The organism is Methylobacterium sp. GC_Met_3, from assembly GCF_026540775.1.
Taxonomy (GTDB): Bacteria; Pseudomonadota; Alphaproteobacteria; order Rhizobiales; family Beijerinckiaceae; genus Methylobacterium.
Genome location: NZ_JALNUL010000022.1, coordinates 1 through 81,176 on the forward strand (window position 1 = coordinate 1; position 81,176 = coordinate 81,176).

At 66.8% G+C, this 81,176-nt stretch carries 68 protein-coding genes and 4 pseudogenes; 37 read left to right on the forward strand and 35 right to left on the reverse strand.

Annotated elements, in window-relative coordinates:
* Window positions 1-212: 212 nt before the first annotated feature.
* Window positions 213-1,289 (reverse strand): catalase family protein, encoded by a 1,077-nt coding sequence (locus tag OXS27_RS21235; RefSeq protein ID WP_267358559.1) that lies wholly within the window; start codon window positions 1,287-1,289, stop codon window positions 213-215.
* A 224-nt stretch (window positions 1,290-1,513) separates the two neighbouring features.
* Here OXS27_RS21235 and OXS27_RS21240 point away from each other — a divergent pair, with 224 nt between their 5' ends.
* Together OXS27_RS21240 and OXS27_RS21245 are read left to right on the forward strand one after the other, a co-directional pair.
* The gene (locus tag OXS27_RS21240) at window positions 1,514-2,596 is read left to right on the forward strand and encodes a catalase family protein (RefSeq protein ID WP_267358560.1); all 1,083 of its coding nucleotides are present in this window, start codon (window positions 1,514-1,516) and stop codon (window positions 2,594-2,596) included.
* A 38-nt stretch (window positions 2,597-2,634) separates the two neighbouring features.
* The gene (locus OXS27_RS21245; protein WP_267358561.1) at window positions 2,635-3,204 is read left to right on the forward strand and encodes a type 1 glutamine amidotransferase domain-containing protein; all 570 of its coding nucleotides are present in this window, start codon (window positions 2,635-2,637) and stop codon (window positions 3,202-3,204) included.
* Window positions 3,205-3,579: 375 nt separating this feature from the next.
* On the opposite strand, the gene dps is transcribed toward OXS27_RS21245, so the two are convergent.
* Window positions 3,580-4,116 carry a DNA starvation/stationary phase protection protein Dps gene (gene dps, locus OXS27_RS21250; RefSeq protein WP_267358562.1) on the reverse strand — a complete coding sequence of 179 codons (537 nt, stop codon included), beginning with the start codon at window positions 4,114-4,116 and terminating at the stop codon, window positions 3,580-3,582.
* A gap of 269 nt (window positions 4,117-4,385) precedes the next feature.
* Between dps and OXS27_RS21255 the strand changes: the two genes are divergently transcribed.
* Window positions 4,386-4,595 (forward strand): hypothetical protein, encoded by a 210-nt coding sequence (locus tag OXS27_RS21255; protein ID WP_267358563.1) that lies wholly within the window; start codon window positions 4,386-4,388, stop codon window positions 4,593-4,595.
* Between the two features lie 115 nt (window positions 4,596-4,710).
* Here OXS27_RS21255 and OXS27_RS21260 read toward each other — a convergent pair whose 3' ends face one another.
* Window positions 4,711-5,169 carry a response regulator gene (locus tag OXS27_RS21260; RefSeq protein WP_267358564.1) on the reverse strand — a complete coding sequence of 153 codons (459 nt, stop codon included), beginning with the start codon at window positions 5,167-5,169 and terminating at the stop codon, window positions 4,711-4,713.
* Window positions 5,166-6,284, reverse strand: a complete 1,119-nt coding sequence (locus OXS27_RS21265) for an HWE histidine kinase domain-containing protein (RefSeq protein ID WP_267358624.1) — start codon at window positions 6,282-6,284, stop codon at window positions 5,166-5,168. The genes OXS27_RS21260 and OXS27_RS21265 overlap by 4 nt, the downstream gene beginning before the upstream one ends.
* A 613-nt stretch (window positions 6,285-6,897) precedes the next feature.
* Here OXS27_RS21265 and OXS27_RS21270 point away from each other — a divergent pair.
* A pseudogene (locus tag OXS27_RS21270) lies at window positions 6,898-7,194 on the forward strand (response regulator); the annotation flags it as partial.
* 45 nt (window positions 7,195-7,239) lie between these two features.
* Here OXS27_RS21270 and OXS27_RS21275 read toward each other — a convergent pair.
* The 7 genes from OXS27_RS21275 to OXS27_RS21305 form a co-directional block, all read right to left on the reverse strand.
* Window positions 7,240-9,027: a PAS domain-containing hybrid sensor histidine kinase/response regulator gene (locus OXS27_RS21275; protein WP_267358565.1), complete on the reverse strand. Its 1,788-nt coding sequence runs from the start codon at window positions 9,025-9,027 to the stop codon at window positions 7,240-7,242.
* A complete protein-coding gene (locus OXS27_RS21280; protein ID WP_267358566.1) occupies window positions 9,017-9,304 on the reverse strand; it encodes a circadian clock KaiB family protein in 288 nt (95 codons plus the stop codon). The genes OXS27_RS21275 and OXS27_RS21280 overlap by 11 nt, the downstream gene beginning before the upstream one ends.
* Window positions 9,305-9,348: 44 nt before the next feature.
* Entirely contained in the window at window positions 9,349-9,681 is a 333-nt protein-coding gene (locus tag OXS27_RS21285; protein ID WP_267358625.1) for a circadian clock KaiB family protein, read from the reverse strand.
* Between the two features lie 8 nt (window positions 9,682-9,689).
* Window positions 9,690-11,381, reverse strand: a complete 1,692-nt coding sequence (kaiC, locus tag OXS27_RS21290; RefSeq protein WP_267358567.1) for a circadian clock protein KaiC — start codon at window positions 11,379-11,381, stop codon at window positions 9,690-9,692.
* Window positions 11,378-11,560 (reverse strand): hypothetical protein, encoded by a 183-nt coding sequence (locus tag OXS27_RS21295; protein WP_267358568.1) that lies wholly within the window; start codon window positions 11,558-11,560, stop codon window positions 11,378-11,380. The genes kaiC and OXS27_RS21295 overlap by 4 nt, the downstream gene beginning before the upstream one ends.
* A 434-nt stretch (window positions 11,561-11,994) precedes the next feature.
* A complete protein-coding gene (locus OXS27_RS21300) occupies window positions 11,995-13,221 on the reverse strand; it encodes a sodium:proton antiporter (protein WP_267358569.1) in 1,227 nt (408 codons plus the stop codon).
* A gap of 77 nt (window positions 13,222-13,298) precedes the next feature.
* Window positions 13,299-13,532 (reverse strand): hypothetical protein, encoded by a 234-nt coding sequence (locus OXS27_RS21305; RefSeq protein WP_267358570.1) that lies wholly within the window; start codon window positions 13,530-13,532, stop codon window positions 13,299-13,301.
* Window positions 13,533-13,793: 261 nt separating this feature from the next.
* Here OXS27_RS21305 and OXS27_RS21310 point away from each other — a divergent pair, with 261 nt between their 5' ends.
* The 6 genes and pseudogenes from OXS27_RS21310 (at window position 13,794) to OXS27_RS21335 (ending at window position 20,132) form a co-directional block, all read left to right on the forward strand.
* Window positions 13,794-14,753, forward strand: a complete 960-nt coding sequence (locus tag OXS27_RS21310; RefSeq protein ID WP_267358571.1) for a mechanosensitive ion channel family protein — start codon at window positions 13,794-13,796, stop codon at window positions 14,751-14,753.
* Window positions 14,750-16,054, forward strand: a pseudogene (locus OXS27_RS21315) (DUF2254 domain-containing protein). Before OXS27_RS21310 ends, OXS27_RS21315 begins: the two are co-directional and overlap by 4 nt.
* 105 nt (window positions 16,055-16,159) lie before the next feature.
* Window positions 16,160-16,906, forward strand: coding sequence for a glutaredoxin (locus tag OXS27_RS21320; RefSeq protein ID WP_267358572.1), 747 nt, complete (start codon window positions 16,160-16,162; stop codon window positions 16,904-16,906).
* Window positions 16,907-17,047: 141 nt separating this feature from the next.
* Window positions 17,048-18,571, forward strand: coding sequence for a carbohydrate porin (locus tag OXS27_RS21325; protein ID WP_267358573.1), 1,524 nt, complete (start codon window positions 17,048-17,050; stop codon window positions 18,569-18,571).
* Between the two features lie 102 nt (window positions 18,572-18,673).
* Window positions 18,674-18,883, forward strand: a complete 210-nt coding sequence (locus tag OXS27_RS21330) for a hypothetical protein (RefSeq protein ID WP_267358574.1) — start codon at window positions 18,674-18,676, stop codon at window positions 18,881-18,883.
* 343 nt (window positions 18,884-19,226) lie between these two features.
* On the forward strand, window positions 19,227-20,132 hold the full coding sequence (locus OXS27_RS21335; protein WP_267358575.1) for an SDR family oxidoreductase: 906 nt from the start codon (window positions 19,227-19,229) through the stop codon (window positions 20,130-20,132).
* A gap of 316 nt (window positions 20,133-20,448) precedes the next feature.
* On the opposite strand, the gene OXS27_RS21340 is transcribed toward OXS27_RS21335, so the two are convergent.
* From OXS27_RS21340 to OXS27_RS21355, 4 genes are all read right to left on the reverse strand, one after another.
* Window positions 20,449-23,187, reverse strand: coding sequence for a PAS domain-containing protein (locus tag OXS27_RS21340; RefSeq protein WP_267358576.1), 2,739 nt, complete (start codon window positions 23,185-23,187; stop codon window positions 20,449-20,451).
* 170 nt (window positions 23,188-23,357) lie between these two features.
* Window positions 23,358-25,100, reverse strand: coding sequence for an HWE histidine kinase domain-containing protein (locus OXS27_RS21345; RefSeq protein WP_267358577.1), 1,743 nt, complete (start codon window positions 25,098-25,100; stop codon window positions 23,358-23,360).
* Window positions 25,101-25,238: 138 nt separating this feature from the next.
* Window positions 25,239-28,448 carry a PAS domain S-box protein gene (locus OXS27_RS21350; RefSeq protein ID WP_267358578.1) on the reverse strand — a complete coding sequence of 1,070 codons (3,210 nt, stop codon included), beginning with the start codon at window positions 28,446-28,448 and terminating at the stop codon, window positions 25,239-25,241.
* Window positions 28,449-28,723: 275 nt separating this feature from the next.
* Window positions 28,724-29,620, reverse strand: a complete 897-nt coding sequence (locus OXS27_RS21355; protein WP_267358579.1) for a LysR family transcriptional regulator — start codon at window positions 29,618-29,620, stop codon at window positions 28,724-28,726.
* A gap of 100 nt (window positions 29,621-29,720) precedes the next feature.
* Here OXS27_RS21355 and OXS27_RS21360 point away from each other — a divergent pair, with 100 nt between their 5' ends.
* The gene (locus OXS27_RS21360; protein WP_267358626.1) at window positions 29,721-30,821 is read left to right on the forward strand and encodes an NADH:flavin oxidoreductase; all 1,101 of its coding nucleotides are present in this window, start codon (window positions 29,721-29,723) and stop codon (window positions 30,819-30,821) included.
* Window positions 30,822-30,888: 67 nt separating this feature from the next.
* Here the strand turns inward: OXS27_RS21360 and actP are convergent, their stop codons facing one another.
* From actP to OXS27_RS21380, 4 genes are all read right to left on the reverse strand, one after another.
* Window positions 30,889-32,523 carry a cation/acetate symporter ActP gene (gene actP, locus OXS27_RS21365; protein WP_267358580.1) on the reverse strand — a complete coding sequence of 545 codons (1,635 nt, stop codon included), beginning with the start codon at window positions 32,521-32,523 and terminating at the stop codon, window positions 30,889-30,891.
* Window positions 32,520-32,789 carry a DUF485 domain-containing protein gene (locus tag OXS27_RS21370; protein ID WP_346732998.1) on the reverse strand — a complete coding sequence of 90 codons (270 nt, stop codon included), beginning with the start codon at window positions 32,787-32,789 and terminating at the stop codon, window positions 32,520-32,522. The genes actP and OXS27_RS21370 overlap by 4 nt, the downstream gene beginning before the upstream one ends.
* 161 nt (window positions 32,790-32,950) lie before the next feature.
* Window positions 32,951-33,340 (reverse strand): tautomerase family protein, encoded by a 390-nt coding sequence (locus OXS27_RS21375; RefSeq protein ID WP_267358581.1) that lies wholly within the window; start codon window positions 33,338-33,340, stop codon window positions 32,951-32,953.
* Window positions 33,341-33,377: 37 nt separating this feature from the next.
* Entirely contained in the window at window positions 33,378-34,361 is a 984-nt protein-coding gene (locus OXS27_RS21380) for a nitronate monooxygenase (protein WP_267358582.1), read from the reverse strand.
* A 121-nt stretch (window positions 34,362-34,482) separates the two neighbouring features.
* Here OXS27_RS21380 and OXS27_RS21385 point away from each other — a divergent pair, with 121 nt between their 5' ends.
* Entirely contained in the window at window positions 34,483-35,424 is a 942-nt protein-coding gene (locus tag OXS27_RS21385) for a LysR substrate-binding domain-containing protein (RefSeq protein WP_267358583.1), read from the forward strand.
* 210 nt (window positions 35,425-35,634) lie between these two features.
* Here OXS27_RS21385 and OXS27_RS21390 read toward each other — a convergent pair whose 3' ends face one another.
* The 4 genes from OXS27_RS21390 to OXS27_RS21405 all read right to left on the reverse strand — a co-directional run bounded on the left by OXS27_RS21390 (window position 35,635) and on the right by OXS27_RS21405 (window position 42,331).
* Entirely contained in the window at window positions 35,635-36,612 is a 978-nt protein-coding gene (locus tag OXS27_RS21390) for a sensor histidine kinase (RefSeq protein ID WP_267358584.1), read from the reverse strand.
* 250 nt (window positions 36,613-36,862) lie between these two features.
* On the reverse strand, window positions 36,863-39,406 hold the full coding sequence (locus tag OXS27_RS21395) for an HWE histidine kinase domain-containing protein (RefSeq protein ID WP_267358585.1): 2,544 nt from the start codon (window positions 39,404-39,406) through the stop codon (window positions 36,863-36,865).
* Window positions 39,407-39,540: 134 nt separating this feature from the next.
* Complete coding sequence (locus OXS27_RS21400) at window positions 39,541-42,114, reverse strand: PAS domain-containing protein (RefSeq protein WP_267358586.1); 2,574 nt, start codon at window positions 42,112-42,114, stop codon at window positions 39,541-39,543.
* 1 nt (window position 42,115) lies between these two features.
* Window positions 42,116-42,331: a type II toxin-antitoxin system ParD family antitoxin gene (locus OXS27_RS21405; RefSeq protein WP_267358587.1), complete on the reverse strand. Its 216-nt coding sequence runs from the start codon at window positions 42,329-42,331 to the stop codon at window positions 42,116-42,118.
* A gap of 241 nt (window positions 42,332-42,572) precedes the next feature.
* Here OXS27_RS21405 and OXS27_RS21410 point away from each other — a divergent pair, with 241 nt between their 5' ends.
* Window positions 42,573-44,528, forward strand: coding sequence for an AI-2E family transporter (locus OXS27_RS21410; protein WP_267358588.1), 1,956 nt, complete (start codon window positions 42,573-42,575; stop codon window positions 44,526-44,528).
* Between the two features lie 121 nt (window positions 44,529-44,649).
* Here the strand turns inward: OXS27_RS21410 and OXS27_RS21415 are convergent, their stop codons facing one another.
* Window positions 44,650-46,650 (reverse strand): PAS domain S-box protein, encoded by a 2,001-nt coding sequence (locus OXS27_RS21415; RefSeq protein ID WP_267358589.1) that lies wholly within the window; start codon window positions 46,648-46,650, stop codon window positions 44,650-44,652.
* Window positions 46,643-47,448 (reverse strand): annotated as a pseudogene (locus OXS27_RS21420) (alpha/beta hydrolase). The gene OXS27_RS21415 and the pseudogene OXS27_RS21420 overlap by 8 nt, the downstream one beginning before the upstream one ends.
* Window positions 47,449-47,721: 273 nt before the next feature.
* On the opposite strand from OXS27_RS21420, the gene OXS27_RS21425 reads away from it, so the two are divergent.
* Entirely contained in the window at window positions 47,722-49,812 is a 2,091-nt protein-coding gene (locus OXS27_RS21425) for an ATP-binding protein (RefSeq protein WP_267358590.1), read from the forward strand.
* A gap of 230 nt (window positions 49,813-50,042) precedes the next feature.
* On the forward strand, window positions 50,043-51,125 hold the full coding sequence (locus OXS27_RS21430) for a catalase family protein (protein ID WP_267358591.1): 1,083 nt from the start codon (window positions 50,043-50,045) through the stop codon (window positions 51,123-51,125).
* 144 nt (window positions 51,126-51,269) lie between these two features.
* Here the strand turns inward: OXS27_RS21430 and OXS27_RS21435 are convergent, their stop codons facing one another.
* The 3 genes from OXS27_RS21435 to OXS27_RS21445 form a co-directional block, all read right to left on the reverse strand.
* Window positions 51,270-52,004: a glutathione S-transferase family protein gene (locus tag OXS27_RS21435; RefSeq protein WP_267358592.1), complete on the reverse strand. Its 735-nt coding sequence runs from the start codon at window positions 52,002-52,004 to the stop codon at window positions 51,270-51,272.
* An 82-nt stretch (window positions 52,005-52,086) separates the two neighbouring features.
* Window positions 52,087-52,887, reverse strand: coding sequence for a pentapeptide repeat-containing protein (locus OXS27_RS21440; protein WP_267358593.1), 801 nt, complete (start codon window positions 52,885-52,887; stop codon window positions 52,087-52,089).
* A 200-nt stretch (window positions 52,888-53,087) separates the two neighbouring features.
* Window positions 53,088-53,318: a hypothetical protein gene (locus tag OXS27_RS21445; protein WP_267358594.1), complete on the reverse strand. Its 231-nt coding sequence runs from the start codon at window positions 53,316-53,318 to the stop codon at window positions 53,088-53,090.
* Window positions 53,319-53,674: 356 nt separating this feature from the next.
* Between OXS27_RS21445 and OXS27_RS21450 the strand changes: the two are divergent.
* Window positions 53,675-53,977, forward strand: a pseudogene (locus OXS27_RS21450) (SDR family oxidoreductase); the annotation flags it as partial.
* Window positions 53,978-54,012: 35 nt separating this feature from the next.
* Here OXS27_RS21450 and msrA read toward each other — a convergent pair.
* Window positions 54,013-54,531 carry a peptide-methionine (S)-S-oxide reductase MsrA gene (gene msrA / locus OXS27_RS21455; protein ID WP_267358596.1) on the reverse strand — a complete coding sequence of 173 codons (519 nt, stop codon included), beginning with the start codon at window positions 54,529-54,531 and terminating at the stop codon, window positions 54,013-54,015.
* Window positions 54,532-55,095: 564 nt separating this feature from the next.
* Between msrA and OXS27_RS21460 the strand changes: the two genes are divergently transcribed.
* The 9 genes from OXS27_RS21460 to OXS27_RS21500 all read left to right on the forward strand — a co-directional run bounded on the left by OXS27_RS21460 (window position 55,096) and on the right by OXS27_RS21500 (window position 64,813).
* Window positions 55,096-56,046, forward strand: coding sequence for an SMP-30/gluconolactonase/LRE family protein (locus OXS27_RS21460; RefSeq protein WP_267358597.1), 951 nt, complete (start codon window positions 55,096-55,098; stop codon window positions 56,044-56,046).
* Between the two features lie 175 nt (window positions 56,047-56,221).
* Window positions 56,222-58,009: a thiamine pyrophosphate-requiring protein gene (locus OXS27_RS21465; protein ID WP_267358598.1), complete on the forward strand. Its 1,788-nt coding sequence runs from the start codon at window positions 56,222-56,224 to the stop codon at window positions 58,007-58,009.
* Between the two features lie 16 nt (window positions 58,010-58,025).
* Complete coding sequence (locus OXS27_RS21470; RefSeq protein WP_267358599.1) at window positions 58,026-59,120, forward strand: enolase C-terminal domain-like protein; 1,095 nt, start codon at window positions 58,026-58,028, stop codon at window positions 59,118-59,120.
* A gap of 58 nt (window positions 59,121-59,178) precedes the next feature.
* Window positions 59,179-60,144 (forward strand): hypothetical protein, encoded by a 966-nt coding sequence (locus OXS27_RS21475; protein ID WP_267358600.1) that lies wholly within the window; start codon window positions 59,179-59,181, stop codon window positions 60,142-60,144.
* 14 nt (window positions 60,145-60,158) lie between these two features.
* Entirely contained in the window at window positions 60,159-60,818 is a 660-nt protein-coding gene (locus OXS27_RS21480) for a gluconate 2-dehydrogenase subunit 3 family protein (protein WP_267358601.1), read from the forward strand.
* 12 nt (window positions 60,819-60,830) lie between these two features.
* A complete protein-coding gene (locus OXS27_RS21485) occupies window positions 60,831-62,528 on the forward strand; it encodes a GMC family oxidoreductase (RefSeq protein WP_267358602.1) in 1,698 nt (565 codons plus the stop codon).
* Between the two features lie 96 nt (window positions 62,529-62,624).
* Window positions 62,625-62,783, forward strand: a complete 159-nt coding sequence (locus OXS27_RS21490) for a hypothetical protein (protein WP_267358603.1) — start codon at window positions 62,625-62,627, stop codon at window positions 62,781-62,783.
* Window positions 62,784-63,437: 654 nt separating this feature from the next.
* Window positions 63,438-63,983, forward strand: a complete 546-nt coding sequence (locus OXS27_RS21495) for a hypothetical protein (RefSeq protein ID WP_267358604.1) — start codon at window positions 63,438-63,440, stop codon at window positions 63,981-63,983.
* 20 nt (window positions 63,984-64,003) lie between these two features.
* The gene (locus tag OXS27_RS21500; RefSeq protein ID WP_267358605.1) at window positions 64,004-64,813 is read left to right on the forward strand and encodes a DUF3658 domain-containing protein; all 810 of its coding nucleotides are present in this window, start codon (window positions 64,004-64,006) and stop codon (window positions 64,811-64,813) included.
* A 9-nt stretch (window positions 64,814-64,822) separates the two neighbouring features.
* On the opposite strand, the gene OXS27_RS21505 is transcribed toward OXS27_RS21500, so the two are convergent.
* Complete coding sequence (locus OXS27_RS21505) at window positions 64,823-65,110, reverse strand: hypothetical protein (protein ID WP_267358606.1); 288 nt, start codon at window positions 65,108-65,110, stop codon at window positions 64,823-64,825.
* A 553-nt stretch (window positions 65,111-65,663) separates the two neighbouring features.
* On the opposite strand from OXS27_RS21505, the gene OXS27_RS21510 reads away from it, so the two are divergent.
* Window positions 65,664-66,089 carry a hypothetical protein gene (locus OXS27_RS21510; protein ID WP_267358607.1) on the forward strand — a complete coding sequence of 142 codons (426 nt, stop codon included), beginning with the start codon at window positions 65,664-65,666 and terminating at the stop codon, window positions 66,087-66,089.
* A 197-nt stretch (window positions 66,090-66,286) separates the two neighbouring features.
* The gene (locus OXS27_RS21515) at window positions 66,287-66,571 is read left to right on the forward strand and encodes a hypothetical protein (protein WP_267358608.1); all 285 of its coding nucleotides are present in this window, start codon (window positions 66,287-66,289) and stop codon (window positions 66,569-66,571) included.
* A gap of 156 nt (window positions 66,572-66,727) precedes the next feature.
* Here the strand turns inward: OXS27_RS21515 and OXS27_RS21520 are convergent, their stop codons facing one another.
* The gene (locus OXS27_RS21520; protein ID WP_267358609.1) at window positions 66,728-67,333 is read right to left on the reverse strand and encodes a hypothetical protein; all 606 of its coding nucleotides are present in this window, start codon (window positions 67,331-67,333) and stop codon (window positions 66,728-66,730) included.
* Window positions 67,334-67,724: 391 nt separating this feature from the next.
* Here OXS27_RS21520 and OXS27_RS21525 point away from each other — a divergent pair, with 391 nt between their 5' ends.
* The 7 genes from OXS27_RS21525 (at window position 67,725) to OXS27_RS21555 (ending at window position 72,473) form a co-directional block, all read left to right on the forward strand.
* Entirely contained in the window at window positions 67,725-67,901 is a 177-nt protein-coding gene (locus OXS27_RS21525) for a hypothetical protein (RefSeq protein WP_267358610.1), read from the forward strand.
* Window positions 67,902-68,298: 397 nt separating this feature from the next.
* Complete coding sequence (locus tag OXS27_RS21530; protein WP_267358611.1) at window positions 68,299-68,706, forward strand: hypothetical protein; 408 nt, start codon at window positions 68,299-68,301, stop codon at window positions 68,704-68,706.
* Entirely contained in the window at window positions 68,703-69,554 is an 852-nt protein-coding gene (locus OXS27_RS21535) for an HIRAN domain-containing protein (protein ID WP_267358612.1), read from the forward strand. Before OXS27_RS21530 ends, OXS27_RS21535 begins: the two co-directional genes overlap by 4 nt.
* Complete coding sequence (locus OXS27_RS21540) at window positions 69,551-69,871, forward strand: hypothetical protein (protein WP_267358613.1); 321 nt, start codon at window positions 69,551-69,553, stop codon at window positions 69,869-69,871. Before OXS27_RS21535 ends, OXS27_RS21540 begins: the two co-directional genes overlap by 4 nt.
* The gene (locus tag OXS27_RS21545; protein ID WP_267358614.1) at window positions 69,868-70,179 is read left to right on the forward strand and encodes a hypothetical protein; all 312 of its coding nucleotides are present in this window, start codon (window positions 69,868-69,870) and stop codon (window positions 70,177-70,179) included. Before OXS27_RS21540 ends, OXS27_RS21545 begins: the two co-directional genes overlap by 4 nt.
* Before the next feature lie 661 nt (window positions 70,180-70,840).
* A complete protein-coding gene (locus OXS27_RS21550) occupies window positions 70,841-71,386 on the forward strand; it encodes a hypothetical protein (RefSeq protein WP_267358615.1) in 546 nt (181 codons plus the stop codon).
* Between the two features lie 118 nt (window positions 71,387-71,504).
* A complete protein-coding gene (locus OXS27_RS21555; protein WP_267358616.1) occupies window positions 71,505-72,473 on the forward strand; it encodes an IS1595 family transposase in 969 nt (322 codons plus the stop codon).
* On the opposite strand, the gene OXS27_RS21560 is transcribed toward OXS27_RS21555, so the two are convergent.
* On the reverse strand, window positions 72,462-73,232 hold the full coding sequence (locus OXS27_RS21560) for a hypothetical protein (protein ID WP_267358617.1): 771 nt from the start codon (window positions 73,230-73,232) through the stop codon (window positions 72,462-72,464). The genes OXS27_RS21555 and OXS27_RS21560 overlap by 12 nt on opposite strands.
* 1,330 nt (window positions 73,233-74,562) lie before the next feature.
* Here OXS27_RS21560 and OXS27_RS21565 point away from each other — a divergent pair.
* Window positions 74,563-74,751 carry a hypothetical protein gene (locus tag OXS27_RS21565; protein ID WP_267358618.1) on the forward strand — a complete coding sequence of 63 codons (189 nt, stop codon included), beginning with the start codon at window positions 74,563-74,565 and terminating at the stop codon, window positions 74,749-74,751.
* A 7-nt stretch (window positions 74,752-74,758) separates the two neighbouring features.
* Here the strand turns inward: OXS27_RS21565 and OXS27_RS21570 are convergent, their stop codons facing one another.
* Window positions 74,759-75,478 (reverse strand): hypothetical protein, encoded by a 720-nt coding sequence (locus OXS27_RS21570; protein ID WP_267358619.1) that lies wholly within the window; start codon window positions 75,476-75,478, stop codon window positions 74,759-74,761.
* A 102-nt stretch (window positions 75,479-75,580) separates the two neighbouring features.
* On the opposite strand from OXS27_RS21570, the gene OXS27_RS21575 reads away from it, so the two are divergent.
* Window positions 75,581-76,066: a hypothetical protein gene (locus tag OXS27_RS21575; protein WP_267358620.1), complete on the forward strand. Its 486-nt coding sequence runs from the start codon at window positions 75,581-75,583 to the stop codon at window positions 76,064-76,066.
* Here OXS27_RS21575 and OXS27_RS21580 read toward each other — a convergent pair.
* Both OXS27_RS21580 and OXS27_RS21585 read right to left on the reverse strand, forming a co-directional pair.
* On the reverse strand, window positions 76,063-76,641 hold the full coding sequence (locus OXS27_RS21580; protein ID WP_267358621.1) for a metallophosphoesterase: 579 nt from the start codon (window positions 76,639-76,641) through the stop codon (window positions 76,063-76,065). The two genes, OXS27_RS21575 and OXS27_RS21580, sit on opposite strands and share 4 nt — an antisense overlap.
* 618 nt (window positions 76,642-77,259) lie before the next feature.
* Window positions 77,260-78,762 (reverse strand): hypothetical protein, encoded by a 1,503-nt coding sequence (locus OXS27_RS21585; RefSeq protein WP_267358622.1) that lies wholly within the window; start codon window positions 78,760-78,762, stop codon window positions 77,260-77,262.
* A gap of 815 nt (window positions 78,763-79,577) precedes the next feature.
* Here OXS27_RS21585 and OXS27_RS21590 point away from each other — a divergent pair.
* On the forward strand, window positions 79,578-81,176 hold a 1,599-nt coding region (locus tag OXS27_RS21590), incomplete at its 3' end, for a DUF6538 domain-containing protein (protein ID WP_267358623.1).

Here is an 81,176-nt window from a genome sequence, read left to right on the forward strand (position 1 = left end):
ACCAGTCCGTTCAGGCGACGACAGGCCCTAGACGTCGAGGACCTTCAAACCGGCATCATGTTCCCGCAGACGGCACGCTGACGTTCTTCCGGGGCGCTCGTCAGGTCCGGGCCGCCTGACGGCGTCGACGGATAACCGAAGAGTTCGAAGGTTCCCTCCCGAACCGGGTCACCGGTCGCGCTGACGGGAAGGCATCCCTGGATAGACGCACGTTACCGCGCGGCAGCGGGCTCATGGATCGGGCAGCCGTTGAAGCGCTCCCTGAACTCCGCCGAGTGCCTGTATGGTGCGTTGCGCGCGCGGTTGACGTTGCCGAGCGGCCGGTGGGCCGCGAGCCCGGTCCAGACCGCGAACCGCATTCGCTCGTTCACGGCGTCGACGCGGCCCGCGTCCCAACTGTCCTGGGGCCGCACGGTGATAGTGGCGACCCGCTGGAACGGCGCCTCCTCTTCGTCCCACGGCACCGTCGGGTCCTCGACTGGCTGGCGTTCGAGGTTGCGGCAGAGCTGCACCCGGAACTCCCAGACGCCCTCGATGCCGGCCATCTCCGACCGTACGGTCTCACGGATCGCGTCGGGGCGGCCCGAGGCGTCGATCTCGGTGCCGGTGAGCGCGGTCAGCGCCGGGGCGACGGGCGCCACCAGGAACTTGGCGATGTGGTCGCCGTACCTGAACGGGGTGACGCTGTAGTAGGTCTCCCCGAGCGGGTCGACGTTCGGCTCGCCGCCGAGCGAGCCCAGGGTCGGGCTCTCGATGCCGACCGCCGTGAGCGCCTTGTTCACCCCGCGCAGCACGGTGGAGGCGGCGACCTTTACGCCCTCGATCCGGTCGGTGGTCTTGGCCAGCAGCTTGAGGCTGCCCAGGAACTTCTCGGCGTTCGGCGCCTGGAAGACGGGGCCGTTGACCATGACGAAGTCCTGGGTCGTCCCTTCCGCGTCCGGCAGGCGCTCGCCGGCCACGTCCAGGACCTTCAGGGCGAGGCCGCGGGGCAGCGAGACCGCGTCGGGCAGGATGTCGCCCGCATTGGTCGACATCCGCATGTAGACCTTGTGCTCGCCTGGCGTCGCGAACAGTCCTTGCGCGAGCTCGGGGGGAAGCCCCGCGTCGATTGCCAGCGTGCCCTCAAGGATGCCGTGCGACTTGGCGTGGACCGAGCGGACGGCATGGCCGGAGTCGTCAGCGACCGTCTTCAGGATGGTGTCGAACGTCTCATTGAGCTGCTCGATGGTCCGGCCCTCGTCGGGCAGCACGTGCTCGACGTCGGGGCTGTAGCGGACGGCTGCTTGCAAGGTCCGGTATCCTTCGTTGGTCTTGGACAGAACCGGTCGAAACGGCCGACGTTCCGGATTGCGCCCCATTCAATCGGCCGTGAACGATATTAGGAACGCCGCGTTGCCGGCATGCTTGTACCGAGGCGGGCCTGGCTGGGTTCGCTGTCCCGAGCCCTTGGGTCGGGGCGGGAACAGAACGCATTCGGCTCACCCGGTGGCCGAGGCGCACGGGAGAGACCGGCATGACCTACCTTCGCTACGCCCCCGACATCGAGCGGCCCGCCCAGGACGAGCAGGCGACTATCGACGGCATCATCCAGGGCATGACGCAGCAGTCGCAGACCGTGGAGAAGCGCGAGCACCATGCGGTCCGCGCTAGCCACGCCAAGTGCACCGCTTGCGTCACGGGCGAGTTGACGGTCGCCGTCGGCCTGCCGCCCGAGCTGGCCCAGGGCCTGTTCGCCACACCTGGGACATACCCGGTTGCGGTACGCTTCGCGCAAGGGCCGGGCGAGACCCTGGGCGACAGGGTCTCAACCCACCGGGGCATGTCCATCAAGGTCTTCGGCGTAAGCGGCGAGAAGCTGCCCGGGCACGCGGTCGACACCCAGGATTTCGTGCTCGCGACCGGCACGACCTTTCCATCGGGCACGGCGGCCGGTTTCCTTCGCGACGGCACAGTCATCGGGAAGTCGACGGGCCTGCCGGAGGGCATCAAGAGCGCCGTCTCCGCCACTGCCCGCAACCTCAACAAGGTGCTGCACGCCTTCGGCACGGAGAGCGCGATGGCCGACTTCTTCGGACATCCCTACAGCCACCCGCTCGCTGACAGCTACTTCAGCCAGGCGCCCGTGCGCTTCGGCGACTACGTGGCCAAGCTCGGGGCCGTGCCGGCGACCGATGTCCAGCGCTCGCTCGCCGAATGGCGCCTTGACCCGCGCCAGGACGAGGATGGCTTCCGGCACGCCGCGCTCGCCTTCTTCCGCGAGAACGACGTGGTGTTCGAGCTCAAGGCGCAGCTCTGGGCAGACGCCGAGAAACAGCCCATCGAGGACGCCTCGGTCGACTGGCCGGTCTCGGTCAGTCCCTACCGCACGGTGGCCATGGTCCGCCTGCCACGCCAGGACGCCTATTCGCCGGAGCGCGTGCGCTACTTCGACGAGGTGATGACCTTCCGCCCCGCGCACAGCCTCGCGGCGCACCGACCCCTCGGTTCGGTCATGCGGGCGCGCCTCCAGGTCTACCGGGCGCTGAGCGATTTCCGGCACCGGGAGAACGGCGTGACCGCCGAGGACATCGCCTCGCCCGAGAGCATCCCCGCCTGAGCCGGTCCATTCCCACATCACGCAGAGAGGAAGAACCCATGACCCTCCAGGGGAAGACCATCGCCATCCTGATCGCCCCCCGGGGAACGGAGGAGCCGGAATTCATCATGCCGCGGGATGCGCTGCTCGCGGCGGGTGCGACTGTCACCGTGGTCGGGCTTGAAGCGGGCGAGGCCGAGACAGTCAACAACGACCTCGACCCCGCCGGTAAGTACCCGGTCGATAAGGCCATCGACGGCGTGTCCGCCTCGGACTTCGACGGTCTCGTCATCCCCGGCGGCAGCGTCGGGGCCGACAAGCTCCGCGGCAGCGAGGCCGTGGTCAAGTTCGTGCGGGACTTCTTCCGCCAGGCCAAGCCGGTCGGCGTCATCTGCCATGGGCCCTGGACCCTGGTCGAAGCCAACGTCGTGAAGGGGCGCAAGCTGACATCGTTCCCGACCGTGAAGACCGACATCCGCAACGCGGGCGGGGAATGGGTCGACGCGGAGGTGGTTGTCGACAAGGGCCTCGTCACCAGTCGCAACCCAAAGGACCTGCCGGCCTTCTGCACGAAGATCGTCGAGGAGTTCGCGGAAGGGTGCCATCCGGACCAGGCCCGCAGCGCCTGAGGACGTCTTTCGTCCAGGGTCGGGACGGTCGCCCGACGCTCGATTTCGGTCATCGGGAAGCTCGGGTTGCAGCTCCGTCTCCGGGCCATCCGTCGCGGCGGCCCAAACGGGTTGACCCGGGCGTGTGACCGGAGATGGTAAGCGGAAGCCGACTTCCCGGAGCGCAATCGGTAGCCGAGGCCTGACACCGGCAAGCTAGACCAACCGGTGCTCGGTTGGGTGTAGGAACCGGCGCCCGTCGCCTGTCGACTTCAGCTCGTCGCTCTCGGATGGAGCTCGTGGTTGCCTGAGCGGCTTTGGCCGCCACGACCACTGAGAGGGACGCCACTAATGGCGCCCCTCCGTCCGGGTAGGTACGGATGTGCAGACCAATCCCTACTTGCGGGCGTCGCCATCCCGCATCTGGCCCGTTGGCTCCTGGACGTGGGCTTCGAGGAACCAGAGCTGCTTGTCGACGGCGCGGGACACCTCGGTGAATAGGTCCGCCGTGCCGGGGTCGCCCGCCTCGTCCGTCTGGTCGATATTCTCACGCACGGCGTTGGCGTAGGCGGCATAGCTGTCGATCAGCGCGGCGACGTGGTCGGCAATGGCGTAGATGCCGGTCGGGTAGGCGGGCAGCTTGGTCGATCCCGCCACGACCTGCGCCGTTCCCAGGGCAGTGCCGCCGAGCTGAACCGCCCGCTCGGCCACTTTGTCGTTGAGGTCGCTGATCTCGGCGCGGAAACCGTCCAGCATCAAGTGGATGCCGATGAACTGCGGCCCCTTAAGGTTCCAATGGGCCTGCTTGATCGCCAGCGCGAGGTCGATGCCGTCGGCCAGACGCGCGTTCAGGGCCTCTATGGACACCCTCTTGGCGTTGGAATTGGTGTCGTTCCGGGTCTGGTGAGTACGCGGGGTGCCGCTCGTAGCCATGCTTGTGCTCCACTCTGTCGGGGCGGCAATGGTGGGGCAGTGGGGAGGTTCCCTCCGTTGGATTACGACTGGAGGTCCCTGGCCTTCCCAGCCCATCCGGCGAGGCACGGATACGCGGTGGGGTCCTTGCGGCCTCGCTGAGCCGCGTGATCTTCGGCAGGTCGCAGCCGAGCCAGCGCCGCCGGCCGGGCGACCGCGGACGCAGGAACCGACGCCGGCAGCCGGGGCTTCCCACCGACCCGGGCTCATTACCGGGCAAAGGAAACGTCATGTCCACGGATATCGAGAAGCACCGCGACTTGCTCGTCGCCTTGAGGGATGCCCAGGGGAAGGGCGACGGCAGCTTCGAGAAGGCGGTCACCGCTGCTTTCGAGCACGTCTTCGAGCACCTGGGCCGCTTGAACGACTACGTTTCGCCCGGCGGTCCCGATGGCGGCGACCGACACTTGCAGCCAGGCGAGTCCCCGACGCTTCGGTAAGCCGGCACGCGGCCGGACGTCCTCAAGGAAGGACCCGGCCGGCGCCTCGGTCACGCTCCTTCGCGACAGCGGCCGAAGGCGTCAACCTGTGGGGGCACCACCTTCTTGTGCGCCCTCAGCGAACCTGATCGGCGCGGAACCGATTGCCGCCAGCCTGCGTGTCCTGGCACCGGCATGGCGGCGGCAGGTCCCGGCCACCTTCGCGCAGGGGCATCCCATCGGTCAGCAGGCGGACCAACACGTGCTCCAGCGGCCCGGCCTGGTAGGGCTTCTGCAGAACCGGGACGCCCCGGTAGTTCCCCTCAAGTCCCTGCTGGCCGTAGCCGGTCGCGAATAGAAACGGGGTGCCACCCTCGAAGAGTAGGTCGGCGACCGGATAGCTCCGCGCGTCGCCCAGGTTCACGTCCAGCACGGCCAAGTCGAAGGCCTCGGACCGGACTAGGTCGAGCGCCTTGCCGAGCCGCATGGCGACAGCCACCTCGCAGCCGAGGTCGAGCAGCATGTCCTCCGCGAGCATAGCGACGAGGCTCTCGTCCTCGACCAGCAGCACGCGGCGTCCGGCCAGCACCGTCATGGAGCGTGCACCCCCTCGACGGTTTCCTGGCCGACCCACCCCAACGTGGTCAGCGGGATCTCGAGCCGGCAGGTGACGCCGGATGGGGCGTAGGTGATCACGGCGCTGCCGTCGAACTCCATGGGCAACTGCCGCTCGATTAGGCGGGAACCGAACCCCTTGCGGGTCGGCGGCGTGACCTGCGGTCCGCCGCACTCTTCCCACGACAGGTCGAGCTGCTGCCGGCCCTCGTCTATATCCCGCAGGGACCACGTCACCGCGACCTGCCCCTCGGGAACCGAGAGGGCCCCGTACTTGGCGGCGTTGGTCATCAACTCGTGCAGCGCCATCGCCAACGTCACCGCCACCTTGGGATGCAATCGCGCGTCCGGCCCTTCTAGCCGGAAACGGTTAACGTCGACCTCCGCCAATAGGTGGGGGGCGAGCGCCCGCTCGATCACCTGCAGCAGGCTGGCGCCCTCCCAGTTGTCCTCGACCAGCACGTTGTGGGCGTTCGACAGGGCGGCCATGCGGGCGTCGAACACGGACCGCACTGCCTGGTCCGTCTGCCCGCGGAATGTCTGCGCGGCGATCGATTGCACCGTGGCCAGGGTATTCTTCACCCGGTGGTTCAGTTCATTGATCAGCAGGCGCTGGCGCTCGGCGGCCGCCTTCTCCTCGCTGATGTCCCGCACCTCGATGATCGTGCCGATGATGTTGGCCTCGTCGTCGCGGATCGGGCTGGCGGTGAAGCCGACCGGAAAGAAATGCCCGTCCCGGTGGACGAACATCTCCTCGCCCCGCTCCTGGTTGTTCTCGGGGAAGGCGCGGTCGATGGCGCATTCCTCCAGGGGGAACGGCCGGCCGTCCGGGTAGGTGTGATGCACGATGTCGTGCAGCGGGCAGTCGCGGGCCAGGACCTCGGGGAGCATCCAGCCGGTGAGCGCCTCGGCGGCCCGGTTCATGTAGATGCAATGCTGCCGGTCATCCATCAGGAAGATCGAAACGGAGGCGTTGTTCAGGACCGCATTGAGGCGGCGCTCGGTTTCGAAGAGCTGCCCGCTCCCGCGCCGCAGGCTTACCAGGGGCGTGTTGGCCGCAGCCTTCGACTGCAGCGGCTGCCGGGAGTTCGGCACGGGCACGACCTTTCGCGCGGATCGGGCCGGCACCGTGCGTGCGAGCCTGGGGAACTTGCGGGCCCGGGCACGCCGGCGGGTATCGGCGTCTGGTGCGCCCGACACGGCGGGTCCAATGCACCTTATCGACCGGGAGTTCCACCCCTGGGCGATGTGGTCCGACCCTGCCGAGGTTCGCGCCGGGCTATTCCGGCCTGCGGCCTTGTGGCTATCGGGGAGAGCATTGTGCGTCTATTTACCTGTACTCTGAGCTCCGAAGCAAACAAGCCGCTTTCGGCTCGCTTCTGCCGCACGCCGGACGTCCGCTTATTTGTTTTCTGCACCCGGAAGCAGACAGGCTGAAAACCACCCAACCCGGTCGCGGAGCCTTATTGCGAGGCGCCTGCGACGCCGGCGAGGGGAACGCGCTCGGGGGACTTGAGACGCTCAAGCAAACTCGACGTGGTCTTTAAACACTGGCCCGACAAGGTCTTCCAACTCAACGCGCCCCACCCCGATCGTAAACGCCGCACCGCCAAGGTGAGTGCGTTCACAGCGTTCTGCTCGGCGTTGCTGACCGGGCGTGAGGGTCTCTTTCAGACGGCAGCCTTGCCGACCGACGCACCCCCATCTCTGGGCCGCGAATGCCGAGGAGGCGCTGGTCGAACTCGCGAAGGACGCCGACCGCTTCGACGTGGTGTTCTCGGACATCGTCATGCCCGGCATGAACGGCATCGACCTCGCCCACCGCATCCGCGAGACGCATCACGACCTGCCGGTACTCCTCGCCGCCGGATACAGCCACGTGCTCGCGCAGAACGGCACCTATGGCTTCGAGCTCCTGCACAAGCTGTACTCGGTCGAGCAGCTCTCGCGGCTCCTGCGCAAGGTCGCGACCTGGCAGCGTCGCAGGCGCGTCATAGGCCGATAGCGATCCCTATGCCGGCCTTGTGACGTTCGCAGGGATACCGGCCCGTCAGGCAACAATATCGCCGACCTGCGGCGACTGGGCCGCCTCCCCGGATTGCTCCCCGAGCACCTTGCGGAGCACGCTTGAGAGGTCCTCAACCGCATAGGGCTTGCGCAACAGCTCGAAGCCGTGGCGCCCGTCCTCGGCGAGGACGTGGCTGTATCCGCTGGTCAGTATCACCGGCAGGGACGGTCGACGGGTACGGATGATCCGCCCGAGCTCGACGCCGTTCATGCCTGGCATGATCACGTCCGAGAACACCACGTCGAAGCCATTGGGATCCGCTTCGAGGGCGGCCAGCGCTTCCTCGGCGTTCATAGCCCAGGTCGTCTGGTAACCGAGGTCACGGAGGAGTTGCGTGGAGAACGCCCCGACGTCTGCGTTGTCCTCGACGACGAGGACCCGCCGCCCGCCGCCCGCGTCCGACGCCATGCTGACGGGACCTCTGTCTCCGTCACGGCCTTCGGACGCCTCCGACGCCACGTGTGGCAGGTAGAGGGTGAAGGTGGTTCCGCAACCCACCTCGCTCACCACGTCGACGTTGCCGCCCGACTGCTTGGCGAACCCAAAGACCTGCGACAGTCCCAGCCCGGTCCCCTTGCCGACCTCCTTGGTGGTGAAGAAGGGCTCGAAGATGTGGCCGATGCGGTCCGAGGGGATGCCGCAACCCGTATCGGAGATTGAGACCGCGACGAACGCCCCGGCATCGGCGGCATGGGCGCGGATCCCTGGCATCGAAGAGCCGCAATGCACGCGCAGCCCGAGCGTTCCCTCGCCGTCCATGGCATCGCGGGCGTTCACCGCCAGGTTCACCAACGCGGTCTCGAACTGGCTGATGTCGGCTTCGGCGCAGCAAGGTTCGTCGAGGCCGGCGTGCTCGATCCGGATGCGGCCGCCGACGATGGTGCCGAGCATATCGATGATGCGGGCCACCCGCCGGTTCACGTCGAAGACCTCGGGTTTGAGGGACTGGCGACGGGCGAAGGCGAGGAGTTGCCCCGTGAGCTTTGCGGCCCGGTCGACGGTGTCGGCGATTGCGTCGACGTACCTGTGACGGCGGTCCTCGGCCAAATCCGGTCGGCGAAGCAGGTCGGTCGACGACTTGATGATGGTCAGGAGGTTGTTGAAGTCGTGCGCGATCCCGCCCGTGAGCTGGCCGACCGCCTCCATCTTCTGGGCCTGGCGCAGGGCTTCCTCGATGCGCTGGCGCTCGACGCCTTCGGTCCGGAGGCGGTCGCTCGCGTCGGCGAGGTCGCGCAGGTAGAGGCGCTGCTCGCTCAAGTCGGTGAGCACGCCGCAGAGGAGCGGCGTCTCGCCGTCGCGGTGAAGCGGGCTCAGGGACAGGTTCACCGGGAGGCCGGAGGCCTCGGTGGTGTTCATGGTCAACTCTCCCCGCACGACGCCGCGGGTCGCACCGTCGAGGAGGCGCATGAAGCCAGGGACCTCCGCGGCGATCATGAACGATTGCAGGGAGATCCCGATGAGGCGTTCCTGGGGGACGCCGAGCATGTCGGCCAGGCGCAGGTTGCAGTAGAGCACCGTGCCATCGGTCCCGAGGGTGAAGGCGCCTTCCTGGATGCGCTCGATCAGGACGCGGTAGGGCCGGTCGGCATCCTCAAGGGTGTAGATGTAGCGCCGTCCCTCCGGGTCCTCGACCACGACGGCGTCGAAGTCGCCGCGTCGGATCGCGGCGACCGTCTCCTCGGCCTCCTCCAGCTTGCCTTGCGTTGCACGCAGGAGCGCCCGGCACTCGGCGAGGGCCTTGTCGCGTTCGTCTTCCGACTCAGGAACCATCGGCCTCGCCATCGTCTCCGACCGGCATACCGAGGCCGCTCAGGACCCTAGCCCCGTCGGTGAGGTCGCCGATGAGACGACGTTCGGGCAGCGGTTTTAACCGAAGCAGGGTGGGAGCCGCCACGACCTGATAACGTTCCGCGAGGTGGGGCTGCTGGTAGATGTCGATGGTTTCCAGGTCGACCTGTCCCGCGAGGGGCCCGTCGCAGATCCGCCGCAGGTTCTCGATGGCCCGACGCGAGCGCGGGGTCATGCCAGCCACGAACAGCCGAAGCACGTAGCGCTCCGCTGGTGGGGACGGTTCCTGGCGGGGGACCTCGCTCAAGCGTCTTTGGCCTTGGGCCGGATATCGAGGCCGACCAGCACCTTCTCGGTGTTCGACAGGTCGCCGATGATCCGCTTCAGCGGCTCGGGGATACGGCGGACGAGGGTCGGGATGGCCAGGATCTGGTCGCCCGCCGCGAGTTGCGGGTTCTTCATCAGGTCAACGACCTCGATGTCGTACCGGCCGGGCAGGTGCTCCTCGCAGATGCGCTTCAGGTTCGCCAACGCGGCCATCGACTTGGCGGTGTGTCCGGCCACGTACAGGCGCATGTGATAGGAGCCGCCGTCGGCCTCGTCATCGGGGGATACGGGAACGGCCGGGTCGATCATGTCCTGACTCATTCCGCGGCACTCCGACGTAGGGTGATGGCCTGACGTTCGGTCACCAGCAGGGCCTCGCGGCTCTCGTCCTCTCCGAGCAGGACGGCTTCCTCCTCCTCGGCGACCTCCAGGCTGGCACGCAGCTCGGCCATCTGACGCTCGATGGCGTGGCGGCGACGGACGACCTCGCGCCTCCGGCGCTCGCTTTCCTGGCTCCGACGCAACGTCTCGGACTCCTCACGCGCCTCCTGGACGAGGCGGGCGGTCCCGGTCAGGACGCCGGCCGGCCCGACATAGGCGTCGACGAGCCTCACGCCGGTCGCCGACATCTGGAACTCGCGCACCTGGTTCGAGTGGCTCATGCCCCGGGCCTTGATGACATACAGGGTGCGCGAGCGCTCGCCGTTGGCCTCGACGTCCGTCAGCTTGATCCATGCATCCATCAACGACGACAGGCCGAGGTCGCCGCGCTCGTCGAAGCCGCCATCGGTGCGCAGGCTGGTGAACACCGCGGTGATGCCGCGGCTCTTGAGCATGTCGACCATGCGCAGGAGCGTGGCCTGCAACTCCGTCGCCGGTCCCCGCAGGGCCGAGACGGGATCGATCACCACGAGGCTCGGCTTGAACCGCTCGATGTCGCGGTGCATCCGGGCGAGATGGGTCTCAAGCCCGTAGAGGGTCGGGCGGGCGGCCTCGAACCGCAGGAGTCCGGCATCGACGTGGCGTGAAAGGTCCAGGCCGACCGAGCGGGCGTTTCGGCAGATCTGCTCGCCGCTCTCCTCGAACACGAACGACATCGCCCGCTCGCCGCGCGCACAGGCGTCGTCGACCATGTAGGAGCTGATGGTGGTCTTGCCGGTGCCGGCGACGCCCGAGATCAGGATGCTCGACCCGCGATAGAATCCGCCCGGGCTGAGCATCGCATCGAGTCCCGCGATCCCGGTCGGGACGATGTCGTCCGAGGTCTCGTGATCGAGGTCGGCCGAGGTGACGGGCAGGACGCTGATGCCGTCCTGGTCGATCAGGAAGGGATACTCGTTCGTGCCGTGCGCCGAACCGCGGTACTTCACCACGCGTAAGCGGCGGGTGGTGACCTGATCCTCGACCCGGTTGTCGAGCAGGATCACGCAGTCCGAGACGTACTCCTCCAGACCCTGCCGTGTCAGGCCGCCGTCGCCGCGCTCGCCGGTGATGACCGTGGTGAGGCCACGGTCCTTGAGCCAGCCGAACAGGCGACGCAGCTCGGCGCGCAGGATGGATGCGTCGGACAGGCCGGCGAACAGCGTCTCGATGGTGTCGAGCACCACGCGCTTGGCGCCGATGGTGTCGACGGCGTACCCGAGCCTGATGAACAGGCCTTCGAGGTCGTACTCGCCGGTCTCCTCGATCTCGCTGCGCTCGACCCGAACGTGGTCGATGGCGATCCTGCCGTCCGCGACCAGCCCGTCGAGGTGGTATCCAAGGGAGGCGACGTTGGCCGAAAGGTCCTCGGCCCGCTCCTCGAAGCTCATGAAGACGCCGGGCTCCCCGAACCGGGTGGCGCCGTTGACGAGGAAGGTCACGGCGAACAGCGTCTTGCCACATCCGGCGCCGCCGCAGACGAGGCTGGGACGGCCGACGGGAAGGCCGCCGAAGGTGACGTCGTCGAACCCTGAGATGCCGGTCGGCGCCTTCGGCAGGGATTTCGGGATGGATGCCTCGGACGTCACGCCTTCTGTCCTTTCCTCGCCGCAACCGACGGCTCCGCACCGCTCCCGCCCATCTCCTCGACGCGTCGCCGTAGGGCGGTCTCGATGAAGTTGGTGAGCGTGCGATTGTCGCGACGGGCGCAGTCCCGGGTCGCCGCCAGGAGGTCCGCATCGATCCGGATGGCGAGGGGCTTCTTCAATCCGCAATCCCGCCGACCGTGAGCGTCTCGCCTAAGCGTACGCCCTGCGGAAGGCAATACAAATCGACGAGGATCTAAACCGGCCGGGAAAGCCCCTCGGTGCGGCCGCCCGGGGCCGATGCCAGGCATCAGACATCCAGCTGCAGGGGTCGGCATTCGTCACCGGTGGCACGGCGCGGAACGTGTCGATGTCCGTAGGCAACGTCAAATCACGGTTCGTGACGAGGGCGATACGGCCGGACGGGCGGGGAAGACGAGCCCAGGGACAACCTGTCGATCCGCATCCTCAGACGATACGTCGGAGCGGCGCCGTTGGGCGTCTGGCTCGACCTCGCCACCCCGGACGCGACCCTGATGGTCGGGGAGGTCCCGCACAGGAAATGACGGTCGGCCCGTGCGGCCCGCCCATGGGAGGGTGCCGGGTCCGATCCGGGTCAGCCCTGGCGCAGCGTCCGCCGAGCGACCATGCCGAGAGTGGAGCCCTGCACGACGATGGTGAACAGCACCACCGCGTAGGTCGCCGCAAGGATGCCAGGCTTGGCCGCGCTCTGCGGGATCGACAGGGCAAGGGCGACCGAGATGCCGCCGCGCACGCCCGCCCACGTCAGGAACGGCACGTTGCCGAGGCAGAGGCTGCCGCCCCAGCGGAACAGCAGGACCGGCGCCGACACCGCGACGAGGCGGGCGGCCAGGACGATGGGGACGGCGCAGGTGGCGAGCAGCAGGCCGTGCGCCTCGAACCCGAGCATCAACACCTCCAGGCCGATCAGCAGGAACAGCACCGAGTTGAGCACCTCGTCGATCAGCGTCCATAGCGCGGAGACATAGCCCTGGGTCGTCTCGCTCATCGCGTCGCGCGGCGCCCGGTCACCGACCAGGAGGCCCGCGGCGACCACGGCGAGCGGGCCGCTGGCCCCGAGCCTCTGGGCCAGGGCGTAGGTCCCGGCGACCAGCGCCAGGGTGATCAGCACCTCCACCGGGAAGTCGTCGATCTCGCGCATCGCCCGGTAGGCGACGTAGCCGGTGACGACGCCAAGCGCGAGGCCGCCCCCGGCCTCCCGCACGAGCAGCTTGGCGATGCCGCCCGCACTGGTCGCCTCGCCGCCGGAACCGGCCGCGAAAGCGACCAGCACGGTGAACAGCACGATGCCGATGCCGTCGTTGAACAGGGCCTCGCCCTGCATCTCGACCTCCAGGGCCTCGGGCACCTTCACGTTCTTGAGGGTGGCCAGCACCGCCACCGGATCGGTCGGACTGATGAGGGCGCCGAACACGAGTGCCCATGGGAGCGGCACCGGCCGGCCGAGGGCCTCGGCCGCCGCCCAGAAGGCGCCACCGACAATGGCCGTCGAGATCAGGGTGCCGAGGAGCGCCAGCGTCGCCACCGCCCAGGCCCGGTCGCGCAGCGCCCGCAGGTCGAGGCTCATGGCGCCGGCGAACAGCAGGAAGGCCAGCATGCCGTTCATCACCACCTCGGTGAAGTCGACCTGCCCGAGCACCCGCGTGAGATCCTCGTAGAGGTGCTGTCCGGGAAGGGCGAGGTCGAGCCCGACGAGCGCCAACGAGGCCAGCAGGCCCATGACCAGCAGGCCGATGGTGTGCGGCATGTGCAGCAGTCGGCGGTTAAACCAGCCGAACAGGGCCGAGAGCGTCAGCAGCAATGCCGCGAGATCGAGGATCGAGATGCCGGAGCCTCCGTCAGGGCGGGGGGGCGCCGATGCGGTCCCGCCGATATCGCCTAACCTTGGTCGCCGGACGTGGCCCCATCGGCTCGACCGGCGGCCGCGACCGGCTCGGGATATGTCTCGGACGGTCCGCTGGCCGAAGGCATACCGTCGGTGCCCAGGACGGTGGCCGCGGTCAGCCCCGTCGACGGCGCCGGGCCGACCGGGGCTCCGACCCGGTAGGCGGTGCCGATCAACAGGAGCGTGCAGACGGCCATCGCCGCAAGGACAGTCGTGAGGAACCTCATGACCGCATCAATCAACGGTCAAGTTCGGAGGTTCCGCATGGTCGGCAGGGCAAGCCGGCCCGGACCCGGTCGTATCCGGAGGCGCCCGTCCCGTGCGGGAATCGTTTTTCCCGAACGATTCATGCACGGGCACGTTCTGCCCTCGCCGTTGACGTAGCTGAACCAATACCGCGGGAGCGCGATGCCCTCGTAGGTCGCCGACCAAGCGCCGCCGAATGGCCCACCCGCCTCCGGCGGCTTTCCCATGAATGCGGGTACCCCATGATCTTCTCGGAAGCGCTCGGGCGTCTGGAGGGGCTCGGCCGCTCGGCCGCGGCCCTCCTGCCGGGTCTCGCCATCGCCCTGGTGCTGTTCGGCATCGGACTGCTGATCGCCCGCGGCGTGCGCGCCGCCGTGCGCCGGGCGGCCTCGCTGCGGGACGCGTCCCCCGGATCGGCCTCGGTGCTCGGGCGGATCGCCGGCGGCGTCACCGTCCTGATCTCGTTCCTGGTGGCGGCCTCGGTGGCCTTCCCATCCGTGTCGGCCGCCGACCTGTTCAACCTGCTCGGCATCGGTGGCGTCGCCATCGGCTTCGCCTTTCGCGACGTGCTGCAGAACCTGCTCGCCGGCATCCTGATCCTGCTGACACGGCCGTTCGTCATCGGTGACCAGATCAGGGCGGGCTCGCACGAGGGTACGGTCGAGGACGTCTGGGTGCGGGCGACCGTCCTGCGCACCTACGACAACCAGCGCGTGCTGATCCCGAACGCCACGCTGTTCGTCGACAAGATCACGGTCATCACGGCGCACGACAAGCGCCGGCTCGCCTTCCCGGTGACCATCGGCAACGGGGACGACGTCGGGCAGGCGCGCCGGGTCATCGTCGAGGCGCTCCGGGGGACCGAGGGCGTGCTCGCCGACCCGCCGCCGGAGGCGCTGGTCACGGGCCTTGGGGCGGCCGGCGTCGATATGACCGCCCGGCTGTGGATCGACCCGCCCCGGCGCCGCGACGCGGTCGACGCCCTCGACCACGCCATCACGAACGTCAAGGACGCGCTGACCGCCGCCGGCATCGACCTGCCGTATCCCACGAGCCAGGTCCTTTTCCACGACCAAACCGAGGAAACGGACGGCGACCGCACGCGCCAGCGCGAGGGCTGGCCTGCCGGTAAGAGCCCGCCACGCGCCCGCTGGCGGATGGTCCGCGACGACGAGGGTCCGCGCGGGAGGGATCAGGCATGAGGGCGCGCCTGTCCGCCTGGATCGAGTACCGGGGGGACCTTTTCTGGCTGCGGCCGGCCCTGATCGTGCTCGGCTGCATCGTCCTGGCCCAGGTTCGGCGTTTGGCTGGAGACGGCCCACGTCGCGGGCTACGACGCGTCCTCGCCCGACAAGAACTGGGGGTACTCCGGCGGCGCCGAGGGGGCGCGGGCGCTGCTCAGTGCGGTGGCATCCTCGACCATCGGGGTCGCCGGCACGACCTTTTCCTTCACCATCGCCGCCCTGACGCTGGCCTCCGGGCAGATGGGTCCGCGGCTGCTGCGCAATTTCACCCGCGACGCCGGCAACCAGGTCGTGCTCGGCATCTTCCTCGGGACCTTCGCCTACGCCTTGATGGTGCTGCGGACCGTGCGCACGTTGCAGGAGAGCCCGTTCGTCCCGCACCTCGCCATCACCGGGGCCATGGCGCTCGCGCTCCTGTCGCTGGCGACCCTGGTCTGGTTCGTCCACCACATCGCCGCCAGCATCACGTCGAGACGGTGGTCGACGCGGTCCACCGCGACCTGTGCAAGGCGGTGGAGGCGCGCACCCGCGACGCGGCGGATGCGACGCGTCCGTCCGAGCCTCCCTCCGGAAGCGGGGTCGCCGGGACGGGCGGAGGCTACCTCCAGGCGGTGGATGCGGAAGGCCTGGCCGATTGGGCCGACGGGCACGACGTCACCGTCGCCCTGCGGGTCCGGCCCGGCGATTACGTGCCGGGCGGTTTCCCGGTGGCGTTCCTGTCCGCGGGGGTCGAGGGCGCCGAGGCGGCCATCCGGAGGGTGCTGACCTTCGGGCGGCGGCCGGCCGCGCTCCAGGACCTGGAATACTCGATCCGGCAACTCGTCGAGATCGCGGTCCGGGCGCTCTCGCCCGGCATCGACGACCCGTTCACGGCCGGCAGCGTCGTCGACCATCTCGGCGACGCCCTGTGCCGGGTCGCCGCGCGCCACCTCCCGACCGGGACCGTCGTGCGGGAGGGCCGCGTCGTGCTGGTCCACCCGGTGACCGACTACGACGGGTTGTGCGATGCCATGTTCCACATGATCCGCCAGAACGCCGCCGGTTCGGTGCACGTGCTGGGACGGATGCTCGACGTGCTCAGCCGCGTCGCCGAGGTCGAGCGGCTCACCGACCGCCTGGGCGATCTGCGGCGACATGCCGCCCTGATCATCGCCGCCGGCCGGCGGGACGTCGCCGACCCGGACGATCTCGCGGACCTTGACGGCCGCCATGCGAGGTTCGTCCGGGTCGAGGCCACGGGAAGCGCAGGGGGCACCTGAACGGGCGGCCAACCTGATCGACACGTTGTGACGGTGCCCCCGGCGACGCTCCGCCGTCTCGGCGGTTATTCCTCGATCAGAACGTCGGCGACAGGAAACGCAGGGATGCTGGATACGACCCGCAAGGCCACCGTGTACCGGATGGTGATGGAGAAGCATCTCTGCCCGTACGGGCTCAAGACCAAGGACCTGCTCGAACGCGAGGGCTATCGGGTCGAGGATCACTGGCTGACGACGCGCGAAGAGACTGACCGCTTCAAGGCCGAGCACGGGGTGAAAACCACGCCGCAGACCTTTATCGCCGGCGAGCGCATCGGCGGCTACGACGACCTGCGCCGCCACCTCGGCAAGGCCGTCGTCGACCCGAAGGCGACGAGCTACACGCCCATCGTCGCCGTGTTCGCGATGACCGCGCTGATGGCTCTCGCGGTGAGCTACGCCGCCTTCGGAACCCCGCTGACGGTGAGGGCGGGCGAATGGTTCGTCGCCTTCAGCATGTGCGTGCTCGCCATCCTCAAGCTGCAGGACGTCGAGAGCTTCTCGTCGATGTTCCTGGGCTACGACCTGCTGGCCCGGCGCTGGGTGCGCTACGCCTACGCCTACCCGTTCTGCGAGGCGCTCGCCGGTGTTCTCATGGTGGCCGGCGCCCTGAGGTGGCTGTCGATCCCGGTGGCGCTGTTCATCGGTACGGTCGGCGCGGGCTCGGTGTTCAAGGCGGTCTACATCGACAGGCGGGAGATCAAGTGCGCCTGCGTCGGCGGCTCCGGCAACGTGCCGCTCGGCTTCGTCTCGCTGACCGAGAACCTGATGATGGTCGCGATGGCCGCCTGGATGCTGGCGATGGGCCATTGAGGCGCCCGGTTCGATCATGATCCACGAGACGGTTTTCGACAGGCCGGCGCACGCCGATGGATTGCATGTTCGACGCATCGGTCCCTTGTGGGCGGTGCACCGGGGGATCGGCGATGGCGTCGCTGCGACGAAGGTTGGAAGATGGCAGGCCTTGCGCCGATACGATGCGGGACCCGGAACGTCCTGTCGAAGGACGATGACGGACGTCCCGCGCGGCCGCGCCTCGCTGGTCTGCTCATCTGCGCGGCCATGCTCGGCGAACCGCAGCCGGCGTCATCCGAACCGTTCCCGCGCGCCGAGCGGGCCACGGACCTCGACCGCGGGGATCCGCGCGAGCTTCCCGCCGAGGCGACCTTCTCCGACACGCCCTACAACGCCCGGGAGGCGCCCTCCATCGCAAGTTCGCTCGGCCCCTACGCCGACCCGGGCGGCTTCCGCGCCTTCCTCGCCGGCCGCGGCATCACCTACACCCTCGACTACGTCGGCGAGGTGCTCGGCAACGCCACCGGCGGCCTGAAGCGGGGTGCGTTGTACGAGGGCCGCCTCGACGTCCAGGTCACGGCCGACCTCGAACGAATCCTGGGTTGGGACCGCACCACGCTGCACGGCAACGTCTACCAGATCCACGGTCGCGGTCTGTCGACCTTCCATCTCGACAACCTGCTCGTGGTGTCCGGCATCGAGGCGCTGGCCTCGACCCGCCTGTTCGAGGTCTATCTGGAGCACCGTTTCGAGGGGAACGCGGGCTCGATCCGGATCGGTCAGTTGGCGGCCGATTCCGAGTTCCTCCGCAGCCGCTACGCCGGGGTGTTTGTCAACGCGACCTTCTCCTGGCCGACCATAACCGCCGCCAACCTGCCCGGCGGCGGTCCGGCGTTCGTGCTGGCGACGCCCGGGGCTCGTGTCGAATACCGGCCGAGCGAGACGTTCCGGGTGCGGGCCGCGGTCTTCAACGGCAACCCGGCCGGCGCCCGCATCGGCGAGCCGCAGCGCATCGATGCCACGGGGCTGGAGTTCCGGGTCAGCGACCCGCCCTTCGTGATCGCCGAGGCCGTCCTCGACTACGGCAAGGGTGCCGGGGGCCTACCCGGCACCGCGAAGATCGGTGCCTGGGCGCATTTCGACAGGTTCGACGACCAGCGTTTCGCCACCAATCTCGTGTCCTTGGCCGATCCCACGAGCAGTGGCATCCCGAGGCGCGTGCGTGGGAACGACGGCATGTACGCCGTCGTCGACCAGCTGGTGTATCGGGTGCCGGAGGACGCGGATGCCGGCATCGGTGTGTTCGGCCGGGTCTCCCTCAGCCCTTCCGACCGCAACCTCGTCGACCTCTACGCGGACGCCGGGATCAGCCTCAACGGGCTGGTGCCGACCCGCCGCCACGATACGTTCGGCCTCGCCGTCGGCTACGCCCGGATCTCGGGGCGGGCGACGGACCTGGATCGCGACGTGGCGCAACTCTCCGGGGCGTCCTACCCCATCCGGTCGAGCGAAATCGCCATCGAGGCGACCTATCAGGCGCGCATCGTACCAGGGTGGGTGGTGCAGCCGACGCTACAGTACATCGTCCGGCCCGGTGGCGGCATCCCGAACCCGCGGACGCCCTACGAGGCCCGCATAGGCGACGCACTCGTCGCCGGCATCCGTACGGTCATCCGATACTGAGGCGCGACGTCGGGCCGTGAACGGGCGACCGCCGCCGGAACACGGCGCGGGCACGCGGACTTCAATCCCCGCGCCGGCTCTCCGTCCGGCGGGAGGAACGCCATGTCGAGCGACACGGACAAGCATCACGCCCTTCTCACCGCCCTCAAGGAGGTGCAAGGCAAGGGCGACGGTTCCTTCGAGCAGGCCGTCACCGATGCCTTCGAGCATGTCTTCGACCACTTGGCACGCCTGAACGCCCACGTCTCGCAAGGCGGATCCTCCGGCGAGGAACGGCTCTTGGAGGACGGTGAGTCCGCGACCCTCAGGTAGCGCGCCCGGTCGCGTCCAACGGATGGGCGCGCAAGCTACCCGTGTGACGTGTGCCTCGAAGACGACGAGCAACTCGGCGCCCGTCTTCATCGTGCAGGAGGTGCGCTCGCCTCATCATCGGCTCGGTTACCTGACGGGGGGCGGATCTCGTCGAACGTTCGCCACCGCCGGTCCATGACCGGCAATCGGACCGGGGCGCATGCGGTCTCGGTGACGATTGCCCGCGGGTCGCGAATAGGAACCGCCCCGGCGGCGGGACGATTGGCGGTGCATCGGGATGGGCAAATCGCGACCGCCACAGCAGACGTCGCCCCATCCCCCTGCCGCAATTCAGGACACCAGCATGACCGACGCCGCCGACGCACGCCTGACGATGCAGGACCCTCGGACCCAGTACCCGCAGCCGCCGTTCAAGCGCCAACCGCAGGAGGCGCCGGGCCTCGCCGGAGCGATGGACCCGAAGCCGGACCACGGCGAGACCAGCTACCGGGGCCACGGCCGCCTCGCCGGCCGGAAGGCCCTGGTGACCGGCGCCGATTCCGGCATCGGGCGCGCGGCCGCCATCGCCTTCGCCCGCGAGGGCGCGGACGTGGCGCTCAGCTTCGTCGAGGCCGAGATGCCCGACGCCCGGGCGGTGGCGAAGCTGATCGAGGCGGAAGGCCGCAAGGCGGTGCTGCTGCCGGGCGACATCACCGACAAGGCGTTCTGCGAGACGCTGGTGCACCGGGCCGTCACCGACCTCGGCGGGCTCGACATCCTGGTCAACAACGCCGGCAAGCAGACCAACCAGACGGACGTCGGCGACATCACCGACGAGCAGTTCGACCGGACGCTGAAGACCAACCTCTACGCGATGTTCTGGATCACCAAGGCGGCGCTGCCGCACATGCCGGCCGGTGCGTCGATCATCAACACGGCCTCGGTCGTGGCCTACAACCCGCCGCAGATCCTGGTCGACTACGCCACCACCAAGGCCGGCATCGTCGCCTTCTCGAAGGCCCTGGCCAAGCAGCAGGTCGCGAAGGGCATCCGCGTGAACGCGGTGGCGCCCGGGCCGTTCTGGACCGCGCTGCAGCCCTCGGGCGGGCAGCCGCAGGAGGCGGTCGAGAAGTTCGGCTCCGAGGTTCCACTCGGCCGCCCAGGCCAGCCGGTGGAGCTCGCCCCGGTCTACGTCTTCCTGGCGAGCCAGGAGGCGAGCTACGTCACCGGCGAGGTCTACGGCGCCACCGGCGGCAACGGCACGGCGTAAACGCCAAGCCCGACCACCGGAGTGGCGAACACGCGACGTCAGCGGTCGGGCCGGGGGCTCGGATCGGTGCCAGGGTGCGATAGGGTCTCGGATCAAGCCTTTGCGATGAGGTCCTTGGTGCGGCTAACGAGTGCTTTTATCGGGAACGGCTTGGTCAACACCTGCATGCCGGGTTCCATGTGTCCGTTCCCGAGCACCGCTTTCTTGGCGTAGCCAGTGATAAGGAGCACCTTCGCGAACCGATCCCACCGGGGCAAGCGGGACGACGAACTCTGCAGGCTTCGACGCAGACGGCTTCGGTGCGTGTTCCAGGAAACTAGTGGCTGGTCGCCGGGGTATCCTCGGCCTGCAGGCCCCTGAGCGGAGCGTCGATGGTGCACACGACACCCGTGGACGGGTAGGAGAGATCCACCTCGCCCCCGAAGTTCCCGGCGAGGCCACGCCCGATCAGCCTCGATCCGAAGCCGGTCCGCGTCGGCGGCACGACGATCGGGCCGCCTTGCTCCGACCACCGCAAGGCGCAGTGCGGCTCGCCGCCATCCTCGCGCAGGGACCAGGCGACCGAGACCTTGCCCCCGGCCGTCGACAGGGCCCCGTACTTGGCCGCGTTGGTCGCGAGCTCGTGCAGCATCAACGACAGGGACATCGCGGCCTTCGAGCCGACCGTGAAGCTCGGCCCCTCCAGGACGAACCGCCCAGGATCATCCTCGTGGGTTTGAAGCGAACTCCGGATCAGGGTCTCGATGGGCGCGGAGCCGACCGCCCCGCCCAGCAGCAGGTCGTGTGATTTACTGAGCGCGATCAGCCGACCGGCCAGGACCTCCTTGGCCACATCGAGGTCGGTCGCGGTGCGCATCGTCTGTGTGGCGATGGACTGGACCATCGCCAGCATGTTCTTCATGCGATGGCTGAGTTCGAGGTTGAGCGTCCTCTGCCGTTCCTCCGCCTCGATCCGGGCGAGCGCCGCGCGGGTCCGGTCCGCGATGGTGTTGGCGAAGCTGATCTCGTCGGGCGTCCAGGCGTGCGGGGCGTCCTTCAAGGCGTAGAGCAGGGCCACGAAGCGTCCATGCTCCATCACCGGCAGGTTGAGCAGCGAACGCACGTGGATGGCGGCGAGTGTGCCGGCGTCCGACGCGGTCCGAGGGTCGTCGCCGACGTCGTCGATGACAACGGCATGGCCGGTCTTCAGGGCCTCGATATAGGTGCCGTAGTCCCTGAAGCCGTGCAGGCCACCGATGTCGGTCAGTCCCGGCGCCGACCATCCCTGGTCGATGAGGATGGTCTCCCGGTCGTGGTCCACCGACCCGTATCCGCCATGGGACAGGTCCAGCGTGCGACCGAGGATGTCCGACGCAACGCGCAGGATCTCGGCTGGGTCGTTCGAGTTGCGCAGCCGGTCGCCCAGCTCGACCATCGCCGCGCGCCGCACCTCGGCCCGCTTCCGTTCGGTGACGTCGAGGAAGAGGCAACTGAAGCGCTGGCCGGTCTCCTTGTTGGCACGGACCTCGAACCACCGGTGCAGGCCCGGGACGTCGATCTCGAACAACGTCGGTTCGCCGGTGTCGACGACGTGCGCGTAGGTGTCGATTGGCCACTGCTCGATGTCCGGCACGTAATCCCGGATCGTACGGCCGATGCTGTCGGCCGGCAGGCCGGACTGCCGAGCGAACGCCGGATTGATCTCGACGTACCGGTAGTCGATGGCGCGCCCGTCGGCGTCCCGTATCAGCTCACCCAGGAAGAAGCCCTCCTGCATGCCCTCGAAGAGGCCGCGCCAACGCTTCTCGCTCTCGGCGACCTGCCGCTCGGACGTCCGTTGCCGGGTGATGTCCCGCGAGACCACCAGCAGCCGCTCGGGGTTGCCGTCCGCGCCCCGGATCGGCGTGACCTGCACGTCCCACCACCTGGGCGTGCCCTTGAACGTGTCAGCCTGACCCTGGAAGTGTCCCGTGCCGCCCGCCAGCGCCGACCACACCGCTTCCTTGGCATCGGCATGGCCGCCCCCGATCCAGAAATCGGGCCACGGACACCCCTGGATCTGGTTGAAGTCGCCGACTTCCATAACCTCCATGCCGCCCTCGTTCATGAAGGTCAGCCTCGCGTCGAGATCGAGCACCTTGATGCAATCGGCCGAGGAGGCGAGCACGCCCCGCATGAACGCGGCGTCGGCCTGCTCCTTGGCGGCGGCGTTCCGCTGTTCCGTCCGGTCGCGCAGGATCTTGAGGAAGCCCTCGTGGACGCCGGCCTCGTCCCGGAGTGGCATCATCTCGCCGTTGGCCCAGAACAGGCTGCCGTCCTTGCGCAGGTGCCAACGCTCGTCGGTGCCGCGGCCGTGCAGGAGGGCCGAGGCCATCTCCTGCTCGGGGATGCCGGCCGCGACGTCCTCCTCGGTGAAGAAGATATGCGCAGGCTCGCCGCACATCTCGGCCTCGTCCCAGCCGAGGATGCGTTCGGCGCCAGGGGACCAGCTCGTCACCATCCCCTGCAGGTCCATCGAGACGATGGCGTAATCGACCGCGCTCTCCAGGATCGCGGTGTTGCGGCGGTCGACCTCCCTGCGGGCCCGCAGGGAGCGGCGGAGCTCCAGCGTCGTCACGACCTGGTGCGCCAGCGTGCGCAGCACGAACGCCTGGGAGGGCGTGAGCTTGTTCGGCTTAGTGTCGAGCACGCACAACGCGCCGAGGGCTACGCCATCGGGGGTTCGCAGCGGGGCCCCGGCGTAGAAGCGGACACGTGGGCCGCCGGTCACCAGCGGATTGGACGCGGTGCGCGCGTCCCGCGTCAGGTCCTCGATCTCGAAGACCTCGTCCTGCTGCACAGTATAGGCGCAGATCGACTGGGACAGCGGCGTCTCCGTCCGCCCGAAGCCGGTCTCGGCCTTGAACCATTGCCGGTCGCCGTCGAGGAGCGAGATGAGCGACACCGGCATGCCGCAGACGTCGGAGGCCACCTTCACGATGTCGTCGAACTCGGCTTCGGCGGCCGTGTCGAGGATCGCGTGGCGGGCCATCGCGACCCGCCTGAGTTCATCGACCTGCGCGTTCCGACCCGGCATTCCCCCGCTCATCGTTCCCTTCGTCGCCTTTTCGGATTCAAGACCGGCTCCACCGAGGTTTGCTCCCAATCGTCTTCACCTTCAATGGCATGCCGACGCCAGGTCCCATCGGTCCCGATCCTTCTGCCCGCGCAGGGACTTCGGGACCTGGTGGAAGGCCGTTCGGACACTCAGGCCCGCCCGGCCGGCCGCGCATCGGCGAGGTCGCCGAACGAGGTGAACCGGTCCGGCCCGTCGAGGGGGACGTCGAGGCTGCAGCGCACCCCGTCGGCGGCGAAGTCCAGCCGGACCAGCCCGCCGAGCTCCCGGCTGATCCCCCCCGTGATCAGGCGCGTGCCGAACCCGCGCTTGCCCGGCTCCCGAACCGGCGGGCCTCCGCTCTCCTGCCAATCCAGCACGAGACGCCTCGCGCCGCTCTCGGCGACGACGACGGTCCAAGCGACGGCGACGTGGCCGGCGTCGGTCGAGAGCGCACCGTACTTGGCCGCATTGGTGGTCAACTCGTGCACGGTCATGCCGAGCGCCAGGACGTAGCGCGGCGGCAGGTCGAGGTCGGTGCCCTCCAGGTCGAAGCGATGGGCCTGGTCGTCCCGGAAGGGGGCGAGCTCGTTCTCCAACACCGTCCGCAGGGAGGCGCCGCCCCAATCGTTGCGCGACAGCAGGTCGTGGGTCTTGGACAGCGAGAGGATGCGCCCCTCCAGCCGTTCGCCCTGGTCGTCGTCGCGGCGGGTCTGCCGGGCGAGCGACTGCACGGTGGTCAAGGTGTTGCGGACGCGGTGGTTCAGCTCGTGCAGCATCATCGTCTGCCGCTCCTGCAGGACGCGGCTGCGCGCGACCTCCTCGCGCATCTCGCCCTCGTGCCGTTGCAGCGACGCGGCCATGGCGTCGAACGCCTCCCCGAGCCGGCCGAACTCGTCGTGCCCGGAGATGCCGGTCCGGGCGCCCAACTCTCCGGCCCGCCAGGCGCCGGCCGCTGCGAGCAGCCGTCGTACCGGCCGGCGGATGAAGGCGCGCCCGGCCAGCAGGGCGGCCGCGACGGCCAGGAGGGCGCCGAGGCCAATCAGCACGATCCCGCGGCGGGTCGCGGCATCGATATCCGCGAAGGCGGTGGCCGGCGACAGGCCTACCGCCACCGTCATCGAATCGAGCGCATCCGGCGAGGGCCCGGCCACGGCCGTGATGCGCACGTCGCCGCGCAATCCGGGCAGGTCGGCGACGCCGCCGCGGTGCTCGGTCAAGGCTTTCCAGAAGGTCGGAGGAAGCGCCTTGCCCGCCCACGCCTCGTGGTCCGGCAGGCGTACCAGGATCGCGCCTTGCCTGTCCGCGACGGTGAGCGTGGCATCGGGCGGCAGCCCGGCGGTGGCCTGTCGGGCCGCGAGGTAGGACAGGTCGATGCTGGTGATGACGATGCCGTCGGGCCGTCCGTCGCCGTCGTCGTCGGCGATGGCTTGCGCGAACTGGATGGTGGGCCGGCCGGTGACCCGCCCGGACACGACTTGCCCGATGGCGAACCCGCGGGTGCGCATCGCATCCTGGAAGTAGGACCGGTCGGCGACCGAGTAGGACCCTGGCGCCGAGCCGATGGTGGTGCAGCGGATCCGCCCCTCCGCGTCGGCGACACCGAAGAAGAAAGACCCAGGCACCTGGCCGACCACCGTCGCGAGGTAGGCCGTGCAGGCCCGCGGATCCTTGCCGCGGATCTCGGACAGGCCGGCCAGGATGGCGAGCACCTGCCGCGCCCCGCGGCCGAACTGCCCGAGGTCGGCCGCGACGCTCCGCGCCGCGCGCATCGCCTCGTTGCGGACGGCCTCGGCACGGGCGGTCCGGAGGGCGTATTCGTTGTAGCCTTGAACGACCAGGGCGGGGATCAGGGCCAGCACGACCAGGCCCACGATCCGCTTCGTCAGTGACATCGGTGGCGTCGCCCTGAGCCTATCCCCCCGTCGCGCGTCGCGGGCCCCGATCGACGAGATAGGTCCGTCCCGCGCCGACGACCATGGCAGCCGTCCGTTAAGTCGTGGATACGAGGTCGCGGCGACCGCCGGCAGGGTTCAGGTCGTCTCCTCGATCAGGCCACGGATGCGCGATGCGAGCGCCTCCAAGGCGAAGGGCTTCACCAGCACCTCCATGCCGGGCGCGAGGTGGCCGTGGTTGAGCGCGGCGTTCTCGGCGTAGCCGGTGATGAACAGCACTCGTAGGTCAGGCCGCGAGACCTTCGCGGCATCCGCCATCTGCCGCCCGTTCATGCCGCCGGGCAGGCCCACATCCGTGATCAACAGGTCGATGCGCACGTCCGATTGCAGCACCTTGAGACCGGAGGCGCCGTCCGCAGCCTCGATGGCCGCGTAGCCCAGGTCCTCCAGCACCTCGGTGACGAGCATCCGCACCGTCGGCTCGTCGTCGACCACGAGCACGGTCTCGCCGACCTTGGCGCGGGCGGCGTCCGACAGGTCGGGCACCTCCACTGCCCCCTCCGCCTCGCCGAGGTGGCGGGGCAGGTAGATGCAGACCATCGTGCCCTTGCCGGGCTCGGAGTAGATCCGGACCTGCCCGCCGGACTGCTTGGCGAAGCCGTAGATCATGCTCAGGCCGAGGCCGGTGCCTTCCCCCATCGGCTTGGTCGTGAAGAACGGGTCGAACGCCTTCGCGACCACCTCCGGCGCCATGCCGGTGCCGTTGTCGGAAACGCAGAGCGCCACGTACTGCCCGGGCTCCAGGTCGCGCTCCCGGGCGGCGGTCCGGTCGAGCCAGCGATTGCTGGTCTCGACCACTATGCGACCACCGTCAGGCATCGCGTCGCGGGCGTTGATGCACAGGTTGAGCAGGGCGTTCTCAAGCTGGCTCGGATCGACCAGGGTCGGCCACAGGCCGCCGGCGCCGACAACCTCGACGGACACGCTCGGCCCGACGGTGCGGCGCACGAGCTCCTCCATGCCCTCGATCAGCCGGTTCACGTCCGTCGGCTTCGGCGCGAGGGTCTGCCGCCGGGAGAAGGCGAGCAGGCGGTGCGTCAGGGCGGCCGCGCGGCGTGCCGCACCCTGGGCGGCGCCGATGTAGCGTTCGAGGTCGCCCATCCGGCCCTGGAGCATGCGGGTCTGCATCAGCTCCAGGGAGCCGACGATGCCCGCGAGCATGTTGTTGAAATCATGCGCGAGCCCGCCCGTGAGCTGCCCCACCGCCTCCATTTTCTGAGATTGCCGCAGGGCTTCCTCGGTACGCGCCAGCGCTTCCGCCTGAGCCTTGGTGGCGCTGACGTCGCGCACGGTGGCGTAGATCAGCCCGCCGTTCGGCACCGCGTTCCAGGACAGCCAGCGCCAGCTTCCGTCGCGATGGCGGTAGCGGTTCTCGAAGGACAGCTGAGGCTCGCCCTGGGAGAGACCAGCTGCGGCCGCCTCGGTGCCGGCGCGGTCCTCAGGGTGTACGAGGTCGAGGAATGGGCGGGCCTTCATCTCGGCCTCGGTCCAGCCCAGGGTGGCTGTCCAGGCCGGGTTGAGGCTGACGAAGTAGCCCTCGAAGTTCGCGACGCAGAGCAGGTCGGACGAGGCCTTCCAGATCATGTCGCGCTCCGCGGTGCGGGCGGCGACCTGCCGTTCGAGTTCCTCGGCCTGGCGGCGGCGCTCGTCGATGTCGGTGTGCGTGCCGACCCACTGGGTGAGGGTGCTGTCGGCGTCGCGGACCGGCTGCGCCCGGGCCAGGAACCAGCGATGGCCGCCGCCCGCGCCGCGGATGCGGAACTCGACCTCGTAGGGCTCCCCCGTCGCGACCGAACGCTTCCACCCGTCCTTCGCCGCCCTGAGGTCGTCGGGATGGATCAGGTCGCACCAGGTCGCAATCGCGTTGAGCGCGCCCGGCGCGGCGCCGGTATAGGCGTAGGCCTGCTCGTTGAACCAGTATAGCGTCCCGTCCGGCCGGGCGCCCCAGACCTGGTTCGGCACGGCCTCGGCGAAGGCCCGGAACTGCGCCTCACTGGCCTGGAGGTCCGCCTCCGCGCGCTTCCTGGCGGTGATGTCGCGGAACAGCACGGAGACCTGGCGCCGGCTCGCCGGCTCGATCCGCGCGGCCGAGACCTCGATGTGACGCCCCACCTCCGGGAAGGCACGCTCGAACCGGATCGGGTCGCCGGTGCGCAGGACACCCCCGTAAAGGTCGAGCCAGCCTTCCGCCTCGGCCGGCGCGATGTCCCGCAAGCTCTTGCCGACGATGTCGGCGATGCCGGTCTGGCGCTCGTAGCCCTGGTTGGCGACGACGTGGAGGTAGTCGCTCGCCGGACCGTGCGGGCCGTCGATGAACTCGATGATGCAGAAGGCGTCGTCGACCGCCTCGAACAGCGCCGTGTAGCGCTCCTCGGTCTCGCGTCGGCCGGTGACGTCGACCATGGTGCCGAGCGCCCGGAACGCCCGGCCCTGCCCGTCGAACAGGCCGCGCCCCTTGGCTGCCACCCACCGCACGGTCGCGTCGACTTTCGAGACGACGCGGAACTCCGCATCGAGGAAGGACCGCCGCGCCGGATCCAGGGCGTCGGAGAAGGCCGACGACGCCGCATCCCGGTCCTCGGGATGCAAGCCCTCGCGAAACGTTCCGAGGTCGCAAGGCTCGTCCGGGGTCAGGCCGAACAGGCTGCGGGTGCGCTCGGACAGGTTCAGGGTACCGGCGACGAGGTCGAGGTCGAAGGTGCCGACCTCGCCAGCCTCGGTGGCGAGACGTAGGGCCATCTCGCTGAACTGCAGGCGCTCGGCGTCCGTGGCGCGGGCGGCCGACAGGGCGGCGTTCTCGCCGCGGAGCGCCGCGAGTTGCAGCACGTCGGCGGTGACGTCGTACTGGCTGGCGAAGAAGTACGCGACCTCGCCGGCGGCGTCCCTGACCGGCGCCAGCAGCAGCTGATTCCAGAACGTCGTGCCGTCCTTGCGGTAGTTCAGGAGCGCGACCTCGATGCCACGCCGGGCCGCGATGGCCTCGCGCACGCGCGCGACATCGTCCCGGTCGGTCTCGGGCCCCTGGAGGAAGCGGCAGTTGCGCCCGACGATCTCCTCGCGTGCGTAGCCGGTAAGCCGACCGAAGGCGTTGTTGACGAAGATGATCGGGTTGTCGGGCTGGCGCGGGTCCGTGACGATCATCGGCATGCGCGTCGCACGCACCGCGGCTGCGAACGGATCGGTGATGTCCGTCCCTCCGGCGATCTCGGAAAGGATGCGGTGGGTGTCCCTTCGGACCGTGTCCGCTTCGGCCTCGGCCGGCGTCGGGTAAGCTGTCGCGTCTGTCACGCGACGCCGTCTACCAGGATTCGGACGGACCCTGAACCACGGTTCGGTGAGGGCGGACGCGCGCGTGCTCGGACACTTTAGGGCTGGGAGTCAGCACGGGTCCGACCGGGGACCTAGGCGTAAGAATCGGACGTTTGGCACCCATCGCCGAACGTCCGGGGAGGGTGGGAAGCGGTAGTTCGCTCGTCGCGAGATGAACGTCTGAACTGCGGCCCACAGCGGAAATGCGTATCAAGATCAAGGTCGGCAGGGTCACGATGCTTGATCGTCATGGCCTATCGTGCCTCGACGGGGAGAGACACCGTCAGGGCAAACTTGAGCCCGTCGATGAATCGACGTACCCGCGCCGGCATGTGCTGCCGTGTCGGGAGCACGGCCCAGATGGCCAAATGTTCCGGCTCGGCATCGTCAAGGGCGACGGTCCTAAGGGTGCAGTCGGCTAGGTCCTGCGCTACGTCCCAGTAGGTCAGCAACGCGAGCCCCGCCCCGGCGATGCATGCAGCATGTACTGTATCGACGCTGCTGGCAGCCAGTCTGCCCTTGATGCGCCTGGAGACCGGGCGCCCGTCCTGGCGGAACGTCCAGGCGTCCATCGCATGCAGCGTTAGACAGGCGTGTGCGTCGAGGTCAGCGAGGCGCTTGGGGCATCCGTGCGCCGCCAGGTAGGCCGGCGCGGCGCACAGGATTCGTGGGTTGTCGGCCACTTGCACGGCGACCAGCTCGGGGGCTGGCAAGGTCGCCACCCTGATCGCCACGTCGATACCGGCGGCCACGATGTCCACGATCCCGTCTGAGAAAGTCAGGTCCACATGGAGGCGCGGATTTTCGGCCATCAGCCGGACGACTAGGGGCACGACGAGAGCCCGCCCGATGCGGTGGGGCGCGGTCACGCGCAGGACCCCGCTCAAGCCCTCGTGTTGTTCGGAGAAGGCGGCCGCGGCGGCCTCTCGCGCCTCCAGCATCATCTGCGCGAGCGGCAGGAAAGTCTCGCCGTCCGCCGTCAGGGCGACGGAGCGCGTTGTGCGATGGATGAGGCGCACCCCGAGTTCATGTTCCAGCGCTGCCAGGCCCCGACTGACCGCCATCGGGGACAGTCCCGCCTGCCGTCCGGCGGCCGAGAGGCTGCCGGCCGTGACGATGGCGCAGAAGATGGCCACATCCGAGAGGTTCATCAGCTTACCGTTGAACGATAAAATGCTTATCGTCCATCTCGGCTACTGTACGGACGACCCCGCGGCTACCATGCTGTCAAACGATCAGCGAGAGCCGAACATGAGCACGGACGCAAACGGCCTTTTCACGGTCACCGATATAACCAGCGTAACGCTTCTTAACCGATTGGCGGTCGCCCCAATGACGCGCGTGAGCGCGTCTGAGGATGGCTCCGCCACGGAGACGATGGCGCGATACTACGAGCGATTCGCCCGCGGGGGCTTCGGGCTCCTGATCACCGAAGGCATCTACACGGACCAGGCGTTCGCCCAGGGCTACATCCACCAGCCCGGCATCGTTGACGAGGCTCAGGCCCAGGCTTGGCGACCGGTGGTGGATGCCGTGCACCGGCATGGCACACGCTTCTTCGCGCAGCTCATGCATGCGGGTGCGATCAGTCAGGGCAACCGCTTTCGCGAGACCACCGTCGGACCTTCGGGCGTGCAGCCGAAGGGGCAGCAGATGGAGTTCTACTACGGCAAGGGCGCCTACCCGATGCCGGCAGCCATGACCGAGGACCAGATAGCCGACGCCATCGAGGGCTTCGCCGCGTCGGCGGCACGGGCAGTCGTGGCCGGGTTCGACGGCGTCGAGATCCACGGCGCGAACGGCTACCTCATCGACCAGTTCCTGACCGATTATGCCAACCAGCGCGGCGACCGGTGGGGTGGTGACACCCGCCGCCGCACAGCGCTCGTGCGTGCCGTGTTCGAGGCGGTGCAGGCTCGGGTCGGGGCCGGCGTCCCGATCGGCGTGCGCATCTCGCAGGGCAAGGTCAACGACTTCACCCACAAATGGGCGGGCCGCGAGCAGGACGCCGAGGCCATCTTCGGCACGCTCGTTGAGGCCGGGGCCAGCTACATTCACGTCACCGAGCACAAAGTGTGGGAGCCTGCCTTCGAGGGTGGTCGCGACAGCCTCGTCGTCCTCGCACGCCGCTACGCACCGCATGTCCCGCTGATCGCCAACGGTGGCGTTTATGATGCGGCGCGGGCGCAGGAGGTCATGGCTGCAGGGGCAGACGTCGTGGCGCTGGGCAAGGCCGCGCTAGCGAACCCGGACTTCCCAAACCGCGTCCGGGCCGAGCAGGAGGTGGCCGCGTTCGACCCCGCCATCCTCGGGCCCATCGCCAACATCAAGCCCACCGAGCTGGCTGCCTGAGGCGAAGCTTGTGACCGGCGTTCCTCGCAGGGGAGGCCGGTCACCCGATGCAATGGCGTTCGGTCGCTCAGGCTGCAAGCTGCTGCTGAGCCGCGAACTGAGCGCGGTCGTGCTGACCTTGCGCGCTGCGGTCCAGTTGCGAGACCGCCCAGCACGTCGCGAACGCTAAGGGTAAGGTCACCAGGGTCGGCGGATCCATTGGGAACACCGGAGCCGCGTGACCCAACACCTTCACCCACACTGCCGGCCCGAGGACGGTCAAACCGAGTGCACTTAATAGGCCGACAGTGCCACCGGTGACCGCGCCCAGCGTCGTCAGCCCACGCCAGTACAGCGCCAGGATTAGGACCGGGAACGTCGAGGAACAGGCGACCGCGAAGGCCAGGCTGACCATGTAGGCGACGTTCTGGGTCCGGAAGGCGATGCCCAGTCCAATTGCCACCAAGCCGAGCACCAGGGTCGCGATGCGCGAGATCCGCACCTCGCTCTTCTCGTCGAGCTTTCCGCGCCGGATCACGCCTGCGTAGAGATCGTGACTGACCGCCGATGCGCCGGCCAGCGTCAGGCCGGAGACCACCGCGAGAATGGTCGCGAAGGCCACCGCCGAGATGAAGCCCATCATGGCGTTGCCGCCCACCGCGTGGCTGAGGTGGATGGCCGCCATGTTGCCACCGCCGCGCAGTGCGCCCGAACCATCGACGTAGGCCGGATTACCAGCGGTCAGGGTCAGGGCTCCGAACCCAAGTACGAACACTAAGGCGTAGAAGATGTTCATGAACGTCGCCGCCCAGAACACCGACACGCGCGCCGCGCGGACATCCGGCACTGTGAAGAAGCGCATCAGGATGTGCGGCAGCCCCGCCGTCCCGAACATCAACGCGAGACCCAACGACAGGGCCGAGAGCGGGTCCTTAGAAGCGGCCTGCGGGGCGAGTATTGCTGCACCCTTGGGATGAATGGTGGTCGCGCGTGCCAACAGGGCCCCGTAATCAAACCCGTAGGTGGCTAGCACCAGCACCACGATCAGCGTGGCACCGGCCAGCAGCAGGCCCGCCTTGATGATTTGCACCCAGGTGGTGGCGACCATGCCGCCGAACATGACGTAGCAGACCATCAGCACGCCGACGACGAACTCGGCGTAGAGGTAATCTAGGCCGAACAGCAGTTGGATGAGCTGGCCTGCGCCTACCATCTGAGCGATCAGGTAGAAGGCCACCACGACGAGCGAGGCGCACGCCGCAAACACCCGGATCGGCCGCTCGGCCAGCCGCGTGCACACCACGTCGGTGAATGTGTATCGGCCGAGCTTGCGTAGGCGTTCGGCCAGCAGGAACACCACGATGGGCATGCCGGTGGTATAGCCGATGGCGTAGGTCAGGCCGTCGAAGCCCGAGGTGAACACCAGGGCCGTGAGCCCTAGGAAAGCCCCTGCCGACATCGCGTCGCCGGCAATGGCAAGGCCGTTTTGGAAGCCAGTCACATTGCCACCGGCGGCGTAGAAGTCATCGGCCGTCTTGGTGCGCTTAGCGGCCTGCCAAGTGATCCACAGCGTAAGCGCAACGAAGGCCAGGAACAGCCCAATCGCGGTCAAATTGATGCCGGAGGTGTTGCCCGTTGCTGCTTGAACCGGCATGGCGAGTAGGGTGCTGGCGCCGATGAGCATTCCCAGCGCGGTGATGCGGTGAAGGGCCATCACGCTCATACCCCCGCTCGTTGCATGTCGGCCCGGTTGGCCGTGAACACGTACAGACCCGTCAGCACGACGCCGAGCACGATGACGAACAGGCCGTAGGCGAAAGCCCACGTCACCGTGCCACCGGTGAGCACCGGCTGCGCGAGCAGGCCCGGGGCAAACGCACACATGACGACGAACCCGAAGTATGCGCCGACCAGGATCACGGTGAACGTAACACCAAGGGCCAGGGTACTCCTGGCCTGTGAATTAACAGATATTAACATGGTATTCATTGCTTGCGCCTCCGATCATTCTAATGATCTTGACGCCTTGAGCACTTATCGTGCCAAACTAAAACTCACTATTAACTATTTTTTATTGATTATCATCTTCAAACGCAAGCGACCACGCAGGAAAAGTCCCACGTGGTACACGTTATTACTTTGAGAAACGTTCAGAGTTCGCCGGTCAGGAACTGGGCCCGACCATGGCCAAATGACCAGTCGTCGTCGGTGTTGCTGACCATTGAGACGACCACATCGGTGGGCTCGACCCCACACCGTTCCTGCAGGTACTCGCAGAGCAGCCGGTAGAAGGCTTGCTTCATCTCACGGCTACGGGGCCGGGTGGTCACCTGCAGCACTACTCGTTTGTCGGTCCGGGAAATACCGAGCCCAGTGTCTTCCACGATCATGTGCGCGGCCGGGTGCTCGTGCACGATCTGGTAACGGTCGCCGGGCGGCACCTTAAAGGCCTCTAGCATGGCGTCGTGAGCAGCATCGAGGAGCGTTTGCAGCTCCTCGGCGCTACGGCCTTCAACGAGATCAAAGCGAAGAAGGGGCATGGGACCTCTCGAATACTCTCGGGTCGTCAGGGGGTTGTCAGGCGGTGACGACGGTCCGCGTGACGCCGATCAACCGCGCCTCCGTATCCGCTGCGAGGCGCGCGACCAGCTCGCCGGCCGGTGGCAGATCCTGGATCAGACCGATGGCCTCACCCACGGTTACGTTTGCAGTGTCGTAGTCGCCGTTCCGGTCGGCCTCTTCGACCGCTTTGCGCTGCTCACCCTTGAGCGCGCGCAACTCATCCTCGCGGCCGTGCCAAGTCTCGATGAAGGTGTTGCGCATCAGCCTGCCGGTGTACTCGACCGGCCAATCGCGATGGCGCGCGATGTCGTAGACGGAGGTGCGCACCGTCTCATCGCCTGTGGCGGAGAGCACGCGCGCTTTGGCACTGGGATGGATTAAGGCTTCCTGGGTTGCCCAGAACCGGGTGCCGAGCAGGGCGCCGTCAGCGCCTAGCATCAATGCGGCGGCGATCCCGCGCCCATCGGCTATGCCGCCAGCAGCTAGCACCAGCACCTTGGGTCGTTCGCGCGCCACCAGATCCACCACACTGGGCACAAGCGAGATGGTGCCGCGGGTGGTCAGGCCGTGACCGCCGGCATCGGTGCCCTGTGCCACGAGAACGTCGGCGCCGGCGTCGATAGCCCGGCGCGCATGTTCGAGGTTGTGAACCTGACAAATCAGGGGGATGCCGGCAGCTCGAATTTTTTCAGCGAATGGAGCTGGATCAGCGAACGACAGCATCATCGCCGCAGGCTTGTGTGAAAGGGCTGTGTCCAGCAGCGCTGGGTTCTTCGCCATCGACCAAGTAATGAACCCGCAGCCGACGCGTTGATTGCCGGCCAAGAGAATTTCTCGCTCCAGGATTTCCGGGTCACCGTAGCCGTGCCCAATCATGCCCAGGCCGCCCGCGGCGCTGACCGCTGCAGCCAGTGCGCCTCCCGAGGCGGGATCCATAGGCGCAAGTACGATGGGATGCTTGATCCCAAAGATATCTGTCAGTCGGGTCCGCAGTGCCATGATCGCCCCCAGGGCCCGGCACCCTTCAGCGCCTACCTCAAGCTGGAATGGTCCTGTAGCGAACCCTGCTAATCAGGTATAATGATTAGTTCAGATGACCCCCATCTCGGATGGCGATGCCATGAATAGCACCGACCTGATGTTTTTCGCGGCAGTTGCTGAAGCTGGTGGGATTGGCCGAGCCGCCGCAGCTCTCAACACCGTGCAGTCCAACGTGACCGGACGCATCCGCACCCTCGAACAGGCGCTGCACACCAAGCTGTTTTACCGTGGCACCCGAGGTGTGACCCTGACCCGAGCCGGCGAGCGACTTCTGCCCTATGCGATGCAGGTTGGTCGCCTGCTGGCCGATGCCGAGCAGGCGGTGCTGTCCGACGAGACGCCACAGGGTCTTCTGCGCCTCGGTTCGATGGAAACCACCGCGGCTTTGCGCCTGCCGCGCCTCCTGACGGACTATGCCGCTCATTATCCTGAGGTGGACATCGAACTGGAACTGGGACCAACCGAGGCGCTGATCGCGTCCGTCCTCGACCGGAAGATTGAGGCAGCCTTCGTCGCAGGACCGATCAGCCAAGACGATCTAGCGACGATACCAGTGCTGGAAGAGGAGCTGGTGCTTGTGGCTGGAGCGAAGATCCAGAGCTACGATGAGATACTGGCCCTGCTGGCAAGCAAGCGCGAGGCGCGGGTGCTGGTGTTCAAGACTGGGTGCTCTTACCGGCTGCGTCTCGAAGGGCTTCTGGCTGCCCACGGCTTAGTGCATGTCCGCCGGATGGATTTCGGCACGCTGGACGGGATCATCGGCTGCGTCGAGGCGGGGATGGGCGTGTCGCTGCTCCCGCGCGTCGTCGCCGCACCAATGCAGCGGTCCGGGCGTATCTCGCTCCATGCTCTTCCGGATGGTGCTGGCACCGTTCAGACGCTGCTTGTCTATCGAAAGGACAGTTTGCTGACGGCAGCATTCGAGCGGTTCTTGGACCACGCCTACGCGGCATTTGAGCTATTACCTCGGAACGAGGCATCGGCTGACACTGAGGATTTACAGAGCCTTCATACCAAGTAACTCTCGTTGCCTTTATTTCAGTAGGTCACCACTATATCAAGGGCGCATCTAATGGTTCGCTTTGGGGTTATTGCGGATGTTCGCGAGGTTCGGGCTTAAGTACTGCTTCGGGTCGTGAGGAGACGGTACAGACCGTCAGGGCTCTAACGCTCGACGCGGTAATGTCCCGCGTTACGTCGATCCCACCTGACCGGCATTCGACGCTGCCGGTCAGGCTGTTGGGACGACCATCCGAAAGTGTAGCCCGCCGTCGTCGATGGTGCGGTCGAACCGGCCTGCCAGGCTGCGTTCGATGGTCTGCCTTAGGAGCCTGGAGCCGAAGCCGGTCCCCTCGGCCTTGGTAGTCCCGGACGGTACCGCCCCTTCGGTCCAGTCGAGCGTCAAGGCGCGGTCCGCCACACGTCCCACCAGCCTGAGTGTGCCTCCGCCGGACAACGCCCCGTACTTCGCCGAGTTGGTGGCGAGTTCGTGGAAGATCATCGCGTAGTCGTTGACCTTGTCCGGGCTCGCGACCGCCGCGTCCTCGATGTCCACGTTGATGTTCGCGCCGTTCCGGTATGGCGACAGGATGCGTTCCGCGAGGTCCCGAAGCCAGATGTTGCCCTGGTCGAGCCGGTGCGACCGGGTCGCGAGGGTCGTCGCCTCGTGCAACACCCCGAACCGCCGCGACAGGTCTTCGGCGAAGCCCGGCGTCGACTTGGCCTCGCGGGCCACGATGGCGGTGAGCGCCCGGGCGACGGTGAACATGTTCGAGACGCGATGGGCCAACTCCGCGGTCAGCAGCCGCTCGGCCTCCTCGGCCCGCTTGCGGTCGGTGATGTCGAGGAAGATGGCCTGGACCCACTCCCCGACCTTACCGGCGTCGCCCCCGACGCCGCGCGCCGAGATCCACCGGGCGTCGGGGCTGTCACCGATGCGGAAGTCGAAGCTGTAAGCATTCGGATCGCTCGCGCTCGCCATCCAGTCGAGCTTCATGCCGCGGCGATCCTCGGCGGCGACCTTCTCGAAAAGGGCGTCGATGGTGACGACCGATTCCGTCGTTCCCCAGAACTCCCGACAGAGACCGTCGAGCTGAGCGAGACGACGTTCCGGCAACCAGGCCCACAGCCCGACGCCTCCCCGGTGAATCGCGGCGGTGAAGCTCGCGAGCGTCCACTCCTCACCCGTCAGTTCCGAACCTTCCTTCATGCCGTTCCCGGGTCGTTTCTGCCTGATGTGAGACGGTCACACGGTCGAGGATGGATCGACGCGGTGGAAGGCCCTCTGGTTCACTTGAGGCGAAATCAGCTTCGCGAGCATCCAACGTAGGCACCTGGAACCGAGCCAAGGTGACCTTGGGCGCCCAATCCGAGCCGTCAAGTTGGCCAAGCGAACCGGCCGGCGAACACCCGAGCCGTCGGCGCCGCATCCATCCCTCGATGGGCGAGACGGGTACGCCTCACTCGGGAAAGGCACGCAGCAGGTCTTCCGCACCGTACGGCTTCTTGACCACCGCCACCTCGGCGAGGTCCTCCGGGATGCGGAAGCCGTCGCCGTAGCCCGTGGCGAAGGCGTACGGGATCCCGAGTTCGAACAGCTTTCGTGCGACGGCGATGCTGGTCTCGGAGCCCAGATTGACGTCGAGCAGGGCTCGGGCCGGCGGCGCCGCGTCGATCAGGCGGAGCGCATCGCGCGTCGAGGAGGCCATGTCGACCTTGTCGGCGCCGAGCGACGCGAGCATCTCCTCTGCCTCAAGGGCGATGATCATGTTGTCCTCAACGACGAGGGTCGAGCCCGCGAGCCTACGCGCGCGCTCGGGTGCCGCGGCACCGACAACCTTCGGTGCAACACGCTTAGCGGCCTTCACCAGGGCTGCCGGAAGCGTGAAGCGCGCAACGACGCCCGTCAGTTCGTAGTGCACCTCCGCCTCGCCCTTGAGCTCGTACGGGATGGACCGCTCTATGATGGTGGTGCCGAACCCGCGCCGGGTGAGCGCCCGGACCGCCGGACCCCCGGTCTCGCGCCAGCGGATCACGAGCTGTTCGAGGGCGTCGCGTTCCCAACGGACGTCGACCCGACCCAGGCTGTCGCAGAGAGCGCCGTACTTGGCCGAGTTCGTCATCATCTCGTGCACGACGAGCGCGACGGTCGAGAACGCCTGCGGCTCCAGCAGGACGTCGACGCCGTCGAGGACGACCCGGTCCGCCTTGGGCCCGAGGTAGGCGCCGGCCTCCAGCATGATGAGGTCGCGCAAGGAGCCGGGCCCCCAGTTGGACGACGTGATCTGGTCGTGTGCCCGCGCCAGCGCCTGGATGCGGTTTCCGACCGTTGTCGCGAACACGCTGTCCGTGCCGTCTTCCGTACGGGACTGGGTGACCACGCCGCGGATCAGGTTGAGGATGTTCCGGACCCGGTGGTTGAGCTCCGCGATGAGGAGCTCCTGCCGTTCCTGGGCACCCTTGCGTTCCTTCTCGGCGGAGTCCGTCAGGCGCAGGATCACTTCCAGCAGGGTGATGCGCAGCGCCTCCGCCGTCCGCATCTCGACATCCGACCACGGCAGGGAGCGCCCGTGCACGGTCTCGCGCCACGCCTCGAAGCTCTTGCGCGGCGTCAGGCGGATGCCGTTCGGCCCCGGGGTTGCAGGCTTCACCGGGTTACCGGCCCAGGTCACGGTGTGGGAGACCTCGCGACGGAAGTAGACGAGGAAGTCCCGGGGCGTACGCGAGACCGGGATGGCTAGCATGCCCGCCGCCCGCTCGGTGAAGTCGCGGCCCGGCTCGTGGACGCGCCCGATCTCGTCGGTCGCGTAGGCCTTGCTGGCGGCCGTGCGATTGAGGAAGCGCACCAGACCGGCGAACTCCTCCGCGGTCGGGGTCGAGCCCTGCAGGGTGATCTCTCCGTTCACCCACAGGCCGATGCCGTCGCAAGGCAGGATCGCCGAGAGGTCGTCGAGGAAGTCGGACAGGTGCTCCAGGTTGGTGCCGCCGGACGCCAGCGCCCCGAGGAGGCGGTTGTGCAGGTCGCGCGAGCGGACCTCGCGCTCGGCGTCGGCCTCGCGCTCGCGGGCTTCCAGCAGCCACGAGAACATCTGCCCGAACAGCTCGGCGCCGGTGCGACGTTCGAGCGAGATGTGGCGCGGCTCGGTGTGGTGGCAGGCGAACAGGCCCCAGAGCCGCCCGTTGCGCATGATGGACACGGACAGGGAGGCCGCCACCCCCATGTTGCGGAGGTATTCGAGGTGGATCGGCGAGACCGTCCGAAGGGTCGACAGCGACAGGTCGAGGGGCTGCCCGTTCGGATCGCGCGACGGCACCACGGCGGCGCCAGCATCGTCGACGTCGGCGATGATGCGCAGCCAGTTGCGCTCGTAGAGGGCGCGGGCTTGTTTGGGAATGTCGGAGGCCGGGTAGTGCAGGCCGAGATAGGGGTCGAGTCCGGACCGGACAGACTCGGCCACGACCTCGCCGGAAAAGTCCTCGGCGAAGCGGTAGACCATCACCCGGTCGAAGCCGGTCAGCGCCCGCATCTGGCGTGCAGCCTCGCGGCAGAGCGGATCGAAGCCGACCGTCTGCTGGAGACGTCCGACCATGCCGCGAACGAGGTTGCCGGCGCTGAGATGCTCAGTGGCGCTCGGCTCGGCCTCGATGACGATGGTGTCACCGGAGATGTGGAGCGCCACGTCGAACGGCACGCCGCCCGGCACGAGCCTGAGCCCGAAGACCCGGTCGACCGCATCCGGGCCACGAAGGGTCTGCAGGTGGCCCCGGATCGCGTGGATGGCCTCGCGGTCGAGGACGACATCGAGGGGAAGGCCCAGCAGCGCGTCGACGGAGCGGTCCAGCCAGGCCGCGACGTTGTCGGAGACGCGGGTGACGATCCAGTCCGCGGAGATGCCGATCAAGAAGCCGAACGACTGTACCGCGCCCAGGATATGGATGGGCTCGCGGTCGCAGGACGAGAGGTCGACCTCGGGCGTCGGCTGCGACGCGTTCAATGGTTGCATGGCCCCGCGCTATGGTTCGCAGGCGTCCGTCCGGCTGCGGATCGGATATCGGCGCATCTCGGACGATCCGCAATGCGGACCGTCGTCGCGAGGGACGTTCATGCCAGGACTTGGACGACCCCGGTCGGCGTCGGTTACGACGCAATGATCTCGCGGATGCGTGCGGCCATCGTTTCGACGGCGAAGGGTTTGGTCAGCACCGCCATCCCGGGTTTGAGATGCCCGTTCCCGAGGACCGAGTTTTCGGCGTAGCCGGTGATGAACAGCACCTTCAGGCCGGGGCGGGTCTCGCGCCCGGCATCCGCCATCTGACGCCCGTTCATGCCGCCGGGCAGGCCCACGTCCGTGACCAGAAGGTCGATGCGCACGTCCGACTGGAGTACCTTCAAGCCGGCCATGCTGTCAGCGGCCTCGATGGCGGTGTAGCCGAGTTCCTCCAGGATGTCGGTGACGAGCATCCGCACGGTCGGCTCGTCGTCGACCACCAGCACGGTTTCGCCCTGCTCCGAGCGGGGAAGCTCGGATCCCTTCCGCGATACCTCCTCGACCTCGCCCTCGCTGTTGTGACGTGGCAGGTAGAGGCAGACGGTGGTGCCCTCGCCGACCTCCGAATAGATCCGCACCTGTCCGCCCGATTGCTGGGCGAAACCGTAGATCATCGATAGCCCGAGGCCCGTGCCCTCACCGATGGGCTTTGTCGTGAAGAACGGCTCGAACACGCGGGCGATCACCTCCGGCGGTATGCCGGTGCCGGTGTCGGTGACGCACAGGGAGAGGTACTGCCCCTCCGGGAGGTCGTGCTTGGTCGCGGACCACCGGTCGAGCCACTTGTTGGCGGTCTCGACGGTGATGCGCCCGCCATCCGGCATCGCGTCGCGGGCGTTGATGCACAGGTTGAGCAGCGCGTTCTCAAGCTGGGACGGATCGACCAGCGTCGGCCACAGGCTGGCGGCGCCGACGGTCTCCAGGTGGATCGAGGGCCCGACCGTGCGTTGGATCAGTTCCTCCATGCCGGCAACCAGGCGGTTCACGTTCGTCGGCTTGGGGTCGAGGGTCTGGCGACGGGAGAAGGCAAGCAGGCGGTGTGTCAGGGCCGCCGCGCGCCGGGATGCACCCTGGGCCGCCGCCATGTAGCGGTCGACGTCGGCAAAGCGCCCCTGGCTCATCCTGGTCTGCATCAGCTCCAGGCTGCCGGAGATGCCAGCGAGCAGGTTGTTGAAGTCGTGCGCGAGCCCTCCCGTGAGCTGCCCGACAGCCTCCATCTTCTGCGACTGACGCAGGGCCTCCTCCGTCCTGGCCTGCTCCCGGAGGGCGTCCGCGATCCGCTCGCTGAGTTCCGCGTTCAGGTCGCGAAGGGCCCTCTCGCTGCGGCAGCGTTCGACCGCGACGCGGGCCCTGAACGCGACCTCGCGGATGAACGCCAGGTCCGCCGCCGTCCATGCGCGGACGGCAAAGTGGTTTACGTAAAGGAGCGCGACCAGGCTGCCCTGTTCGATCACGGGGACGTTGACGCAACTCCAGACGCTTAGACCCCTCAGCGCGACGGCCGCGCTTGCCGTTCGCTCGTCCCGCTCGACGTCGTCGATGGCGATGAACTCGCCCAGCTTCAGGCTATCGACGAACGAGCCGTAGGCCCGGAGGGGTACGACGCCGGCAAGGGTCTCGACGCCGGGAGCGTTCCAATCCCGCTCCACGTGGAGCGTCTCGGCGATGGGGTCGACGGTCCCGTAGCCGACCCGTGCGACCTTCAGCAGGCTCCCGATGATCTCGCAGGCGTCGTAGGCGATGGCATCCGGATTGGTCATGCCGTCGATACGGACCGTGAAACCCGCCAGCACGTCGCTGTACCTTTGGGCGCGCACGCGCTCGGTGACGTCGTAGCCACCGACGAAGATGCCGGTCACGGAGCCGCCATCGTCCCGGACGGGCTGGTACAGGAGGTCGATGTGCCGGTCCTCGCCCTCGCCGACGAGGCGGATCGGCATGGACCGGGCGGAAAACGGCTCGCCCGTCGCGTAGACCTGGTCGAGAAGTTCGTAGAAACCCTGTCCGACGAGTTCCGGGAAGACCTCGCGCACGCTCCGGCCGACGAACTCGCGCGGCCCGGAGATCTCCACGTAGGCGTCGTTGACGTACTCGTAGACGTGTTCGGGACCGACGAGCACCCCGACGAAGCCCGGCATCTGCTGGAGGAGACGTCGGTGGCGCGCCTCGTTGGATTGCAGTTCCCGTTCGGCCTCCTTCTGACCGGTCGTCTCCGTGGCGACGCAGAAGGTTCCCGCGATCCCGCCCGCATCGTCGAGGAGGGGCGTGTAGGAGAAGCTGAACCAGCTTTGCGCGCGATCCCGCCCGGCCAGCGCGAACGGCATGTCCTCGAACCGCTGCGACTGACCGGCGAGCACCGCCGCGTTTATGGGCCCCATCGTGTCCCATATCTCGGACCAGAGCACCTGTGCGGGCTGCCCGAGCCCTGCGGGGTGCTTGGTGCCGAGGATGGGGACGTAGCCGTCGTTGTAGAGCGAAACCTGATCGGGCCCCCAGGTCATGTAGACGGGTTGGCGGGTCCGGATCGTCAGCGCAACGGCCGAGCGCAGGCTCTGCGGCCAGGTATCGGGCGGGCCGAGGGACGTGGACGCCCAGTCGTGACCGCGGATCAAGGCGCCCATGGCGCCGCCGCCTGCGAGGAAATTCAGACCCCCGTTGTCCATCTCAGGTGCGATCCTGCTGAATGGACTTCTTCAGAGAGACCGTAGGACCATTCCTGCGGTTTTCCTCCTGGTCGCGCAGGACGCGGATGGCCGCGCGGATCAGGTCGCTGACGGAGGTGTACTCGCCTTTGGCGACCTGCGCGTCGACCCAGTCGGCAAGGGGGCCCGTCAAGGCGATGTGACGCGAGTGCTTGGCTGGCATGGCGGCCAGTACCACGCCCACGCTTCAGGGTGTTTCCCTTTCTAACACCCGTCCCTGCGGCATAGGGGTGGCCTCGCTCTACGCCGTTTCGAAAAAAAGTGGACATGCCTTCAACCCACCCCGATGCCCGCCGGGCGGGACTGGGGTCGCCGGCCTACCGGAATCCCGAAACATGGACGCGGGTCGAAACGTTTCGGTCCGCGTTGACGGTCGGGGTGCCGGGATGCGGCGCCGCGTCCAGGAGTTCCGTCCGCGCATGCAGACCGAGGAAACCGCCGCACCACGCCCACCCGCGCAGGTGCCGCCTCCGCTCGTTCCCGGTTTGCGAGGACTGCTGACGCTGGCAGTCGGCGTGGTTCTCATCGTCGCCCTCTACCTGGGGCGCGAGGTGTTCATCCCCTTGGTGCTGGCGGTCCTCCTCAGCTTCGTCCTGGGTCCGGTCGTCAACCTCCTGCGGAGGATCAGGCTCGGGCGGGTGCCATCGGTGATCGTGGCCGTCATCCTGGCGCTGGGTGTGATCGGCGGCATCGGCGCGGTCATCAGCACTCAGGTCGCCGGGCTCGCCGGCAACCTTCCCCAATACCAGGCCACGGTCTCGAAGAAGTTCGCGGGCCTGCAGCAGGGCTGGCTCGGCGAGGCCAACCGGGTCATTTCCAAATTCAGCCACGAGGTCCACGACGCCACCCAGAAGGCCGACGCCACCGGCACGAGCGCCTCGACCGGACCCGCTGGCGACACGCCCAAGGCGCAACTCGTGCGCGTGCAGGACCCGGAGATCTCCCCCCTGGCGCTGGCGCAGAAGGTGCTCGGGCCGGTGTTCGAGCCGTTGACCACGGTGGGCATCGTCCTCGTCGTCGTGGTGTTCCTGCTCCTGCAGCGGGAGGACCTGCGCAACCGCATGATCCGGCTGTTCGGGTCGAGCGACCTGCATCGCACCACGGTGGCCATGGACGACGCGGCCGGTAGGCTCGGGACCTACTTCCTCGCCCAACTCGGGATGAACGCCGCCTTTGGCGTCATCGTCGGCGTGGGACTGTGGTTCATCGGCGTGCCCAACCCGATCCTTTGGGGGGTGTTCTCGGCGCTGATGCGATTCGTGCCCTACATCGGCGCCTTCATCTCGGGGGTCTTCCCGGTCGCCCTGGCCGCCGCCGTCGACCCGGGCTGGTCCATGGTCATCGCCACCGCCGCACTCTTCCTCGTCGCGGAGCCGATCTTCGGGCAGGTGATCGAGCCCTTGCTCTATGGGCACTCCACCGGGCTGTCGCCGTTCGCGGTGATCGTCTCGACGCTGTTCTGGGGCTTCCTATGGGGACCCATCGGGTTGATCCTGGCAACTCCGTTCACCGTCTGCCTTGTCGTGCTCGGCCGCCACGTCGACAGCCTGGAGTTCCTCGACATCCTTCTCGGCGACCGGCCGCCCCTGACGCCGGTGGAGAACTTCTACCAGCGCATGCTCGCCGGCGACCCGGACGAGGCGCGCGACCTCGCCGAGGCGATGCTGAAGGAGCGTTCGCTGTCGTCGTACTACGACGAGGTCGCGCTCAAGGGCCTGCAACTGGCGGCCAACGACTTCGCGCGGGGCGTCGTGACCCCGACGCAGCTTGAGAACATCCGCGCGTCGGCACGTTCGCTCGTCAGGGACTTCGAGGACCACGACGACGTCGAGCCGAAGGTCGATACCAAGGCGGTCAACCCCAACGACACCCCGACGCTGGCCGAGCGGGCGCATCCGAGGAACGAGGCGGTTCCGGGTCAGGCCGCGCCTCGGGACGCCCTGCCCGAGGCGTGGCGGGGCGAGACGCCGGTGCTCTGCGTGGCGGGGCGCGGCCCTCTGGACGAAGCTTCCTCGGCCATGCTGGGCCAGTTGCTGCGCAAACACGGCCTCGGCGCGCGGGTGGTGACCTACGGGGAGGTCTCGCGGGACGGCATCGCCAACCTGGACGTGGCGGGGGTGGCCATGGTCTGCATCTCCTACCTCGACATCACCGGGAACCCGGCGCACCTGCGCTACCTGCTGGAACGGCTTCGCCGACGGGCTCCAGACGTGCGGATCCTCGTCGGCCTCTGGCCGGAGAGCGAGAAGGTCCTCACGGACGCCGCAGTCGGACGCGAGGTCGGCGCCGATGTCTACGTGTCGTCCCTGCGCGATGCCGTCGAGGCCTGCCTCGGGGCAGCAGACGATACCAGTGCGTCCAAGGCCGCGGCGTGAGTGGAGGCGTCGAGGCCGACCGCAATCGAACCGATGGTCGAATCTATCGTTCGTCGCCCATCCGTCGTGTCCATGCAGGGTAGGTGTCCGATTTGGTGTGGCCCGGCAGCTTTGGGTACCGCTAACCGTCCTCGCGCCGGCGGCCCTGCGGACCGATCTTGCCGAGGACGCGTCCGAGCTGGTCGGCCGAGTACGGCTTATGCACCAGTTCGAAGCCATGCAGCCCGTCCTGGGCCAGGACGTGGCTGTAACCCGAGGTCAACAAGACTGGCAGGTTCGGCATCCGGCGTTGCAGGATCTTGGCGAACTCGATCCCACCCATGCCGGGCATGACCACGTCGGAGAACACCACGTCGAAGCCGGCGCCGTCGTCTCCAAGCTTCACCAGCGCCTCCTCGGCGTTGGCGGCCCAGGTCGTCCTGTAGCCGATATCCTCCAGGATCTGGGTGGCGAACCGGCCGACCTCGACGTTGTCCTCGACGATCAGCACGCACTGGCCCTCGCCGGTCGGGAAGCCCTCCGCGTCGCGAGGCGACGTCGGCTGCGCCGGGACGCCCTCGACGATCTTCGGCAGGTACAGCGTGAAGGTGGTCCCCCGGCCCAGCTCGCTCTCGACCTCGACGTCGCCGCCCGACTGCTTGGCGAAGCCGAAAACCTGGGAGAGCCCGAGCCCCGTGCCCTTGCCGACCTCCTTGGTGGTGAAGAACGGCTCGAAGATGCGGGCGACCTGATCCTGCGCGATCCCGGTGCCGGTGTCGGCGAGGGAAACGGAAGCGAACCAGCCAGGCGCGGCGGCGTGCCCGCGGATGGCCGGCAGGTTGCCGGTATGGTCCAGGCGAAGCGTCAGCGTGCCCTCGCCATCCATTGCGTCCCGGGCGTTGACCGCCATGTTGATCAGTGCGGTCTCGAACTGGCTCACGTCAGCGGTGACGAAGCACGGCTCGTCAGGGATCTCGGTGACCACGTGGATGCGCGCACCGGTTACGGTGTCGAGCATGTCGGCGACGCCGCGAAGGCGTTCGCCGAGGTCGAAGGTCTCCGGCTTCAGCGTCTGGCGCCGGGCGAAGGCGAGGAGCTGCCCGGTGAGCTTGGCGGCCCGGTCGACCGTGTCCGAGACCGCATCCATGTAGCGGGCCCGCCGCTCATCAGGCAGGTCGGGCCGCCTCAGGAAGTCGACCGACGAGCGGATGATGGTCAGCAGGTTGTTGAAGTCATGCGCCACGCCGACGGTCAGCTGGCCGATGGCCTCCAGCTTTTGCGACTGGCGCAACGCCTCCTCGGCCCGGACCAGGGCGGCGGCCTGCTCGTACTCCGCCGTCGTATGCCGGCCCGTCGCGTAGATCTGGCCGTCCTCGAAGGCCCCCGTCCAGGCGAACCGGCGATAGGTCCCGTCCACGTGGCGGAGGCGATACTCGTAGGGCTCGACCAACGGCTCCGTCATGATGCGGCCGAGCGCCGCCTGCGTCGGCCCCAGGTCGTCGGGATGGGTGAACACGACGAAGCTCTGCCCGACGAGGTCGGAGGCCTCCCAGCCGAGCAGGTCCTTCCAGGCCGCGTTCACCGCCAGGATGGTCCCCTGCGCGTCGGCGATCGCCAGCAGGTCGGGCGAGAGCCGCCAGGCCCGCTCCAGGGCACGCGCACGGTCGGCGACCCGGGCTTCGAGGTTCAGGTTGAGATCCCGCAGGGCGAGGGTCGCCGCCTCGGCGTCCCGGCGCGCCTCCAGCATCCGATGCTCGTAGCGGCGGCGGTCCGAGGCGTTGAAGACGGTGATGCGGATGAAGCGCAGGCCGCCCGTCTCGTCCTTGCGCGCCACGGCGTTGACGAGGACCGGCAGCTTCGTTCCGTCCGCGCGCACCAAGTCGAGGGCGACCTCGTTGAAGAAGCCCTGGATGCGAAGCATCGGGGCGAAATGGGTCTCGTAGTAGACCTTGCCGGCGATGTTCAGCAGGTCGAGGAAGCGGCGCCCGACGATCTGCTCGGCCGGGTGGCCGAGCCACGTCGCCAGGGTGCTGTTGACCTTGGACAGGCGGCCGTTCGGTAGGGCCGAGGCGTAGCCGCAGGGCGCGTTCTCGAACAGGTCCACAAGGTCGTCGACGTCGTGCGCGACAGGAACGTCAGCCATCGGCGGGCCCTTGAAGGAATGCCTCGATGGCGGCGATGGTCTCCTCCGGGGCACTCAGGTTCGGGCAATGGCCGGTGGCATCGAGCAGTGCGTACCGCTGTTCGTGAGATGGCGGTGCACGTACTCGCCGACCTCCTGCGGCGCGATCACGTCCTCCGTGCTTTGGATGACGAGGCAGCGGGCAGTCACGCCCGCGAGGTCGGCGCGATTATCGGCGAGGAAGGTCGTGCGGGCGAAGCGCTTCGCGATGTCCGGGTCGGTCCGGCAGAAGCTGTTGGTCAGTTCCTCGCCGAGTTCGGGGCGGTCGGCGTTCCCCATGATCGCGGGGGCCATGGCTTGGGACCACCCCATGTGGTTCGTGTCCAGGAAATCGAGCAACTCATCGACCTGGGGGACGCTGAAGCCGCCGACGTAGCCGTCGTCGTCGAGATAGCGCGGCGACGGGCAGACCAGGACGAGCCTGTCGAACAGCTCCGGAGCCTTCTTCGAGGCCAGCACCCCGATCATCGCGCTGACGGAATGCCCGACGAACACGCCGCCGGTTACCGAGAGGTCTCGGCAGAGCGCGACCACGTCATCGGCATAGCCGTCAAGCGACGCGTACCTGTCGGCATCGAAGGCGGACAGATCGGACCCACCCGCACCGATATGGTCGAACAGGATCGTGCGGTAGCGGTCCTCGAACGCCGGCGCCACGAAGCGCCACATGTTCTGGTCACACCCGAAACCGTGAGCGAAGACCATCGTCTCCGTCCCGGTTCCGCCCAGCTTAGTGTTGTGTCGCCGGACGACGGACAATGCGACGCTCCCACTTGGTCAGCGTCCTTACACCCGACCTTGCGAAAGACCTAAGCTGCAGGAGCCATGCGGCGGTTCGCACGACGCTCATCGACGACACGTTCGCATGCGGGTGGCCCGACGAACCGACGAAGGACGGTTCCATGCCGAATACTGTCGCGTTTCCCGATGGGCGGGTGCTATGCCTTGCCATGCCCCCCGCGAACACGGCGGAGTGGCGTTCGCACCCGGAGACGTGGCGATGACCAGGTGACGATGCCGTTGCCGCCCGCCATGACAGATCCAGCCATCCCAAGCGGCGTCGCGCGCCGACTGGCAGGGTTCGTCCGGCTCGCAGGCGCCGCAGGCATCCTCCTCGGCGTCTCGGTGCTCCTCGGCTACGGCCTTCACCGACCGCTCCTGACGACCCTTCTCCCCGGCCTGCAGGCGATGTCGGTCATGACCGCCGCCAGCTTCGGCCTGATGGGCTGGGCGCTCGTCGCCGAGAGCCTCGGTCGCCACCGGCTCGCCCGCGTCATCGGTGCCATCGTGCTTGTCGGAGCGCTCACCCTCCTTGGCAGCCACCTCCTCGCCGGCGGAGACGTGCTCAACCGTCCGCTGGCCGCGCACCTGTTCGGCTATGATCCGACCCTAGCGGGCCGGACCTCAATGGCAACGGCGACCGGGCTCATGCTGCTGGCCGGCAGCCTCCAGTTCGGCGGCCGGCGCGACGTCCGCGGCGTAAACCCGAGCAACGCCTGCGCGGTCCTCGGCGCCGGCATCGGCGGCCTGGCGCTCGTCGGCTACGCCTACGGGACGCGCGACCTCTACGCCCTCAATCCCTTCGACACCATCGCACTCCATTCCGCCTCCGGACTGTTCGTCCTCGGCCTCGCCGCCGTGGTCGCCCGCCCGGATAGGGGCTGGGGCGCCGTGATCGCCTCCGACCTATCGGGTGGTGGCTCGACTCGGCGTCAACTCGGCTTCACCCTGCTCATCCCCATCGCCGGAGCCGTGCTTCTGCGCGTCACCGACGCCGGGAAGGTCGGCCCCGGCATGGCGATGGCGCTGCTCGTCACGCTGACGGTCGCGTGCCTGGGCCTGCTGGTCCTGCGCGACGGCCGCATTCAGGACGAGCTCGACTGCGAGCGCCGGTCCCGGAGCGCCGTGCTTGCCCTGGCCAAGGCCGAACTCGAACGGGACCTCGCGATGCGTGCGGCCGCCCTCGACGCGGCGACCCGCGAGCGCCTCCAGGCCGAGGACGCCTTACGCCAAGCCCAGAAGATGGAGGCCATCGGACAGCTGACCGGCGGCGTGGCGCACGACTTCAACAACCTGCTCACGGTGATCCGTTCGTCGAGCGAGCTCCTGCGCCGCCCCAACCTGCCCGAGGACCGGCGGCTGCGTTACGCCGAGGCCATCGCGGACACCGCCGCCCGCGCCACCAAGCTGACAGGCCAGCTCCTGGCCTTCGCGCGCCGGCAGAGCCTGAAGCCGGAGGTGTTCGACGCCGGTCAGAGCGTCGCGGCCATCGCCGACATGGTCGGTACGTTGACTGGCGTGCGCATCGAGATCGTGACGCGGGTGCCCGGCGAGCCCTGCTTCGTCGAGGCGGACCCGAGCCAGTTCGACACCGCCGTGGTCAACCTGGCGGTGAACGCCCGCGACGCGATGGCCGGCCATGGCCTGCTCACGATCGTCGTCGAAGCATCGGTCGCCGGGGACGTCGTGACCGTATCGGTGACGGACACGGGCTGTGGGATCGAGCCCGACGACCTGGACCGGATCTTCGAGCCGTTCTTCACCACCAAGGGCGTCGGCCACGGCACGGGGCTCGGGCTCAGCCAAGTGTTCGGGTTCGCTAAGCAGTCAGGAGGCGAGATCAAGGTCGAGAGCGCCCTCGGCCGGGGCAGCACCTTCACCCTGTCCCTGCCGCGGGTCGCCGGGATGAGCCGGGCAGGCATCGTGGACGCAGAACCGGAGCCGCTCGTCGACGGCCACGGCACCTGCGTGCTCGTCGTCGAGGACAACCTCGACGTCGGCAGCTTCGCGACGCAGGCGCTGGCCGACCTCGGGTACCGCTCGATCTGGGCGAAGGACGCCGAGGCCGCCCTGGCCGAGCTCGCGACGGATGCCGGCCGCTTCGACGTCGTGTTCTCGGACGTGGTGATGCCCGGCATGGATGGGATCGCGCTCGGGCAGGAAATCCGGCGACTGCATAGTGACCTGCCGGTGGTGCTGACCTCGGGCTACAGCCATGTGCTCGCTCAGAACGGCACTTATGGTTTTGAGCTCCTGCACAAGCCCTACGCGGTCGACCAGCTCTCCCTGGTGCTGCGTAAGGCGGCCGTATGGCGCAGACGGAGACGCATCCTCGCAGGTTGAGCCGAGGGACTATCCAGGAAGGTGCTGGAATGCCGCTCGATTGCCTGTCAAAAATCGGTAGGGAACGAGCGAAGGTTACGGCGTTTGTTCCAAGAAGGGTACTTCCAGACCGCGCTTCCATTCCGGCGCCCTGATGCTCGGGCGCATACGTCGGACGTTGCTCCGCGTCGAGGAACTTCTCACCTCAGCACCGTTGCAGTCGAAGTCGAGGCGGCAACCGAAGGATAAGCATGACCTACCTGCGCTACGCCCCCGACATCGCGTGGCCTACGCCGGACGAACAAGAGACCATCGACGGCATCGTCAAGGGTATGACCCAGCAGTCGGAGACGGTCGAGAAGCGCGAGCACCATGCGGTCCGCGCAAGCCACGCCAAGAGCTCCGCTTGCGTCACAGGTGAGTTGACGGTCGCTGCAGACCTACCGCCGGAACTGGCGCAAGGTCTGTTTGCCAGCCCTGGTACCCATCCCGTTGCGGTCCGCTTCGCGCAGGGCCCGGGCGAGATCCTGGGCGACCGGGTGTCGACCCATCGCGGCATGTCGATCAAGGTCTTCGACGTCCCCGGGGAGAAACTCCCCGGCCATCCCGTCGACACGCAGGACTTCGTGCTCGCGACCGGCACGACCTTCCCGTCCGGCACGGCGGCCGGCTTCCTCCGGGACGGCACGGTCATCGGCAAGTCGACGGGCCTGCCGGAGGGCGTGAAGAGCGCGGTGTCATCCACCATGCGCAACCTCAACAAGGTGCTGCATGCCTTCGGCACCGAGAGCGCGCTCGCAGACTTCTTCGGGCACCCCTACAGCCACCCGTTGGCGGACAGCTACTTCAGCCAGGCGCCGGTGAGGTTCGGCGACTACGTCGCCAAGCTCGGAGCGGTCCCCGCGATCGAGAGCCAACGTGCCTTGTCCGAATGGCGGCTCGATCCGCACCAGGACGAGGACGGATTCCGGCACGCCACGATCGACTTCTTCCGGGAGAACGAGGTGGTATTCGAGTTGAGGGCGCAGCTTTGGGCCGATGCCGAGAGGCAGCCCATCGAGGACGCCTCGGTCGACTGGCCGGTCTCGGTCAGCCCGTACCGCACGGTGGCGACGCTCCGCCTGCCGCGCCAGGATGCCTACGCGCCGGACCGGGTGCGCTACTTCGACGAGGTCATGACGTTCCGCCCCGCGCACAGCCTCGCGGCGCACCGACCGCTCGGCTCGGTGATGCGGGCGCGGCTGCAGGTCTACCAAGCGCTGAGTGCCTTCCGCCACCGCGAGAACGGCGTGGCGGAAGAGGATACCGCCGGCATCGACCGCATTCCGGCGTGACGAACGACGTTACGGTCGCCCCGACTGATACCATAAGAAGTGAAAAGGCTGACCGGACCTGGTCCGGTCAGCCTTTCGAAGACATGGCAGCAATTCAAAGGTCCAAAGGATGATCGCCGCCATACAGGCTGGGGCCGGATCGCCTTAAGCCTCGCCCCAGATCGCGCGCACGCGACCCACTGCAGGGCGTGCGTTCATACGTGAGAAATGCGCGGCAAGGTTGTCGGGAAGCGTGATGTCGACCTGAGGGGCCCAGCGCTCGGCGTAGTACAGCGCCGTGTCGGCGATCGTGAGCGTTTCCCCCGACGCGTAGGGTCGATTGCCCAGGTTCTTCGCAAGGATGCCCAGGGCGGTTTGGACCATTTCCCGACCTTGTCCCTTCACAGCCGTCTTGCCGAGGCCCAGGCTGGAATGAAGCATGTCCGGCGGCTCGAACTTCTCGGGCATGAAGATCCGTCCGAAGGCCTGCGCGTGGAGGGTGCCGATGGCGTAATCCATGATTTCGAGGCCTTTTGCCTCGGCCTCCGGATCGTCCGTCAGCAGCTTGGCGTCCGGATTAGTGCGTGCAAGCCACGTGGCGATGGCGCCGTACTCGGTGAGTACCGAGCCGTCGTCGCGCACCAGCGTCGGTACCTTGCCCTTGGGATTGATCGATCGGAACGGGTCCCCGTGGGTGGCGCCGCCCGCGACGTCGATCTCCTCGGCCTCGTAGGGTCTGCCGATCTCTTCCAGCAGGATGTGGATGCCGATCGCGCAGGTATGCGGTCCCCAGTAAAGCTTCGTCATCGCAGCGGCTCCTGAAAATATCCCGCGGGACCCATTGGTTGAGCCGGGGAAGCCCTCGGCCGCACGGTCAAGTTCCCGCCACTCGTCAGCCATCTCGGATGGGGATACGACCCCATGATCGCCGGTCCGGCGCAACGCATCGATACCCCGGCGCTCATCGGGGCGGCGAGCAGGCTTAGTTCACCAACCGGGTGATCGCGCGGTCGACGTTCACGCGGTCCGACCAATCCTTGGCGCTCTCCTGCCCCTTGAGGGCGATCAGGCGTGCGCCGCTGACGTCGACGTTCTTGAAGTCGGCGCCCGCCACCGTGGCCCCGGTGAGATTGGCGCCCGACAAGTCCGAACCCATCAGGATCACGTCGGTGAGGTCGGCGTCCGTGAGGTCGGCGTATTCCAGGCGCGAGCGCCCGAGGTTCGCGCCCTTCAGGTTGGCGCCCCTGAGGTTCACCGAGACGAACACCGCCCGCATCAGGCCCATGGACTGGTTCCTGATGTCGGCGCCCCACTTGAGGTCGACCAGCGTCGCCTTGGCCATGTTGGCGCCTTTGAAGTCGCCGATGGGCATCGAGCGGCTTAGGTCTGCGGCGCTGAGGTTGGCGTCGCGGGCGGTGATGCCGAACATCCTGGCGCCGACGAGCTTCGCGCCGCTCAGGTCGGCCTTGATGAACCAGGCCTGCTCCAGGTTCGCCCCGCTGAGGTCGGCGCCACGCAGGTTCGCCTTGTTGAGACGCGCCGTGCGCAGGTTCGCGCCCCTGAGGTCGAGGCCGGACAGGTCGAGGCCGGCGAGCGCCTTGTCGGATAGGTCGACGGGCTTGCCGTCGGCCTTGGCGATAAGCGCCTCGACGTCGGCCCGGGTCATCTCGGCCCGTGTCATCGCCGCCGAGCCCATGTCGGCTCCGAGAAGCAGGTCCTGTTCGGCGCGTGCCGGAGCCGCCGCGAGCAACGCCACCGTCAAGAGGAGGGGAAAGGCACGCATCCGTTCACTCCCGTTCGGTCCCGGGCGGGAGGAAAAGATCCCCGCAGACCGCACCGCGTCCGACCAGGGGGCGATGCCGGGGACGACATGCCGGTTCGATCAGATTCACACGTACAAGGGTTTGGCGCCCCCGGCCGTGGCGGCTGGAACGCAGCGCGGCGGATGGCTCGGGAGCCGTCCGCCCCGATGCGGATGCATGATCACATCCGGTTCATCATGCGCTTCTTCATCATCTGCCGGCGCATCATCTTCTTATGCATCATGCGCTTCCTCATCATCATCCGGTCGCCGTGCATCATGCGGACCTGGGTGATGCCGGCCTGGTCGTTCTGGAGGCCGTTTGGGCCCATCGGCGCGGCCGAGGCGCCGCCGATACCGAGGGCGAGGGTGCCGAGGACCGAGGCTGCAAGTGCGAAGGTTGCGATCTTCATACGCGATCTCCTGTACGAGTTGTCTTGCCAGAAAGGCAGAGATAAAAAGCATGAAATTCTACATGGTTCCAATAATAGACAACTAATATACTTGGAATACTGCTAATTACCCATGAGTCCAGGCGCGGCGAGGAGCGTCCGCGCCGCGCCCAGGCCGGGCAGTCGACGCCTTGTACGGGTGGGGTCGCCATTGGGTTTCAAGCGTCGCCGCTCGGGATGCTGGGGCTCAGCTTGCCCGGCAGCCGTCCCAGGTCATGACCGACCTGCCGACGCCTCGCGCGCCCGCAGATGGTCCCGCACCTGACGCACCACCGCGAGCTCGTCCATCCTGGCCCAAAGGAATCCGACCGCATCCGTCTCTCGCCAAGGGCTTGTCCAAGGCCTACGGGCCGGACGGCGTGCTCGTGAACGCCGTCGGGCCGGCATTCATCGCCACGCCGATGACCGATGCGCAGATGGAAAAAGAGAAGGGCATCTCCTTCGACGAGGCCATCCGGCAGACGCTCGACGAGGAGCGACCCGGCATGGTCGCCAAGCGCCGCGGCAAGGCCGAGGAGGTCGCCGCAGCCATCGTGTTCCTCTGCTCCGAGCGCGCGAGCTTCATCACCGGCGAGTTCCTGTGGGTCGATGGCGGGTCGGTGATGACCATGGGAGCCTGAGACGCCGATGGGACGGCATCCCAGGATAGGTGCTCTCAGGCGTCCTGCATCGCGTGGGCCCGCGAGGGCAGCACCCAGTTCGGCCTGATGAAGTGGCAGGTGTACCCGCCGGGGCGCCGTTCCAGGTAGTCCTGATGCTCCGGCTCGGCCTCCCAGAACGGGCCAGCCGGCGCCACCTCTGTCACGACCTTCCCCGGCCAGAGACCGGATGCCTCGACGTCGGCGATGGTGTCCTCGGCCACGCGACGCTGGGCGTCATCGCCGTAGAAGATAGCCGAACGGTAGCCGGGCCCCCTGTCGTTGCCCTGGCGGTTCGGCGTTGTGGGGTCGTGGATCTGGAAGAAGAACTCCAGCATGCGCCGAAAGCTCGTCCTGGCCGGATCGAAGGTGATCTCGATGGCCTCGGCGTGCGTGCCATGGTTGCGGTAGGTCGCGTTCGGCACGTCGCCACCGGTGTACCCCACGCGGGTCGACACCACGCCTTCCTGGCGCCGGATCAGGTCCTGCATGCCCCAGAAGCAGCCGCCAGCCAGCACCGCCTTCTCGTCGCCCATCGTCGCCTCCCAATCGGATCGGACCGCCCCTACGACCCTTAGATGGGAACCGGTCGGCGTTTTGCGCTGCGTCCTTGCGCCTGACGGCCAGGGGGATCGACCATCTCGTGCGGTTGGGTCGCTCATCGTCCAGGTGACTGGATCATGGGGACCAGGTGCGTGCATCCTGGAGGCAGGCACCGACTTGGTCCGCATCAATGACAGCCTTCGAGACCAAGCCGCCGTCGCGGAGGCAGTGGCCTGACGCGAGGCCCGGTACCGTTTTCCGACAGTGATTGCTGGCCGGCCGCTTGAAGTGATGGACAAGCGCGAGGTGCATTCCGTGAGCCGTAAGCTATCGGCGGATGCAGGAGAGGCTTCCTGGGTCGGCCTGGAGCGTTTCCAGCTTGGATTTCTGTTGGCGAAACGACGATGCCCCCAGTCGTCGAGGGATTGGCATCCGCAGCAGTCGAGGCGCTTGGCGCAGGAAAGCCAACGGGATGGCAGAACGTCATCGGGCGAAGGCGATTGTTTGTTTGAGAACCGCTGTAGCCCGCACGTTCGAGATACCCTCACCGAGGATTTATGACCGTTTCAGCCGCGTCGAACCTGCTGCGCCGATCAGGGCCGTCAGAACCCGTTTCCCATGTCGATCCACCGCGGGCGTCCGATCCCCGCTTCACCGCCGTGGTGCCCAACCATGCACGCCTCGTCTCGCTCTACGACCAGGCAGTGTTCGCCGAGGGGCCGACCTGGTGGCCCGCGCGGGACATCCTGGTTTGGTCGGACGTCGAGGGGCGCCGGGTGCTCGGCTGGCACGCCGACGGCTGCGTGCGGGTCGTCATCGACGCCACGCCGTTTATAAACGGCAACACGGTCGACCGGGACGGCAACCTGATCCATTGCGAGCACGGCAACCGCCGCCTGTCACGCACGACCCCGGACGGACGATACGAGGCCCTGGTCGAGACCTACGAGGGCCGACGCTTCAACGCTCCGAACGACGTGGTCTGCGCCGCCGACGGCGCCCTGTGGTTCACTGATCCGGCCTATGGCCTGCGCCTGCCCAGGCAGGGGGCACTGGCAGAGTCCGACCTTGGTCACCACAGCATCTATCGCGTAGACCCGACGACCGGCGCGGCGCGGCGAATGGCCGACCTCGGACAGCCAAACGGGCTCGCCTTCGCGCCGGACGGGCGCACCCTCTACGTCAGCGACACCTCCCGCACCGAGGGCGGCGACGGGCATACGATCCATGCCTATCCGATCCTGGACGACCTGAGCCTGGGCGAACGACGGGTGTTCGCCGAGGTCGAACCCGGCGTCCCCGACGGCTTCCGCGTCGACCGCCGCGGCTGGATCTGGACGAGTTCCGAGGCCGGGGTCCAGGCCTTCTCCGCAGAAGGACACCGGCTCGGGCTGATCCCGACGCCGCAGGTGTGCTCCAACCTCTGCTTCTCTCCCGATGAACGGCGGCTGTTCATCACCTCGAAGCAGCACCTCTACGCCCTCGACCTGGCCGATCCGGCCGGCTGAGGCGACCTCACGGCATCGTTAGACCGCGTTCGTCGACGACAGGAACCCGGTTTCGGATGCCGTGTTGGCCCGGAGCAATAGACGGTGCCCGGCGGAACATGTCGGCGCGATCCCACCCCCTTCCCAGGTACGTTCGCACGGCGGGCGTCGTCGCTACCCTCCCCGAGGACCTCACATGGCCGAAGCCGTCGCCGACTTCTTCTGGAAACGCCTGGCCGATTGGGGGGTGAAAAAGATCTTCGGCTACCCGGGCGACGGCATCAACGGCCTGCTCGGCGCGCTTCAACGCAACGACCTGCCGTTCGAGTTCATCCAGGTCCGGCACGAGGAGATGGCCGCGTTCATGGCCGCGGCCTACGCCAAGTTCACCGGCGAGGTCGGGGTGTGCATGGCCACGTCCGGCCCAGGCGCGACGCACCTGCTCACCGGGATGTACGACGCCCATCTCGACCACGTGCCGCTGCTCGCAATCTGTGGGCAACAGGCGCGCAACGTCAACGGCGCGCACTACCAGCAGGAGTTCGATCTCACCAGCGTCTTCAAGGACGTCGCCGCCTACGTGCAGCAGGCCTCCTCGCCCGCGCAGGTCCGTCACATCGTCGACCGCGCCATGCGCATCGCCAAGGCGGAGCGGAAGGTCTCGGCGATCATCCTGCCGAACGACCTGCAGGACGTTCCCTACGAGGCGCCGGTGCGCAAGCATGGCAACACCTTCTCGGGCGTCGGCTACACCGCGCCCAAGGTCGTGCCCTTCGACGCCGACTTGCGCCGCGCCGCCGACGTGCTGAACGCCGGCAAGAAAGTCGCGATCCTGGTCGGCGCCGGTGCGCTGCATGCGACGGACGAGGTCATCGCCGTCGCCAACAAGCTTCAGGCCGGCGTCGCCAAAGCCCTGCTCGGCAAGGCGGCGTTGCCGGACGACCTGCCCTTCGTGACCGGCACCATCGGGCTGCTCGGCTCCAAGCCGTCCTCGGATATGATGGAGGACTGCGACACCCTCCTGATGATCGGCTCCGGCTTCCCATGGGCCGAGTTCCTCCCGAAGGAGGGGCAGGCTCGCGGTGTGCAGATCGACATCTCCCCGGAGATGCTGTCGCTGCGCTACCCGATGGAGGTGCCGCTGTGCGGCGAGTCCGCCGAGACCCTGAGGGCCCTGCTACCCTTGCTGGAGCAGAAGAAGGAAGGCGGCTCCTGGCGTACCGGCATCGAGAAGGGGATGGTTTCCTGGTGGAAGGAGGCCGAGGACCGGGCGATGGCAAAGGCCAACCCGGTCAACCCGCAGCGGGTCACCTGGGAACTGTCGCCGCGCATGCCCGAGCGTGCGATCATCACGTCGGATTCCGGTTCCTGCGCCAACTGGTTCGCCCGTGACCTCAAGATGCGCCGTGGCCAGATGTGCTCGCTGTCCGGCGGCCTCGCCTCGATGGGGGCCGCGGTGCCCTACGCCATCGCCGCCAAGGTCGCGCATCCCGACCGGCCGGTGATCGCGTTGGTCGGTGACGGGGCCATGCAGATGAACAACATGGCCGAGCTGATCACCGTCTCGAAGTACATGCACCGCTGGTCGAACAAGACCTGGATCTGCTGCGTGTTCAACAACGAGGACCTGAACCAGGTCACATGGGAGCAGCGGGTGATGGAGGGCAATCCGAAGTTTGAGGCGAGCCAGACCATCCCGAACGTTCCCTATCACAAGTTCGCTGAGCTGATCGGCCTCAAAGGCATCTACGTCGACGATCCGGAGCGCATGGGGGCAGCCTGGGACGAGGCGCTGGCGAGCCCGGTGCCGGTGGTGCTGGAGGTGAAGACCGACCCCGAGGTGCCTCCGCTGCCGCCGTTCTTCACGTTCCAGCAGGTGCAGAACTTCATGTCGATGCTCGGCAAGGGCGATCCGAAGGAGCGCCACCTCCTGGTCGACACAGCCCGGCAGGTGCTGAGCTCCGTCCTGCCCGGCAGCAAGTAGGATCGGCTTCCACGGTATGCGTGACGATCCGAAGATCGGAACGGTGCGGGCACGGGCCTACACCGTTCCAACCGATGCGCCCGAAGCGGACGGGACGCTGAGTTGGGACAGGACGACCCTGGTCGTCGTCCATGTCGAGGCCGGGGGCGAGACCGGCCTCGGCTACAGCTACACGGACGCCAGCGTCGCGCGACTGATCGAAGGGACGCTGGCATCGCGTCTCACGGGGTTGTCCGCTCTCGACATCCCCCGTGCCGGTGCGGTGCTCTGGGGCGCGGTACGCAACCTCGGGCGCTCCGGGCTTGCGGCGACGGCGATCTCAGCGCTCGACACCGCGCTCTGGGACCTCAAGGCTCGCCTCCTTGGCCTGCCGCTCGCCACCTTGTTCGGGCGTGCACGAGAGAGCGCCGATATCTACGGCAGCGGCGGCTTCACGAGCTACGACGACCACCAATTGCGAGAGCAACTCGCCATGTGGGTCGAGCGGGACGGCTGCCATGCGGTGAAGATGAAGATCGGTAGCGCTCCCGAGCGTGATCCGGCACGCATGGTGATTGCCAAAGAAGTGATTGGCGACGCCCACCTGTTCATCGATGCCAACGGTGCCTTCACCCCGAAGCGCGCCGTCGCTTTCGCGCAGGAAGCATGCCGCTACGACGTGATGTGGTTCGAGGAGCCGGTGACGAGCGACGATCCCGCGGGTCTCGCCGCGGTCCGGGCGGCTGCACCGGCCGGCATGGAGATCGCCGCCGGTGAATACGTTTACACGCTCGACGACATGCACGGGTTGCTCGATGCCGGCGCGGTCGACGTGGCCCAAGCGGATGTAACCCGCTGCGGCGGGTACAGCGGCTTCCTGAAGATCGCTGCCTTGTGCGAGGCGGCGCATATCGATCTGTCCGGCCACTGCGCCCCCGCCCTGCATCTCCCGGTGGCGGTGGCAGCCCCGCGCTTCCGGCACCTCGAATGGTTCCACGACCACGTCCGCATTGAGCGGATGCTGTTTGACGGGGCACCCGTGCCCCACGGCGGTACGATCACACCCGATCCGACCAGGCCCGGCCACGGCCTCACCCTCAAAACCCGGGATGCCGATGCCTATGCCGTCTGACAGCGGCCGCCCACCAGGGCGCCGTCACGTCCCGGAAATGAAGCGGCGCGTCTCACCGGTGAGGGCCGAAGCGACCGTGCACCCGGTGGTCGTCCTCGTCGCGGCCGCGGCCGGAGCAGGTCTCCTCACGTGGTTTGCCGCCGGGCGTTCCAAAAGCCTCGGGTCGACCACGGAGGGCCGTCGTTTCAGCCCACGTGGTCGCGAGGTGACCGCGAGCGCCGCCCAGCGCCTCAACCATGCCTCCACGATGCTCGCCGCTTCGGTGCTGTTCGATTCCGGCCTGGAGCATTACCGGGGCCAGTTCTTCAACCGGGCGATGTATACCCCCATCATCGTGTCCAGCGTGACCCTAACGGCGTCCCTGCATGGGGCTGGGGACACCGACCCCGAAAGCTCCCGCGTCCGGCACGGGGTTCAGGTGTTGGCCGGCCTCACCGGGCTAATCGGCTTCGGCTTCCACGCCTACAACGTCGGCAAGCGCGAGGGCGGCTACTCCTTCCAGAACCTGTTCTATTCCGCGCCCATCGGCGCTCCGATGGCGTTGACGCTGGCCGGCATCCTCGGCGTCGTCGCCGAACGGGTGCGCGATGCCGATCCCGGCGAGCCCCGGCTCGTCGGCTTGCCGGCCGGGCGGGCGTTGGCGGTCGCCACCGCCGGCATGCTTGCAGGCACGACCCTGGAGGCCGGGCTGCTGCACTTCCGAGGCGCTTTCCAGAACCCGGCCATGTTCGTCCCCGTCACCCTTCCGCCGCTCGCCGCCACCTTGCTGGTTCGCGCCGCGACCAAGCCGGTGGGGGCGAGCCAGGTGAGCGCGAAGTGGGGGATGTGGTCGGTGTCCGCCATGGGTGTCGCCGGAGTCGCCTTCCACGCCTACGGCGTCGCCCGGATGATGGGCGGCTGGGACAACTGGCGCCAGAACCTCATTGACGGGCCGCCGCTGCCGGCCCCGCCCTCCTTCTCCGGGGTGGCGCTGGGCGGCCTCGCCGCCCTCGAACTCATGGAACGCAGCCGCTTCCGCTTCTGACCCCGAGGGATCCCATGCGTCCGAGACTGGACCTATATCCGGGCTACGACGTGCTCACGAAGCGCGACGGCCCGTCCTGGAACGCCAAGACCCGCGAGGTCCTGGAGGAAAGGCTCGCCATCGGCCCGGAGACGCGCCGTTTCTTCGACGAGGCCGAATGGTCGACGCTGACGGCGCTGGCCGAGCGGATCGTGCCGCAACCGGCCGACCGGTCCGATCCGGTCCCGGTAGCGGCCCTCGTGGACCACAAGCTCGCGACCGACACGCGCGACGGCTACCGCAACGCCGAACTACCCGAGGAACGCGAGGCGTGGCGCCGTGGACTGCGTGCCCTAGACGCCGAGGCCAGGGCACGGTTCGGCGCACGCTTCCATGAACTCGGCGCCTGGGCGCAGGACGAGCTGCTGAAGCTCGCCGAGAAGGGCGAGCTGACCGGTGCGGTCTGGGAGGGCATGCCGTCCAAGCTGTTCTTCCACCAGCGCATCCTCGCCGACGTGGTGAAGGCGTACTACGCCCACCCCACAGCCTGGAACGAGATCGGCTGGGGCGGCCCCGCGAGCCCGCGCGGTTACGTCCGCATGGATTTCGACCGCCGCGACCCCTGGGAGGCCGCCGAGGCCAAGCCCGGCCGCGAGGACGAAGCCTACGAAGAGAACCTCCAGGTCGGCCGATAAGGATCACCTTTGATGCGCATCCCCGGCCTCGGCAATGCCGCCGACAACCCGAAGCACGCCACGCCAGGCGACGATCCGGAGCACCATCCCCGCGCCCGCGATGGACGCGCGCCCAACGTCATGCGCATCGGCGACTGGGTGCCCATGCGTCAGCACCGGGACGAGGAAGAGGTCGACTTCGCCATCGTCGGCACGGGCGCGGGTGGCGGCACGCTGGCCAGCCGGCTCGCCGAGGGCGGTCTGTCGGTGGTCGCCTTCGATGCCGGCCCGTACTTCCGGCCGCTGGAGGACTTCGCCTCCGACGAGAGCCATCAGTCCAAGCTCTACTGGACGGACGAACGCATCGTCGACGGCGAGAACCCGTTGCAGATGGGCTCGAACAATTCCGGCAAGGCCGTCGGCGGCTCGACCGTGCACTACGCCATGGTGGCCCTGCGCTTTCGGCCGGAATGGTTCAAGACCCGCACCCTGATGGGCTACGGCGCCGACTGGCCGCTCGATTGGCGAGAGATGTGGCGCTACTACGATCAGGTTGAGGACGACCTGAAGATCTCCGGCCCGGTGAGCTATCCCTGGGGTCCGCACCGACGTCGCTACCACCGCCGCGCCCACGAGGTGAATGCGGCCGGCAAGGTGCTGGCGCGGGGAGCGGAGGCAATGGGCATCGGCTGGACGCCGACGCCGCTCGCCACCGTCTCGGCCCCGCACGGCGACGCGCCCCCTTGCGTCTACCGCGGCTTCTGCACGCTCGGCTGCTCGACCAACGCCAAGCAGAGCGTGCTCGTCAGCTACCTGCCGCGCGCCCTGAAGGCCGGGGCCGAGATCCGCGACCTTGCCATGGTCGGGCGCATCGAGACGAAGAACGGCCGGGCGACGGGCGTCCACTACTTCCGCGAGGGTCGTTGGCGCTTCCAGCGCGCGAAGAACGTCGTGGTGGCTGGCTACGCCATCGAGACGCCGCGCCTGCTCTTGAACTCGGCGAACCAGGAGTTTCCGGACGGGCTCGCCAACTCGTCGGGTCTCGTCGGCAAGAATCTGATGGTCCAGGGCAACCAGGCGGTCTGGGGCGTCTTCGACGAGGAGATCCGCAGCTACAAGGGGCCGCCGTCGCTGGCGATCAGCGAGCATTGGAACTACGACGACAAGGGCTATGGCCCGTTCGCCAAGGACTTCTTCGGCGGCTACTCCTACATGAGCCAGGGCCCGCTGCCGCAACTTTGGGCCAACACCCAGGCCTCCGCGCACGGCCTATGGGGCGAGGCGCTCATCTCCGAGATGCAGCGCTACAACCACGTCGCAGGACTGAAGGTCGTCTCCGAATATATGCCCCAGGAACGCAATCGGGTGACACTCGCTGACGTGAAGGACCAGTACGGTCTGCCGGTGGCACGCATTACCTATTCCTGGTGCGACAACGACAAGGCCCTGAACCGGCACGCCCTGAAGTTTCTGCGCGAGGCGCTGTCGGCCGCGGGTGGCCGCGAGGTCTGGGATCAGGGCGATGACACCTGCCATCTCAATGGGACCGCTCGGATGGGGTCCGACCCACGCACCTCCGTGGTCGATGCCGATTGCCGCTCCTGGGACATCCCGAACCTCTACGTCTGCGACGGCTCGGTCTTCCCGACCGTGGGCGGCGTGAACCCTTCCCTCACAATTCAGGCGGTCGCGCTGCGTACCGCGGATCGGATTCTTTCAGTAAGACGGTGATCGTCATCGGAGCCGGCTGCATGTGCCTTCATTCACTTGCAGTCACGACCCGTGGACATACACGGCCACGCTCATCTTCAATCTGAGGACCTGCGCATGATGGCCGGCCTCGTCGCTTCGGGCGCGGCGATGATGCCTTTCAAACCCTCGGGCGCCCTGGCTGGCGTCGTGGTAACCCCAACCATCGAGGTGACGAACCGTCCGGGCGTCATGCATCGCTTCCGCCCCGGCGTGATCGTCGACGACAGACATTGATGCTGTCGGTCTCGGAACCAAAGATAACGACGACCACGTGCCCGTGGGGATACATCCCGCCGGGTCGTGCTGAACTGCTCCGTATCCACGGCTACCGCCCGACCCGCGTCGCCCTCTTGTTCAGTCCACGATTCCTGGCGAACCGATGTAATTTCGAGGCCGGGTACCCGGTTCCCCACGTCGGCCGCCGAGGGCTACCGCACCCATCCCGCCTTGATCGCGTCCGCGACCTCATCGACGAACAGGCGCGTCTTGGTTGGGACGAGGCGCCCGGGCGGCATGATCGCGTAGACGCCCCAGTCCTCCCGGCCACCCCAAGCTCGACCCGGTGGGGCGGCGCAACCTCGATCTCGCGCAAGCCGCGTGGCGCCGTTTTCGCGACCTCGAATGCAACTTGGAAAAGGGCTTCGATTCCGAGCATCCGGACCGAGGTGGGACCATCATGCCGATGCTGTTGGGGGAATTCGTGGCCATCGTGACCGAGCGCCGGACACGTGACCTGACGGACCAACTGACATGTCCGGGCGGGGACCTGTCATGCGAGCGTTAGGCGGGCCCGCATCGGCGGTCGCTTGCGTCGCGGCGCTCGCGTTGGGCATCCCAAACCCATCGGCCCGTGCGGCGAGCTTCGATTGTCACCGGACCTCGTCGGCTATGGAGAGCCTCGTCTGCGGGGATGCCGCGCTCGGGGCTCGCGACGAGATCATGGCGAAGGTCTACGCGGCCGCCCGGCGGACCGAGGCGGGCAAGTCCGTCGAGGCGAAGCAGCGGACATGGCTCGCGACCGTGCAGGCCTGCAAAGCTGTCTCCTGCCTGGCGGAGGCCTACGATGCGCGGATCGCCGAACTCCAGCGTTCCGAGGGCGGCGTCATGGCAGCGACGACCTTCTTCACCGAGAAGTCAGCGGGTAACCACGGGACGCTTACCGTCATGGGTCCTGTCCGCGGCTTCGCGAGCGTGTCGTTGATGTCGAATTTCGTCGGCGTCGGCGGGATCGAAGCGGGCGATGTGGACACGACCGCAACCGATGCCTTCCTTGACCTCCGGAATGGGCCGGCCACGATATTCTCGCGTCGCTGCAGGCTGACTTTCGAGCGCCTGGACGCGAACCGATGGAAGGTGGCGCAGGCCGGCCGGTGCGATCTTGCCGGTGGCACCGTCCATGCCGGGATCTGCGTACGGTGGACCGGACACCGTTGAGGTGAAAGAAGGCCGCGGCCATGAGCGAGCGTACCGAGACCGTCCATGTGACGTACGGGGTGAGCCGGGCCGACAGCGTCCGCGATGCCTTGCTTGCGCAGGGCTGCGAAGCGCCCGTCATCGGGCTTCCGAGCGCCCTGAACCTCGGACCGATCAACCCGCCCGACCCCGAGGTTCGCAGGGCTTGGTTCAGGACGGTCCTGCGGTGCCAGCCCGACGAGATGCCGTGCGAACCTGAGCAGACCTGGACCGATGCCATCTCGTCCGACGTCCGTCCGGTCTACTGGGTCTGCATGACCGACGCCGCCGAGCACGCCAGCTTCCTGGAATTCGCATTCCGCATGGCCGGCCGACCGTTCGACATCGTCGACGCGACTGGGCTCGACTTCGTCACCCGGGACGGGGTCCGTGCGCCCTGGTCGCTCGGGATCATGCGTTCCGAGGACATCGTCGCGTCAGGCCTCAAGGACACGCGGCGCCCCCTCTCCCGGGCCGAGGGCGATGCGGCCTCCGAGGCGTGGCGGCGTTTGCGGAGCGAGGACGCCCCTATCCGCGTCGTGCGGAGCGGACGCCTCGTGTCGACGCCGCTAACGCATTTCGATGGCGTGCTGATCGACCAAGCCACCACGGGCTGGCAAGTGGTCGCCCGTTTGATCGGGCGCACGCTGGCGCATCTCACCGACGACGTTGACCCGCCGGGCCAGGGCGTCAGCGACATCGTCCTGTTCGGCCGCATACGTGCGCTCGGGGATGACGGTGCTCTCGATGTCAGGGGGCCCGGCCCGGGCTTGCGGGACTACGAGGTTCAATTGCCTTTGCATGCGTCTTGAGGCGAGGCATTACCCCTTGCCAAGCCGCTTATGGTTGGCCCGCACCTTCCGCCGATAGTCGCGCACGACCTTCTCCGGCGTCCCGCCCATGGCGATGGTCGCGGCCGCCTCCCCGGCGGCCTTGATCTTCTCGGTCACCATCAGCCGCGCTTCCTTGTCCGCCTTCGGGCCGCCGAGCATGAACATCGCCATGCGCTGGCCGATGACCATCTGCGCCTCGACGCCGAGCATCGCGAGGTAGGTGCCCATCGTGAGCCACGATGCGGGCTTGGCCCGTGATCTCAGACGTGCGCGCATGGCGTGGTCCTCAAGCCGAGGCCGCAGCCGTCGCGGGCTTCCGCCGTTCCGGCCGTGGCGAGCGGAGCCGCAAGGCCCGCGGCTAGGAGTGCCGCCGGAAGCAGGCGCTTTAGTCCGGTTGACGCGATGGTGGTCAGACCCGTCATTGCGAATTCTCCACAATGGGTGATTGTGATGAGGGAAGATTGCCCGCGACCTGTCGCAGGGATTTGCCAGGAAACCCCAAATTGTGTCGCAGGCGGTCGCGGTCTCGGCGAGCCGACGCACCTTGCGACATGTTCTTCCAAAGCCGTGAGATGCAGCGTGTTAGATCGAGGACGTTGGCGAGGGCGATGACGACGCCTCGGACTGTCGCCACGGCTCGCCAGGACCTCCTAGAACTCGCTCTGCATGAAGCCGTCGACCGCGCGCTTGAACGCCTCGCCGTCGACCTCGATGGTGATGTTCATGCCCGCCATCCGGCGACAGGTCGCCCGCCGTCCGCAACCGGCAACCCCCGTCCTTGTCGATGGCGTTCCGGCCCGTGAGAATCCTCCTGACACAGGAGGACGCCATGCATTTCGGGATGCCCCACGAGGAAGTCGCGGACGATCTCGACGAGGACTTCGCCCTGATGCCGACCCCGGGGTCCGCCATCGCCGATGCGGCCGCGCTGCGCCGTGTGGAGGCCAGTGCCGCCGCGGCCGCCGAGAGGCGTACGGATGCCGAGCGCAAGAGGGATGAGCGCACCGCCCGCCGCGAGGCCAAGCGGCCCGATCCGCGCGCCGTCGACGTCGCCCTGGGGCAGGCCCTGGCTCAGGTCCTCCGGGATGCCGACGCCGCCGCCCTCATCGCAAAGTCCGGTACCGTGAAGGGGATGCGCGTCGCCGTGCAGCCGATCCTGGAGATCGCGCTGACGACGCTCCGGGACAAAGGCGTGCCCCGTCAGATCGCCGCCCGCGTGCTGCAGGCGCGCCTGTTCCCCGTGAAGGGTGCTTGAGGGCGGGACGGCGTATCCAATGACTTTCCGTTACACAGGGCCGTAGTAACGGGACGCTCGTTTCGTGTAGTGCTCAGATACAGCCCCTGGCATCCTCTGTGGACGGGCCAGGGAAGTAATAACCGCGATTACAACCGTCGCGTGACGAGGGGCTCCAGAGCTGCGATCACAGGTCGTTCAGCCAGAGGAGCCGCCCGATGTTCAATCCCCACCACACCGTCGAGCAGGTCACCGGCACTTTCGAGACGTTGGCCCACGGATTCGCCGGTGTGCTGGCGACCGCCCTAGCAAACGCCCGCGAGGACCGCGCCACCGAGGCAGCCAACGCTGCTATCCTCCGCGCCGCCACCGCCCGGCTCCGGGCTGCCCGCCTCGCAAACCTGCGCCTCGATGCGGCCGCCGAGAAGCTGGCCTCCAACCGCCGGGTCACCGACGCCGAGCTCCGGGACCGCGTCCGCCGCGGCCGCCTCCGGGCCGCCTGAGCACCCGATGGCATGTCGTGCGCACATCGTGTGTGCAGCTGGTAAACTTCTACAACAATCGACCTGGTCCGGTGCGGTCGCTTGACGCAGGCACACACGCGCACAGAAAAGCCCGCCCGGTCTCCCGGGCGGGCTTGGTCGTTCTAGGGCTGGGGCTTAGGCCGCTAGGGTGTGGACGTCGTCCTCGTCGTCCGATGCCTCAGGACGCCGTCCCTGGCCCTGGACGCCGTCCTTGCGCCCGAGGCGCTCGTACTCGGCCTGCTGCCACTCGCTGTAAGTCGGAGCCCGGGGCAGCGACGGGATGCGGTTCATGCCGAGAAGATGCTCGCCGATCCGGCGGGAGCCGTACAGTGTCAGCGTCACTTTCTGATCATGCGTGAGGCGGCCTAGGTAGGCTTTGGCTGCCACATCGAGGCAGGCCGCGGCCTTTCCGTCGTCACCCGGCAGCGGATACATGATCGCCATCGCTGCGATGCCCCACTCCCGCTCCGGCGAATCTTCGTAGCCGCCGGTCTGGACACTGAGATCCGGCACATCGGCTAGAACGGCTGCCTTGGCCTCGGCCGAGGATTCGGCGCCGGCGGTGAGGGCCTCGATCTCGGTGAGGGCGTCGGCCTGCGCGTTGGCGGTCTGCGATGCCGGCGCCGAGACTTGGCGGAGCACCCACTTGCCCCCCTCGTAGACCGCCCTCGTCACGGTCGCCATCGCTGAGATGGCCAGCTTCATCAGGGCGAAGCCGAGAAGAATTGCGCGCTTGATCACGGTGTCGTTCCCCTTTGTGGAAGGCCGGTCCCTTGGCCTGCGACAAATTTTTCCACCGGGATAAGCATACGACAACGGGGCGTCACGGACCCCGACTTTTACGTTTGTAAATTACACATGAAACGGTGGGTCCTAAGAGCGGAGCAATGTGCTTCGAAACGAAGTATTTTGATACCACTTGATGCTCTGCCTTTGGCACAAGCATTCGGCATTTTCAATTTCAATGATAACTTGCGGCACCGCTGATCCGACGTAGTTATTTGTCAACCCCTCTACCGAGGTTGGCATGATAACCCTACCGCCCCCCCTGACATCATCCGATGTGCGCGCTCGGCTGAGGGCCGAGTGCCTGGCGGCCGGCGGCCAGAAGCGTTGGGCGTATGGCTTGGGCTTGTCCCAACAGTACGTCGGCGACGTGCTCGCCGGCCGGCGTCTGCCGTCGGACCGAATCCTCCGCAAGCTGGGCCTGCAGCGCGAGACCGTATTCGTGCCCCGGGAGCCCGAGGAGATCGTGCTCTACGACGCCGACGGCGTGACGGCTCTCGTGCCTCAGAGGGTCTTCGACTGATGGCTCGCGAGTATAACGGTTACGCTGCTGACAGGTGCTCACACGAGGCGCCTGACCCGATCAGAGTAGCGCAGATTACTGCGTCCCACGGTGCCGACGCGGCCGCCGCTCGCTGGTACTGGGTGCCGGCTTCGACGCTCTCACACATCGCATACGAAGGGCGCCGGCTCCTCAATGCGCGTGCCGAGGTCATTGCACGTACGCGGAGGCGACCGACTTCGCCCGAGCAAGAGGTCGCCATCGCCGCCGAGGTCCTCGCGGGTGGCAGTCTATATCGAACGGCGCAGCGGCACGGCATCCCAGATTCGCTCGTCAGAGCCATCCTTCAGGAACGCGGTCATTCGGATTGGCCCGGGATGCGGCGCGGGGAAGTCGCACTCCAGGCTGGGAAGCGGTGATGAAGGGCACATCAGAGCACAGCCACTTAGACATCTGGATAAGGCCGCGGCCCGAGGTCGTCGCGCAAGTTTTCGACGAGTGCGGTCCGGCCGCGGCCCTGGAGCGCTGGCACTGGCTGAGCTGGGACGCGATCCAGAAGATCGGCCTGTACGGCCGTCAGATCCGCCGCGCGCGCCTGGGCGTCATCGTCCGAAGCGCGACTCGCTCAACGACGCCCGAGCAGGAAGCCGCCGCGGTCGAGGCCGCCCAGCGCCTTGGCAGCCTGAAGGGCGGCGCCGAATCCGTCGGCCTCAGCGAGGCCGTCGTGCGCCGTGTGTTCCGCGAGCGCGGCCTACCGGTCCCGACGATGTCGCGGTCCGAGGTCTCACGGCGCGCCGCCGAGACCCGACACGGGAGGGCAGCATGAGCATCGACAACGGCCTGCCCGACATGCGCGGCCTTGCCGGCACTGACGCCGCCTCGGAGGAATCGCGCCTCGCCGGCGGAGAGGCGTGGTTCACGACCGAGATCGCCGGTTTGCAGTATCACTCGTACGGTCGCACGGACGAGCTTACCGGCGAGCGCGTCATCCCGCTGCCGGGCGATAGGCTCTCCCTCGTCCGGGAGCCGGCGAACCCGCATGATGCGAACGCCATCCAGGTGTGGTGGAAGAACGGGCGGATGCTCGGCCATCTGCCGCGCTACTGCGCGAGCGAGCTCGCTCCCCTTCTAGATGACGGCGTTGCCGCCCGGGCTTACGTCATGCAGCCCGGGGACGGCGAGGCGTGGAGCCTGCGGGCTCTGATCGTCGGGCCCGCCGGCGCCGGGTTCCACGAGAGCACGATCCGTCACGTCGTCCGCGAGGCCCTGGGACCATCCCGGGCCGATCAGCGCCGGGCGCGGCGATTCGAGGCCCGGGTTGCGGCCAATGCCGACCGTGCCAAGTGCGGGCGCAAGCTCCGCCTGCAGCAGGCCGTCGAGACGCTGCTGGGCGCGCCCTTCGATCCGGACCTGCTCGCTGTCGGTGAAGAGTGCACCGTCCGCGATCTGCAGGAGGCCCTGCGGTGCTCGGACTACGTGCCCGTGAAGATCGCCAGGTCCGTCGGCATCGAGGCGTACCGGATGCGCCACCACACCTACCGCTTGCGCATGACGTCCGAGCTCGACGCCGCGCTGCGGGCCTGGGCCGGACAGCCCCGCGTCCGGGGGCGCATCTGCCCGTCAAGCCTCTTCGTCCCCTCCGTCTACCCAGACCGACAGGAGCAAACCTGGTGAGTGAAAAATCTGAATTTGTGACGGGGCTGTACCGGCTCTCGGCCGCCGACACGAAGCTCAGGCTCGTGGCCGTCCGCAAGGCCATCAACGTCCGCCTCGACGAGCTCAAGGACGAGAAATCGTACGACCACTACCTCGCCCTGCAGACCGTGGCCGACGACGTGTCGCGGATACTGCTGGAGACGAGCCGGCTGTCGGTCGAGCGCCTGGACAAGGCACTCATGGAATCCCGCCGTGAGCTCGGCGCCGAGCCCGCTCCGGACCCGAGACCCGGCCCCCGCCTTCCCAAGCAACGCTTCCTGAGGAGCCCAGCATGAGTCTGTTCCGCCGTTTCCCAGCCCGCTCTCACATCGCCGGTGAAGTCGCCTCCAGCGGCGGCCGCGCCGCGCTCGACGTCGCCGATCTGATCATCGCCCGGCTCGCCGCCGACGGCTGGGCAATCGTGCCGGCCGACGGTGCGACGCGAGCGTTCGAGGCCCTGGCCGCGCTTGATGCCGTGCTCGACTTTCCGGTCGACGAGGTCGCCGCGGACATATTCGGCCAGCAGCTTGGCATCGGGGACACCATTGCCCTGGTCGAGGCGTGTGGCCGCGCCCGTGCCGTCCTCGACGGCGTCGTTGCGTAACCCCTACGAATGCGAGTGTAAGATGAGAGTGTGGCCGAGTGACCTAGTCGAGTTCGTTGCGAATGCGTGGCGGATTGGGGAGAGCAGCCGGGCAATCGCCGCCCGGATTTCCCAGGAATCCGGGCTTCAGTTGACAAAGAACTCCGTGATCTGCCGGATGGCTCGCGCCGGCGTTATGCAGGTGGACAAGCCCCGGCTTCCGCGAGCTGAGAAGCCGGCCTGAAGGAAAGCTCCGCCCAAGTTCAAGCCAGACGCCACCCCGGTTCGCGCGGTAGTGCGATCCGCTCCCAGGGTTACGTTCCACCCGGGCCGTGTCAGCCTGCTCGACGCCGTGCTCGGGCAGTGCCGCTGGATCGCCGGCGAGCCGACCGCGACCGCGCTCGTCTGCGGGGATCCCGTCAAGCCCGGCAAGTCGTACTGCCTGGCCCATTGTCGGATGGCCTACGTGCCCAGCAGATCTCGGACCGACACACGGTTCTTGGATTTCAGTCTGCATCGACGGTAACGAACGACTCACCACGACTCGGCCAATAGCCTCGCCCGTGACCTGGCCCAAGCCCGTTTAGGAGTGCGTTAATACCCGCCCAGGTAAAAGGACCGTGCTGAAGAGGTGGTTTGGACCCCTCGGCGGCGTACGGCAACTCGCACTTGGAGCAGACCAATGACCACCTTTTCACCCAATTTCCCGCCTCTGCCCGCCGACAAGGGGCCGCTCGCCCGCTTGACTCAGGAAGTCCTTGGTGTCGGTCGTCGCCACGACGCTGCCATGGAGGGCATGTCCTACGAAGACCAGGTCGAGTACATGGGCCAGGTCGTCCGCGAGTCTGACGCAATTCTCGCGGTCTTCCCTCAGCCAGGCGCCGTCCTCGGCCACGGCCTCCTCGTCGTGAAGGGGGCGGACGTCCTTCGCGGTGCCGGGGTCGACCTCGCCGTCGTGGAATCCCGGGGTCGCCATCCGGCAATGCGGCATCGGCGTCTAGGCCGGGACGTCTGCATCCAGGCATTCATCGTCTCTTCCTACGACGAGGCCTGCCGATTGGACATTTCGTGGGGGGACTCCCGAAGCTCAGTCGGGCACCGCGCCACGAACCGCAAGGACGGCGGAGAGCAGGCAATCCAGAACATGCGGATGTCTTGCACGCCGGGCGGACGGGCCTGGCTCGCAGCTAACAAGGAACTGGTAAACGCAGCCCTCGCCCGTCGCTAAGCCCGACACACCGAACAGGACAAGGCCCCGGATCGCTCCGGGGCCTTTCTCGTTGGCGATTATATCCTTTACGCACCACACGATCTGAGGTAGGGTCCTGACTATCGGAGCCCTACCCATGTCTGCCCTGTCCAACGCCCACCTGCACTGCGAAGACGCCGCCTTCGCCTACCTTGAGGCGAAGCTTTGGCCGGAAGGCCCGGTCTGCCCGCACTGCGGCTCCCTCAACGCCAAGCACTACGACCTCGGCAAAACCCGACGCGGCCTTCGCAAATGCGCCGAGAAGCAGTGCCGCAAGCAGTTCACGGTGAAGGTCGGCACGGTCTTTGAGAGCGCTCACATCCCGCTCCACAAGGTGCTCCAGGCCGTCTACCTGCTGTGCGCTTCTAAGAAGGGCGTGAGCAGCCATCAGATCCACCGGGCGCTCGGCATCACCTACAAGAGCGCATGGTTCCTGACGCACCGCATCCGTGAGGCTATGCGTGACGGCGCGCTAGCGCCCATGGGCGGCCTCGACGGCCCGATGGGCGGCGCCGGCATCGTGGAGGCTGACGAGACCTTCATCGGCCGCGAGCCCGGCTCCCCGAAGAAGCGCGCCTATCACCACAAGATGAAGGTGCTGTCCCTACTCGACCGCGAGGCCGGTCAGGTCCGCTCCGTCGTGGTGGACGACATCAAGCCCGAGACGATCCGGCCCATCATCGAAGCCAACATCGTCAAGGAAGCCAACCTCTACACCGATGAGTCCAGCATCTACACGAAAGTCGGCGCCACCTTTGCCGACCATCAGATGACCGCTCACGGCGCCAAGGAGTACGTTCGCGGCATCGTTCACACGAACACGATTGAGGGCTACTTCTCCGTGTTCAAGCGCGGCATGAAGGGCGTCTATCAGCACTGCGGCAAGCAGCACCTGCACCGCTACCTCGCGGAGTTCGACTTCCGGTACAACAATCGGGTCAAGTTGGGCATGAACGACGCCGACCGCGCCGACCGGGCGCTGCGAGGAATCGCCGGCAAGCGACTGACGTACCGACAGCCTCACGGGCAACATCGCCTTGCCCAGAGCCCGTCTTCATTGGCGTAAGAAGGCTCGATGAGCGCCCTGACTTAGTGCCGATATTGGTACTAAGTCAGATACTTGCCTCATTAGAGAAGCATCATCTGGGGCAAGCGGTCGGTCATACACTGCAAATCTATGGTATCTCCGGTCCAAGACCATTGCCGTTGCTTCATGATCCACTGTCTCGGACGCATCGGAAAAAGCAAGATATTTGCTTGCAATAGAATTTGGGTGCGGTATTACTGCATTTACAAGCAAAATAGTTGAGTTATTGCCGAACACCCCAAAATCAAAATCGTATTCTTTGCCGCTTTTCCCGCGAATAGGGAAGTATTTCTTGACGTTGAAATTTGGAAGCGTCACGCTGAGTGATCGATAAATCTCAGATTTGAGATCCGTCTCTGTAGATTGAATATTTTGCTCAAGCAAAGCAGCCGCCGCACCTGCGGAAGCATTCGCCACAGCAAGAACAACAGAAGGCAGCCAATCGACCGTCCTAGCGTTGCCAAAAATGACACCTTTTTTGAATTTTACCTGAAGTTTCTCAGCTTCCTTAAGGACTAAGCGAGATATAGCCGGGTCATCTCGACCGTTTAACCACGACTCACGGCATGAGCCGCCATCATCATGAACATGGAAGCCATCGCCAAACCTAGATATAGATACAACGACCGGTTCGAACGAGGGATATAGACAATGAGTGGTTACACGCGCCTCGCCGTTTACCTCTCGGCAACTGTGCAAATTTCTAATCACCGCTTCGAGGTCGGAACAACGCAACATTCAACCCTCCTCGAATAGTGTGGATGCGGTAGGAAGCTCGACGGCTCGTTGCTCGTGGCGGAGTGAGATGTTTACTGCCTGAGCGAAGCAGGCGAGAGCCTGAGGCAACCTTCGTACACCACTAGGAAGAGGGCTCCTAGCAGGAAGCGCACCGAACCCATTGCGGCGTATGTGCTCCCTGTTTGCCTCCCAAGAGTGAATGTGGTTGCCGCAAACTTCAAATGGCAGATCGAGCAGATCTGCACCCGGCGGATTGCGCTTGCAAACATCACTCTCGGCAAAATCGAGCCTCGCAACGGCCCTGCCTCGCGCGCCGGCAAAGAAATTCTTATTCAGGATCAGCGATAAGCTCGGGAAATCCCTCCGGCCTGGCTGTATAACTAACCTAAGTTCGGCCCGATCGATCCCTAAACTATCTAAGACGCCCCACGTGGCGATGGTTTCATTGCCAAATCCCGAGTTTCGCCACCGCGGGATGGGACCGCTAAGCGATTTAAGCTCAGCCAGAAACGCATCGACCGCCAGAAGTTCTGATTCGGTTGCCGCCATACCTCAACTTACCGTTGGCAAGAGAGGTTCGCTACGCCGTCCAGCCAGAAGGCTCATTGTCGAGGTGTCGCAAGCCAGCACATTGACTCAGCTTCCGGCCGCTGATTCCCTGCTGAGGCATGCCCCTAGAGTTGAGTCGGCTGCACAGCCTGCGGTGGGGTCCTTACCTCACCTCAGTTCCTGTGGGCGACATCCCCGAAATCGTGGCGACGGATCTTGGCACCGGGTTTAGATCGGTAAATTTGTCACGAGAAAAGTACGAAGAGATCATCAGCAAGCATAGCGACTTAACGGACTACGATTTTCTTCAATTGCCCTATATATTGAAGCATGGGCTCTGGATCGCAGAAAGAGGGCAGCCTACTTGCCGTCTAGTATCGTCGCCCGTACCAAACAGCGATCAGAGATACAAAGTCGTTGTCAAGAAAGCTAAGTCCAGTCCCGATCTGTGGCTCAAGAGCTTTCACAGGACTCGACCGAGGGCTACGCGCGCCTTGCTGAAGCGTGGTAGGATCGTCCGGTTTTTCCGATCATAAGGGCGGGGCGCCCCCGAAGGAGCGCCCCATAGCCCCTGCCGCGGTAGGGCCTGCCGAGAACCCTACAATGCGCTCCGACCTTGCGGTCGTGCTACGGCCGGCAGATTATCACCGTGTCGCGCGACAGAACCAAACTTGACCATACGCAGGTTACGCCTGCGTTCGTGAGATTGGTTAACCGATTGTGACCGCTCGCGTTCCGAGATGCAAATCTCGGTGGGATTGCAAGGATCCGAGAAGCTACAATGCCGACAGACACACCCGCCAAACCCAAGTCCGCCAAGCTCGGCGCCGAGAAGCTGACGCCCGAGGAACAGCGGCGTCGGTTCGAGGAACTGGCACGCGAGGCAGGGTGTGATGAAAGATCGGCCGAGCGCTTCGAAGAAGCAGTGAAGACGATTGCTCGCCATAAGCCGAAGGAAAGCTCTCCGTGAATTGATGCTATTTGTTTTTCTTGACCAGAAATTCTATATATGAGTCGAGCTTTTCGTTAGACATCAAAGGCAGTTTTGCGTCAGATATTTTCCACTGCCCGTCGATTTTAACTAATTCAAAGTTGTGTCGATTTAACTTATCTTCCGAGTCGTCACTGTTCGTGAATTGAACACGGCTGATGGCAGTCGACGATCCTGTCGAGGTTGTGCTTATCTTGACATTTACAGGCTTGCCTTCTTGGGAAAAGAACCAAGGAGTATCTAGCACATCAGTTTCTTCCTTTCGGGCATTGACTCTAGCTTTTCTAATTAATTCAGCGAGTGATTTGGTGAAGATGAGATCTAGATCATCGTCATCAACGTTAAAAGCGTTCTTATCAACCTGCTTGTATATGTACTTTATCATCAAGTCCGGGTCAGAGAATTTTGGAGATTTTTCAATTGCGATAACCTGCCGCACAAAGTCATTTTTGTTTTCGATTTTAGCGCGCAGCATGCAGAAATCATCCATCTTGCATACTTTAAAAATCCGATCTCCGATGGCGGACCTTGTGATAAATCCTGCTTTCCCAATGGCTGAGTCAGTTTGCCCGTATTTCAAAGTGCCATAAGTCGTCTCTTCGTGTACTTGCTCTTTCTGAGCCGCAGCAATTGCTTCGACACTGGCGACTACGCCACCGAGCATCGCCAGCCCCGCAAAACCTAGAACGATCCTGTAGTGACCCACTGACGCCTCCTTAGGATAGGCGCTAGCCTACCACAGGTTTGCCATGGTGCGTCAACGATATAATTGCCTTCTCGTTAGCGGCCACTCATACAGGATCTCAAGATGCTCACGAGCCAGGAAGCGCTTGTTCAAAACCTTATCGACAACGCAAACAAGCATCGGCTGAATTTCGAGCCGATGTCTACGGACGAGCAAGTGGCGTACCTGCGGCGGAAGGCCAAGACCGCCAACATCATTGCCGGGCTGATGATCGTGGGCACGGCCCCGGATACGAGTGTCCGGACCACTTTCATCCGTGGCATGGATGCTCCGCAGGGCGCGTCTGCTCTAGCCCTTTGGGTTAACGAGTACAGCCTGGCCCTGATTCGCATCGCGTACGGAACGGGTGAACGGGAGCATGAGGCGCGGGTCGCATTGAGGCGTGAGAACAAGCTGGCCCTCGACCGGATCGCAACTTGGCTCGCCCCAGCAAACCAGGGTCTTCTTGGGGTACACTTGGGTATCGCCCTGAACGACCCGACCTACGCCGGGGGACCTGCCGAGCTCCGGGCGGCGATCCGATACGTCGCCGCCCGCAACCAGGCTTAGTCCTCGTCGCCGACCGCGAGGCGGGCCTCCTCAGGGAGCTCCGGCGTCGCCTGCATCCGTGCCAGGATGTCCTGCAGCCCGACCGGCCGGTAGCCCCAGACGTCGACGCCGACGTCCGCGCTCTGCGACGTCCCGGGCAGGCTGCCGTGCGTGTGACCGTGCAGATGCAGGTTCCCGCGGAAGGAGCGATTCCACGCCCTCATGGGGTAGTGATCGAGCACGATACGGTGCTCCTCGACGACGACTGTCCGCCGCTCGTGCACGCTCTCCCAGGGCAAGCTGGTGGTCCGATGCCGGTCGTGGTTACCCACGAGCAGATGCTTCTTCCCCCGCAGGGAATGGAAGATCTCGGCCGTGCGCGCCGGGCTCGCGCCCATGGCGAAGTCGCCGAGGTGGAAGACGGTGTCGCCCGGCGCGACCACCGCATTCCACGCCTCAATCAGGCAGGCGTCCATATCGGCGACGTCGCGGAACGGCCTGTTGGTGTGGCTGATCGAGCCTGCGTGCCCGTGGTGCGAGTCGGCGGTGAACCACACATTGCCCTTGGGCGGGGTGAAGGTCTTATTCGAATACATGGCAGCCTCCGTGAGGGGCTGCCGCGCACGGTCACGCCCCGGGAAAATGGATGTCGGCAGGGGGCGGCGCTATTCGTTTCACGGTGGTCTCCGGGGCAGATTGAATCGTCAGTCGTAGCACGGTCGAGTTAAGAAAGCCCTGGCCCGGCACGCAGGTGCTCTAGATCTATTCAAGAGAAACTGAGCGGGTGGCACCACAGTCGCAAGTCAGGCTTTAGGACTGGCGCGGCGCATAGTCCTACAATCACAAGGTTTGTCCAAAACGCCCCCTAAATCACACGGTTTGTCCCGCCTGAACGCGTTTTGTCCAAATCGACCTGGGATTCACGGATTTTCGCGCGGCTCTGGCGCCCCCTTAGTGAGCCGATGTAATCGAGCCAAATCGGAACTATGGCTAACAAACCATGCTGACTGATAACAACCATTTCGACATCCACTTTGATTTCTGGATGTCGAAATGGTTCCTTTGGACGACAGACGAGTTTGAACATAGCGGCGCTGAATCGGCCTAATTCGATGCGGTCTTGTATAGCGCCGCGGCCTCGCGCTGGTAGGCTGCGATGGAGTGTCAATTTCTGGCGCGAGGATCCCAATCGCGTCAGATTGCGCAGCCGAGCGTCAATTTCTGTCACGCCTGTCCAGGGCGGCCGCCTCGCCTTGGTAGGCTGCAATGACCGCGCCGACCCATAGCTCCATGCCGGCGGCCTTGAGCTTTAGCCGCTGGGCCTTCGCATAGGTCTTCCGGGTGACGTCCTCCAGCCGGGCGGCCTCCTCGTCGCGGGTCTTGGTCTTGTGCGCGAGGATGGCGCTGCCGGCGCCGCCGAGCTCCTCCTCGTCCAGATAGCTGGCCAGAGCCCGGCGGACGTCGTGCGGGACCCAGGGTCGGATGTCATGCTTGGCGAACAGGTCGACCCGGGGCGTTGCCTTCAAACTGGGCTTGCCAGTCTTGGACTTCCGGGGCGGCTTCGACTTGCCCTGCATGCGGTCGAGCAGGCCCGCAATTCCCTCGGACGTGACGTGGCAGCCGACGCGACGTGAGGGGAAGACCCAGTCGGTGTCGGTGTCCTCGCTGAACCGGGCGAGGATCTCCAGGGCCTCGGGCGGCACCGGCAGCGCGTGCGGCAGCGCCTTGTCCACGGTCCCCTTCATTTCGGTCGCGCGCCAGTTCCAGACCTGCCAGCCTGGGCGCTCCGGCATCTCAGAGATCCGCGACCGGCGCGTCCCTCCGAGGGCACCGGTGCGCTGGCCGGTGAGCACCAGGGCCCACAACGCTTTGAGAGTCCCGACCGTGGTCTCCTGATTCGTGGTCCCGAGAACCCGATGCCGCTCCGCCAAGGCCAGGGTGCGCCCGAGCTCGGCCAACGTAGGCTCGTGCTTGCGCGTCTTGCTCTTGTACTGAACGGCGAATCCCGCCCACCAGGCGACGGCACCCAGGGCAGACTTCTTCCTGTGGTAGCGCCAGCCCCAATCGAGGGCGGCACGGGTCTGGCTGACAGCCCTGGCCACTGAGGAGATGGCCACCTCGTCGCGGAGCTCGTCGCGCACCTCCTCCAGTCGCTCGACGGTGAGCATCGACAGGGGCAGGTGACCGATCTTCCTGAAGGCCGTGTAGGTCAGGTGTGTCCGGTACTGCCCCGCCCACGATGGCTTCTGCCCAGGCGTCACCGCGGCGAGGTACTCCTCGATCAGGTCGTCCCAGGTCCACGGTCCATGCCGGCGCCTGTGTACGTCGTCGACGGGCTCGGGGATGGCGAAGGCGACGTCGTCGGCGCGCTCTGGGTTGTTGTCCGTCAACTCCAGGGCCTGGTGGAACATCGTCAGGTCGGCCTTGTAGCCACGCCCGTCGGCGACCGCGATCTTGACCCGCATCGCCGCCATCCGGGCCCCGGGGACGGTCGGGATGTCGTCGAGCGTGCCCAGCCGCACGGTGTTCGTCCGGAGCCGCAGGTACCAGACCGGTCCCATCGGCAGGACCCGAAGCACGAGGCCGCGCTGCTCGGTGTCGGCCCACTCCGCGCCGCGGCCCGGGACGCGGCTGCCGGCCACCATCGACCGCGCGGAATCGAGGTCGTCCGCGGTCAGGCGACGTCGCTCGCGGGTGTAGGCGTTGGGCGTCGGCATCCGGTCGACCTGAAGCTGATACAACAGGTGATACAACAAACGCCGGATGAGGCGCTGACAAGGGGTGTGGGATTGCCGATCAGTCTAAGTCACTGAAATCTTTCGGCGATGCCCTGATTTGGTTAACGCTGTCGATGGGTCTGTTGGAGGCAAATATAGATGCTGTCAGCTTCCCAAGCTGAATGTCGTCGGTTCGATCCCGATCGCCCGCTCCATGAATTTCTGCCATAGTCGCAAAGGCTTGCAGCGCTCGTTACAGCCGATTCTAATGCGGGTCTGTTCCCGGCGTACAACGCTCGTACAACGGCTGCGTGCTATTCGTCCGCAATGACGTAAGCAAACCCGCCAGGCGGCATCCTATTCTCCCAGTTCCTTCGCTGGGAATTATAGTTCTTGTTCTGGGGGTTCAAATTTCTCCCTCACTACCACTAATTCTATCGGGCTTTTCGGCGCTACCGACGATCCGGCCGGTAAATTCGTACCGGATTGGTAACGATGACGGCTGTGTGGCCGGGCCACTTCAGGTCCATTGCTATGCGATGGCGCTTTCGTTCCTTCAGCTCAAGCCATTAATGACCGGCAACCGCGCCGATTGCGGTGAGCACGTCGGCCACCTGTGAGCTTGCAGCAGTAAGGGAGCGGCGTCGGCTCTATTTTAGATGCGTTTTCCAAGCAGGGAATGAGGATCCGAATCCCTCCGTCTCCGCCAAGCTAAATTATTGTAACTATTGATCTTACTAATTAAGGCCGACGCTGGACGGCACCGCGCCCCGTCACAGCCGGGGCCCCGGTCCCAGCCAGGATCGGGTTCGAGCATGTTCGTCGTTAGGCGTGGCGACCGTTGGTGGTTTCGCAAGGCCGTCCCAGTAGACCTCGTCGATGGGCTCGGCATTGCCGAGATTCGTCAGTCGTTGCGTACCAGCAACGCCCGCGAGGCACGGCGGAGGGCGCTGGAGGTGCTGGTCAGGGTCAAGGACGTCTACGCTGCCCTCCGGACAGAGCGCCCGCTGCGCCCAGCCCGTGACGCCGCCCTCGCCATGCTGCAGCAGGCGCTCGACGCCACCTCAGGCAGCCCGTGGGCAATCGACAGAAAAGGACGTTTTTTTCGCGAGGTTGCCAACGTCCTGCGCGGGATGGGCGACGGGGACCTATCAGGCGGCGAAAGGGATGATCCTCCCGATTTGAGAGATGTCGGTGCCGACGGCCGCGTGGCTGGGCACGCCGTCAAAACCCACGATGCGTTGCGCATCCTTCAGGGCGAGCGCCCGGCGGGCGATGAGAACCGAATTGCCGTCGCTATCCTGCGGGCGGTCGCCAGGATGAGCGGCGGTCACCTTGAGGATACGGCCACCAGTGCTCGGGATCTCGATGCGGCGCTCTCCGCTCTCTCCACGTCGACGGATTGCGCGACGGCACCCTCCACGGCATTCCCCTTCGAGCAACTCCGGGCCCTCCTCGCTTCCGAACTAGCGAAGCTGCGCGCGCTCGCTTTCGACGCCCAGGCCATACGGGAGATGATCGCGTCCGAGGTCCGCGCCGGCGTCACCCGCGCGGCTACCGAGCGATGGTCCAGCATGCCCCTGTCGCAGGCCATCGCCAAGTTCGAGGTCGACGAGGTCCGCAATCGCGGAGGCGCCAAGCATCAGGAGGACGCACCCCGACGGTTGGCCTCCTTTCTCCGCGCTATCGGCGACAAACCTATCCGCGAGATCACCCGGGACGATCTTCGGGCCTGCAGGGACCTTCTTGACCAGGCGCCGGACCGCTTCACGCTGCGTTTCGGGACGCATGACATCGCGGAGGCCATCGCGGCGAACCGGCGCCTCGCGCGCCCTTTCCGAACCATCGAAAAGGTTACCGTCGACCTGAAATACATCGGCCCTGTTCGGCGCATCTTCGAATTCCTCGGGCGCGAGAAGCTGCTTGGCTCGAATGCCGTCGACGATATACGGTCCACGCAGAAGGAAACGTCGAGTTCGAAGGCCAAACGCCTCCCCCTAAAGCCGGCGCACATCACCGCCCTCCTCGCACGTACCGCGAAGGAGCCCGTGATTTCCGCGACCTATTGGGTCCCGGCGATCATGCTGTTTAGCGGCGCCCGCCCTGGCGAAATCGCACAGCTGAAGGTCGGCAACCTGGACGAGACCTTCAACGGTCGCCCCCACCTGAGCGTGCTATGCCTCAAGGACGACGAGGACGAGGAGCCGGACGAAGAGGTGACGTGCATGCCCCCCGAGGATTTGCGGCGGGTGAAGACCGAGGCGGCCCGGCGCATGATCCCAGTCCACCCCATGCTCGTGCGGATGGGCCTGCTTGACCTGTTCCACCGCTGCAGACGCGGAACGGACACGTCGGGATTACTATTCAGGGACGTTAAGCCCATTGCCCACGGCAGTCGACCTTGGCCTGACTGT

What these genes read in the sequence shown, in the direction of transcription:
- OXS27_RS21240 (WP_267358560.1), top strand. Translation starts at nt 1,514, where the DNA reads ATGACCTACCTTCGCTACGCCCCCGACATCGAGCGGCCCGCCCAGGAC.
- OXS27_RS21245 (WP_267358561.1), top strand. Translation starts at nt 2,635, where the DNA reads ATGACCCTCCAGGGGAAGACCATCGCCATCCTGATCGCCCCCCGGGGA.
- dps (WP_267358562.1), bottom strand. Translation starts at nt 4,116, where the DNA reads ATGGCTACGAGCGGCACCCCGCGTACTCACCAGACCCGGAACGACACC.
- OXS27_RS21255 (WP_267358563.1), top strand. Translation starts at nt 4,386, where the DNA reads ATGTCCACGGATATCGAGAAGCACCGCGACTTGCTCGTCGCCTTGAGG.
- OXS27_RS21260 (WP_267358564.1), bottom strand. Translation starts at nt 5,169, where the DNA reads ATGACGGTGCTGGCCGGACGCCGCGTGCTGCTGGTCGAGGACGAGAGC.
- OXS27_RS21275 (WP_267358565.1), bottom strand. Translation starts at nt 9,027, where the DNA reads ATGGTTCCTGAGTCGGAAGACGAACGCGACAAGGCCCTCGCCGAGTGC.
- OXS27_RS21285 (WP_267358625.1), bottom strand. Translation starts at nt 9,681, where the DNA reads ATGATCGACCCGGCCGTTCCCGTATCCCCCGATGACGAGGCCGACGGC.
- OXS27_RS21305 (WP_267358570.1), bottom strand. Translation starts at nt 13,532, where the DNA reads ATGAGGTTCCTCACGACTGTCCTTGCGGCGATGGCCGTCTGCACGCTC.
- OXS27_RS21310 (WP_267358571.1), top strand. Translation starts at nt 13,794, where the DNA reads ATGATCTTCTCGGAAGCGCTCGGGCGTCTGGAGGGGCTCGGCCGCTCG.
- OXS27_RS21320 (WP_267358572.1), top strand. Translation starts at nt 16,160, where the DNA reads ATGCTGGATACGACCCGCAAGGCCACCGTGTACCGGATGGTGATGGAG.
- OXS27_RS21325 (WP_267358573.1), top strand. Translation starts at nt 17,048, where the DNA reads ATGGCAGGCCTTGCGCCGATACGATGCGGGACCCGGAACGTCCTGTCG.
- OXS27_RS21330 (WP_267358574.1), top strand. Translation starts at nt 18,674, where the DNA reads ATGTCGAGCGACACGGACAAGCATCACGCCCTTCTCACCGCCCTCAAG.
- OXS27_RS21335 (WP_267358575.1), top strand. Translation starts at nt 19,227, where the DNA reads ATGACCGACGCCGCCGACGCACGCCTGACGATGCAGGACCCTCGGACC.
- OXS27_RS21340 (WP_267358576.1), bottom strand. Translation starts at nt 23,187, where the DNA reads ATGCCGGGTCGGAACGCGCAGGTCGATGAACTCAGGCGGGTCGCGATG.
- OXS27_RS21345 (WP_267358577.1), bottom strand. Translation starts at nt 25,100, where the DNA reads ATGTCACTGACGAAGCGGATCGTGGGCCTGGTCGTGCTGGCCCTGATC.
- OXS27_RS21355 (WP_267358579.1), bottom strand. Translation starts at nt 29,620, where the DNA reads ATGAACCTCTCGGATGTGGCCATCTTCTGCGCCATCGTCACGGCCGGC.
- OXS27_RS21360 (WP_267358626.1), top strand. Translation starts at nt 29,721, where the DNA reads ATGAGCACGGACGCAAACGGCCTTTTCACGGTCACCGATATAACCAGC.
- actP (WP_267358580.1), bottom strand. Translation starts at nt 32,523, where the DNA reads ATGAGCGTGATGGCCCTTCACCGCATCACCGCGCTGGGAATGCTCATC.
- OXS27_RS21370 (WP_346732998.1), bottom strand. Translation starts at nt 32,789, where the DNA reads ATGAATACCATGTTAATATCTGTTAATTCACAGGCCAGGAGTACCCTG.
- OXS27_RS21375 (WP_267358581.1), bottom strand. Translation starts at nt 33,340, where the DNA reads ATGCCCCTTCTTCGCTTTGATCTCGTTGAAGGCCGTAGCGCCGAGGAG.
- OXS27_RS21380 (WP_267358582.1), bottom strand. Translation starts at nt 34,361, where the DNA reads ATGGCACTGCGGACCCGACTGACAGATATCTTTGGGATCAAGCATCCC.
- OXS27_RS21385 (WP_267358583.1), top strand. Translation starts at nt 34,483, where the DNA reads ATGAATAGCACCGACCTGATGTTTTTCGCGGCAGTTGCTGAAGCTGGT.
- OXS27_RS21390 (WP_267358584.1), bottom strand. Translation starts at nt 36,612, where the DNA reads ATGAAGGAAGGTTCGGAACTGACGGGTGAGGAGTGGACGCTCGCGAGC.
- OXS27_RS21395 (WP_267358585.1), bottom strand. Translation starts at nt 39,406, where the DNA reads ATGCAACCATTGAACGCGTCGCAGCCGACGCCCGAGGTCGACCTCTCG.
- OXS27_RS21400 (WP_267358586.1), bottom strand. Translation starts at nt 42,114, where the DNA reads ATGGACAACGGGGGTCTGAATTTCCTCGCAGGCGGCGGCGCCATGGGC.
- OXS27_RS21410 (WP_267358588.1), top strand. Translation starts at nt 42,573, where the DNA reads ATGCAGACCGAGGAAACCGCCGCACCACGCCCACCCGCGCAGGTGCCG.
- OXS27_RS21415 (WP_267358589.1), bottom strand. Translation starts at nt 46,650, where the DNA reads ATGGCTGACGTTCCTGTCGCGCACGACGTCGACGACCTTGTGGACCTG.
- OXS27_RS21425 (WP_267358590.1), top strand. Translation starts at nt 47,722, where the DNA reads ATGACAGATCCAGCCATCCCAAGCGGCGTCGCGCGCCGACTGGCAGGG.
- OXS27_RS21430 (WP_267358591.1), top strand. Translation starts at nt 50,043, where the DNA reads ATGACCTACCTGCGCTACGCCCCCGACATCGCGTGGCCTACGCCGGAC.
- OXS27_RS21435 (WP_267358592.1), bottom strand. Translation starts at nt 52,004, where the DNA reads ATGGCTGACGAGTGGCGGGAACTTGACCGTGCGGCCGAGGGCTTCCCC.
- OXS27_RS21440 (WP_267358593.1), bottom strand. Translation starts at nt 52,887, where the DNA reads ATGCGTGCCTTTCCCCTCCTCTTGACGGTGGCGTTGCTCGCGGCGGCT.
- OXS27_RS21445 (WP_267358594.1), bottom strand. Translation starts at nt 53,318, where the DNA reads ATGAAGATCGCAACCTTCGCACTTGCAGCCTCGGTCCTCGGCACCCTC.
- msrA (WP_267358596.1), bottom strand. Translation starts at nt 54,531, where the DNA reads ATGGGCGACGAGAAGGCGGTGCTGGCTGGCGGCTGCTTCTGGGGCATG.
- OXS27_RS21460 (WP_267358597.1), top strand. Translation starts at nt 55,096, where the DNA reads ATGACCGTTTCAGCCGCGTCGAACCTGCTGCGCCGATCAGGGCCGTCA.
- OXS27_RS21465 (WP_267358598.1), top strand. Translation starts at nt 56,222, where the DNA reads ATGGCCGAAGCCGTCGCCGACTTCTTCTGGAAACGCCTGGCCGATTGG.
- OXS27_RS21470 (WP_267358599.1), top strand. Translation starts at nt 58,026, where the DNA reads ATGCGTGACGATCCGAAGATCGGAACGGTGCGGGCACGGGCCTACACC.
- OXS27_RS21480 (WP_267358601.1), top strand. Translation starts at nt 60,159, where the DNA reads ATGCGTCCGAGACTGGACCTATATCCGGGCTACGACGTGCTCACGAAG.
- OXS27_RS21485 (WP_267358602.1), top strand. Translation starts at nt 60,831, where the DNA reads ATGCGCATCCCCGGCCTCGGCAATGCCGCCGACAACCCGAAGCACGCC.
- OXS27_RS21490 (WP_267358603.1), top strand. Translation starts at nt 62,625, where the DNA reads ATGATGGCCGGCCTCGTCGCTTCGGGCGCGGCGATGATGCCTTTCAAA.
- OXS27_RS21495 (WP_267358604.1), top strand. Translation starts at nt 63,438, where the DNA reads ATGGAGAGCCTCGTCTGCGGGGATGCCGCGCTCGGGGCTCGCGACGAG.
- OXS27_RS21500 (WP_267358605.1), top strand. Translation starts at nt 64,004, where the DNA reads ATGAGCGAGCGTACCGAGACCGTCCATGTGACGTACGGGGTGAGCCGG.
- OXS27_RS21505 (WP_267358606.1), bottom strand. Translation starts at nt 65,110, where the DNA reads ATGCGCGCACGTCTGAGATCACGGGCCAAGCCCGCATCGTGGCTCACG.
- OXS27_RS21510 (WP_267358607.1), top strand. Translation starts at nt 65,664, where the DNA reads ATGCATTTCGGGATGCCCCACGAGGAAGTCGCGGACGATCTCGACGAG.
- OXS27_RS21515 (WP_267358608.1), top strand. Translation starts at nt 66,287, where the DNA reads ATGTTCAATCCCCACCACACCGTCGAGCAGGTCACCGGCACTTTCGAG.
- OXS27_RS21530 (WP_267358611.1), top strand. Translation starts at nt 68,299, where the DNA reads ATGAAGGGCACATCAGAGCACAGCCACTTAGACATCTGGATAAGGCCG.
- OXS27_RS21535 (WP_267358612.1), top strand. Translation starts at nt 68,703, where the DNA reads ATGAGCATCGACAACGGCCTGCCCGACATGCGCGGCCTTGCCGGCACT.
- OXS27_RS21545 (WP_267358614.1), top strand. Translation starts at nt 69,868, where the DNA reads ATGAGTCTGTTCCGCCGTTTCCCAGCCCGCTCTCACATCGCCGGTGAA.
- OXS27_RS21550 (WP_267358615.1), top strand. Translation starts at nt 70,841, where the DNA reads ATGACCACCTTTTCACCCAATTTCCCGCCTCTGCCCGCCGACAAGGGG.
- OXS27_RS21555 (WP_267358616.1), top strand. Translation starts at nt 71,505, where the DNA reads ATGTCTGCCCTGTCCAACGCCCACCTGCACTGCGAAGACGCCGCCTTC.
- OXS27_RS21560 (WP_267358617.1), bottom strand. Translation starts at nt 73,232, where the DNA reads ATGTTGCGTTGTTCCGACCTCGAAGCGGTGATTAGAAATTTGCACAGT.
- OXS27_RS21565 (WP_267358618.1), top strand. Translation starts at nt 74,563, where the DNA reads ATGCCGACAGACACACCCGCCAAACCCAAGTCCGCCAAGCTCGGCGCC.
- OXS27_RS21575 (WP_267358620.1), top strand. Translation starts at nt 75,581, where the DNA reads ATGCTCACGAGCCAGGAAGCGCTTGTTCAAAACCTTATCGACAACGCA.
- OXS27_RS21580 (WP_267358621.1), bottom strand. Translation starts at nt 76,641, where the DNA reads ATGTATTCGAATAAGACCTTCACCCCGCCCAAGGGCAATGTGTGGTTC.
- OXS27_RS21585 (WP_267358622.1), bottom strand. Translation starts at nt 78,762, where the DNA reads ATGCCGACGCCCAACGCCTACACCCGCGAGCGACGTCGCCTGACCGCG.